This is a genomic window from Paenibacillus phytohabitans (genome assembly GCF_013141775.1).
Lineage (GTDB): Bacteria > Bacillota > Bacilli > Paenibacillales > Paenibacillaceae > Paenibacillus_AQ > Paenibacillus_AQ phytohabitans.
In genome coordinates, this window is the sequence record NZ_WHOB01000055.1 from 1 (window position 1) to 81,010 (window position 81,010).

Here is an 81,010-nt window from a genome sequence, read left to right on the forward strand (position 1 = left end):
GCCGTGCGGCGCGGCGCGAGGGGCGTGCCCGCGGTGCCTCTGCCGCGGGGGCCCCCGCCCCGCCCGCCGGCGAAGCTGCGGGCGGGGCTTCTTCGGCGCCGCTGACTTGCGGCGGCGCGAGGCAGTAGCGGAGATGCCACCTCTCCGCTAAGCCGTACAGGCGGGCGCGGTAAGCCGCCGGGCCGTAGACGGCCTCGATGCGTTCCCGCGCCAGGCTGCCAATGGCAGCCGCCATGGCCGGAGCAGCCAGCAGCAGGTTCACCCGCTCGGCCAGCGCACCGATGTTGGCCGCAGGCACAAGCAGCTCACCGCAGCCTGCAGCGTTCAGAATCTCCCGCAAGCCGCCGGAATCATAAGCGACTACCGGCTTACCGAAGGCATAGCCTTCCAGTGCCGTCATGCCGAAGCCTTCACGGATCAGGCTGGGAACGACCAGCAGATCCATGGCGCAGTAGGCTGCGGGCAGACATTCTTCATATCCGACAAATCTGAACCGGGAGGTTAACCCCTCCAGCTTCACTTTGCGGACACAGCGTTCATAATAGCTTTTGTCTCCGGGGGAACCCACTACAATGTAGCGGGCTGCCGGATGCTGCTCATGCACAAGGACAGCCATTTTGACGAAATGCTCCAGACCTTTTTCTTTATTAATGAAGGAAGAGACATAACCGATCAGCGGTTCCTCCGGCGCTACCTTCAATTCACTCCGCCGTTCTCCCCGGAGCTTGCTCCAGGCTTCAAACATCATTTCCGTTTCATTCCAGGACGGGGGGAGCTGGGTCACCTTGCCTTCACGGATATCCTCGGGGAAGCAAGCCGCAGCCGTCTGCGAGATGGCCAGTATCTCATCGCTGTTGTTATGGATCAGCTCCACGCTGATCGGAGTGTATTCGTTATCCGTAATGGTCTCGGAGATCTTCCACACCACCGGAATGCCCAGTGATTTCGCTGCCATCGGCGGCAGAGCATGCACACAGGTACTGGAAATAATGAACGACGGGCGCACACCCGCAAGCCAGTCACTCAGCTCCTGGTACTCACGGCTCTCCTGAAGCTTGCGGATGTCTGCCGGAAGGCCTGCGTATGGAGTGTACATTCCATAGACAAGCGGAATAGATAACAGCTGGACATTGATTCCGTAGCTCCGAGCCAGGCGCGTCAGCTTCCCGTCCTGCGGGGCTACGAGAATACAATTAAAGTAAGGAGACAGCTCCCGGCTGAAGAACAACAGCAGCTTCTCCGCACCCGTAATACTGCGTGTATTGGAAACATGGGAAAAGAGGACGATTGTAGCTTTGTCGGCCATGGTGTCTCGGCGCTCCCCCGCGAGGGGCTGTGGAGCAGCCATTCACCTCCCTAAAAGTTTTACGAAGCTTAGCATCAAGGCAATTTCATCGCAGTAAAACTCGCTTCGAAAGCATAAACTTAAGTTTTACGAAGCATTCACTTCAGAGCATCTTCATCGCAGTAAAACTCGCTTCGGAAGCATAAACTTAAGTTTTACGAAGCATTCACTGCAGAGCATTTCTTCGTGTAAAACTCGCTCCGGAAGCATCATCTTAAGTTTTACGAGCATGCGCTAAGTTTTACTTTCTTTCATCCGGTGGATATCCGCCGCAGGCAGGCTAACATCATAACCCGGTACTCCATCCAGTATATTGAGGGGGCACAGATGCCGGCACGACACCTGTCCCCGGTGATACGCACATTTTTGAAGCGTTCTGCGGAGTGTTTAGCCGTAAATAACCGTCAGCAGCTGATTCAGGCGTTTGGTGTAGGTGTGATCCTTCAGGGTCCGTTCAAAAGCGCGCAGTGCCATATCCCGGCGTTCCTCCTCATGCGTCAGGTAGAAACGGATTTTATCCATCATTTCCTGCGGACTTGAAAAGGTGTCAATCTCTTCCCCGACCTTATAGAAGGAACCCATATCATCCCGGGCGTCACTGAGCTGCAGCGTGCCGCTGGCGGCGATTTCGAAGGTGCGGGGGTTCGGCGATGCGGCCGGAATATACAGCGTATTGTTATTGGCTACCTCATCAATGTGGGAGCGGTGCAGGTTGATGACAATCTTCGAACCGCTGTAGGTGACTGCCGTTTCCTGCGGAGACATCCATTTACCGATCTCAATCCGGTCACCATAGATAGGCGCTTCCGGCAGACGGTCCCACCAGATTCCGTTAATCACCGTGTTGTAGCTCATTAGCTCCGGCATGATATCGCGGAAGAAATTGATCCGGTTCCAGTAAGCAGACCCGATGAAGCTGACATCGCGGCTGACCGGCGAACGTCCGGTAGTCGGGCGGTAATGCTCGCGGTGGGCGGCAAAAGGCAGATAATGAACTTCAGTGCACCCGAGGCCGCGGTAGAACTCCACGCAATTACGCTCCAGAGTGAATACATAGTCATAGTGGGCGACGATTTTCATGGTGAAATCCGTATAGTACGGATCATCTGTGAGCCATATCGCAGTCTTAATGCCTCTGCCGCGCAGAACGGCGACCTGATCCAGCGGTAAATCCAGACCGTCCAGGACCAGGACCAGATCCGGACGCTGGGCCGAAGCCAGCTCCACCAGATTCTGGCGCACATCCGTAATGGTTACCTGCGCGGTCAGTCTTTGCAGGGCGAAGAGTACCGCATCATCAAGCGGAGAATACGGATACCCTTTGCCTGAAGCCACATACATGACATGGATATTGCGTACGGGAAGCGGTTCTTCCGGCCGGCCATCCAGAATCGCCAGGCGTCCGCGCAGGTACCCTTCATCGTATCCGACCTTGAAGCCGGTCAGGCGGCCACTCAGTTTCTGCTCTTCCGCAGGGGTCCGCGGCAGAGGCGGCGCAGGCATTATAAATTGATTATTCATGTTTATTCGCTCCTTCTATCCCATAATGGATTTCACCCTTGTGCAGCAAGAACTCCCAGCAAATGAGGCAATCGCGCGGTAAACGTGTGGTGGCGCAGTGTCGTCTGCAGTCCCCGCAGCGCATACTTGCGGCGCTCCTGCTCATGCTTCAGGTAATAGTCAATTTTGCGTTTCAGCTCGTCGGCAGAGGCAAAGGTCTCCAGGTCATGACCCGGACGGTAGTGGCTGCCCAGGTCCTCGCGGATATCGGTCAGCTGCATCGTTCCGCAGGCACTGATCTCATAGGTCCGGGGATTAATGGAGAGAGACGGCAGCTGGAAGGTATTCCGGTTGTCCTGCCCGCCTTCCCACGGACGGTGAATATTAATGACAAGCTTGGCACCGCTGTAATAGTTGGCCGTTTCCTCGGGAGGGATGAAGCCGCTTTTGATGAATGGAGACAGCTCTTCGAAGGTGTTCAGCCGTTCCCAGAAGCCGCCGGCGATCAGCACCTTCTTGCCGCGGAGGAACGGGGCCAGCTCATCGAACAGCTCCGTCCGGTTGCGGAAGGCATTGCCGATAAACACAACATCGTATTGATACTGCGGTCCGGTACGGCGCGGGTAGAACATCTGCGGGTTGACGCACAGCGGAAGGTAATGCACCGAAGTCACACCCAGCGAACGGTAGAACTCCACGCAGCCCAGTTCGTGTGTAAACACGTAATCATAGTGCCGGCAAATGACTGATGTGTCCTCGGTAAAATAAGGGTCATCCACAAACCAGATCGCTGCCGGAATACCCAGTTTTCTTATTTCCGTAATTTGTTCCAGATGGTTCTCGGGAAACACATGCAGCCCGTTCATCACTAGCACCGCTCCCGGCGACTCACGCGATGCCACCTCCAGCATGGTTTCCGGAGAACAGATAATTAGCTCACTGACCAGCTGCCGCAGCGCTTCTGTTACTCCCGTGTCTATCGCCTGAAACCCTTGGGGGACATACATCAGCTTAAACGGCCGGCATGCACCCACTACAGGAGAATTCAGACGCTTCACGGCTTCACACAAGCCGAGATGGTACCCTTGCGTGTAACCGTCTCGGTAATCCCGCGGACGCACGTTTCTCTTTTTTGCTTTCACGGCCTTCACCCTGCCCCGTCATATTCTCAAGACAGTGTACTATATGCGGAGTCAGCATCCGCCTCATGGACATCTGTCTGTATTGCGGCGAAATTGGCACATGCCCCCTGTCTTTCGCCCGCATGGCCCGAACCTTTGCAGATTTCATCCACTCCAGTTCCCCGGAAAGCGAGGGGGTAGCGCCGAAGCCTTTAGTCAGGTGCTTTGCGGGCACCCCAAAATTCATATAGAATCGAAGGAACAGTTTTCCATCTATCCGGCTAAGAGGAGGAATTTAAAAATGAGTTCGATGTATGACCCGATGCTCTATCTCCGCCATGTAGACCTGCTTCGTGAACAGGTACCTTCCTTTGATACCTATCCGTTTAACCTGCCGGTGGTGCGGGCATTGGAGCGGATTGCTTTTCAGAAGCAGGTCACATTTCTTGTAGGGGAGAACGGAACAGGGAAATCGACTGTACTGGAGGGAATCGCAGCCGCCTGGGGGTTCAATCCGGAGGGCGGGACGCTGAACTTCTCTTTTAACACCCGAGCCTCGCATTCGAGTCTCTATGAATATCTGCGGATTGCCAAAGGGGTCAAGCGGCCGAAGGACGGCTTCTTCCTGCGTGCGGAGAGTTACTACAATGTGGCTACTTATATCGATGAGCTGGACGAGGACCCGGAGGCTGGGAGATCCATCAAAGACTCCTACGGCGGCAATTCTCTGCATGAGCAGTCCCATGGAGAATCCTTCTTCTCCACTTTCGTCCACCGCTTCGGCGGACAGGGCATCTATATCCTGGACGAGCCGGAGGCGGCCTTGTCCCCCTTGCGGCAGATGTCGCTGCTGGTTCGGATGCATGAGCTGGCAGCACAGAACTCCCAGTTCATCATCGCTACTCACTCCCCGATTCTGATGTCCTATCCGGGTGCGGATATATTCCTGCTGGAGGGAGCGAGCATTACGCCTGTGGCTCTGGAAGATACAGACCACTATACGGTGACGCGGGCCTTCATGACCGACCGGCAGAGAATGCTCCGTGAGCTGCTGGGTGATGATTATGCTTCGGATGCTTCGGACACATAACAGAACAAAATCACCCTAGCAGGTGAATTAGGCTGGAGCTATGCAGCCGGTGCAGCTGATGTAGATTTTAAGCCCATCTCACTTTGCTCTATTCTGACTACTTTTGTTTGGGGCAGCCGCCGGTAAAATCAGGGGCACTTTTGCCCCTCATTCTTGCCTTGGGCCTACGTCCGGCGAAATCAGCAGAGGGATTTATCCCTCTAATTTCCTCATACCGCCCTCTTTCGGCGGAATCAGAGGGATTTATCCCTTTAATTTCCTCCTACCGTCCACTTTCAGCGGAATTAGAGGGATTTATCCCTCTAATTTCCTCCTACCGCCTGCATTCGGCGGAATCAGAGGGATTTATCCCTTTAATTTTCTCCTGCCGCCCACTTTTGGCGGATTCAGGGGCACTTTTGCCCCTCTTTCCCTCCTGCCGCCCACATCCGGCAGATTCAGGGGCACTTTTGCCCCTCTTTCCCGCCTGCCGCCCACATCCGGCGGATTCAGGGGCACTTTTGCCCCTCTTTCCCGCCTGCCGCCCACATCCGGCAGATTCAGGGGCACCTTTGCCCTCTTTCCCGCCCGCCGCCCACTTTCGGCGGATTCAGGGGCACTTTTGCCCCTCTTTCCCTCCTGCCGCCCACTTTTGGCGGAATCAGAGGGATTTATCCCTTTGATTTCCCCATACCGCCTGCATTCGGCGGATTGAGAAGGATTTATCCCTTTGATTTTCTCCTACCACCCACTTTTGGCGGATTCAGGGGCACTTTTGCCCCTCTTTCCCGCCCGCCGCCCACTTTCGGCGGATTCAGGGGCACTTTTGCCCCTCTTTCCTGCCTGCCGCCCACTTTCGGCGGATTCAGGCGCACCTTTGCCCTCTTTCCCGCCTGCCGCCCACATCCGGCATATTCAGGGGCACTTTTGCCCCTCTTTCCTGCCTGCCGCCCACTTTCGGCGGATTCAGGGGCACTTTTGCCCCTCTTTCCCGCCTGCCGCCCACTTTTGGCGGATTCAGGGGCACTTTTGCCCCTCTTTCCTGCCTGCCGTCCACTTTCGGCGGATTCAGGGGCACTTTTGCCCCTCATTCTTGCCTGCCGCCCACTTTCGGCGGATTCAGGGGCACTTTTGCCCCTCTTTCCCGCCTGCCGCCCACATCCGGCGGAAGCAGAGGGATTTATCCTTTGATTTCCCAAGTCTCCAATTTCCGGGGATTCGGTGGGATTGCCTGTACCAGAACCAATTTGTCCTTCAGACGGACCTACTCCAATTTCCAAAGAAACATATCCACAACAGACGAATATCCTACTTTCCTATACAATCAAAAAAGACACTTTAGCGGCACATCTGCCGTTAAAGTGTCTTTTGAATTTACAAAGCTGCTCTTTGATTCTCTAATAAAGCTGGTCGTCCTTCTCTGTATTGCAATCACTGTATTCATTGAGGAGCGCATCCAGCTTTACCGATTGGCGAAGCACCCTTACATCCTGCATCCCGTGTTCCAGGGCTAGTTTGTTCAGTTCCTGCCTTGCCTGTTCAATCTTGTCCTTGTAATCATCATTACCCATAGCGGCCCCCTTGTAGGATGAGGCTGTTCCAAGCCATTTTCCACTCTTTTACTAAAGTTCCAAACACATTGTATTCTATAATCCGTAACGGGTCAATTAGCGGTTTGCCGCGAAAACAGGTTTCAAAAGCATAACGAGTTTATGCACAGCCCAGCCAAACATCGCTACCGCCATCATATCGAAACAGACATTGAACAGGAACAGATGCTTGCCGATATCCGCCCGGCCGTCACCCAGCACCGGAACAAGGAATGAGAATAACCCGATCAGTCCCAGCAGCATCATCAGTTCACCGGCAATCCGCGCCTGCTGCCCCCTGCTGCGGAAATAGTGAGTCATTACAATCGCATAATACACCAGGTAGAATAGAGCCAGAAACCCGAGTGTATGCGGCAGATAATTCTTCTTGAACTGGCTCCAAGTACTATAGGTATAGTCGATAGCCCCCTTGGGCTTATTCATGCTTTTCTCATAGCTTCCAAGATAATAGGGACGGATGGACATGCTGTTCTTCGCTGCATATTTCATATTCTCTACCAGTCGCGAAGGATGTCCCAGATAGAAGAAGAGTACGTCTGTATGAGATACAAGATTATAGAAATCCGCTGTAAGCGAAGGATCATCCTGCTTAATGGCCGTGCCGGCCTGGAAATAATTTGTACCCGCCAGCACTTCCAACCGCTCCGGCAGACCCAGCTCACGCAGATCCCCGCGCACATCCGTCGACTCGTTCAGAATTCCGAAAAATACCGTCTGATAGAGGTTGATATGCTTGAGTTCCTTCGGCGCAGCCACATACATGATTACGGACACGAGCGCCGTTGCCACCGCGAACCGCAGCGCCAGCTTACGCCAGCTGCCTGTTCCATGCAGTGTCCGCAGACGGAGGAAGATCAGCGCAAACGCCAGGCCGACGGGGGCATTCTGAATTTTGGAGCAGATCAGGAACAGGACGGCGATGAAGAAGAGCGTCAGTTCTTTGGGTGTCGGCCGTTCCTGCCCCGTCAGTCTCAGTCCCAGCGCAAAGGTAAGCAGCATGAACACCATCGATACCGGCTCACCGAACAGCGAATTGAAATAGGCCAGATAACCAATGTCATAGAAGACAAACAACAGCGCCGCACCAAGCAGCAGTCCTGTGATATAAGAGCTTTTGGCCCCCAGCTTCACAATCAGCCAAGTCGCGGCAAGCAGCAGCAGCGCATATACGCCGCCCAGCAGGCGGATATCAAAATAACTCCCGTGAACCAGCCCGGCGAGCAGTCTCGGGATCAGCACAAGCAGAATCTGCGAGGATGGATAAAAGCCCGTAAACAGATTTTCATAGGAAAATCTGGAATGACTGAAGCTGAAAAAGCGGTCGGCATAGCTCTCCGCAGCATCATAATAATTCAGTCCGATCGTATTCATCATCCGCAGGAAATCACCATTGTCAGCAACACCAATGAATGGCCTTATAAACAGCAGGTAGATGATCAATATAGAGCCGGCCAGGGTTATGAGATATTCCGATTTTAATAGTCTTTTCATAATTCCTCCTAGCGCTGCGGAAGCAGCTTCACATATTCATCGGACAAGCCCATCAGCTTCAGGATATAGTCATAATCGGTCTGATATTTACTGAAATCCTCAACCGGCTTATACGTATCCAGCGAGATGGCCTCTCCGTCCGCGAAGCTTTTCCCGGGCACGAACATCACCTCATCATTAAAAAAGGAGCCTGTCGGCAAATAATAACGCATCCCTACCACATTGCTCTTAATGTTCAGCAGATCATGCCCAAAAGCGGTAAAGCCTTCGTCCTTCAGCGATACCCCCAGCAGGTTGGCCACAGTAGGAAGCACATCCAGCTGTCCGCCGGTCCGCTCCACGACCTGTCCCTGCTCCATCCCGGGCACATGAATAATCAGCGGAATATTAAACCGGCTGATCCGGTCATCGTACGGAGTTCCAAGCGCTTCCTCCACCTGCTCCGCCGGGACATCCTTCGGCTGCAGGCCGAAATGGTCGCCGTACAGCACCAGCACAGTATCATCCCACATGCCCTGCTGCTTCAACCCGTCAATCAAAGTGCCGACCGCATAATCCGTATAATTCACTGCCGTCAGGTAATCGCCCAGCATTGTGCCCTGCAGATCATCCGGAACCTTAATCTTCTTGAAGCTATCCGGAATCTGGAATGGATGATGGCTGGAGGCCGTTACAAGCTGGGCATAAAAAGGCGTACCCTTCTTCTGCAATGCCGCCAGCTTCTCCACCGCCGTAGCATACAGCTGCTCATCCGAAGCCCCGAAGGCGTTGAAGTGATCATTTTTAAAATACCCTTTATCATAGTAGCCATTGAAGCCAAGCGCCGGGTAGAGCTCATTGCGGTTCCAGAAGCCTACCTTGTTCACATGGAAGGTGTAAGCTTCATACCCCTTATCCCGCAGCAGACGCGGCAGGCCCGGCAGTTCCCGGTCCCCGAAGCCCGTTGACATCGCAAGCGAAGCAATGGGATAAATTGAGGTGTTGCTTATGAACTCCGCATCCGAGGTGTTGCCCGGACCGACCTGCTGGAAGACATGCGGGAAATAAAAGCCCTCTCCGGCCAAGCCGTTCAGCACCGGTGTCAGCTCCTGTCCATCCAGCGACTGGTGCAGCGGGAAATTCTGAAATGCCTCCATTTGGATTACAATTACATTTTTACCCTTTTGTGATCCAAAATATTCCGGCAGTCCCCCTGCGATATCCTTGTATGGATAACCAGCCTCCAGCGCCTCCACCTTGGCAATTGTTTCATTAATATCCCCAGTGCCGATGAGGCCGTTATCCTCCTGGGCTTTGATCGCGGCAACCACCTCATAGTTCAGAAATCCGGCGCTTTCCGCCTGAACCAGCTCATTCGTAATTCCGCGTGCCGAATCAATGGAATAGGCCGACAACGAACCGCCGCCGATAATAGCCACCAGCAGGGCGACCAGATAGACTCTCCGGGCTCTGCGTGAAGACTGACTTCCACGGTGCTGCTGTACGGGACCATTCTTCCATCTGCGGAACAGCGAGTAGATTATCATAATGATCAGATCGGCAAAAAACAGGTAATCAATCAGCTCAATCGTAGATTCTACGCTTTCTTTCACCTGGAACACCTGATTCAGCTCATAGAGCGCCAGATAAGTCGGCACCGAGCCGAAATGGTTGAAGTACACACTGGCCGCGAAGAACAGCAGCGACAACAGACCGTTGAAGCTCCAGAAAACGGTCTTCCTCATCCGCACAGGTGTAATAAGAGCCAGCACCCCCATCATCAGCAGCACCGGGGCAATATCCGCAGCAATCCATTCCCACGCAATCCGGTCAAAAAACAAACCTCTCAGCAGCAGCAGCTTCAGCCAGACCAGTCCGATAACGATATAGAAATGAGCCTGCACCGGCGCATGTTTCATTTCGTTCATAATAATACTTTCCCCTCTTACTCTCTATATTGAAAATCTGTGTAAACTCTATTGCATTTTTCTGTAAAAGTTCAGATTTCTCTAGTATAGCAATACTTGAAATAGTTATCAAAACTGGAGGTTCTATTAAATGTAAAAAACGCCGCCCTGGCGGGGCATGCGTCTTTGTTCAATCTTATGAAAATGATAGATTATTCGGCAGTGGCTGGCGTCTGCTGGATCATGTAAAAAGTGCCGTCCAGATTATACGACCCGGTAATGATTGTTGCTCCGTCCGGACTTTTAAAAGCAATCGATCCTATGCCCGACATCTCTTTGACAAATGTATAATCCTCCAGCCGGATGCCGAACATTTCATCGGCGATGGCAGCAGCCGCAAGCTGAAGCTTGGCCTTATCCATATTCAGCAGATTCGTGTTTGGATCGGCGGAGGTGAATGAATTTTCATCGTAAAGCGCCATGTCTTCTACTTGAATAATATCTTGTGTAGCGTAGTCCATCATAACTGTAGTAGCCCCGCGTTCACTCTCTCCATACGTCAAAACGAGTACATCCCATTTCTGCGCAACAGTGCGCTTGATGGAATAGAGGTGATCGGTGCCCTTTTCCCTTAGCAGCTTAATTGCCTTAAGACCTTCCTGCTTCACTTCCGCACTCACCTCATTCTCACCCATTTTGAAGGTCGAGCTGCGGTAGACGCCGTTCTCGTAATCAATCTGCCCTTCCTCCGCTATGAGACTGTCATCGGTCTGAATGCCCTGTTCATCAGCGTTTGTCCCGTAGTGGACGGAATGGTGAAGCGCAGTAACTGTGAATTCTCCCTTGTAACCAGCTTTCCGCAGCTGATCCATCGCTTCATCAATGAATTTAGAATCGATTTGTTCAGGAGAGAAAAAGGTATCCATGTACGTCCGCACTACCTTGCCAGTCTCTGTTTCAAACCAGATTTTAGCAAAACTATCCCCATCTTTAAATTCTTCCAGGGTTTCTCCTTCTTCCACGAGCGGCTCTAGGCTCACAAAGGGAAGCTTCTTTCCCAGCTGCTCAAGCATTACCTGTTCAGCGGTCGCCCTGAGCCCTTCATCCGTAAGATCAGCCTGGCCCGCAACCGGAGGATCGATTATTCCGGCGCTGCTTACCTGTAACGGATTAAAACCCCCGGGCTGACCGGACCAGCCACTTCCCCAATACACTGCCCCGGCTCCGAACAACAGGAGGATGATGGCGGCGGAGAGTATCCGCAGGCGGATTGCCCTGCGCCGCCGGCCGGATGGCAGCACCTGGTTTAGTGAGGAACCGTCCATTCCAATCTGCCGGGCCACCTTGCCAGCAGCTTCTTCCGTAAATTTCATTTCCGGAAACGGGCCTTTACGGGCCTGCTCATACCACTGCGGCTCCTGCTCACGCTTATCCATTACTCCATCCTCCTTAGTTTGTCCTGGATTTTATGACGTGCGCGGTGCAGCCTCGATTTGACAGTGCCCGGGGATATCCGGATCAGCTCTGCGATTTCCCGGACCGACAGCTCTGCCTTAAGATCAAGCACCAGCACCTCACGCAGCTTATCCGGCAGCTTCATTATCATGCTCCAGATCTCATCCACTTGCCGGTTACCGAGATATTCCATCTCCGCCGAACGGGCAACGACTGCCTGCCCCGCTGCCTCTTCCTGATGCTGAGCCTCAGCGGGTAAAGGCTGCATCCCGCCCCACAGCCCGGAGCGGAAAAACCGCGATTTGCGGTAGGAGAATACCGTATTGCGGGCAATCGTGAACAGCCAGGTTTTGAGCGATGAAAGCCCCCGGTAGGTACCGATCCGGTAATAGCATTTGATGAACACCTCCTGCGTGAGATCATCCGCCTGATCACTGTTTTTGGTCAAGAAATAAATATAATTCCACACATCTTCCCCATAAAGCTTCATTATCTGCCGCAGCTGCTCTTCACTGATAGCCTCCGCCTGCTCCAATCCATCCAGTTCCAATGGGTTCACCTCACTATATTTGACCTCAAGAGTGGAGGGACGGTTCACTTTTTCTAATAAAAATCAACTCATTCCTTCATCCAGCCTGCTCCTCAGTGTTAAAAGCGGACTTCCAGGGCAGCCGACGTTGTTGCGTAAATTTTTTAATTTAAAAATCCTGCAGAGGATACAACATTTCCGCCAGTACAGCGTGTATTTAACTCAAAAAAACAAAAAAACAGAGGACCTGAGTCCCCTGCATAGTATATAGCTTGAACGAGAGGCTTGCCCACTGTTCGCACCGATTCCAATTGCGGTGAATATTGCGACTTCCTGCCGCTCTGTTCCCGGAACACCGGTTAGTTAGCTCTTAAGAGCGATATGTGTGATGATCCTGAGCGTGCTTCAGAAATAGAGCCATTACCCAAGCGGAGTGTTCACCAGCAGCCTTTTGATGGAACGGTTAGCTTCATGGAGCACAGTTTCCTTATCGACGGTCTTCAGCAGGCCTTTATGCATCAGGATTTGTCCGTCCACAATCGTCGTTTCCACATCCGCACGGGTGGCGGAATAGACAATCCGCGAGATCGGATCTACATCATAGGAAGGGAAGGTATGGAAATTATACAGGTTGAGGATCGCCAGATCGGCTTTTTTGCCAACCTCGATGCTGCCGATCTGATCCTCCATGCCCACCGCCTTCGCACCCCCGATCGTTGCCATCCGGAACACACTTCTGGCGTCCATCGTGGTCGGCCCATGCTGCGGCTTCTGGATCACCGCCGCCAGACGCATTTCATTGAACATATCCAGGTTGTTGTTGCATGGAGCACCGTCCGCGCCAAGGCTAAGATGGATATGATCATGCAGCATTCCAGGAGTGTCGGCAATGCCGGAGGCCAGCTTCAGGTTGGAGCCCGGGCAGTGGCTGACATGAACTCCGCGGTCCCGCAGAATCCGCTTCTCCTCCTCATCGAGCCAGACGCAGTGGGCCAGAATCAGGCGCTCATTCGCCAGCCCCAGATGATCCAGATAGACCACGTTACGCATACCGGTCATCGCCTGCACAATCTCGATCTCCCCCAGATTCTCGGAAGCATGGGTGTGCACCTTGACCCCGTAGTGCTCCGAGAGGTTACGTACCTCTTTCAGCAGCGGCTCCGTGCAGGAAATGACAAAACGCGGGGAAAATGCATATTGAATCCGCCCGTTGCCATATCCATTCCACTTCTCCAGCAGATCCACGCTCTCCTGAAGGGAAGCTGCCGTATCCTCCTGCAGCGCTGCCGGTGCATCCGCATTCTTCTGATCCATCATCACCTTGCCGGATAGGGCGCGGATGCCGCTTTTGGCGATTGCCTGGAAGGCAAAGTCTGTATGATTCACCGTCTCCATATCCACTATGGTCGTTGTGCCGCTTGTAATTAACTCCCCAATGCCGAGCATAGCGGAATAATACAGCGACTCCTCATCATGCGCCGCCTCCAGCGGCCAGATCCGCTTGCGCAGCCAGTCCATCAGCTCCAGATCATCGCCTTTGCCGCGGAACAGTGTCTGGCACAGATGAATATGGGTCTGCACAAATCCGGGAATTACCGTGCGGTTCTTCGCATCAATTACTGTCTCTTCCCCCTGCGCCTCCAGGCCGCTGCCGATCTCCACAATCAGATCATCCTTGATGCGGATATCCCCGTATATAATCTCCTCTTGCTTGTTCATTGTAATAATCTCCGCATGCTTGATCAGGATGTTCGCCATAACCCATTCCCCCTAGTCTTGTTGATGTCCAGCTGGCTTATAACACAAAAAGGCCACAAAAATATGCCTCAGCATATTTTCGTAGCCAGAAATTTACGGTTCCCGGTAGAGACCCTTAAACCAATTATTAAGGATATACGAAAAGGACTATTCAATTGCTTCTGAATAATCCCATCATAAAGTAAAGACAACTTTCTTGTCAACATAAGTTATAAATATTAACACGAAACTATTTACGGCAGATTAAAATGAATTATCCCCTATTATTATCTTCAAATATGTAATATAACATTACATAAACTGTCCGGAAATCTCCGTCAGTACCTTCTCAAATACAGGAAAAGCCGCTACCCGGCCGGGAAAATGAATCTCGCCTCTCTGCACATAGCCAAGTGAGGGATAAATTTTGAGTACCCGTTCATTCTTCGCATAAGTATCCATCCGAATACTGCTATACCCGCTGTGACGGGCGTGCTCTTCAGCGAAAGCAATCAGCTGCCGGGCGATCCCTTTACCTTGGAACTCCGGATGAACCGCGAGCCGGTGCATGATCAGATGCGGCCCCTGCTGCTGTAACCATTCAATTGCCCCATATTGCTCCGCCTGATTCTCATCCAGCACAATAATACCGGCAATGGCTTCGTTGTCCAGACAGACAAATAATGTGCCTGTATCAATATCCGCTGCAATGATCTCACGGTTCGGATAGCTCTCATCCCATTGATCGCTTCCGCCTGCCTGCATAACTTGTACACATTTGGCAATCAGATCCATAATCTCTCCGATTTCATTGCTCTGTGCTCTTCGTATCTCATTCCCAATCATGTATAGTCCCCGCTTTCCTACCTGGCATTCGAACCCGGTAAAGTTCTGTTAAGAAGTCTACCATATCCGGGCGAAAATTCCGATAGGCCGCCATTTCCAGTATCGTCCATAGGCTATAGAGGCGGCAGGAGAACTTGCCAACCTCTATAGCCGCTCATCTTCTAAGCCACAGCTGCTGCTCGCTCAGCCCAGCTCCAGCTTATGCCCGTCTTCGAAGCCCTTGGCGAAACCTGCGTCGAACCCCACGTTGTATGCTTCGGTGTAGCCCTGCTGAAAGGCGTCTCCCGGCGGCAGCTCCGGAGGGACGCCCAGATCCGGGGGGAGCGGGACTACCTGCGCTACCGGCGGCGCTTCGACTGCCGGAACAACCTGTACCGGCGGCTGAACCACATGCACCCTGCGGACAAGCCGGCGGCGGAGTCTTCTTTTCTTGCGCAGCAGCGGCGCTCTCTTGCCCGTCTTGCGGATCAGTCCTCTGCGCGTTTTGCGTCCAAGGCCTCTGCGCACCCTGGTCTTCCGTGACAACAGCAGTGTGCGTCTGCGGCCCTTGCTGCCTGAGCGCAGCTTGCCAAGTCTCTTTCTCTTCATCTGTCTACTCCTCCTGTACTTCATCTACTTCTTGCAGCAGTACCCTCTGAGCAATCCTTGCTCAGCCATGGCGCAGCAGGAATTCCCTGTTTGGGCTCATGCAGTGAAATGCCGGATATCATCCGGCACATTGAACTCTGGTACCCGCTCAGAATCCTGATATTGTCGCTCAGCTTGCGGGCTGTCAGCTCCGATTGCCCCGTAACTTCGGCAATGCTCTCGAGGATGGCTGCGAGCGCGGCTTGACTGCGGGCGATCGAGCGGATCATCTCCAGCTTAACGGCATGTTCGGAGAGAAGCCCGCCGCTCATTTGCTATCGTCTCCGAAGCTGAATCCATCCCCGCCGTCTCCGCCGAAATCACCGCCGCCCTCATCTTCACCGCTGCCCAGTACTGCTTTCAGATTACTGTACAGCCCGTTCTCCAGCTTCGTCAGCCCCTCCACCATCTCTACGATCACTTCGTGGATGGAGAGTGATTCCTTCAACTGGTCTTCATGGGAGTCGAATGCTCTAGCGTGGATATGATGATGGGTCCACTGCTTCACTTTTTCCGCTTCCACCGCTTTGGCCTCGAGGATCATCGCGATGTTCCACTGGATTACAGCGGTCGACTCCAGCATTTGCAGATAAGCCTTTTCTCTGCTCATCTTCCGCCTCCTTGCTCTGGTTACGCGTTACTCTTCTTCCTGACCGTTTAGTTCCTTGATCACTCTGCCTACTCCCTCTGCCATCGCTTCTTCAAGATCGGCAAGTGCATTCAAGTAAGCAATAATGTTCTTGTTAACCTGACCTGAGCTTTCTACCAGCCCACTGAATCCGCCGAAATCAGGGTCCGCATCCGGCAGATCGTGAACTATTTGCGACATACGGACGGCTACGTGGCGTTCGGCGTCGAGAATCCGAGCCATCTGTTCGTGCGTATGGGCCATGTGCTGCAGGACTTTTGTAATTTTACTCTGCACCTTCATGTCTCCTTTGCTCAAACGCCCTGCTACAGCATATGCGGCATCAGCCGTGACGGTGCCGGAGAAGCTCCGCAAGTTATGGAGGTCCGCGTGTCATAAGACCGCTAAGCGCTGCGGCTCCAGATGCTGCGGCTGCTAAGTGGAAAAACGTCACTTAATTTATTCGAATGACCGGGAATCAGAGCAACAAGTGGAAAAAGGACAACTATTTCTATATTGGCCGGGCAAAAAAGTACATTTGGGAAGAAATAAATGCCTTTTTTCCACTTAGGGTGGATACAAAAGACAAAACGGGATTATTAAGTGGAGAAAATCCAACTGCTTCCGGCGCGAAGCACTGGCGCGGAACTCGAGGAGGGGACTGGCGCGGAACTCGAGGAGGGGACTGGCGCGGAACTCGTGGGGCATGGAGGGGAACTAGAGCGGATAATGCCGAGGCTTACGGGAAAGTTACCAGCTGGAGGATATTGACAAGCAGCTCAACGGCAGACTATGCTTGGCTGAAATCGGAGCTATATTATAGTTGTCCGGATCTATGTATCCGGAGTGGAACTGGAGGTAATCTATGAAACTTACAGACAACCGTCTGAATCTGCGGCCCCTGACTGCAGCCGAGCTGGAACTGGCCTTGGACAATTACGCGGAGCTGGAGCAGTCGCTGGGCTTGAACGTAACCGCAGCCCAAACCCTGCTGGATGACGAAGAGATGCGTTATGCCATGCGGGTGAGGCGCGCCAAGGTTCTCCAGGATGAGCAGAACTATCCCTGGCTGACCAATTGGGCCATTATTCATCTGGAGGAGCAGCGGATTATCGGCTTCCTGATCCTCAAGGGCGGGCCGAATGAGCAAGGCGAGGTTATTCTTGGTTATGTCATTGATGAGAAGTACCGGGGGCATGGCTACGCTACGGAAGCGGTGCGGCACATCACGGCCTGGATCTTCAATCATCCGGATGCACGCTGGGTCATCGCGGATACCGAGAAGGATAATACTGCCTCGCACCGCGTGCTGCAGCATCTGGATGCAGAGCTGTACCGGGAGACCGAAGACCTGCTCTGGTGGAGAATCGCCCGGCCCGCCATTAGCTTCGATGATGATACTGGTATTTTGCGGGGACCCCAAAACATATAAACACCTATCTATTAAAAAAGCTGCCCCTCAGGGCAGCGTATCTCTCAGCTTTTCTCCGGCTTCGCGCAAGGACTGGAACGTTCCCGCGTCACTCCACCAGCCCTTGAGCACATCATAGCTAAGCTTGCGCTCTGCGGCATAAATATTGTTCACGTCGGTAATTTCCAGCTCACCCCTCTTGGAAGGGGATACGCGGCGGATAATATCGAATACCGCTTCGTCGTACATATAAATACCTGTAACACAGAATTTAGTCTTCGGACGCTCCGGCTTCTCTTCAATATAAGCAATCAGGGACGAATCCCCGCTGTCAAACACCGGAACCCCGTATCTCCGCGCATCATCGACCGGTTTCAATAACACCTTCGCCGTTCCCTGCGGCTGCTGCAGATAACTCTCCACATAAGGCTTCAGATCATCCATAAAAAGATTGTCACCAAGCAGCACAACAAACCGTTCCCCCGGCAAAATAAATCCTTCTGCCAGCTCGAGCGCTTCCGCGATGCCTCCTGCAGCTTCCTGGATTTTGTAAGTCAGGGATACACCGAATTCCGCGCCGCTTCCCAAAAAGTCGGTGTACTGTCCTGCGGACTGTTTGCTGATGACCAGGAGAATATCGGTTATACCCCCCCGGCGCAGCCGGTCAATGCCGTAACACACCATAGGATACTTGCCGACCGGAAGCAAATGTTTGTTCATAAGCCGGGTCAACGGGTAAAGCCTTGTTCCTGTTCCGCCCGCCAGTATGACTCCTTTCACTTACTTTCCTCCTCTTTATCTATGTCTTTAGCCTTTGGCCTGGCCCCTCAGATGAATTGTGCGGGATCTACATGCCATTTCTCCATAAATAATCTGCGGTTACGCTCCACCAGCTCCTGAAGTGAGGAAGAGTAGACTTCCCTGAAGCTGGCGCTGCCTTCATGATACACCAGACAATCTCCCGCGATCAGCAGCCGGTATCCCTTCAGTCTGGCGCGGTAGCAGTAATCATCATCCTCGTAATGGCCCGGTGAAAAGCGTTCATCCAGCAGGCCGATGGTATCCATGAGCTCTCTTTTGAATAATAAGCACAGCCCTACAAGCCTTCTGGCCTCCAGCCGTTTCGCCGCATCTGGAGCATTCGCCAAACGGGCTTCAGCATGATAACCCGGAATATCCGTATACCCCGTCTCCACCTGCTGCCGTCCGCTGGCATAATTGGTCACCGGACCCACCATTCCGATATCCGGGGCGCTGTACAAAGCGCTCTTCAGATTCGCCAGCCAGCCCTGCGACACAATAACATCATTGTTCAGCAGCAAAAGCTCATCTCCCGCAGCCAGCTGCAGCCCCAGATTGCAGGCCAGCGGAAAGCCGCGGTTCTCCGGAAGGGAAACAAGGGTAAGCTTATTCGTGCGGCAGTAAGCATCCGTTTCGTCACTTGAGGCATTGTCGACTACAATAATTTCATAGGGTGAATCCGTATACGCCCTGATTGATTCAACACAGGAACGCAGCAGGCCGAGCCTGTTATACGTTGGAATAATAATGCTGGTCAGTGTCATAGGGCATTCCTCCACGCCGCCATCTGCCGGCGCTGCTCCTGCAGATGGCTCTCGGACAGCCGCCCGCTTGCCTGCTGCTCTCCAAGAACCTGGGCCAGCGCCTCGGCATGATCACCGGCGATCAGCTGTTCCATCGCATTTCCGGCCCCTGTGTTGCTCTGGCGCAGCCGGTTATGCTTGATCACATTCACCGTGCCTGCCTTCTCCACCCGCAGCTGCCGCATAATCGAGAGCGCATGCGCTTTCGGCGGCACCATAAGCTCACGGTAGCCGATCCGCTCCAGCGCCTTCCTTGACATGGCATGGGGAACAGCTGTCATCGAGCTGACGCCCAGATCACTCCGCCCCAGTACGGCATTCAGATACATTTTGCAGCGGGTAACCGCATCGCTGAGGGCAAAGGGGGGCAGCAGATGATCAAGATCATTCAAGGCTACATCAACACCGCCATCCACCGCCTCCGCAAAAAGAGACATGTGCCGGGCGGGAATTACCATATCCCCGTCCAGGAACAGCAGAATATCCCCCCGGCTGAGCTTGGCGCCAAGCGACCGTCCCACATCATGTCCGGCAGATTCCGGAATATGCACAATTGTCGCCTGGGGGCACAGCCGGGTACGCTGGAAGCTGCGGTCGCTGCAGCCGTTAAGCACGACAATAATCTCCAGCGGCTTGAGCCGGGTTACCTGATCAAGCAGCTTCAACAAGGTCTGCTCCTCATTCCTGGCCGAGATAACCACGGACAATGAACCGTGCAGAGCCGGCAGCTGCCGTCCTGCTCCGCTGCCGGCGGCAGAAGCCCCCGCAGCCGTGCGGCGGGAACCCGCTTTGCCTGCCGCCGGCCGCCGGACAGCTGCGGCTTTGGCGGCGGCGCTCCGGCGGGGCGCAGCAGCGGCTGGTTTGGCCGCCTTGCTCCGGGAGGCGGAGCTGCCCGGCCGGGTACGCCGGGCAGAGGCCCTGCTCCTGCCCGATGCTTTTACACGGGAAGATACGTGAACCTCCTGCCGGTGTCCGGGTGAAGGCTCCGGTGCTGCTGTCATCTCACCATCCCCCTTCGCCGGTTGCCGTCAATGAAGCCTGCTCTTTCGCCTCTGCGCTGAAGGACCAGACCTGCCGCATCCAGATGATCCGTGAGAATAACCTCACGCAAGGGATCTGTTCCCGCCTGCTTGGGCCGTACGGCATTCAGCCTGCCGACCGGCACCTTATGCACGGCCTTCACCTGCAGGCCCTCAAGCACCGCCTGCGCGTGTGCCAGAGGCGGCCGTGATAACAGGCCGCTTCCCAGAGAAGCAAGGGCTCTGCGGCTGAGTGCATGAGGCACCGCTGTCAGCGAACAGCCCTTCAGGTCCGGACGGCCAAGCATAATGTTGAGCACATGCTTGGAGAGCACCACCGGATGCGGGAATTCCTGACGGACCGGACCGGAGTAATCATTCAGAGCCACATCTGTTCCATGACTGACTGCGGCCACAAAGGGACGCAGCTGTGAAGCGTTAAGCACAAAATCCCCGTCAATAAAGAGCAGGACCTCTCCCTTGGCCGCCTCTGCTCCAACACTGCGGCCCACATCATGACCGAGCGGCTGCTCGAAGTGAATGACATGTGCCCCCAGTGCCAATGCAATCTCTGCCGTATTGTCGGCAGAACCGTTAACCACAACAATAACCTCACAGCGGGGATGGACTTCCCTGGCTCCGGCAATCACCTTGCCAATCGTTCCGGCTTCATTCATAGCCGGAATGATCACCGACACATAGGGGGCGGGGTGATTGGCCGCAGGGAACGGCACGGCAGGGCGCACCGGCCGGGAAATCCGCCGCTTGGGTTGCAAAGCCCGCCGCCCCGTGCGGCGGGCAGATGTACGTGTGTGTTTCAAGCTCATCCACCTTCCTTGCAGGGCATGGTCTCCGGGCTGAGGGTTACATCACAGTCTATGTAATCCGCTGTCCCGGGTAACGGCAAGTGTCTCCCTTCTTGCAGAAATTTGGACAAATGCCCTCCCGCTGCCGCAGTCCGGTTGAACCCGGATTTCGCCGGCCTTATCAACACAAAGAGCGCAGCCTCCGGCTGCGCTCTAGTATTGTTTATCTTCCTGCTCTAATCAAACACACGATGATCTGCAGCCGGCTTCACCAGAGGCGAACCGAGGGCGATCCAGGACAGCACTCCATAGAAGTGAGGAGTTTCGCGCAGGCGCACTACTTCAATCGTCGCGTCCCCGCCCGATCTGTTCTTCAGCGAAGCATGGAAATACGGCTGGTTGGTCATGGCGACCAGCACATAGCCGGTATGGCCGAAGCTTTCATCAAAAGATACAGTTACCTCAACACTCTGCGCGTCTCCATTAAACATAAAGGCCGTCATGCCGAACTGCTGCAGAACCTCCCGGTTTCCGGCACTCTGTACCGGACTGAACGACAGATGCTCGGGATTAACCGTTCCGGGCGCCAGATGGTCTCCGGTCACTGCACCTTGAGCAATATGATAGCTCTGCACGCTGTCTTCTTCCAGATGGCGGGATTGAATGGCAAATGAAGTGATTTTGGAAGCATCCACCGCTTCGTCCTGAAGCTCTGCACTCCCTACCGAACCTTCGGTCAGATGTTGGGTTCCGATGCTGCCAAGAGCAAGCTTCTCGCCGGTAATGCTGCCGTCCGTCAGCTGCCCTGCACCGCGCGTTTCCTCTGTAAGCTGCTCAAGCTTCTTCACAATGCCGCTGCTCAAATGACGCTCTTCCAGTGCGCCGTCTGCCAGATGCTCTCCTTGGATGCTCTGCCCTTGCAGATGCTGGGCACCTACTGCGCCTGCCGCCAGCTTGCTTCCAGTGATGCTTCCGTCTGCCAGCAATTCGGAGGTTAGCGTATCCTCGGCCAGATGGTCCAGACGGATGCTGCCGGAGCGGATATGGCGGCCGTCTACCGCGCCCGGGGCCAGATGGCCCCCGAATATGCTGCCCGGAGCCAGATGATAGGAACCCACTGCACCTGCCGCCAGCTTGCTGCCGGTGATGCTGCCGTCTGCCAGCTGCCCCGCATTACGCGTTTCCGCTGCGAGATGCTCCAGCTTCTTCACAATGCCGCTGCTCAAATGACGCTCTTCCAGCGCACCGTCTGTCAGATGTCCGCTCTGGATGCTCTGCTCCTGCAGATGTTGGGCACTTACTGCACCTAGCCCCAGCTTGCTGCCAGTGATGCTGCCGTCTGCTATCTGCCCTGCATTGCGAGTCTCCGCTGCGAGATGCTCCAGCTTCGTCACAATACCGCTTCCCAAATGACGCTCTTCCAGTGCACCGTCTGTCAGATGTCCGCTGTGGATGCTCTGCTCCTGCAGATGCTGGGCACCTACTGCGCCTGCCGCCAGCTTGCTTCCGGTGATGCTGCCGTCTGCTATCTGCCCTGCATTGCGAGTCTCCGCTGCGAGATGCTCCAGCTTCGTCACAATACCGCTGCTCAAATGACGCTCTTCCAGCGCACCGTCTGTCAGATGTCCGCTCTGGATGCTCTGCTCCTGCAGATGCTGGGCACCTATAGCGCCTACCGCCAGCTTGCTGCCGGTGATGCTGCCGTCTGCTATCTGCCCTGCATTGCGCGTTTCCGCTGCGAGAAGCTCCAGCTTCGTCACAATACCGCTGCTCAAATGACGCTCTTCCAGTGCGCCGTCTGTCAGATGTCCGCTCTGGATGCTCTGCTCCTGCAGATGCTGAGCACCTACAGCGCCTGCCGCCAGCTTGCTGCCTCCGACACTGCCGTCTGCCAGCAGCTCTGAGCTCAGCGTATCTTCAGCGAGATGCTCACGCTTGATGCTACCCGCGCGCAGATGGCAGCTGTCCACTGCTTCCGGTGCCAGGTGACCGCCATAGACGCTGCCGGAAGCCAGATGAACAGAGCCTACTGCGCCAGCCGCCAGCTTGCTTCCTCTAATACTACCGTCAGGCAGCAGTTCAGAGCTGCGGACTTCCTGCGCCAGATGTTCCAGCAGGATGCTGCCGGAGGCCAAGTGATGCCCTTCCAGCGACCCTTCCGCGACATGCTCTCCGTGGACGCTCTGCGGCTTCAGATGCTGCGGCCCCACTGCCTCTGCCGCCAGCTTGCTGCTTCCAATACTGCCGTCAGGCAACAGCTCAGCACTTCGTACTTCGTCTGCCAGATGCTCAAGCTTAATGATACCCGAACTTAAATGCCGCTCCTCAAGCGATTCATCCGCAAGATGCTCTCCATGGATGCTCTCCAGCTGCAGATGCTGTGAATGTACAGCTCCTGTGGCCAGCTTGCTTTCGTCAATGCTGCCATCCGGCAGCAGCTCGGCGCTCAGCGTCTCGGAAGCCAGATGTGCAAGCTGGATGCTGCCGGTGCGGATATGGCGGCTGTCCACTGCATCTGGAGCCAGATGACCGCCATAGATGCTGCCCGCAGCCAGATGGAAGGAGCCCACCGCACCTGCCGCCAGCTTGCTTCCGCCAATACTGCCGTCCGGCAGCAGCTCCGCACTCCGGGTTTCATCTGCCAGATGCTCAAGCTTGATCAGACCGGAATGCAAATGCCGTTCCTGCAGTATGCCGTCAACCAGATGCTCACCATAGATACTCTCCTGCTGCAGATTCAGCGAGCTTACCGCACCTGCGGCCAGCTTCTCACTGCTAATGCTGCCATCCGGCAGCAGATCTGAGGTCAGTGCATCCTGGGACAGATGTGCCAGCTGGATGCTGCCGGGCCGGATATGACGGCTGTCTACGGCACCTGCCGCCAGATGGCCGCCATACACGCTGCCTGCCGCCAGATGAAAAGCACCTACAGCGCCTGCTCCCAGCTTGCTGCCTACGATGCTGCCATCCGGCAGTAGATCTGCACTGCGCGCTTCTTTCGCCAGATGCGCCAGCGTGATCTCGCCTGCACGGATGTGCTGCCCTTCTACGGCTTCCGGCGTCAAATGGATAGTCTGCACACTGTCCGGAGCCAGATGGACGGATTCCACAGCCCCCGGCGCCAGCTTCTCCCCGCTGATACTGCCGTCCGGCAGAAGCTCCCCGCTGCGGACTTCTTCCGCCAGATGAGTCAGGCTGATGCTGCCGCCGGCTATATGCTGTCCTTCTACCGAGGATTCGGCCAAGTGGCTGCCAGTCACACTTCCTGCCGCGAGATGACGGGCGGCTACAGCACCCTCCGCCAGCTTGGCGGCACCGATGCTGCCATCCTGAATCTGGATGGAGGATACAGAGCTAGGAATGATATGTCCGTTACCGACCGACATCGGACGGATATGCGCTCCGCCCACACTTCCCGGCGCGAGATGTCTGCCCTGCACCGATGTATCGCTGATGGAATCCGGTCCAACGGCACCTGCTGCCAGATGTTCGCTCTGCACAGCTAAAGCTGCCAGCTTTGAAGCACTCACACTGCCGTCAGCCAGCTTGATCGAGGTAACCGATAAATCGCCAAGTTTGTCTGTTGAGACGCTCTCCGGCGATAATTTCAATGAAGTTACAGCATGGTCGGCCAAATGATGCGGCTGTACAATACTGGCAGCGAGGTGTGCCTCCTTCACTGCTCCGGAAGCCAGCTTATCTCCCGATACCGAACCGGACTGCAAGGCGGATGAAGTTACACTATTTTCCCCGAGATGCCTGCGCTCTACAGCTCCCGGAGCCAGATGTTCAGCGTCAACCGCTTCCTCCTGCAGCACGCGGCTGCTGATGCTGCCATCGGCCAGATGCTTCTCTTCAACGGCACAGACGGCGATATGTTCTCCGCTCACCGCTTCTCTGGCGAGGGCATTTCCGCCAACCGCACCAGTGGCCAGCTTGGCGGAAATGACACTCCCGTCCGCCAGCTTGGTTGAGCTGACACTCTGAGGACTAAGATGTTCTCCCGTAACAGAGTCATACGCCAGCTGCTCTTCCGTAACGGCCCCGGGAGCCAAATGTCCGGCAAGAACGGCATGCTGCTGGAGCTGCGGGGATCCGACGGATTCCATAGCCAGGTGTGAATTGTCTACGGCTTCGCGCTGCAGATGAGCCGAGGTGATGGCCTGCAGGGCAATTTGCGGTCCGCGTACTGCGGATTTGGCGATATGGCGTGTAGTTACCGCTTCATCAGCCAGCTTATGCGGCAGGATGCTCTGGTCCGCGATCTTGGAGGAAGTCACCGCCTGCTCGATCAGCTGTGTTGTACCCACTGCACCCTCTGCCAGCTTCACGAATGAAATACTGCGGTCCGCCAGATGCCGGCTGCCAATTTCCCCGTCAGCGATATGCTCCGCATTTACGCTCTCCGGGCTTAAGTGCTGGCTGCGGACAGCCTTCTCCTTGATCTGCCGTGATCCAACTGCTGCGTCCGCGAGATGCCCGCCGTCAATGATGCCCGCCTGAAGCTGCTCTTTCCCGATCAGCCGGGTAGCCAGCTGCTCCCGTCCAATTGCGCCAGGAGCCAGATGCTTCGATGTAATGACGCCTTCACCTACGTGGCGGCCTTCAATCACCGCGTCGCCCAGCTTCACGCCGCTGATCTCTCCATCGGCGATTTTGTCACCGGATATCGCTTCATCTGCCAATTTCGAGCGGTCAATGCTGCCGTTGCCGATGTGGCGGCTGACAATACTGCTGCTGAGAATTTTCTCGCCGGTAACCGCACCGTCATCCAGCAGCTCCGCCGTGATGATGAACTCGCTGAGATGCCTGCTGCTGATGGCTCCATCGGCAATCTGCCCTCCGCCAATAATCCGGTCCGCCAGCTTCTCCGGACCGATGCTGCCGTTCTTCAGCTTTTCTCCGCCAATGGAATGATCCAGCAGCTTCCCTCCGCTGATACTGCCTTCCGCCAGATGCTCGCCGGCAATGGATTCCGGAGCAATCTTAGAGGAAGTTATCGCCTTGTCCGCGATGTTGATGTTCTGCACAGCATAGTCCTGCAGCCATGGCGTACCAATGATGCCGAACTTCAGCTTGGACCCGTCAATCGTGCGCGGAGCAATCTTGGCACCGGTGACTGCCGCATCGGACAGATCATCGGTATAGACGGGCTGCAGGCGCTCTTTTTCCACAGTTACAATGACAGCCGGCTCCACCAGAGATTCAACATCCTCATGCTCCTCCTGGTCCTCTTCCACTACCGTTTCCTGAATAGCCTCTGGTTCAAGCAAAGTCTGCCGGACCGCCTCCGGCGCCTCCAGGATTTCCACCCCGCTGACCTGCAGCGTCCGGTCCACAGTATCCACCGCTTCTACGGCGGCAGATTCTTTCACTTCTTGTATTTTGGGACTGCTTTTCAACATGCTAAGTTCAGTCTTATTGGGATCATCTACATAATAGAGCGGCTTTTTTGAACTGCGATGCTGATTTCTTTTGGAACTCTTCACAAGCAGTCTCCTCCTTCCATCTGTTGTTTCTCCTAGGCATCATATGCAGTAGTATGGGCTGATGACACCATTCCCCCGGCTAAGCTTTGTTAAGAAAAGGGTGTAGTGTTCAAAAGAATTCCATTCTCTCCTTTCAAAAAAGGGCATCTGCCGCCGCGCATCCGTCCAACCCTGACGGGCACGTACACACATACAATGACAGGAGACGAAAAATCAGCCGGGAAGCTACTTCAAGATAACGGGAGGAACGAACATGGGGCAAAAGCTCGTTGGGATACTGCTAAATGCCGCTGTGCACGGGGGCGTTCCCCGGTTAAAAACCGGACAGGAATCTCTGGCCAACTACGAGGAGGCCGCCGCCGCATACGGATTAACCCCTTGCTTTCTGAAGCTGTCCGGCATCGATACGCAGACCGGCTTCAGCAGGGCATATATAAAGGGTCCGCACGGATACCGGAGTCAAGTCATCCCGACGCCGGAGGTCATCCATAACCGGGCGATCTATGACCCGGGCAGCAGCGGCGTCCAGCGGCTGCTCCGGCAGGGTATTCAGGTATACAATACATGCAACCGCTACGGCAAGGATCAGATTCACGGCCTGCTGGAGCAAAACCAGGAACTGCAGACGGTTCTGCCAGTCACATCCGCCGGAATGTCCGGCCTGAAGGAAATGATGGAGAGATATCCGGATCTCATTCTCAAGCCTTGCCGGGGAAGTGTAGGCAACGGGGTTATGCGTCTTACAAGGATCAGCGGGGCGGGGCGGTGGAAATGGAGCTACTCTCCTAACGGCTCAAGACGCTGGTACAGTGTGCCGGTGAATCAGGGCGCCATCCCCCGGGCACTCCGCGCCAGACTCTCTTCGGTACCGTACCTGGTGCAGGAGCGGATACCACTGGCTGAGATAAACGGCCGCCCCTTTGATCTGCGCATTACTGTACAGCGCGGCTGGGGCGGAGACTGGCAGGTGACCGGCATGTTCGCCAAGCTGGCGGCACCGGGCGGCTTCGTGTCCAACATCGCCAGGGGAGGCGAAGCACTGAGTTCATCCTTCGCTCTGGAAAAGGCTTTCCCCGGCGAAGCAGCCGCACGGATCCGCATGTCAGTCCTCTCCCTCAGTCTCGCCATTGCCCGTGAGCTGGAGCAGAGCCTCCCGGGCCTTGCCGATATCGGTCTGGACATCGGGGTTACGGGGAGCGGACGCTTATATTTCATCGAATGCAACGGGCGCGACCAGCGTTACGGCTTCAAGAAAGCCGGGCTCGGCCCCATCTGGAAAGAAAGCTACCGCCGGCCCATGGGCTATGCCAGATACCTGTATGAAGAGGCTGCACGGCATAACTCTTATTGATTTGTCTTCTATTCTATGTCAATATAATGCAGAGCGGGTGAGGTCCGAGGCTACTCGGACCTTGCTGCTGCATGATGGAAGGGAGATGGGCATGGTTAAACAATTGCTGCGGCTGATGACCGAGCTATCCTCACACAGATGGCTTTCCCGGGTAATGGGCGCTTTTTCCCATAGCAGACTCAGCCGCTTTATGATTCCGGTATTTATTCGTTCCTATCATATTCCTGCTGCCGAGGCGGAGAAGACTGCCGGAGAATACCGTACACTTAATGAATTCTTCAGCAGACGCCTGAAGCCGGGAATGCGGCCGGTGGCAAGCGGTGAACAGGCTGTGGCAAGTCCTGTGGATGCCATGATTACGGCAATGGGCGACATTAACTGCGGAACAATAATGAATGTGAAGGGTCAGGATTATACGCTGGAGGATTTGCTTAATCATTCGCCACACCTCGAATTGTATAAAAAAGGCTACTATTTCGTCCTCTACCTGAGCCCCACCGATTATCACCGGATTCATTCCCCGTTAACCGGACAGCTGCGGGAGAGCGATTATATCCGCGGGCGGGCTTATCCCGTGAATGATTTCGGCATGCGGCATATGAAGAGTGTCCTGAGCCGCAACGAACGGCTGATTACTTATATAGCCGGCAACTATGGCGAAACCGCCGTGGTCAAGGTAGGCGCAATGAATGTGAGCAGTATCCGCTACACGGATGAATCCGCTACTGAATGGCAAATAGGCGACGATCTGGCCTATTTCGAGTTCGGCTCTACCGTAGTCCTGCTGCTGGAGAGCGGCACCTTCACCCCGCGCCCCGGGCTTACCGTAGACACGAAGGTGAAGATGGGCGAGCTGCTGGGTGAGATGCAGCGGGCTACTTAGCTGCCGGGCAGAGTCCGGCTTGAATGAAACAACTAAGATGAATTTATGGAAGGCTCCCCAGACAGACAAAGCCCCGCACCAGGATACGTGAGTGTATCTTGTGCGGGGCTTTATTATGGGGTTGAAGAAACCCTTCGCAATATCATCCGGACCGGATGACTCCTGCGTTAATCGTATATTTACCGTATAAAGGTATTCCTTACCTGCTCCGCTCTCTGAGCATCAGTATACCCGGCTTACCTTCGGCTCATCTACCCAATCGCTGGCGCAATGTATTCGGTTTTTCGCATACATTCGGCTCGTCTGCGCTATCTTTGGTGCATTGTACTCGGTTTTTCGCATACAATCGGCTCAACTGCGCTATCTTTGGTGCAGTGTATTCGGTCTTTCGCATACAATCCCTCATCCAGCCCATTTCCAGCTTAATCAAAGGGATTTATCCCTCTAATTCCCTCATCTAGCCCACTTCCAGCGTAATCAAAGGGATTTATCCCTCTAATTCCCCGAGTTACTCCGTAATCTTACTCTGATTAGCCACCTCGCGCGCTTTCTCCTGTACCTCTTCCGGCTCGCCGAGATAGAAGCGGCTGATCGGCTTCACATCATCATCCAGCTTGTAGACCAGCGGGACGCCGGTTGGAATATTGAGATCCAGCAGCGCCGTCTCATCAATATCCTCCATGTATTTGATCAGGGCCCGCAGCGTGTTGCCATGCGCCGAGATCAGGACGCGTTCCTTCTTGCGGATCAGCGGCACAATCCGGTTGCCCCAGAAATCGCCAACCCGGTGCACGGTATCCTCCAGGCTCTCTCCGCGCGGAATATCGCCGGGACGCACTTCCTTATAGCGGATATCATTTCTGGCATAACGCGGATCATCCGGCTCCAGCATCGGAGGCCGGACCGAGAGGCTGCGCCGCCAGATATGGAGCTGTTCCTCTCCGTATTTCAGTGCGGTTTCACTTTTGCTGAGGCCCTGCAGCGCTCCGTAATGGCGCTCATTCAGCTTCCACGATTTCTGCACGGGAATCCACAGCAGGTCCATCTCATCCAGCACATAGTTTAGTGTCTTAATTGAACGCTTCAGCACCGAGGCGAAGGCAAGATCGAACGTGTATCCCGCATCCTTCAGCAGCTTGCCTGCTTTCTTTGCCTCTTCCACACCCTTCTCCGTCAGATCGGGATCACTCCAGCCCGTAAACAGGTTCTGCCGGTTGTATTCACTCTCTCCATGCCGTATCAGTACTATTTCGTACATAAGTTCTCTCCTTCTCCCGTGTGTTTATTCAGCTGCTCTTAGCGGCAGCTTCTCAGTTCTTATGCGGTTCATTCTTATATTCTGTCACAGACAGATGCTCTCTTCAACTTTACGTCCCCGGCTTCCCTGCAGCCATTGTAATAGAAGAAACGGCCCCGCCTTGAATGGGCGCGCCGTTCCGTCAGAGGTCTATATTATCTATTCCCCAAAAAACCCTGCCGGTAATCCGGCAGGACTGACCTTCTCCCGCCTGGACGAGAAGGGCTTTCATACTTTTCCGCTGTGCTCCCGGGTCACCGGGCCATCCATCCCTATTCGGGAGCGCTGGTTGTCAGCGTATTTCCGACGGGCTTTTGCCGGTATGCTGCTTGAACTGGCGGCTGAAGAAGAAGATGTCGCGGTAGCCCAGCGCATCCGCCACCTCAGTCACATTCATACCGGCGTACAGCAAGAGATGCTGGGCCCGTTCAATCCGGGTGCGGATCACATAGGACTGAACGGAGGAGCCGGTGATCTCTTTGAACTTGATCGAGAAGTAACGCGGCGACAGCCCTGCCCGTGCGGCCAGATCCTCCACCCGGTGCGCAGCCCCTGGATGCTGGCTGACATAGTTAGCCACCTCGTGGATCACCTCAGCCAGCTGGTTGCTGACATGGCGCTCGATTGGCACGACCTGGTCCTGCCGCAGCAGATGAATCATCAGCTGCTTCAGGATCAGGCGGCCTTCTTCCTCTGCAGCGTAGGTCTGCACCAGGAACAGGCGGACGTAACGGGCCAGCAGATGCTCGAACTCCACGGTCTCCGTCAGTTCGTGATAAGGCGCAGGAATCTCCGTCACCTCTTCAGCGACATCGAAATGAATATATGTAAGCACAAGCGGTTTCTGCGGATTATGTGTAGCACTGGTGTGATCCCCCGGGCGGAACAGGAAGCAGCTTCCCTTCCCCACCTGATAGGGCACCCCGCTGCGCACAACGGTTCCTTCCCCGCTCCAGACATAGAACAAATCATAATTTTGCAGCGGCTTCTCTCTTTTTTGCCACTTCCAGCCCGGTTCACAGACGATCTTCGCCAGGGCCGGGAGGATTACAAAAGAGGATGGCGATGCATGCAGCATATTGGTCCCTCCTAAAGTTTTGTGGGCATGCCTTCCCTGTATTCCTTCGAAATAACTGGCAGTAACACCCGCTTCGAATGCGTAAGCTTACTTTTCATAATACCTTGTCCGGTTCCCTTTTGTACATCTTCCCCTACCCGCAGGACTGTTCCTATCAACAATCCATCTGTTAAAATATAGGAATCATCCTACAATAGATCGGCGGGAAGTATATGGACTACCACTATCTCTTTCACTATTATGATGAATCCACCGGCCCCTTCCGGAATCTGTCTGACCTTTCGCCTGAATCAGCGGAGACGGTGCTGCAGGATATCCGGGAGCAGAGTAAGGGCTTTGCCAGCCAGCGTTCCGCCGATTATCTGCAGATTCGCCGCAGCCTTGAACAGAGGGCGAGAGCGCAATTTATCGCCAAAGGAGGCAAGCCGGTCCGCCGGCATCCGCATTACATGACTTTGGGGCGATGCCCCTGGCTGCAGCAGTGGTATCCACAGGGGATGGAGCTGAATATCCCGGTTGCGGCCTTCAACCCTGAGCGGATCAGCTTCACCTATGGCGATTTATTTCCCACTATGCGCTATACGGACGGCAAACCTTACCGCGGGCAGGTCTACACACTGAAAGAGATCCTTGAGGTGGTCCGCGAATACGGCCTGCCGCAGAAATGGAACGCAGCAGGAGACTCTGGTCCTGAGCGTTACGTCGAAGTCCAGATCTGGGAGGAGCCGCCCGGCTTATTCCAAAAGTATTTGTGAAAACGCGGCATTCCTCAGTGACGGCGGCAATTCACGGTGATATAATGTTAGGCAATGTTAGCGTATATATCCCAGAAGAATACCGGAAGGATGAAACTGATGAATCCACTGGCTGGACAATTGAATGACAGCATCAAGGCAGGCAATGAACATGTGTACGATATGCTCTCTAATCTCGGCAAAGCAATCTATTTCCCCAAAGAGGGAATCCTGAGCCAGTCTGCAGAAGCGACGGCTCATGCCAAGAAGTATAATGCTACCATCGGTATTGCTACCGAGAACGGAATGCCGATGCACCTTGGTGTGATCCAGGATAAACTCTCCGCCTACAGCCCCAAAGACCTGTACGGCTACGCGCCTCCTGCAGGCAAGCCGGAGCTGCGTACGGTATGGCGGGAGAAGATGCTGCGTGAGAATCCGTCGCTTGAAGGCAAATCCTTCAGCAATCCTGTCGTTACGAACGCCCTGACACACGGGCTTAGCATAGTTGCCGACTTGTTCGCAGAACAAGGGGATGCCGTCATCTATCCGGACAAAAACTGGGAGAACTACGAGCTGACCTTCGGCATCCGCCGTCTGACCGAAACCGTTAACTATCCGCTGTTCACCGAAGATATGAGCTTCAACAGCGAAGGACTGCTGGATGCGCTGCTGGCCCAGAAGGACCGCGGCAAAGCCATCGTCCTGCTCAATTTCCCTAATAACCCGACAGGGTATACACCAGGCATTAAAGAAGGCGAAGCCATCGTTGCCGCAATCCTGCGTGCCGCTGAAGAAGGCGTTAATGTCGTAGTCGTCAGCGATGATGCTTATTTCGGACTCTTTTTCGAGGATTCACTGAAGGAATCGCTGTTTGGCAAGCTCGCGAACCTGCATCCCCGTGTGCTGGCAATTAAGATTGACGGAGCCACTAAAGAAGAATTTGTCTGGGGCTTCCGCGTCGGCTTCATCACCTATGCTTCCGAGAACAAAGAGCTGCTGGCTGCCCTGGAGCAGAAGACACTCGGGATTATCCGGGCCACCATCTCCAGCGGAGCACATCCGTCCCAGACCTTTGTACTGGATGCGCTGAAGGCGCCGGAATTCGCCGCCCAGAAGGAAGAGAAGTTCCAGATCATGAAAGGCCGGGCCAACAAAGTGAAGGCGCTGCTGGACAGCGGCAAATACGGAGATGACGTATGGACTTATTATCCGTTCAACTCCGGGTACTTCATGTGTCTGAAACTGCTCACCGTGCCGGCTGAAACTTTACGGCTCCACCTGATCCACAATTACGGGCTGGGCACCATCGCCCTCGGCGAAAGTGATCTGCGCATTGCCTTCTCCTGCATCGAAGAGAATCAGCTTGAGGATCTGTTCGATCTGGTCTATGCAGGCATCCGCGATTTGGAGAAATCCTGATTCCCAGCCTTGGCATACGTTAGTCAGCCCCGGAAATCCGGGGCTGATTTTTTTTGCCCTGCCCTATGGCATTGGCCTATACACGTTCTTCCCTCCGCACATACAATACGATGTACTCAAGTACAACAACTCAAACGCGAAAGGGGAATGAACATGAGCGAAGAAGTTAGAGGCGGATACGGATACGGACACGGTGCATTCACAAGCACAGGCGCAATTCTGGTTCTCTTTATCCTGCTGGTTATCATCAGCCGTTCACTCTTTGTCTAACCGGGAATAAGTCCCTGGAGGGAGCCCAGTGCTCTCTCCGCTCCCCGTGTTGCAGCATTCCCTGTTCCACCCAAGTAGAAACAGCTTTGCCGTCCTTTTAAGGGACGGTGTTGTTTCAGCGAGAAATAGAAGGATAAGTTATCGTGTGAAACATATAAATTCTTATATTTTGAAATTAAGAGGGCAACTCCCTCTATATAAAAATGGCCTCACGCTCCGCGTCAGCAGAGTATGAGGTCATTTTTAATGTGCATATTTTTGTTGCTAAAAGAGTCTGTTCTACAAATCATCCTCATCCGTCCGGGCTTCCTTGCGGGTGGAGTAGGCCTTGAACAGATAGGCCAGCAGCGCTCCGCACGCCAATGTTCCCAGAACCGGCAGCGGACGCGCTCCCGCCTGAAGCAGAAGAGGCAGTCCGGTCAGCAGAGCCAGTAACAGATGCGCCCGGAATACAAACTGGATGGTTCCCTTGCTCTTGCTGCCTTCCGGCAGCGGATACACGGTCAGCCAGAACGACTCGCTGTGCAGCTTGCGCAGCGCCGTCAGCTGAATCCCCATCAGGAAGAGGAAGAAGATATAAATACCGCTGCCGGTGTAGCTGTCCTGATTCATCCAGACCAGGAACAGGTCCAATACGGCAATCCGCAGAACGATTCCGAAGATATCACCTCTGGCGAAGCTTTTGGTCAGGAGGAAGCGGTAGGCGGAATTCCGCTGCCAGGTTATGCCGCCGCCCCACCGGGACAGGTAGCGCCGGGCATAGACCCGCTGCTCACGTCCAGGGACATCAACGAACCAGCCGAGGACCATAAGCGCCCGGGTCCCCTGATTCTTCTCCATCGTAATCAGGCGTTCCCACGGAACAGAATGCCGGCCGGGTACGGCCAGCGCTGCCGCGTAGGCTGCGGCCAGAATTACGATGAAGATCAGCGCGCGGACCGGCGGCTGCCATACCCAGGCCGCAACCATCAGGGTGCCCACTGCCCAGCGCAACAGGTTGTAGCCTATGGCGGCCGGCCGGGAGAGCATAGCGGTCTCCCGCCATAACCCGAAGCTGGCGAGCAGCTTCACCAGGATCAGGACCAGGAGAGTGGCCAGCAGCCCCTTATGGGATTCATCCGTGCGTATGTACAGCGGCCATAAGGTAATGAGTACAAAAGCCAGCCGCAGGATCTTCCACACATTCCCGCTGACCCAGGAAGGGGCGAAATACTCCTTCATCCGGTGGCCCTGCGGCAGCAGGAAGATCGTATCCGGAGTCTGCAGATAGGTCCGGAAGCTGCTGTGCACCGCCGCCGGCACCAGCAGGACGAGCATAATCCAGCGGATGGGGATACCTGCCGGGATATCACGCAGCAGGGAAGTGTACCAGGCGGAGAAGATGATCAGCACCAGCAGGAACACCATGGCTACCCCGCTCTGGATGATATACCCCATATAGGGGATCAGGCTTCCTGTAAACCGGCTGCGCCGCTGCCGGCGCAGCTCCTTCAAATCCATATCATTTCCCTCCCTGAACCAGTTCGTAGAACAGCTGCTCCAAGTTCAAGCCCTGCAGCCCGGCCTTCGCGGTCATCTCGGCGAGTGTTCCCTCCGCAATTACCATTCCGCGGTGCAGCACAATGAACCGGTCGCAGTAGTTCTCGATGGTGGAGAGGATATGCGAGCTCAGCAGAATGGACGCCCCGGATTTCTTCAGGTCCAGCATGAAATCCAGCAGAGAGCGGATGCCGAGCGGATCGAGGCCGAGGAACGGCTCGTCAATCACATACAGTGCCGGGCGTGCAACGAACGCACACATAATCATCACCTTCTGCTTCATGCCTTTGGACAGATGGGACGACAACGTATCCATCTTGTCCTCCATATTAAAGAGTGCAGCCAGCTGGCCGGTGCGCGATTCATAATCGCTGCGCTCCACGCCGTAAGCTCTGGCCGTAAATTCAACATGCTCACGGACGGTCATCTCCTCATAGAGGAGAGGGGACTCCGGAACGAAGGAAAGCGCACTGTGGTAGCTCTCAGGATCGCTGCTGCGCGTCTTGCCCTGCACAGTAATCTCGCCCTTATGCGGAGACATGAGTCCAAGAATATGCTTCATGGTTGTACTTTTGCCTGCGCCGTTCAAACCGATAAGCCCGACCATTTCACCGGGCTGAACCTGCAGGCCGATATCATGCAGCACCGGCTTGTTCAGGCTGTATCCTCCGCTTAAGCCCGTAATTTGCAATACGGGAGCTGTGTTCATTGGCCGTCACCTCTCGGGGTTTTGTTCTTGAGCCACTTCGGGGCTCCCTTGTTCTTGCGGTTCTTGTCCCGCTCCGCATTGCTGCGTGCCTTGCCTGCGGGTGATGCCGCGCTGCGCGTGCTCGCGGCAATCCCCGGCCGGTGCTGCTCACGCCGCACCGTACCAGCCCCATCCCCAGCGCCAGCTGCGCCCGGCTGCCCTGCCGGAGCTTCGCCGCCCGTCCCTCCGGCTGTTCCAGCCGCCGAGGTCCGTACCTGCGGCTTGCCGGTGCGCGGCCCGGCTTCGCTGCCGCGCGGGGCAGAGCCTTCGCGGCGGCCTGCACCTGCGCCGCCGCCGCGGAATTCACTGCGCTCGCCCTCCGTCAGCGCCTTGCCAAAGGCCATTTCCCGCTCGTCCAGCTGGATATCCAGCTCGCGGGCGAATTTGCGCATGATGAACGTCTGCTGCTCCGTAACAATCGTTACGGACAGTCCGCGTTTGCCCATGCGCCCCGTGCGTCCGGCACGGTGGACATAGTGCTCGGAGTCAAAGGCCGGATCGAAGCTGACGACCAGCGTCAGATTCTCAATGTCCAGGCCTCTGGCCGCCACGTCGCTGGCGACCAGCACCTTGAGCTTGCCGTCACGGAAGCGGGCCAGCACGTTGGCGCGCGTAACCTTGTCGGCATCGCCGTACAGCGCTGCGGCAGGTAGTCCCAGATGATTCAGCTTCGCGGTCACCTCAGCAATATCATCGGTCGCATTCACGAACACTATCGCCCGTTCAGGCTTGTAGTGGCGGATCACCCGGCGCAGCATATCCACCTTGTTCCGCTCCTCGGATACCACGTAGTGATGCTCCAGACTCTGGGCCGTCATCATCCCGGGATCAATGCCCACCTCTGCGATGTTCTTCATTTCCTTGTTGGCCAGGAGCTTGGTCTCCGGTCCGATGGTCGCGGACAGCATAACCAACTGGCGTGTGCGCAGCGCGCTGCTGACGATCTTCGTCACTTCTCCCGCACCGCTGAGCTGGAACATCTGGTCCGCCTCATCGAGAATAATCGTCGTCACCTCATGCATCTTCAGCTTGCGCAGCCCGATCAGCTCCCGCACGCGTCCCGGTGTACCTACAACCAGCTGGGGATGCTCGCGCAGCTTGTCAATCTGGCGTTTGATCGCCGCCCCGCCGATCAGCCCCATCGCCCGGATGCCCCGGTGGGCTCCGTAGCGCTCTGCTTCGCGGAGAATCTGCATCGCCAGCTCCTGGGTTGGTGCCAGCACCAGCTTCTGCACCGATTTCTGGTCCGGATTGATCCCTTGCAGCAGCGGCAGCAGGTAGGCCAGAGTTTTGCCTGTCCCTGTCTGGGATGCGGCCAGAACATCTCTTCCTTCCAGCAGAAGCGGGATCGTCTGCTCCTGTACAGGGGATGGTTCGGTGATGCCGAATTCAGACAATCGGGCAACGAGGTCTTCCTGAATGCCGATAGCTGCAAAAGAAGCTTTATTCATAATAGTAATTCATCCTTTTCGCTTAAGATAATATGTTCATTATATGCCAAAAAGGCCTCTCCACCAAATGGAAGGCCATAAGTTCCAATCTACGCCATATTTTATATATGTAATTCCATCCTGCATGCAAAAGGGGACAAGCCGTTTGCTTCATAGCTGAGTAATCATTTTCTGTTCATTGCGTTATAGGTCAGCTTATCCGCCAGCCGCGGAAACAAGCCGTATAGACGAATCCCGAAGGCTGCCAGACCGGGCAGATCCACTTCTTCCTTGCCTTTGTCCATCAGCTTCACAATCTTCGCAGACACATGCTGCGGAGTCATCATGATCCGGCTCACGCTTTTCTCATAATTGCCTGAAGGATCGGCGGTCTTGAAGAATTCGGTGGCGATGGGTCCGGGGTTCACAGCCGAGACAATAATTCCGCTCTTGCGGAGCTCCTGGCGGAGCGCATTGGTGAAGCCGAGAACAGCATGTTTCGTAGCCGTATAGGCAACTGCGCGGGCTGTGCCGATTTTGCCGGCCATCGAGGCCACATTCACGATCTGACCGCTGCCGCGCTCCAGCATATGAGGCACTACCGCCTTGGTGCAGCGGACAATCCCCATATAGTTCACGTCCATCATGGCATCGAATTCGCCGGGCTCCATCTCCGTAAAAGCCGCAAACTTGCCATAACCGGCATTGTTGAGAAGAATGTCGATTCTGCCGTACTGTTCAAGAATCTCCGCGAAGGTACGCTCCACTGCCGCCTCATCGGTCACATCACAGACGAACAGTCCAAAAACGCCCGGTATCCCGGCCGCGGTTTCTTTCAGCTTGTCTTCCGAACGGGCCAGCAGAATGGGAACGGCCCCACGCTGGCTGAGCATCTGTGCCGTAAGCGCACCGATGCCGCTCGAAGCTCCTGTAATAACAACAACCTTGCCTTGTAATGCCATGGAATGTGTTCAGCTCCCGAATATCCGCCTAAGAGATCATAACCTGAATATCAAGCTCCCCGATGCCTTCCATCATAAGCGGAATACTCAGCGCTCTGCGCGGAAGGATCGACATGCTCTCTGTCTTCATTAACTTCGGCGGTGTAATGTCTACCGAAACCCCTTGATTGGAGAGAATAGTACTGGCATTGCCGCTGATCATGTTGCCAAGCTCCGAAATGGCACTTTGGCCCATCTCGTCCATTTCCGTAATCACATAGCCGCCCATCATGGCCGAAACCATCTTAAGCGCCACGTGCTCGGCGATTCCGAAGATAATATTCCCGCTGAGCTGACCTGTCATTCCCACTTGAATCCATATATGATTATCGATCAGTTCAATGTCCTTAATACCCAGAATACCGGTAGACGGCGAGACTTGTATCACCTGTTCAATTACAATTCGTGCAGACTCTAGAAACGGATTGATTACTTCTGCTTTCATGAAAGTGCTGTCCCCCCTCGACCAGGCTTTAGTCATATACCAAAAGTCCTAAGCAATAATGATTTATTATACTTCATATATCGGCATTATTCATCAAAAATTAATGGTCTTGTCGAATGAATTCACAAGATAGTTTGGACGGCGACATTGCCCTGCCGGGTGTAATCTCCTATAATTTAATCAAATGCCAACACTGAACGTAAGATTTGCGGCGCAATTCCCTCCGGGTGCAGCACTCACTGCGTATTTCCCCCTCATTCCTGGCAGACAATCCGCAGCATGCAGACCCTGGCCCATCAAGCTGTTAACGGCGCAAACGTCCTCTGGAAAGAAGTCACTTTCCCACAACGATACCAATATACGGCGGCACCAATACCGGTAGCCATTAGGGGGCAGTCCATGAATATCAGCCAGCTTGAAACACTGATTACCATTTCCAAAACCATGAGCTTCCGCAAGGCGGGAGAACTACTCAATTTGACCCAGCCGGCGGTTTCAGCACAGATCAAAAGTCTCGAAGAAGAATTCAAGACCCAGCTTGTGGACCGGAATCAGCCTGTAACCCTGACAGACCGGGGCCAGGTATTCCTCACGCATGCGGAGCAGATTGTAGGTATCGTTGAAGAGCTTAAGCAGCGTCTTGCGGATCTCGAAGAGAATCCCCAGGGGCATATTATTCTCGGCACGACCACCTCCATTGCCATTCAGATTCTGCCGCGGATTCTGTCCTATTTCCAGGACCAGTTCCCGCATATCAAAACCTCGATCTCGTCCATGTCCTCTTCACAAATCTATCAGCATGTCGAGAATGGTCTCGTCGATGTCGGCATTGGCTATCTGATCGGCCGCAGTCCCGGAATGACAACTTCCGTCCTGTATTATGATACCTTTGAACTGGTCGTCTCGCCCCGCCATCCTCTGGCCCAGGTCAAATCGGCCGGTATTGAGGCGCTTGGCAAAACACCGCTCATCCTGCTGTCCCCGGACACCGTCGGCCGGAGATTCGCCGATGAAGTACTCGCCAAACACGGCATCCAGCCCCAGGTCATCATGGAGCTGACCAGCAGCGAAGAGGTGAAACGGATGGTGGAGCTGGATCTCGGGGCAGCCGTTATTTCCAAACAGTCCGTAACCGCCGAGGTCCGAAGCGGTACGCTCAAAATCGTCCCGATCATTGAGCTTGAGGTCACCCACCCTGTAGGCGTCATCACCAAATCCGGGAAGTACGTCAATTCGGCCATGAGGCAGTTTCTGAGCGATCTTAAGGGAATGCCCGAAACCCAGTTCATCGGCTCAGAGTAACTAATGATCAGCAACCTGCAACCTATTCTGCCACCTTGGCCTAAGGAGATGTTACCTCTATGAATTTCGACCTGCATACCCATCATTTCCGCTGCGGTCATGCTGACGGAAACATCAGGGATTATATTGAAGCCGGGATAACCGCGGGTCTTGATGTGATCGGGATTTCCGATCACACGCCCTATTTCGGAAGTCCGTCCGAGCAGGCTTTTCCGCGTATCGCGATGGCCAAATCGGAGCTTGTCCACTACGTGGAGGAAGTACTGGCTCTGCAAAAGGAGTACGAAGGCCGCATTGATGTCCTGCTCGGCATTGAGTCCGACTATTTCCCCGAGCATGCGGAGCTGTACCGGAAGACGCTTGCTGCTTATCCGTTTGACTATGTGATCGGTTCGGTGCACAGCGTGGACGGCAACAGCATTTTTAATAAAAGCCGCTGGAAGGGTCTGGGTCCGAAGCAGCAGCTGGCAGCCAAAGCGGAGTATTACCGGCTGATCGCCGAATCCGCGCGCAGCGGCATGTTCCAGATCCTCGGACACATTGATGCGATGAAGGGTAACTACCCGCAGTTCTCGGAGATCTCCGCTCCCCGGGAGATTGACGAAGCCTTAAGCACAATCAGCGAATGCGGGCTGGCCATCGAGATCAACACCTCGGGCGGCACCAAGCTGTGCGGCGGCTGGTATCCGTCGGATGAGATTCTGGAGCGGGCGCTGCATTTCGGCGTGGAGGTCAGCTTCGGCTCCGATGCCCATAAGCCTTCCCGGGTGGCTGATCAGCGCAATAGCGTTGCCGCGCGGCTTAAGGAGATCGGATTTAAGCACTGGGTCTACTACAAACGGCGCGAGAAGATTACAGTAGGACTATAGCTGTAGATAACGGAGACGGCTTAATTCTCTGCTGGACAAAATAAATGCACCGCATGTGGTCCGGCTGTTGACGATGCTTGCCATCGTCCGCCGTTACCGCTGCGGTGCTTTTTGCTAAGGTTATTCTTTATTCAGATTATCGCAGGTGAAGCCCTGCTGCTTAAGCGTCCGCCCGGCGTCGCCGTACTGCGGATTCAGGGCATAGAAGCGGGCAATTGTACTGCTCCAATCCCTCTCGGTCAGCCCTTGAGCCCTAAGCGACTCACGGTGGGTCTCATTGTACTCTTGGATCAGGGCTTTCTGATCAGGGTTATATGTTTCTTCATGATACACAGCCGCCATAGGCAGGCGCGGCTTCTTCGGCAGCTCTTCACCCGGATAGCCGATACACAGGCCGGCCACCGGGAATACATATTCGGGCAGCTGCAGCAGCTCAATCACTTCCGCTGTGCGGCGGCGCACGCCGCCGATCGGGATAATCCCCAGTCCCAGCGACTCCGCAGCAGCCACCGCATTCGCTAAAGCGATGCCGACATCGGTTGCACCGACCAGCAGCGCATCCACATCTCCTGCCGCTTCAAACGGCTGGTCTTCCAGCTCTGCCGCCAGCCGGGCCCGGTGAAAGTCCATGCAGAACACCAGGAATACCGGCGCTTCGGCCACATGCTTCTGGTTCCCGCTCAATACCGACAGCTGCCGCTTCCGTTCTTCGCTGCGTACCGCAATGACCGATACCTGCTGGCCGTTCACCCAGGATGGTGCAGCCTGGGCTGCCTCAATTATGGTCTTCAGCTTCTCTGGTTCTACCGCCTGCCTTGTATATTGCCGGAAAGATCGGTGGTTCGTAAGTAGTCTAATCACTTCGTTCAAGAGCTATGTCCTCCTCGCCAAATGCTGTTTCTGTATATCCATCATAGCCTAATGACTCCGGCTACCGCCAGCAGAAAGCGGTGATACCGGAATCCGGCATACGGCACGCCACAAAAAAATGGACCCGAATCATCGGGTCCCAACAGCAGTTATATTTTCAAAAGGGGGTCATGTACTTAGTTTAACCGGAGACTGTTAGAGTTTGATAACGGCATTATTTCATTTGTGTAACATTGTGAAGACTTTCATTACATCGCCCGAGCCGTCCGCCATCGGCAGTGTCCGCTCCAGGGTCAGACCATTCTTGAGCATCACCTGCTCCGATCTGAGGTTGTCCCCGCGGCAGCGTCCCTCCACCTTCAGCAGCTCCAGTTCGCGGAACCCGTAGGCCAGCAGCAGCCCCAGTGCTTCAGTGGCGAAGCCGCGCCCCCACCATGCAGGATTAAGCATATACCCCAGCACCGCCTTGCCCTCATGCCGGTTCCAGTTCTGCAGGGAGACCGATCCGATCAGATCCGGCTGTCCTTTGAGATAGATGCCTGCATGCAATGCGCAAAGGTCATAACCATGCAGCATCCGGTTCACCAGCTTATCCAGAACGCCCTGCTGGGAGGATGAGCCCTGGCGCAGCTGAATATGCGGCTGCACCTCCGGATGGGAGAGCAGCGCCCGCAGCACTGCACCGTCAGCGGATGCCATACTTTTCAGTTCTACCGCCGCTCCCTGCAGCGCCATACCCATAATCGCTTCATAAGTGCTCATGAACTTCACCCTCTTCTGCTGCTCTCGTTAAGCCGCATCCTCAAGCTCTGCCGTCTTACTCCCGGCGCAGAGTCAGTACAGTAAGCTCCGGCCGGCACATGAAGCGCAGCGGCATCATGGTTTCGCCGAATCCCCTGTTCACATACACCGGCATCGCCTTATTCTCTGTGTAATACAGTCCGTCTATGTATTTCTGCGAGCCGTAAGGCGTGAACGGCGCACCCAGCATCGGCAGACGGATCTGACCGCCGTGGCTGTGCCCTGAGAGCTGCAGGTGAAACGGATACCCTTCCGCCGTATCGGCGTAATCCGGCTCATGCATCATCAGCACCGTGAACGTGCCGTCCGGGATGCCCTGGATTGCGGCCTCCGGGTCCGGCTTGCCATGCAGCATATCGTCCAGTCCTGCCACCGCCATCACGGCGCCGCCCTGCTTGATCAGATAGGACTGGTTCCGCAGCACACGGAAGCCGGACTCGTTCAGCAGGCGGGTTAGCAGCTCCGTATTCTTGTAATCATGGTTGCCCAGGATGGCGTACTTGCCCAGCGGAGCTTCAAGCTCTGCCAGTATAGCGACCGAGTCTGTCAAATCCTCGGCGTAGCTGTCCACAATATCCCCGGTGAAGCAGATCAGATCCGGCTTCTCCTCCTTGATGTGCTTAGTCAGCCGGGCCAGATCATGCGCATCCTTGTTGAAGCCCAGATGCACATCGCTGAAATGAACGAGCCGGGTACCGGCAAAAGCCGAAGGGAGATCCTTCAGCGGCAGCTCCCTCCGCGTAATCTCCAGCCAGTTCGGCTCGCCCTGCCAGGCATAGCCGCCGGTAAGCAGGCCGGCGCCAACTACGGTTGCCGCCCCCCGGGCGAGGAACTGGCGGCGGGTCATTTTGCGGCCGCCGGCCCCCTCTTTCTGCGGAGGGGTATGACCGCCGGTGCCTGCTGCCGGCAGGTCAGACCTGGGAGAGCCCCCGGACGATTTTGTACTCATAGGGAGATTCTCCTTTCTATCCTGAAATCTATTCGGTTAATGCCGCTTATGTTCGTATACAGAGCATGCTGCGCTTATTGGCAACATTTCCTCCGGTTCATTCATCAGCGCCTGAGATACGGCTAATGCTCAGGCTAATCCGCTGGTTCATCAGACATCTTATCGCTTCCAGGCCGCTTCCGCGGGGTTCCGGCATCCGGTGCTTCCCGTTCATCCGGTGCTTCCTTTTCTTCCTGTTCTTCCTGCTCCCTCTCCTCATCCTTATCCGTTACAGCTTCTTCCACTTTGTCATCAATGTCCACTTCTATAGCCGCCTCAATCTCCTCTTCAGTGGTGCCGGGTCCGAGAATTTTGCGGAACAAGCCAAGCATGGACAGGGCATAGGCAACGGTTATGAAGCTGAAGCAGATCTGCATAACTACAACAAGCCGCGAAGTGTTATCTATGGGAGCCACATCCCCGTAACCTACTGTCGTAAATGTAGCTACGCTGAAGTACAGGAAGGTGATCAGCTGGCTGAGCAGATCCTGGCCTATCCCCTCGCCCTGGAAGGAGGACTGGCCAAACAGCTTATATATGGATGTATATACGACTGTAAAAAAAATAATGCAGGTAAACGCCGCGATGCTGATCCGGACCAGTGTCTGCTGCAGCCTGACTTCCTTGCTGTTGGAGTCCTTGATCTCATGAAAAATAAACAGAATATAGAACAGGACCGAAGCCAGGACAAAAATCAGAATCAGACCGCGCAGTCCCCGGTTGCCGGGTACAATGGTGCCCAGATCGATCAGGTTCAGCAGATCCTCAACTGAAATCAGGGCATAGATCAGAATGGGAGCCAGCAGAACGCCTTTGCCCATCCAGCTCAGCTTAATCCGGAGAAACCACAGCGCCAGCAATATGATTACAGCAAAATTGAAAATCCATATCCACCACGCCATGCCTTACTCTCCTGTTCTACGGCCCCGGACTCCTGTCCTGCCCTGAAGGTACCGTTATCCTCACGGATAAAATGCTGCGATCCGGCCCTGCCCCCTGTGCCTAACCGGCAGTGCGTTCACCGGTACTTGTCTTCACCTGCACATCGTCTTCTCCTGCTCCGCTGATTACAGTGATCCGGCATTCTTCCTCCGGTGTCTCCTTGTATGCCAGAGCGATGCCTTTATGCTCAATATCCTTGCGGCTGACCCGCCGCAGCTTTAAGCTTACTTCGATCTCCTTCGTGAACGGAAACGGGGTAAGCGTCAGCGTGGCGTTGTCCTGCCACTCTGCCTGAATCGCACGTCCGGAGGTGAAGCTGAATTCCTCGCTGCCCGAGAAGCCGTCTGCGAACCAGGGATGCTTCTCGGACTCGGCGCTGCCCGGCTCGCTCAGGGCCAGAAACAGCGACAGGTCATCACAGAACTGCAGCAGTCTGGCGTCATAATACAGTTCGCCTTCTTCAAGCGGCCAGCTCTGCTCCAGCTCACGGTGGATACGGGCTCTGCGCTCCGCTTCATCCTGCAGATACCGGGTGAGTTCCGGACATTCCTCACCCGATACCTCGATCAGCCGCTCGAAATGGGAGCTGCACAGCAGCGCCCCATAAGGCGTATCCGCTTCAACCTCGTTGATGCCCCGTCTATAAAAAGTCAGCTTAGGCACAACCGGGAAGTCGATGAAGCTGTACGGCGCATCTTCCGCATCGTTCCAGAACGGCGTCTCATCCAGATCGATCCAGCCCCGGTCATGATTGCTCACCGCCCGCAGCACCTCCTCCCGGCGGCCTTCCGCAGGCGTATGCTCCTCCTTGAACCACTTCGCAAATTCCCCGGCCAGCAGCCCGTGCTCATGCTGCTTCACCATCACAAACGCTCCGTCCTGTTCACGACAAATCACTGTAATTCCTCCCCGTTATCCGCTGTCTGAATCCTGCCATCCACTATGTAGATTATAACATATCCACCTATATTTATTGGAATGCGGCGCACCTTAACGGCTCTATTGTATGCGCAACACAATATAAGACTGTCTAAAAATGTACCCTTTTTTCACCCTGAAAGAAACATATCCTGCTGCAATAGCCCTTTCCAGTTCCAACCGGAACAGGAAATGAACTCCTGACGCAAACAGGCCCTTCAGGAAATACTCCTGAACGGCCTGTGGTTTAAGGATAGCAGCTGATTACACTGCCGCAGATATAAATCGCAAAGAAAATGCAAGCTGTATAGTTACACGCCCAGCCAGCGCTTGAACATATGCTTCGTCGTCTGCTTGTTGATCTCGGCAATGGAGGTGGTCAGCGGAATTCCCTTCGGGCAGGCGCGCACGCAGTTCTGCGAGTTGCCGCAGCCGTCGATGCCGCCGTCTTCCATCAGTGCCTCCAGGCGCTCATCGGAGTTCATCTCACCCGTAGGGTGGGCGTTGAACAGGCGCACCTGCGAGATGGCCGCAGGACCGATGAAATTGGTCTTCTCATTGACATTCGGGCAAGCCTCCAGGCAGACACCGCAGGTCATGCACTTGGATAACTCATAAGCCCACTGGCGCTTCTTCTCCGGCATCCGGGGTCCCGGACCCAGATCATAAGTGCCGTCGATCGGAATCCAGGCCTTAACCCGCTTCAGGGCATTGAACATCCGGCTGCGGTCAATCACCAGGTCGCGCACGACCGGGAAGGTCTTCATCGGTTCAATGCGCACCGGCTGCTCCAGATTATCGATCAGCGCTGCGCAGGCCTGCCGCGGCTTGCCGTTGATCACCATGGAACAGGCGCCGCATACTTCCTCCAGACAGTTCGATTCCCAGCACACCGGAACCGTATTGTCACCCTTCGCGTTCACCGGATTGCGCTGGATTTCCATCAGCGCGCTGATCACATTCATTCCCGGACGGTAGGCAAGCTCGAACTCCTCCGTATACGGGTTCGTTTCCGGCTCGTCTTGGCGGGTAATGATAAATTTTACGTTTTTGGGAGCTGCTGCAGTTTCCGCCATGTCAGTTACCTCCTAAAATTTTGGATAGCATAGCCTTCTCCGAATCCAGTTCGCCAAACTCGCTCCGGAAGCACACGCTTTAAGTTTTTAACGTAATGATGATCTTTCGTTTCCGGCGCTAACTGCACTTTGTACAATTAAAACCAGGGGTTCCAGGCTAATTTACGATTTAACTGCACTGAGTACAGTTATATTTCATAAAAAGGCTCATTCCAGCCAGTCCAGAAGATTCTAACTGCACTGAGTACAGTTATTCGTCTCCCATGCGGCAGCGGTGCAGGAATAGCTGCATGAAATACAGTTAAACTACAGATTCCCCGCCGCCAGGACATGCCAGCCATTCAGCGTCCCTACTGTACTGCCGCTTCGTCCTATCAGTCCTTCGAGTAATCCCGGACCCGCGGAGGAATCAGCGAGACATCGACTTCGTCGTAAGAGATTTGCGGGCCATCGGCCGTCCAGGTAGCCTTGGTCGTCTTGAGAAATTCCTCATCATTGCGCGTCGGGAACTCCGGCTTGTAATGCGCGCCCCGGCTCTCGTTGCGCAGCAGCGCCCCGAGGGTCATTGCTTCTGACAGCTCCAGCATATTCCACAGCTGGCGGGTGAAGGCAACGCCCTGGTTGCTCCAGCGTGAAGTGTCGCTCATGTTAATGTTGCGGTAGCGTTCCTTCAGCTCTTTGATTTTGCCGATGGTCGCTTCAAGCTTCTTGTTCTCACGCACCACGGTCATGTTGGCCGTCATCCATTCGCCAAGCTCCTTGTGGATTACGTAAGCATTCTCCGTACCTGTCATCCCCAGCAGAGACTCATATTTGTCCGTCTGAGTCTTGTGGAAGCTGTCAAACACCGTGGAGGAGATATCCTGGACCGACTTCTTGAGCCCCTTGATGTATTCCACAGCCTTCGGCCCCGATACCATGCCGCCATATATCGCCGATACCAGCGAGTTTGCTCCAAGGCGGTTCGCCCCGTGATATTGATATTCACATTCCCCTGCGGCGAACAAGCCGGGAATATTCGTCATCTGGTTATAGTCAACCCACATGCCGCCCATCGAATAATGCACAGCGGGGAAGATTTTCATCGGAATTTTGCGGGGATCATCCCCCATGAATTTCTCGTAGATCTCAATAATGCCGCCCAGCTTGACGTCGAGCTCCTTCGGGTCCTTATGCGAAAGATCCAGGTACACCATGTTCTCGCCGTTAATGCCCAGCCCCTGATCCACACACACATTGAAAATCTCACGTGTTGCGATATCGCGCGGCACCAGATTACCGTAAGAAGGATATTTCTCTTCGAGGAAATACCATGGCTTGCCGTCCTTATAGGTCCAGATACGTCCGCCTTCGCCGCGTGCCGATTCCGACATCAGCCGCAGCTTGTCATCGCCCGGGATGGCTGTCGGGTGGATCTGGATGAATTCCCCGTTCGCATAATGTACACCCTGCTGATATACAGCGCTTGCAGCGGTTCCTGTGTTAATGACCGAGTTCGTCGTTTTGCCGAAAATAATTCCCGGACCGCCGCTCGCCAGAATGACCGCATCCGCCGGGAAGGTCTGAATCTCCATCGTCTTCAGATTCTGGGCACTGATGCCGCGGCATACACGCTCGTCATCGAGGATGACGGAGAGGAACTCCCAGTTCTCGCTTTTGGTTACCAGGCCTTCAGCCTCCCAGCGGCGCACCTGCTCATCCAGCGCATACAGCAGCTGCTGGCCGGTTGTCGCTCCGGCGAACGCTGTCCGGTGGCGCTTCGTCCCGCCGAACCGGCGGAAGTCGAGCAGCCCCTCCGGCGTGCGGTTGAACATAACGCCCATCCGGTCCATCAGGTGGATAATGCCCGGTGCGGCTTCGCACATCGCTTTGACCGGAGGCTGGTTGGCCAGGAAGTCGCCGCCGTAGACGGTATCATCGAAATGCTCCCAGGGCGAGTCTCCCTCGCCCTTTGTATTTACTGCGCCGTTGATACCGCCTTGCGCGCAGACCGAATGTGATCTTTTGACAGGGACCAGTGAGAATAGATGTACATGCGCGCCGGATTCGGCGGCCTTAATGGTAGCCATCAGGCCGGCCAGACCGCCGCCCACGATGATGATATCGGCTGATGCCATGATTGTTCCCCTCCTATATTAAAATCTGTATATTCCTAAATAAAGCTGCGCAGCGACTGCATCGCCGTGGCCGCGGTTTGAAATTCATCGTCACGGAAAGTCACCAGTGACAGTACGAACATGAAGGTAACAAGTACGAACACACCGAGACAGAGGATAGAGGACACCCGCTGCGAACGCGGCCCCACAGTAATCCCCCAGCTGATCAGGAAGGACCACAGGCCATTGGAGAAATGGAAGCAGGCTGCTACAATACCGATGATATAGAAGGTCATCAGCAGCGGATTAGTCACAATATTGTGCATGACACCGCCCAGTTCTTCATGCTCTACATTGCCAAGCGCCACCTGTACACGGGTATCGTACAGATGCCAGACAATGAAGATGAAGGTGACGATTCCGCTGATGCGCTGCAGCGTATAACGCCAGTTTCTTTCCAGATTGTAGCGGTTCAGGTTCGGCTTCGACTGATAAGCGATGTACAGGCCGTACACTCCGTGGTACAGCAGCGGCAGCCAGATGCCGAACAATTCCAGGAAGAAGACCAGCGGCAGGCTGTTCAGCCAGAGCACACTGTCTGTGAAACCGGAAGCACCACCCTCTACTGCTGCGAAGTTCGTCAGCATGTGCTCAAGGAAAAAGGCCCCAAGCGGGATAATGCCGAGCAAGGAATGAATCTTTCTGGAATAAAATCCTCTCATGCAAAGTGTCCCCTTTCCAATTAAAACAGCGTTTTCAAATTATCTTTTTAAAGAGCATACACCGCCGGGAGTACAGTTGAAACAGGGCAGCGGCAGGCTGCAGTAAGCAGCAAAATGTCTATTTGCACCACTTTTCATTGTTTTCCCGGACTTTGCTTTATTATTCACAATATGTGAATATCTTGTGTCACTTTTCATGTTACTCTTTTTTCGCTTATAAGGGAATTGCAATCTAATTATTAATCGTTATACAATAAACGCATAAGAATATTTTTAATATGATAATAATTCTCATTTAGATTAGGAATTCACTTCAGTTTCAGACGAATACTCATATAAATCAACGTATCTCCCGGCTCCCGGCTATGCTTTTTATCACTAATTCATTGGAATCCTTAACCAGCAATCATCTAATACAATCCGCCGTTTACAGATCGGGACAAAGGAGTGCTTGTAATGTACGATGATTTAGACGCTTTTGCTGCAGTTGTGGAGCATTCCAGCCTGAACCGGGCCTCCCGCCAGCTTAACCTGTCCCAGCCCGCTCTGTCCCGTAAAATTTCCAAGCTGGAGGAACGGCTCGGCGTTGCCCTGTTTCACCGTTTCGGCAAGCGGCTGGAGCTTACAGAGGTCGGACGGCTTACTTATACCTATGCGCTGGAGCAGCGGCAGCAGCGTTCCAAGTTCCTGGAAGCGTTGTCCAAGTTCAAGGAAGGCGAACCGCAGCTCGTCACGCTGGGGGCCAGCCTGACCACACTGCAAACCACGCTGCCGCCGCTGGTGAATGCCTACATGGAGAAATACCCGGCGGCCGAGCTGAAACTGATCACCGGGAAGACGCATGAGATGGTTACCGCAGTCAGCGAGGGCAAATGCGATGTCGGCATCATCGCCTCCCAGGTTCAGGAGCCGGGGCTGCGCTGCATCCCGCTGTTCGAGGACCAGCTCCGGCTGGTCGTTGCCGAGCACCACCCGCTGGCCCAGTCTCCGCGGCTCACGATGGAGCATCTCTCCCGGCTGCCGATGATTCTCTTCTCCAAGGGCACCTGGTACCGCCGGACGACTGATGATCTGTTCCAGCGCTGCGGCGTTGATCCCGATGTGCGGATGGAGATCGACTCCTTCGAAGCGATTGTCCGGCTGCTGCCGACGATCAAGGCGGCCGCGCTGCTGCCGAAGTCTTATCTCCGCCCGGAGCTGCTGAACGGCGGGGGACTAATCTCCCTGCACATCAAGGAGCTGGAGCAGACACAGCGGACCACCTGCCTGATCTACCAGGGCAGCGGCGGACTTAGCACCGCAGCACGCTGCCTCGTACAGGTAACCGAAGAAGTGTTCCTGTCTGGACGCGAATAACAGAAATCACCCGGCAAGCTTCCATATCGCTATGGATTAGCCTGCCGGGTGAATGTGTTACAGAGATTTTATGACATAGAATTAGCGGAACTTGCCTGCATCAATGGCAGCTTGCTTCTCATCCAGAACTTCCTGGTAGCCTGCATCCAGGTAAGTCTTCTTGGCTGCTTCATAGGTAGCATCGAATTCAGCTTCAGGAGCGAGTACAACCTTCACGTACAGTTCCTGGAACAGTGTATTCAGGTCCGCTTTGTATTCGTTTACCTTCTCCAGTACAACGTTGAACAGGGCATCCGGTGTACGGAATTCGGCAACTTCATCGTAATACTTCACCAGATCATCAGCAAGCGTCTCATAGCCGGCCGGTGCCCAGTTGCGTAGATTAGCCGTGCGGGTTTTGGCTGCATCCGGATACTGGGCAATTTCAGTTACAAGGCCCCAGTAATCTTTGTTATTGTTCTGTGCCAGAACAGCTTCGCCTTTGTAATCTGGATTCTTCAGCGCGATGCCGTCTGCATCAAGCGTATAGTTCTCCCCTTCGATACCGTTCTGGAATTTGAACAGGTTCTCCGGCTGGCTGAGCCATTCCAGATACATCCAGACTGCAGCACGTTCCTCAGGTGTAGATTCATAGTTAATCCCCATGATGAAGCCGAACGGCCAGTAGGCGCGTCCTTGAGGCTTATTGCCTTCCGGAACACCTGCATATGGAGGCACTACAGCAAATTCAGCATCCGGGTTGTTCTGCAGGGTAGCCGCAAAAACATCCGTATTGTTTGCCAGGTAGAAGGCGAAGTTCCCTGTTTTGCCGGAAACAAATTCAGCTTTGACCTTAGGCTCGTCGTTACGCAGATAGAATTCCTTATCAAGCAGACCGTTATTATACTGATAGTTCAGGTTTCGTAAGAAAGCCTCTGTATCAGCCGTGGTAAGGTCAGCTACGCTAAGGTCGGAATACAGCGCACGGTATTTCGCGTCAACCGGCCATTCACGGAAGGCATAGTTAAAGTTGTAGAAGTTCTGCAGCAGGTTGCCGCCGGTCACACCGAGTCCGGCCTCTTTCCATTTCGCCAGCATCTCGTTGTACTTCTCCAGCGAAGTCAAATCTTCAACCTTCATGCCAACCTTTTCAACCCAGTCCTTGCGGATAATGTTGACGAAGTTGTCAGCTTCCGGGCGGGCAGCGAAGAAGAAGGTTTTCTGATCATCCACTGTACCATACTGCTCAATAGTAGAGCCCATGTTTTTCCAATAGGTTGGTGCGTAATTCTCGATTTCAGTATAATCCAGCGGCTGCATAACATCCTCACCATAATAAGTAAGCGCTTGCGGCATATCGTAATGGAAGATGATATCAGGGGCTTTATGCGATGCCAGCAGCTGCTCGTAATCTGTTACCTCTTTGGCGCGGGTAATCGGCACGTAATTGACTTCGATATTGTACTTGTCGCCAAATTCCGCTTGTACCCAGCGGGTATAATAGTTATCGGACACATTCCAGCCCTCATACGCCCGTTCGTAGACCGGAATATCCAGCGAGACCTTCTTCTCGAAGCCCTTGGAGTAATCAGGGAAACTTCCTTGAGTCTGGTTCGTGGCTGCGGCTGATTCTGCCGGGGCTGTGGTAGGCTCAGTGTTGCCATTCTTAGCGTTGTTATTTCCCCCGGAGCATCCGGCCAGCATACCGGCCGTCATCACAGATGCCATCAATAATGAAACAAAACCTTTTTTGTTCATCGCAATTCCCCCATTTGTAATTTTCGGATTCAAATAGAATTACTATATACTAGAGCGCTGGACTACTCCTTGACCGCCCCGAGCATAACACCTTGAACGAAGTATTTCTGGACGAACGGATACACACAGAGAATAGGCAGAGTAGCAAATACTACAACGGATGCCTTAAGGACCTCCGGATTACTGAGCTGGACCTGGGTGGCTTCCAGCTGGAAGCTTTCACTCGCCTGGATAACCAGATAATACAGCTTGAGCTGCAGCGGCCGCAGGGAGATCTCATGCTTAATATAGAACAGGGCATCCTGGTAAGCATTCCAGCGGCCGACTGCGTAGAAGAGCGCCAGTGTAGCCATAATCGGCTTGGACAGCGGCAGGACAATGCTGAACAGGATCCGGAAATGCCCGGCACCGTCGATCCGCGCCGATTCTTCCAGACTTACCGGAATACCGTGCGTTAGTGAAGTCTTCATAATCAGCAGATTGAAGGCACTGAACGATAAGGGCAGAACCAGTGACCAGATCGTATCCATCAGTCCCAGATTGTTAATATTCATATAGTCCGGGATGATGCCTCCACTGAAGTACATCGTGAACAGGAAGATGAAGGTGATGACCCGGCGGCCCTTGAACTGGGCTCTCGACAGCGGGTATGCGGCACAGATGGTCAGAATCATTCCCAGAATCGTGAATAGTACAGTCACGATAACCGTGATATACAATGAACGGAGGATACTGGCATCCGCGAAGATTTTTTTGTACGCTTCGATGGTGAAGCCTTGCGGCCACAGAAAGACCTTATTGGCAATGACAAAGGAGTCAGAGCTCAGGGATTTCGATACGACATGAATAAACGGCAGCAGGCATATTAGCGAAACTAAGATGATTGCGAAGCGGATCAGAAATTCCCAGATATCTATACGTGCTTTATGGGGTGCGGCAGAGCCCCCGGCTGTTGCTTTCATGGTTCCTCTCCTTTCTACAATATTCCATCCTCGCCAAGTTTCTTGGCTACACGGTCCGCTGAGATGACCAGAATAATACCGATGACGGACTGGAATAATCCGATGGCTGTCGCCCGGCTGAAGTTGCCGCTCTCGATCCCCCAGCGGTACACCAGCACCGGAATGGTCGTGGTGAACTCTGTGGTGGCCTTATTCTGCAGAGCGTAAATACGCTCGAATGAGCCGTCCATCACTTTCCCCAGAGCCATGATCAGCAAGGTCACAATAGTCGCACGGATGGAAGGCAGCGTGATATTCCATACTTTTCTCCAGCGTCCTGCTCCATCGACCGTAGCCGCTTCATACATCTCCGGATTAATCCCGCTCATCGCCGCCAGGTAGATAATGGTGCCCCAGCCCATACTCTGCCACACACCGATGGCCAGATAGCTGATCAGCCAGTTATTGTCTTCCTGCAGGAACGGAATACGGGTACCGCCCATGAGTTCAATCAGATTGTTAACAACACCGCCGCCTTCACTAAGAAGCTGATAAGCGATAGCCCCGATAATGACCCAGGACAGGAAGTGAGGCAAGTACAGTATCGTCTGATTAATGCGCTTGAAGCGTATGCTTTTAACCTCATTCAGCAGCAGCGCCAGCACAATCGGCATTGTGAAGCTGAAGCAGAGGTCAAGCACGTTGAGCAGCAGCGTATTCCGGACGGCCTTAATGAAATCGGCCTTGGCGAACAGTTCCCGGAAGACTTCCATTCCGACCCAGTCACTGCCCCAGAAGCCCCGTGCAATTTTGTAATCCTTAAAAGCAATTACAAGTCCGGTCATCGGCAAATATTTGAATACGATTACAAATGCCAGCGGAAGCATAACGAGCAGGTAGAGCTGCCAGTCACGCTGCAAATAATATCCGAATCCCTGTTTCTTTCTTAATAGAGGACTGTTGTTTGTTTGTGAAGCGCTTGCAACTTTCAAAATTTTCACCTCCTGCCTTCAATGTTCTTCTTGCCGGCCAATGTCCTCCGGCTCGATTCCTATGCTATCCCCTTTGCCTGATCTTGAAAATCATGAGTATTGATGATCACCATCAAAATTGATTGAAGTGCGGTTTCTAAGGCTTTACCGCGCCATAATGATCAAATATGATAGGCATTCCCAAAAATAAAGCGCTTTCATCAATAGGCAAAAAAAACGGCCAGGAGAACTCCTAGGAGCTCTTACTCTTGGCCGATTTAAAGCTGCTTGGCGGCATGCCTTCATATTTACGGAAAAAGCGGTTGAAGCTCTGAACATTATAATAGCCAACCTCTGCTGCGATTTGCTTGATGGAGCATTCAGTATCCAGCAGCAGCTCTTTGGCCTTCTCGATCCGCAGCTGATTCACAAAATCAATCATGCTATTGCCGGTTTGCTCATAGACGATCTTGCGCATATAAGAATAGCTGATGCCGATTTCCTTGGCCATATCCTCGAACACAATCTCTTCACGGAAATTTTTCTTCAAATAATGAATGATTCGTTCCGCATGATTGGTTTCACTCGTGCTGCGGTCCAGGCTCTGTACGATTTCAGTGAAGAAACCATGCAGATATTCCTCCAGCTCATCCAGTGTATCCATTGCAGCAAGAATGGAATACACATTCCCTCTGCCCATAACCATCCTGCCTGTGCTGATATGATTCTCACGGAGGTGCTTGATCGTTGCCCCCATCAGCTGATAGTAGATGAACATAATATTATCGTAGGAAATATTCTCTTCCGAAGCGATCTGGCTGCGGATGCTCTGAAGCTCTTTGAATATCCCGGCCAGCTCACCGGCATCCAGGAAGTTGAGAATCCTCCGCTCACTGCTCTCGGAATCGAGATATTTGCGGCTGCCCTCCTCTTCATCGTGCCAGTACATAATGCTTCCCGCCCCGTTAATCATCCGGCGCTTGATGACTTCCATCGCTTCAAACAGCCGCAGGGCAACCCTCTCGGGTGCGTCAGCCAAATCACTTACACCGATCGTGACTGAATGCTCCAGCAATTCAAGTGATTGATCCCGGATCTGCTCCAGCGCCTGACGGATCAGCCCCTCCTTCTCCCCGGACTCATCCGGAGCAAGGTTCAGCACAATCACTATACAGCCATCGTTATGATAGACACTGCGGGCGAGTATACCCTCCGGGAAGAAGCTCTCATACTTCGCATTCAGCAGATACCGGTGATAGCTGCGCGTCTCCACATTGGTATTGCCCACATACCGCCGGTACTGGTCGATAGACACGACAACAACCCTGTAGCATACTTCCGGAAAAGCCTCCGTGATCCGGGGCGGAATCTCACCGCGCAAAAGACGGTGAACTGCAAGACTCCGGGTATCCTGCTCACGCTCCTGCAGCAGCTGGAACAGGCTTTCCTCTTCCTCCTGCATGCGTTTGAACGCCATATCCAGGAAGGCTAGCTCATTCTTATTGACCACACCCAGGTCGCTCTTCGAGCGGATCGTCCGCACCAGCTGCCGGAGGGGCCTGGACAGCCAGGTCGCAAGAAAGATGGCAAGCAGCGTCCCGAGCAATATGATAGCTCCGGTAAGCAGAATGATATTCCCCTGCATATCCCGTGATTTGATCATCAGCTCATCCATGGAGCTCCAGCTCACATTCCACCATCCGGACATTGCCGAACGGCTCCATGCGTATATCATCCGCTTGCCGTCCAGCTCGTGGAATGTATAGCCTTCACTGGATTCCTGGTTCAGTATTTCCTGAAGGTAAGGCAGCTTCTGACCGTCAGAGAGCAGCAGTGAATGATCATTGTAGGAAATGACCTTACCGTCTGAGTCCAGCAGCAGGTAGTTGCTGTCTCCGATCTCTGTAGCATGCAGATATTTGCCGATCTGGCTCTCTTTCAGGTTGACTACGATAATCCCGCGGGTGGTGGAGGACAGGCGGTTGAGGGGATAAACATACGACACCACATTTTCACCCGACTCCAGCTTACGGGGAACCCACACCCCGCTGATGCCTCTGCGTCCTTCAAGCGCTTCTGTGATCCAATCGATGGACTCGTACCGTTCCAGCGTCGTGATGCTACTGTCAGTAGAGAACACATAATCCGAATCATTCAAATAAAAGTACGAAGAGTACACACCGTCTACCCGGCGGTTCAAGTTCAGCAGCTCTTTCGTCACGGAGAGTGCCAGGCTCACGTTGTTGTAATTTGCGTTAATTTCATCGTACGTCTCAAAGCTGCGGATACGGTCAAAAATATTCGTCGCCGCCAGACGCGACGTGTCCTGGGCCAGATTGGCAAGCGCGTTCTCATTTAACTTGCGGTTGGCATTCAGTCCGGCAAGCGTCGATTCTCCAATGGCTGCTTCTGAGTTCTGTATAATCTGTGACCCGCTGTACCATGTCAGAATCGCTGTGGGAATGGCCATGATGCAGAATAGTATCAGTGCCAGCTGCAGGATCATCGGTGTTTTTTTCATATTGCTATCCCCCTAAGGATGTCTCTATATATAACTGCCTTGAAATTATCTTCTGTCCATACCTCAGCTGGCTGTATCAATATGTTACCGCTTACATTTAAATTTTCCAACCCCCTGAGACAATTAATTTGTGCCTCGCGGCAAATCTCTCCGTCCGGATCACTTCAATGTTTTTATTTTAACATTTCAGATTACATTTTACATATGTGTATAGGAAATTTTTTCAAACAAATTCGAAAACGAAGCCCATTTCCGTCATTTGCAGGTGAATGTCACTTGACACCGGACCGATTTCCGCTTAAGGTTAGTTACATAAGTAATTAACCAGTTAGGTGGTGAAGCGGTGGGTATCCAGATGGATGACAACCGGCCGATTTTCGTGCAGATTGCGGAGCTGATTGAGAATGACATCATCGATGGAACCGTGCCCGAGGAGACCCAGGTGCCTTCCACGAACCAGTTCGCAGCCTTTTACAGCATCAATCCGGCAACGGCGGCCAAAGGCGTGAATCTGCTCGTAGAGCAGGGAATCTTGTATAAAAAGCGGGGGATCGGAATGTTTGTTGCAGCGGGAGCACGCTCCGAATTGACGAATAAGCGCAGGCAGCAGTTCTATGAGCAATATGTGGTGGCAATGATCCGTGAGGCCGCGAAGCTGGGCATTACAACGGAGCAATTGTCTGAAATGATCCGTAAGGGGGATGAGAACCGATGATGGTTACGGGGAAGAAGCATGAAGCAGCGGCAGCTCCATCCGGCGCAAAGCTCGATTTAAGCCATGTAAGCAAGGTTTTCCGCGGAGGCCAGGGCGTACATGATATCTCGCTGAGCCTGGAGCCGGAGATGATTCATGGACTGATCGGAGCCAACGGCAGCGGCAAAAGCACCCTGCTCTCCCTCATTGCCGGCCAGAGGTTCGCAGACAGCGGACTGATCACGTATGGCGGCGATCATGTGAATGAGCATGCAGCGGCACTGAGTCAGATCTGTCTGGTCAAGACCTATGAACGCTCCTGGGAGAACTACTCATTGAAGGAAATCTTCAAGTTCGCCTCGATCTTCTACCCCCATTGGGATGAGCAGCTGGCCAGTGAGCTGATGGACAAATTCCAGCTAAAGGGCAGCAAGAATTACCAGCAGCTGTCGCGCGGCGGCCAATCCATGACAGGGATCATTAAGGGGCTGGCCAGCCGTGCTCCGCTGACGCTGCTGGATGAGCCGGTAATCGGCCTGGATGCCTCGATGCGCGAAATCTTTTACCGGACCCTGCTTGAGGATTACAGCAATAATCCACGCACCTTTGTAGTAACTACACATCTGATCGAAGAAGCGGAGAACCTGTTTGAACGGATGGTTTATATCAAAAGAGGTCGTGTCGCCTTCCAGGGTCCTGTAGAGGATTTTGCCGCCAACGCCGTCTATGCTTCCGGGCCCGCTACTGTGCTGGAGAAGCTGCTGGGGGATGTCCGGGTACTGCACAGTGAACGCCTGGGGGGCAAGCTGCTGCTTGCGCTTGAGGATCTCTCCGGCCCCGCCGAACGCAGAATGCTCCAGGATCAGGGCGTTGAGCTGTCTCCGGTTCCGCTGCAGAAGCTGTTCGTATATCTGACGCTGCGCGATGCAGAGAATTCGCAAGGAGGCGGAAACCGATGAGCTACCGGAGTTTAATGAAGTTTCACCTGAAAGATTACCGCAGAGGCGCCTTGATTCTGCTGAGTATATTCGTATGTGTGGACACCGCCCTGGTACTGTTGATGAAGTTTCTGCCCGCCTGGGATATGGGAACGGCGGACAATATCTTCAGCATTAACCGCAATATTATGTCTATCTTCATGATTATCAGCATGATCGTTACGGTGGCCATTACCTTTCCGCTGATGAGCAGCTTCAGTGTGACCCGCCGCAATTTCTACGTCAGCTCGCTGCTGGCCCTGCTGGCCTTCTGCATAACGGCTGCGCTGGCGGAGACTGCCGTGTATCTGATCGGCCGGGCTGTTCTTCCTTCGATCGGACTCCCGGTTGATGTGGACCGGCCGATCCTGCTCTCTGCGTACGTGTTCATGCTGACCCTGCTCGATGTCTCGGTAGCCACCTTCCTGATCGGCGCCTGTTATTACAGATTCAAAGTAATCACCGGAACCCTGCTGGCCATCGTGTATTTCGGGGCTGTCTCCCTCATTTCCCAAATGTTCCCTTCGATGGAGTACATGGAGAACTTCGCACTATTCTCTTCAGATCCCGCAATGCTCGAGCCTGGAACCACTCTCCTCGCGTGGGGGATCATCGCCCTGTGCGCGGGGGCCGGGTGGCTGATATACCGCCGGACTGACATACGGATGTAGCCGTCTTTCTGAAGAGCAAAAAACGCCCGGCTGCACGTCAGCCGGACGTTTTTTTGCATTCTTTTATAGAGATACACAGGCTGGTATTCCGCACCTAATCCGCATTCACCGCTTCATCCTCGAACTCTCCGATGCTGTCATTGGAGCCGATAACCACCATAATATCCCCCTGATGCACATGGTCATGCGCCGTCGGGGCAACGATGATGCCGTCCTCACGGTTCAGGGCGATGATGCTGCAGCCGTATTTGGCGCGCGTGTTCAGCTCGGAGAGGCTTTTGCCGTCCATACAGGCAGGCACTGTCAGCTCAACAACCTTGTAATCCTTGGAGATCTCAATATAGTCCAGTAAGTTGGGTGTCACCAGCTGGTGGGCCACACGGATTCCCATATCACGCTCCGGAAAAATCACCCGGTCCACGCCCAGCTTCGACAATGCGCGCCCATGCAGAATCGAGATCGCTTTGCCGACCACCTGCTTGACACCAAGCTCCTTGAGCAGAATTGCGGCCAGTATGCTCCGCTCCATATTATCGCCGATCGCCACAATCCCGCAGTCGAAATTGCGCACTCCGAGGGAGCGCATAATCCCTTCATCCGTAGCATCCGCCATCACCGCATGGGTCAGCCGGCCGGTCATTTCCTCCACCCGCTCCTCCTGATGGTCGATCCCAAGCACCTCATAGCCCATGGACATCAGCTCTAGCGCCAGACTTGAACCGAAGCGGCCCAGGCCGATTACAACAAACTGTTGTGCTTTCATGTCTCTATTTCCCCTTATCCAATTATCATTTTGCCTTCCGGATACTTATACAAAGGTTTACCCTGTTTCGGACCCAGTGCATAGGCCAGCGTCAGAAGTCCAAGCCGTCCGGCGAACATCGTCAGGCAGATCAGGATTTTGCCGACCTGTGTCAGCTCCGGCGTCAGTCCCAGACTTAGTCCCACATTGGCGAAGGCCGAGGTCGTCTCGAACAGAATCATCAGAAAAGGCAGACCCTCTGTAGTCGACAGCATCATCGATACCGCAACGATCAGCAGCAAGGCCAGCAGCGTAATGGTCAAGGCCTTGAATACGCGCTCCTGGGCCAGCCGGTAACGGAAGAGTACGATGTCCTCCCGGCCGCGCAGCATGGAGATGACTGCTCCGATCATCAGCGTGAAGGTTGTCGTCTTGATGCCGCCGCCGGTTGAACCCGGGGAAGCGCCGATAAACATCAGAATGACGATGAAAAACTGTGTCGCCTGGCGCAATCCTGTAATATCCAGCGTATTGGCTCCGGCTGTACGCGGTGCAACGGACTGGAACAGGGATGCCCAGATTTTGGTCCCGAGGTTCATAGGTCCCAGCGTCCGTGCGTTGGTGAACTCGAAGATGAAGATCACTGCCATCCCTGTCAGAATAAGTCCGAAGGTCATCGACAGCACTACCTTACTGTGCAGCGACAGCCGGCGTTTCCTCCGGTACTCGGCCAGATCGGACATCACGATGAAGCCAATCCCGCCGGAGATGATCAGGAACATCACGACCAAGTTGATCACAGGGTCACCGACATATGCTGTCAGGCTGTTATCATGGCCGCCAAACAGATCAAACCCGGCATTGTTAAACATCGACACCGCATGAAACAGGCCATAATATAAGGCACGCGGAAGCGGCATATCAAAGGCAAAGCGGACGGACAGCAGGATGGCTCCTGCCGCCTCAATAACCAGCGAGTAGATCAGCACTTTGCGGATCAGCCGCACAATCCCCTCCATCGAGCTCTGATTCATTGCTTCCTGAAGAATCAGCCGGTCCCGCAGCGAGATTCTGCGTTTAAGCACAAGCGCAAACAGCGTGGCCATCGTCATGAAGCCGAGTCCGCCGATCTGGATCAGCACCAGAATGACGGCCTGTCCGAATCCGGTGAGGTGGGTTCCGGTATCCACAACGGCAAGTCCGGTCACACATGCGGCAGAGGTCGCAGTAAACAGCGCATCCATGAAATGAAGCGGCTCCCCGGCTACACTTGATACCGGAAGCATGAGCAGTAAAGTGCCTATCATAATTACTGCGGCGAACCCAAGCACCAGGATTTGCGGAGGAGCAAGCTTCAGAAATCTGAAGCCCGTTATTTTGGGAAACGGTGAAACCAAACTCCTCATCCTTTCAGGTTCCTTATTGGAAGTTAAGAATTGTTCAATATCAAATAAACATACAAAATTATATACGTTATTGCCTAACTTCACAAAGAATCATTTTCAAAATAAGCTGGAGTACAAATAAAGAACAATCTGCAAATAAACAAGCATAAGCTTGGACCTCTCCACGTAAAAGGATAATACGGCAATTTTTTGTAACTGCCGGGCAAGTAATATTATAATGGAATGTACAAGAGTATTCATTTCAAGGAGGCGTTTCATGAATCCCGTCGGCCAGCCCCTACAGCAGCGGCCCCTTACCACCAAACTTATCCTTGCTGGAATTCTCGGACTTATTGTGTTTGTCATGTTCCAGGTCGCCCCCCAGCTCTTCCAGGGCTCCGGTGAGGACACAGCAATTATCAGCAAAAGCGAAGTGCAGGACAAAGCCGCCGCATTCGCAGCACAGCAGCTCGGCCACGAAGCAGGAGTGAAGGATGAATGGACTATCCTCTATAAGACAGACTCCTCTTTCTACGGCTATATGTCCCGGGAGAAGCTACTTGAGGATTACACCAAGAACAAGCTGGACCAGCGGTACCCGTTCGATGTCTACCATGCCGCACTTTATCCTTCCGGTGAAGCGGATGCCCTGCTCTCCGTGGATATCAATATGTATACCGGTGAAGTAGTCGCCTTCGCCCGCGGAGCCGATGCCGGTGCCGCAGGACTCGATTACGGGGAAAGACCGGCCAAGGTTGTAACGATTTCTGCCGGTACTGCAATAACTGCAAGCAGTGAAGCGGGTCTTACCCTCGAGCAAAAAGAAAAGCTGGCCCGCCCGTGGCTGCAGCTATGGGGTGCAAATCCGGCGAAGCTCCAGATCGAGACGGGCAGCGATGAGTACGGGCTTGTCTACACGGAGAGCTCGGTTAAGGTCGGAGATGCGCTGCTGCATTATAACTTTAACTTCTCCGGTGAGCAGGTCTCCTATTTCCGCGCAGGATTCACTGCCCCGGCCTGGCATGATAGCTATGTTGAAGACCAGACCGCTCTTGCCAAGAAGCTCACCTTGTTCGGCTATGGTCTGCCTACACTGCTTCTGGGTATTCTTGCGCTGATCTACAGCATTCTGCGCCGGGGTCACACGTCCTGGAGGCGCGGGCTCTTCCTTAGCTCCGCCCACTTCCTGATTATGATGGTCAGCAGCTACAATGTGCTTCCCGAATCAGGCGGTGACAGTGCCGAAGCGCGGATTACCGCTGTAGTGATGTTCATCATCTATGTTCTGTACAGCCTGCTAATGTCCTCACTGCTCTACTTCTCACTGGTTGGAGGCGACGGCCTGTGGCGCGCAGAAGAGAAGCTTAACCCCTGGCCACGTGCCAAAGAGCCCGGTTACGGCCAGTATGTACTGGACAGTATCCGCGCCGGATATGTGTGGGCATTCGTCCTGCTCGGCGTGCAGACCATCATGTTCATTATTCTGTCGTTCGCCTTGGATAACTGGTCCACTACGGATGCCAGCCAGTCTCCCTACAATATGAAATACGCCTGGCTGCTGCCAATTGTCGCCTGGCTTGCCGGTCTCTCTGAAGAGGCTGTCTACCGGTTGTTCGGCATCCGGATGCTCAAGAAGCTCGTGAAGAATACCTTCATTGCTGCACTGATCACTACGCTGATCTGGGCGCTCGGGCATACCCTCTACCCGATCTATCCGGTCAGTTCGCGCCCGATTGAGCTAACCGTAATCGGTTTGCTGTTCAGCTATATTTTCCTGCGCTACGGCTTCATCGCTGTGATGTTCAGCCATGTGGTGTTTGACAGCATACTGATGGGGGCCACGCTGATCTTCATGCAGGATAAGGTGAACATCGGCGCCGGTATTGTCACGATCATCCTGCCATTCATCGTCGGCTACATCGTGTACCGCTTCAACCCTCCGCGGGGGCCGGAGCAGGCGGAGCCGGTCCAGCCTCTGACCTAGACATAGACAGAACCGTATTGATCGGCCCTGCATATCCAAATGAGGCTGTCCCAGAAGCCATGAATGGCTGCTTGGGACAGCTCTTTATTTTGTAGTAGCATCAACGTGGGCACTTGGGTGGACGCTCCGCGAACGGACCGTTGTTTATGCGGGATACGAAACACTTTTTCAACAAACACAAAAAAAGAAATCGCCTTTTTGGTAAAATGGAGGTACCGCCCAACCATTTCAAAAGGAGCGATTTCTTTGTACATTCAATAGTCCATGGACCAACTTTGCTTGCCAATGGATCTGGAAAATGACATTCCTTTGGACCCCCTCGCTCGTGTCGTGGATGCAGCCGTCAACCGGCTGAACGACACCCTCTTTGACGCTGCCTATTCCCGGTGGCGGCCGCGACAGCTCCCCTCCTGAAAGGCTCACCATAGCCATCATCTACGCCAATCCCCAGCGCACTTATTCGTCCCGCCCAATCGTTTACAGTGCCCCGATTACGGTGTGCGGTATGCGGTATGCGGTATACTTAATTGCACTTCGTACAACTAAATCGTCTGATTTATAACCGATTCTCCGTTTAGTTGTATTTCGTACAATTAAATGGCCATGTGAACCTTCATTTTCACCATTCTGGCAGATTTAGTTGTACAGACTACAGTTATAAGAGGCAAGCCTGCCTTTTCGCAGTTTTTAATTGCACAGTATACAACTATTAGTGAATTCCCACTTGGAACTGAATACATCAATTGCTGCATTGTTGGATGAACTCGGCGAGTCCTCCAAATCCAAATCAGTGGTGAGAAACTTGAACTTGCTGCGACGCGGGAGCACGAAGAACGATTGCTGCAGAAGCCCAAAGATAAACCGCTGGGAGCCCTAAATAGGTGTCTCAAGTAGAAGAAATTCTACTTATGGGATAGCCCCTTCTGCTCATAATCCGGTAGGTACACCGTCTTTAGGCCTCGTCCTGCACAGATTGATACGGACGGCAGGGAAACCGGAGCCGGATCAGCGTCCCTTCACCAAGCGAGCTGTGAATGGCTACGCCATACTGCTTGCCGTACTGCAGCTGAATCCGCTGGTCCACATTGCGGATGCCATAGCCGATTCCCTGGCCCGCAGGCTCCAGAATCTGCCCGATCAGCTCTTCCTTCATCCCGAGCCCGTTATCCTCCACCTCGAAAATCATATCCGCTCCTTCCCGGTAAGCCCGGATGATCAGCGAGATCTCATCATCGTACCAGGCATGCTCCAGCGCATTCTCCACAAATGGCTGCAGAATAAACTTCACGCTCTCGCTCTCCAGAACCTCCGGTGCAATATCATAAGCCACCTGGATACGGTCCACATTCTTAATCCGCTGAATATCCAGATAAGACTCGGCAATCTGCAGTTCCTGCTCCACCGGAATGATCATCTCCCCGCGGTGCAGCGTCAGCCGGTAGAACCTGGCCAGCGAACGGATGACCTCATGCAGCTTATCGATCTCCCCCAGCTTGGCCATCCGGCTGATCGAAGAGAAGGTATTATACAGGAAATGCGGATTCATCTGGGAATGCAGCACCTGCAGCTCGGTCTCTTTCTTCTCCAGGTTGACGACATAGACCTCGTCAATTAACCGCTGTATCGTTGAAGCCATGTCGTTAAAAGCACTGCCGATTTCCGCAAACTCATCATTGCCCTGCACCGGCATCCGTTTGTGGAAATCCCCTTCCTTAAAAGACTTCAGGGAAGCGATCAGCTTCTGGAAGCTCCGTGCGAAATACTGGGACATCACCAGACTGATCAGAAAGAGCAGGATCAGAGTGATCAGACAGATGCCGATGGTCACATTACGGACCTGCTGTGAATTCTTCTGCAGTGAAGAATACGGAATCCAGGCTACTACGCTGGCGGGCATATTCGTAACCGGCTGTTTAATTTGCATATAGGAATCCGGCTGCTGAATATAGCCTGAAGCAGCTGAGGGCAGCAAATCCGGTTTAACCTTGTTGCGGGAGCTTATGAAGAGCAGGCGGTTGTCATTATCCACGATGAACAGAATACTGTCCTCGCCCAGCTGTCCCGAACCGGCATCAGAGAAGATATACTTCATATTCGCCGTCATTTTGATCAGGCCGTTCAGCTGCAGTGTATCGTAATTGATCAAGGGACGCAGGTAGGAGATGCTCGCGTCCGTCCTGTCATTGCCCACCTGCCGCCATTCATAGGAGCCGTAATGCAGCTTCAGCCTTCTATACCAGTCTTCATTCTCAATACGGTCCATGTGAAATAGGGAATACTTACGGACATCGCCCGTTGCACTCTCGTTGTAATAGAATTCTCCGACATTAGGGTTGCTGACATACACGGACAGCTTAACCTCCGGGTCCGGCAGATTCGCAGCATTCTCCAGCCTCGGAAGAATATACTGCGACATGATGCTATATTTCTCCCAGCCGGAATGATAACCTGTTAAATAACGCGAGAGGGTCTGATCCGCATACAGCTCGTCGGTGCTGCGGACCACATCCTTCAGCCGGTAATCGACGTTGCTGGCAATTTGCCTGACAGCCACCTCCAGATTGCTTCTGGTGTGCTCCTCAGTGGAACGCACGGAGGAGACATAGGCGTAGCTTCCGATGCCGATAACCGGTGTCAGCACCAGCAGCAGATAGGAAATAAGCAGCTTGTAGCCCAAGGGCAGGTATACGGGTTTCGTACGCTTCCTCTGCATGCCGGATCAGCTCTGCTTTCTGTAATCGGCTGCAGTAATATTGAAATATTCCCGGAATTGCCTGCTGAAATAAGCGATATTCTTGTAGCCCACCTTATCAGCCACTTCGTAGATTTTGTATTGATGCTGATCAAGCAGGAGAATCGCTTTCTCCATCCGGATCCGCACAAGGTACTCATTGAAGCTCTCGCCTGTGTGCTCCTTGAACAGGACCCCGAGATGGTTGGGTGAATAGGCGAAATGGCTGGCCACCAGCCGTAAGGTAAGATTCTCCGTCAGCCGCTCCTGAATATAGACCTCAATTTGCTCCATCAGCCGGCGGTTCTTATGCTGCTTCTTCATAAACAGGATCTCGGAAATCTGGAACAGCGTATACCGCAGCCAGCGCTTAATATCATCCACCGTCTCCAGATGATGAATGGCGTCCATTTGCTGCAGACTCTCATAGGTTTCGTTCAGCGTCCCCAGATAGGCTTCGAGCCGGGTGACGATATGAATGGAGAAATGATAGACCTTCACCGGATGCTCGAACAGGGCCGCCATCTCGAACAGCTCATCGATGCAGTCGCAAATATCAGCCAGCCTGTAGCCTGCCATAGCCCCGAACATTCCCTCCAGCACGACGCTCAGCTCTTTAATATCCTGGGTCATTCCCGGCTTGTTCATTACGGGGGGAATCACTCTGTTCTTGCCGAGGAACATTTTTCCGTTCATATACGCCTTGGCCTGGGAAAAAGATGAGGTCAGCGCTTCCAGAGCAAACACCTCAGCTCCATAACTCACAGTAATAGTATAAGCAGTGTGCCGGCGAACCTTCAGCACCAGCTGCTGAAGCCACTCCTCCAGCTCCAGACGCTGCCCGGTATACACGAAACCAAGCTGTGAACGGTTCAGCCGGCACCATTTCCCCGCACCGGCAGATTCAATCTCTGTCCCAATATATTGGAACAGCCTGTCCAGACCGGCATAGACCTCCTCCGGATGCTCCTGCACCCGCCGGAGGACATCATCTGCCTCAATCAGCACTGCGGAGGCGCTGGAGAAGGCCAGATCCAGCGGATACCGGGCCAGGAAGGCCCCCAGTGTCGCACCGTCAATACTGCCTTCCAGCAGGTGCTGCAGCACATCATTTTTGATGAAATCAAAGGACGCGATCACGCCGCCGTCTTCCGGACCTTTGCTCCGCTCAAGATTCAGTTCAGCCGTAGCGGTGCGCAGCACGCCGATGAGCTCCTCATCATCAACCGGTTTCAGAATATAGGCATGCGCCTTCAAATCAAGCGCCTGCTTCGCATAGTGAAATTCCTGGTATCCGCTGATGAACACGATCTTCAGCCCCGGATTCAGCTCCAGCGCCAGGCGGGACAGCTCCATGCCGGAAACCACGGGCATCCTGATGTCCGTGATCAGCAGATCAATCTCATGATTCTCGATATATTGAAGAGCGGCAAGCGGATTACTCTCGCTGCAGACCACTTCAATGGCAAGCTCACTCCAGGGAATCAGGCAGCGCAGACCCTCCAAGTCATAATTTTCATCGTCCACCAAGACGGCTCTGTACATCGCAATCAGCACTCCTTCATGCGGAAAAGAGGGTACGTATCGTATCCCTCTTCTTTCCAAACGTTTAGTATTGTGGGGAATAGGCCTTGATCTTCTTAAGATTGTTCCGCCATACTCCGGTTTTCCAGGCGAGCAGCCTGTCATATCCCAAGCCCGCCGCCTCCCTGTCTGCTTCCTCCATCAGCTGCCTGACCTCTTCCCCGCTTGCCGCAAAAATCATCCGGGGGATTACCTGCGCATACTGGTCTTTCAGTCTTTGCAGAATGATTCCCTCTTCGGAGGCAGGCGCCGGATCGAGATTGGAGAATTCGGTGATGTTCATCGCCGTCCTGAACGTTACATTCGCTTGCCCGAGTGTTGTCCAGTCCCGGGCCTCCGCAGGCAGCAGCTTCTCGCGTCTGGCTTTGGCTGAATCAATATATGAGGTATTACCATACCAGTTGAATTCTCCGATCTTCAGAGCATCATACTGCTTCAAATTACGGCCAATATAGGAATCATTTGGAACCGGAATTCCATCCTCCACTTTATCATAAAACATTCCCTGCGGCCCGAAGAAAATAATACGCTGTCCCTCCGGGCTCGTCGCCCAGTTCATATAGGAGAAAATGGCCTCCGGATCTCTGGCCCCGGTTGTAATCACATTGACATTCCAGCCCAGCGTATTGTATCCGGAAGGGTATACCTTATCCGGATCCACACCTGCCCGGTGCACCGGCCAGATGATATCGTATCCGTCTTGCGGATCTTTGGCCGAGAGCTGATTATCCGCCTCGCGGCCAATCCCTTCCACGATGGCGTCATACGCGCCGAATACAGCGATCCGGCCGGTTTTGAGCTTCTCCAGCACCTGATCCCGGGTTTCGGTTAATAGATCCGGAGACGTCAGCCCTTGGCGGACCAGCCGGTTAGCCAGCAGAAGCGTCTCCAGGAAAGCCGGATCCCGGTACACAGAAGTCAATCGGGAGCCGGCGGGCACACCGAAGATTTGTCCTGAACCGGGAGAGATGAAGCTTGGTGTCCGGTTATCCGCCGCACCGCTGTACAGCATGCCGATCATCTGTATATCCGCTCCGTCCCGGGTCTCCCCGAAGTCAATCGGGACGAGTTCAGGATACTTTTGCTGCACCCGCTTCAGATAAGCCTCCAGATCATCCCATGTCTCCAGCTTAGGGGAGCCAAGTGCCCGGTAGATCTTCTTCTCAACCAGGAAACCGGCGTTACCGCTGCCGTTGCTGCCGTTAATATACCAGTTCGGAATCTGGTACAGCTTGCCGTCTTCACTGCGCAGCATGTTCAATGTATCCTCGCCTATGGTCTGGACAAATTCAGGATATTCCGCCAGATAAGGGTCGAGTGCCACCAGCTTGCCTGCTTTTTGCAGCCGTTCCACATCCTTGCCCCGGTCCATGACCAGCACATCGGGAAGCTGATCCGAGACAATCATCGCGTTCAGCTTCTGGGCGGCAGCCCCGCTGGATTGTACCGGAGTGAGCGCAACCTTCAGATTATCGGTGATCCACCGGCTATGCGGCCTGCCCTCCCAGGTCGGAGCCGTATACCAGTCATAGTTCACAAATACGGTGAACCGGACCGGCTTCACCTTGGCAGCCAATGCTGAAAGGGCGGTGGCCGGATGATCCGCAGGCAACGTATTGCCGGGATCACCGGAACTGCCGGAATTGCTGCGATTAGCTCTATCAGCATTACCAGTCCTGTCAGTGGTATTGGCGTTACCAGTGCTACCGGCATCGGCAGTTCGGCTTGAGCTCAGTGCGTTAGGGCCGTCCTCCGAAGTGGCCTCCTGCGTTTGGAGGTCCGTTAGTTGACCGCCGTTTGAGCAGGCAGCAAGACCACCCAGAACCAGCATAACTAACAGCAATTGCAGCAATTTGCCTCCCCTCCCCCCATTGCAGGCAGCCCGGTTCTGCCTTTCCTGCAAGAACCGCAATAACATTGACCTGTGCATAATCCTCACCATTTCTTTACGTTGATGCCTCTATTCTATCGCCAATGCCGCCCTGATTAATAGACCGACATTTCCCATAAAGAATAGCCGTACTGTGTGCCCCTCTCCGTACCGTTCACCTTCACATACCGCGCGCTGACCGGGGTGAAGCTGATATCGTCCAGTTCCCCGTCTCCGGTTGCCGCCGAATAAGCCGTTGTCCAGTTCGTGCCATCTGCCGAAGTCTCAATGGTATAGGATTTGGCATATGCTCCCTCCCAGTTCAGCAGGACGCGGCTGACCGTCTGAGCAGAGCCGAGATCAACCTGAATCCACTGCGGATCACTGAAGGCCGATTCCCAGCGGGTGCCAGGATCCCCATCTACTGCTCCTGCAGCGGGCTGTTTCGGATTCTCCGAAGCGGTAACTGCCTTATTCAGGGCAAGGTTCACCGACGGCGGTGTTCCGCCGGTAATCACCTGCTGCACGGAGGCATCATTGTATCCAGCTGCAGTTACCGTAACCGCGTAAGTCTTCGCTGCTGGGAACAGCGCGGTGTTCAGCGTAATTTTACCGGCTGTCACGGTATAATCCGCAGCCGCCGCTGTAGTTCCATCCACCTTCACCGCATTGATTGCGCCTCTCCATGCTGCATTATCCGTGAATGTCAGCTCAACCGGCTGGCCGGCTGCATTCTGCGTTGTATCGGCTGCCAGGGCAGGCGGAGCAAGCGGTGTCACGGTGCCGCCGCTGCCGTACACTTCCAATTCCCATAAAGAATAGCCGTATTGTGTGCCGCGCTCCGTCCCGTTTACCTTCACATAACGTGCGCTGACCGGGTTAAAGCTGACATCATCGAGGGTCCCGTCTCCAGTTGTGGTGGAATACGCTGGCGTCCAGTTCGTACCCTCTGCTGAAGTCTCGATCGTATACGATTTGGCATATGCTCCCTCCCAGTTCAGCAGGACACGGCTGACCGTCTGAGCAGAGCCGAGATCAACCTGAATCCACTGCGGATCACTGAAGGCCGATTCCCAGCGGGTGCCCGGATCTCCGTCCACTGCACCCGCAGCCGGCTGTCTCGGATTCTCCGAGGCGGTAACCGCCTTGTTCAGGGCCAGGTTCGCGGAGGTTGTTCCGCCGGTGACCACTTGCTGCACTGAAGCATCGTTATAGCCCGTTGCAGACACCGTAATCGTGTAGGTCTTCGCCGCAGGGAACAGCGCGGTGTTCAGCGTGATTTTACCGGCTGCCACGGTATAATTCGCTGCCGCAGCTGAGGTTCCGTCCACCTTCACCGTACTGACCGCACTTCTCCAGGCTGCATTATCCGTGAACGTTAATTCAATAGGCTGGCCGGCTGCATACTGCGTTGTATCCGCTGTCAGGGCGGGCGGAGTGAGCAGCGTCCCCGAATTCACCTTCGTCGGGTCAACCTTCACCAGCTTCTTGGCTTCAACTACAGCAGAGCCCGTAATTCCTCCCGCGTTGCGGAACGTAACGGTAATTGCCGCATTCGTCGGATTCCAGACCAGTGCACTATATGCCGATCCTTTCTTATACACAGTTGCACTATACCCGTTCGCCGCCCAAATGTCTTTGGTGCGTGATCCAAGAGTGGCCATGTTATGCACGAACCAGTACGTGTTGAACAATTCATTCTGCTGCGGAAGTGCCGGATTCCATTTATTCAGTACAGCCTGCGGATCGCTCAGCGCCTGAATCGGCCAGACAATATGGTACCAGTCCGTTTCCGGCCCACCGTTATCTGCCACGAAGCCGCTGTATAATGCGGCAGCCTTGGCCGTGTCGAACCCGTAGCTGGTTAAATATTCAGCCGTTGGCAGCCAGTGAATCCCATAGACATACACCGGATTGCCGTTGAAAAAGGTTCCGAAGAAGTTCGAGCTTCCGTAAATCTGCCCGACAGATTTATGTGTATAGCCCGGAAGCCAGTTGTCCTGGTCGTAGTTGAACCAGTACTGCTGCACTGCTCTAAGCTCGGTCGTGAAGCCCATAATGGACGCATCCCGGAACGCTGTGTTGCCGGTCAGTGTGCTCCACATATACTGGCCTACCCAGCCGAACAGTGATTCCCCTGCCGCTTCCTGGTTATTGCCGCTGTCATTGTCAGCATAACCGCCGGCCCATGAATGTCCTTCATACGGGTCGAAGTTGCGGAAGTACGGATATTTCGGATCGTTCTTCGACGGATTGGCATAATCGCGGATCAGCTCATCAACCATCCCGCTGAATTTGTTCCTGAAGTCGGTATCATAGGTAGCGAGCACGGCGGAAGCAAAGACATAATAGCCATACGTAAAGTGATGGTCTGTAATGCCGGAGTTCGCGCCGAACTCGCTGTTCTTATAGATCAGAGTGCCCCAGTCGGAATTGTAGTCAAAATAGTAGTTAGCTTCTCCCGAAGTATACGTATACCAGTCTGTAAGCACCGTCTTCATCCGGGAAAGGAACAGATTCTTGTAGCTCTCGCTGCCGATTTGATCGGCGATCAGCACACCCATTGCCAGCGGATGCAGCTTCTTGCCCTGCCAGTACGCATCAGCCTGCATCAGATTGGTGGCGGTGTCCGTATCCAGCAGCGCCAGATAATTGAGCAGATCCTGTCGGGAGTAGCCGGAATCGCCGGGCTCGGTGAACTGCGGCACAATGCCGTAGAATTTATCGGCAGTGGCAAAGGAATTGCCCTCCGTAACCTTCATCGTTCCGCGGATCGACGGGAAGGAGACCGCAGTCAGCGGCGTAGTAGTAACCTTCCACTGGTGGGGAAGCTGCGCCATCAGCGTTGTATTCGGAAAGCCCGAACGCTTGAGTTCTGTAGTCGCATTGAAGGTGGTCGTGACATCCGATGTGGTCTCGTTGAAGGTATAAGCCACCTTCGTATCCGTCACGAATGCATATCCGTGCTGGTAGAAGTAATTCAGATTTGCGGGTGCCGGAAGAGCCGACAAGCTCAGGTAGTTCTGGCCTCCGCCCAGCTGGATTTTGAGCTTGGCGCCGACTTTCTTGAAGGTTGTGCCGGCCGGTGCATACAGTCCATAGTTTCGGGTCACCATTACGGGCGTTGGCGCGCCATTGGAATTCGTGACCGCAATGCCGATATGGTCTGCAGTAACCGTGGCGCCGTCAGCCGCCAGAATCGTATTATTGCTGTCATCGAAGAAGCGGGCCGTTGCCGGCAGGTAGACTTCAGGACTGGCCGGATCGCTGAATTGTGAATAGAGATAAGGCGAGCCTTTGACGAAGGTCGTCTTCATCTTCTCAGCAGTGCCATCGCTTAACACGGCAGTTGCTGACCAGTCGCCGTAAGCGGTTATCCGGTTCGACATCCCTGAAGTATTAATATTGCTGGCCATCAGGAACAGATCCGGGCTGCCTGCGGCTTCCTGCGCCTTGCCGTCGGCGCTTAAATAGCCTGCGCCCGGGTTCAGAACGCTTAGTCCCTGCTTGGTATATTTCGATTTGAGCGGAAGCGTAATAATACCGTTGCCGAGCTGATTGATCATGATCGACTGCCACCAGTCATTGGAAGGCAGCGGCGCAGTCAGTGCATCCGATTTATACAGCGGATATTTGGGCTGGGGAACCGAGAGGTCATTCGCGGCATAGCTGCCTTGACCTACGGCCACTGTTGTCAGCGCCGGCAGTGCCGGAATGTTATAGACCGGCTTGGGATCGCCTGTCACATAATCATACGCCTGGAATTCAAAGATCGAGTAGCCGAAAGAGGTTGCTCTGCTGATGCCGTTCATCCGCAGATAGCGGCCGCTGGCATAGACCGGAAGATTAAGCGTGCCTCCGTCGCCGTGAAGCTCCCGGTAGATTGTAGTCCATGAACTGCCGTTATTCGAAACCTGAATATCATAGGTCCGGCCGGCGGCAGCCTCCCAATTGAGGATGACCCGGCCAAGCGTCCGTACGCTGCCAAGGTCCACGCTAAGCCATTCATTATCGGTAGCGTTGGAAGACCAGCGCGTGGTCATGTTACCATCAAACGCCAGTGCCGGCAATGTGGAGCCAGCCGGGAGATAGTCAGCCACCTGATAAGACGATGCCGTCGCCGGCTTGTTCAAGGCCACATTCGGCCCTAGCACTACCGGAGGAGGATTAACGCCCCCCGTGCCGTAAACCTCGAACTCGAAGAGGGAAATGCCGTATTGCGTCAGGCTCCGCACGGTTGCAAATACCCGCACATAGCGGCCGGTGCCGCTAAGCGTGAGATCATCCACGCCGCCATCACCCGTAGTTGTGGAATAGACATCACTCCAGTTCAATTCGTCCGCGGATACCTGGATTTTGTAGGACTTGGCATACGCCCCTTCCCAGCGGAGTACAACGCGGTCTACTGCGGCAGATGCCCCGAGATCAACATAAATCCAGTTCGGGTCTGCCCCCCATGCACTGCTCCAGCGGGAACCCGTATTGCCGTCCACGGCCAGATCCGGGGTGTTATTGCCCTCCGTGCCCGACGCATAAGCAGGGCGGTCCTGGGAGAGCAGATAAGAGCCAGCGGCATGCGCCCGGCCGGGCGGAATGACCAATGCGACACTTAGCAGCATGATTATGCTCAGAAAAAAAGCGGTGCCGTTTATACCTTTCTTGCGTTTTAACCTTTTCGAATATGTCATTACCCTTAATCCTCCTCATGTCTATTGGTATGCAGCCATCCAGCCCATAGCAAATTCTTTCCCGGTGTGATCATCAGCCTCCTTTTACCTTGGTTTAAGCAGTCTACATCCCATGTATATAAGCGCTTTCATAGCTTCAAGCTAAGCGTACCTTTTACCGAAACCGGTTGCAATTATACAAATCAACGATTTTATGCAGAAAGTAAGGATTAACTTATTTTCGCAGCAAAAGCCCGCTCTTTCATCATCTAACGGACAAAAATAGAGGCTACTTCTGGGGCAGCCTCCGGTGAAATAAAGAGCACCAATGCTCCTCACTTCTTTCGGGGAAGCGCATTGTATTCGGTTTTTCACATACATCAGGCCTGATAACCCTCACAGAAGCACATTGTATTCGGTTTTTCGCATACATTAGGCCTGATAACCCTCACGGAAGCAGATTGCTTGTATTCGGTTTTTCGCATACATTTGGTCCGGTTACCCTGAGGGAAGCACATTGTATTCGATTTTTCGCATACATTTGGTCCTCCATCGGCCCGTCTTCCGGGGGTTCAGCGGAATTCCTGACGTATAGCATAATTTCCTAAATCACCAAAAAACCGGCCCCCATGGGGCCGGCCTCTGTTTCGTTACCGTTTGAGCCTATTTATAATGACGGTTCCTCATCCTTGAGCGCATCCAGAATCTGCCGGGCCAGCTTCTCGCCAATAGACAGAACACGGAAATCTTCCACGGAAGCTTCCTTGATCTTCTTCAACGAGCCGAAATGCTTCAGCAGCGACTTCCGGCGCTTCTCCCCGATTCCCGGAACCGAATCCAGCTTCGAGGTGACCATCGATTTGCCGCGCTGTTCGCGGTGGAACGTAATTGCGAACCGGTGAACCTCATCCTGAATCCGCTGCAGGAGATAGAATTCCTGGCTGTCCCGGGCCAGCGATACCGGTTCGGCGGAATCCCCGACCAGCAGCTGCGCCGTTCTGTGCTTATCATCCTTGACGATACCGCAGACCGGAATGAACAGACCCAGCTCATTCTGCAGAATATCGATCGCCGAGGAGATCTGGCCTTTGCCTCCATCGACCACGATCAGGTCAGGCTTCGGCAGATTCTCCTTGAGCACCCGTTCATACCGGCGGCGGATGACCTCACGCATCGTCTCATAATCATCCGGCCCCTGCACAGTGCGGACCTTATATTTACGGTACTCTTTGCGGGCTGGCTTGCCGTCAATGAACACAACCATGGCCGAGACCGGATTCGTCCCCTGGATATTCGAGTTATCGAAAGCTTCAATCCGGTTAAGCGATTCAAGTCCCAGGCTCTGTCCCAGACTGCTCGCCGCACCGGAGGTGCGCTCCTCATCCCGCTCAATCAGACGGAACTTCTCATCCAGCGCCACCCGGCTGTTCTGGCAGGCCATGCCGACCATCTGCTTCTTGAGCCCGCGCTGCGGCACAAGTACTTTGATGCCCAGCCATTCCTGCAGGGCTGCCGCTCCTCCGGCCGCGTCCACGGTTCCTTCAGCAGCCGCTTCCTGTTCCGCCTGCTCCTGCGGCGGCGCTGCAACCTCCGCCCTATCCTCCGCCTCCAGCGCTGCCTGCATTTCCCGGCTGCCCAGCATGCCTGCAGCAGTCTGCAAGCCCGTTACCGCAGCACCTGTACCGGTCTCTGGCGTTAGCGCTTTGACAGCTCCGTCACTCAGCATATCCGGCAGCAGGATCTCCTGCGGCAATGCCGGGTTATCGCTGTAATACTGCGTCACATAAGACATGAAGTCACTGTACGCCTCCCCGTAGAACGGAAAAGCCGACGAGTGGCGCTGAATCATTTTCCCCTGCCGCATATACAGGATCTGCACACACATCCAGCCCTTGTCTACCGCGTAACCGAAGACGTCACGGTCCTTGGTGTCAGCCGTATTGATCTTCTGCTTCTCCATCAGGGCATCGATGTGAATAATCTGATCCCGCAGCTCCTTGGCCCGCTCGAAATACAGCTCTTCTGCGGCTTCCTGCATTTTCTTATGCAGATCCTTCTTCACCGCATCATGCCCCCCGTTCAGGAAGGACGAGATACTCTGCGTAATCTCCTCGTAAGCAGACTTCGGCACTTCCTTCTCGCAGGGAGCCAGACACTGGCCCATGTGATAATACAGGCAGACCTCCTTCGGCATCACCCCGCACTTGCGCAGCGGATACATACGGTCCAGCAGCTTCTTGGTCTGCTGGGCCGCATAGCTATTCGGATACGGGCCGAAATATTTAGCTTTATCTTTCAGCACCCGCCGCGTGACCTCAAGGCGCGGATGCGTTTCATTCGTTATTTTCAAATACGGAAAAGTCTTATCATCCTTCAGCAGCACGTTGTAACGCGGCATATGCTTCTTGATCAGATTGCACTCCAGAATGAGTGCTTCCATATTGCTCGATGTGACGATATATTCGAAATCAACAATATTGGCGACAAGCCGCTGCGTCTTGCCGTTGTGGCTGCCGGTGAAATAAGAGCGCACGCGGTTCTTCAGCACCTTGGCCTTGCCCACATAAATAATCGTACCCTCATCATTCTTCATTAGATAGCAGCCGGGCAGATCAGGCAGCAGCGCCAGTTTGTTGCGGATATTATCCATATAATCCATGAGTTCTCCCCCACCTGTTACTACAGTGTTATAAGGTAAGTTTAGAATAGAATGTACTACAGATTCAAGCCTTATTATAGAACACCCGTTTCTATTTGACACACAAAGCGCCTTCGGATGACCGAAGGCGCTTTGTGTGAAGGGGCCGCGAGGCCCCCGGATACAGCAGAATTAATCTTTTATTGATGTTTTGCTACGATATTCTTAAGGGAATCCTTGGAGTTCAGTCCTACGACTTTGTCCACGGGTTGGCCGTCTTTGAAGAAGATCAGAGTAGGGATACTCATCACTCCAAAACGGGAAGCCGTCTCAGGATTCTCATCTACATTCAATTTAGCAATTTTTACGCCGTCTCCCAGCTCGGTGGACAATTCCTCCAGAATAGGGGCAAGCATTTTGCAAGGGCCGCACCAAGGTGCCCAGAAGTCTACTACTACAGTACCTTGACCTTCCACTTCATTACCGAAGGATTGGTCAGACACGTTCACGATAGCCATGATATTGTTCCTCCTCAAAGTTTTGTGAGCATCCGCTTCCTGAAACAGTATTGTTCAAAATACTTGGAAGCCTAAGCTTAGCTGTACGAAATAAGATCCGCTTCTATAGCGTGAGCCAAGGCGGCGAAAATTACTCCGAGAATATAGCGGGATAAAATGCTTCATGTAATATGATAACCAGATTACCATTTAGCGACACATCCACAGTATAACATAATTACAATGCATTTAATATATGTTTCATAAAATTATATTGTATAAAATCAAATTAGCCTAAGGTTTAACTTCATCGTCCGGGAGGTTCCGGATATCCCGAAATATTCGAATCCAAGCTTGTCATATAAGCGGACGGCCGCCTGATTCTCCGGATCTACACTAAGAGAAACCGATGGGTATCCATCGGATACGGCTTGCTGGATGATGGCCTCCATTAGTCTGATTCCCAAGCCCCGCTTTCTATAGCCGGGCCGTATAGCGACACCTAATTCAGGGGTTCCAGCATCCACGAATCCATAGCTTTGGTTCGTCTCATCAAACAGTCTGTACCATGCAGCACCTGCGGGCTGATTGTCAATCAGAGCGATTAGCGCCCTATCACCTTCTTTTCCCCAATTCTCGTTGTACTTCACGATATCCGGTGAACTCAGCAGCTCACTCCTGGAGGGCTTCCCTTGTACTATATTGATTGACTCATAATGCATATCCATTAGAAAATCGTATTCCTGCGGTTCCATAGGTCTAATACTTATCATCGAATCACCTCTTTGCATCTCATACAAGGCTAGGCGCTGATCTTATCTTTACATCTTCCCGGCAAGTTCGTATACTTGAAGAAAGCGCATTAATTGTCAATGACTTCTCTCACATGTATAACTGTAACTTACTTTGCACAGTCATGCAACAGCAAGGAGGAAGAAACGATGGATGTCAACGCGCAAGTCCGTGACCCGCGGGAGCATGTCAACGAAGAGCCCCGTAATGACCTTGGCGACCTAATGGCCGGTTTTTTTGGAATGACAGGATTTATGACCGTAGTTTTCTTCGGGATGGTTATCATCAAGTTCATTATGTCCGAATAAAGCTGCAGGCAGCAGAGCAACACCGAAGTTTACGCAAAAGCTAGATGCATACGGAGAACTCATACCAAACAGCGGCGGGGCCAGGGACTTCAATGTCCGGGTCCCGCCGCTGTTTGTGTGCGGCAGAGCGGCACTGATTTGAATCGTTGAGTAACGCAAAATCCTGCACCAAATACAACATTTTCTTCGCTTAAGCGGCCTAAATCGATGGACACCCCATTTCTTATGCTCCCAAGTTGCATTCCTTACAACATTTAGGCCTCTTAAGCAACAAAGGACGGACCACTCATAACCTCCGCAGCCAGCTAAGCGGCGGGATTATAAATGCTCCGTCCAGTTATACATATCATGCAGCGGAATTTATCTTACCGTACCCCGCTGATTGTCCCCATGGAGCGGAATGACATCCACAAACGGGGCGATCCGGTCCATCAGCCGCTGGCCTTTGTAGACCTCTTCGCCATCCTTGCTGGTCATGCTTAGATGCTTCTCCAGCCCATCCAGCGGATAGTTCGAGGTGTAGAAGGTCGGCTTGCGGTTCATCCGGTAATTCAGGATCGCACCCAGCACATGGTCACGGGCCCAGGGATTCAGGTTCTCGGCACCGATATCGTCAAAAATGAGCAGATCGCAGTTTTTCATCGTATCTACCATTTCCTTAAGCTTCTGGTTGTCCATCATAATTAACTTCAATTCTTCAATGAAGTCCGGCATGTATACAATCACGCCGCTGTGACCGGCAATCGCAAGCTCATGGAGCAGATAGCACATCAGGAAGGTCTTGCCTGTCCCGAAGCTGCCCTGCAGATAGATCCCGCGCGAAGTCAGGCCCTCGGCCCGCACAGTCGCAATGTAATCGAATATCCGGTTCACGGCACTGGCCCGCCGGGGGTCCTTGCCCATAATGTCCATCTCATCATATCCGCCGTTCAGCACCCGTTCATCCACATAGAAGCTGCGGATCCGCTTGCGGATGTTATCCTGGTTATCCTGCGCGATCTTCAGCTTGCAGGGTGTCTTGCGCTCATACAGATCAGGTATCCCGTTAACAGTCTCCACTGTAAGCTTGCTGTAGTGTCCCTGGAAATCATTCGGACAGTTCTCAAGGCCCGGACAGTTCTTGCAGTGGCGGTCCTCCTCGACATACTGGTAGAGCCGGCTTAAGTGCAGCCTCAGCCTTGACTCATCCAGCTCGGGATGATCAGCCTGAAGCTGCTTGACCAGGGGATTATTAAACAGTCCCTGCTCCAGATCACGGGAGCGCTGGCGCAGAGCGGAATTGTTCATCGAACGCAGCACTTCGCCCATAGACTCCATCGCCGCACCTCGCTTTCTTTAGGGCGTTCTCAGGACGCCCTTTTTCTTACTGGCCTTAATCTCGGCCGCTTTCTTCATCATCGCCGCGAATTCCTCATCCGATACGGTCCCGGCACTGCCGTCATCCAGCACAATCGGGATCTCCGGCTTGCCGGAACGTCCGGTGTTCTTCGTATATGAACGCTGGCGTGTCCCCGCCGCGGCCGTGCCGGCAGAGCCGGAAGCCGCTCCTTTGCCCTTCACCTTGGACTGGTCGCGGATATAACGCACAGCCTTCTCGTAAGTATTCACCTGCTTGACCAGCATGTTGGAGGCAATGGCCTCCACGAAATTGCGGTTCATCCGCTGGTCGCCGCCGGAGGCCACCATGGTCATCAAATAGTGAATGAGTACATTGATGACTTCACCGTTCAGCTTGTAGTTCAAATCGATCTTCTCGAAGATATCCATCAGCTGGCCCGGAACAGCCCCGGGGAAAAACGTCTGCAGCAGACGTGTATAAGGTTCGTTGCGCAGCATCATATTATATTGGTGAATGTCGCATTTGGACATAAATTGCGGAGGCACTTCTACATAGAATTCCATTTCGACAGACTGCTCCACCGGCGCACCGGAAGGATCACTCTCATCAGCGGCAGCAGAGCGCAGCGATACCACCTTGGCAGCGGCGATCTCACGTTTCTCCTGGCGCTTCATATCCTGGCGGAAATGCTGGCTGGCCTTGTACTGCAGTGTATCCAGAATCACCTCGCCATCCGGCGTGAAAACATCGTCCTCGTCCAGCAGGCGGCATAGATCCTGCGGGCCAAGCTCGTACTTGCGGGCCACATAATTAATAACGCCCATCTGGTTATGATCGAAACGCAGCTTCTCTACATGCGCACGGTTAACCGACTCACGCGGGAACCGCAGAATGATGTCGCTGTAGCCGATATTCGGCTCACCATCGTCAACTGTTCCCGGCTGACGCACGGTAGCCACCTCGGCCAGCGCCTGCTCCAGTTCGTAATCAATGACATGTGTATTGAGCTCAAAAATATCATAAAAGGGCAGCGAAATATTCTCTTTACCGACCGACCGCCGGCTCCATTCTTCCGGTTCCCGGTTCCAGAACTGCTCGCGCAGCGACAATACGGCAAATTTGCCGATCTTATCCCTGAGCAGCAGCGTTAAATGCTGGGTCGCAAAAAATTCCGACGGCGACAATGGCGGCATTAATTCGTACTCGTACATATAATCATCGTTCTCCGCGGCATAAATCCGGCAGGTCTGCAGCAGCCCCACCGCTTCCAGCCGTGAAGCCTGGTCAACTAAATATTTGCGGCCCTTCTCATTAGGCTCCACGCCCAGGGTCATAAAGAGCCTGCGCTGCTGCTCCACACCGGAGTACCCGATGGATTCAGCCGGAATATGCTCGAACAGCAGTCTGTACAGGCTGATGGCAAAAGCACCGACCATCGGCTGATAGACCGAACCGAGCATTCGTCCATCCACATGGCTTAGACCGAATTCGCGGGAAACGCAGTACCGATGATGTTCGGTGAAATGATGCAGGTTGCTCATACGCATCTGCGGAAAACCTCCCCCTCTTCTATACGAATTCATATAGATTTCTATTCTATCACAAAACACCCGGCCGGAAATGTAAAAAAAGGCCCAAAAAAGCTGCTTT

At 53.9% G+C, this 81,010-nt stretch carries 64 protein-coding genes and 1 riboswitch; of the genes, 15 read left to right on the plus strand and 49 right to left on the minus strand.

Annotated features, from left to right (window positions below; translation table 11 throughout):
* The 3 genes from GC101_RS17705 to GC101_RS17715 all read right to left on the minus strand — a co-directional run.
* On the minus strand, positions 1-1,306 hold a 1,306-nt coding region (locus GC101_RS17705; RefSeq protein WP_171718317.1), incomplete at its 3' end, for a glycosyltransferase.
* A 426-nt stretch (positions 1,307-1,732) separates the two neighbouring features.
* Entirely contained in the window at positions 1,733-2,866 is a 1,134-nt protein-coding gene (locus GC101_RS17710; RefSeq protein ID WP_171718318.1) for a CgeB family protein, read from the minus strand.
* 32 nt (positions 2,867-2,898) lie between these two features.
* Positions 2,899-3,996, minus strand: coding sequence for a CgeB family protein (locus tag GC101_RS17715; RefSeq protein ID WP_425497150.1), 1,098 nt, complete (start codon positions 3,994-3,996; stop codon positions 2,899-2,901).
* 280 nt (positions 3,997-4,276) lie between these two features.
* On the opposite strand from GC101_RS17715, the gene GC101_RS17720 reads away from it, so the two are divergent.
* Positions 4,277-5,056 (plus strand): AAA family ATPase, encoded by a 780-nt coding sequence (locus tag GC101_RS17720; RefSeq protein WP_171718357.1) that lies wholly within the window; start codon positions 4,277-4,279, stop codon positions 5,054-5,056.
* A 1,376-nt stretch (positions 5,057-6,432) separates the two neighbouring features.
* Here the strand turns inward: GC101_RS17720 and GC101_RS17725 are convergent.
* From GC101_RS17725 to GC101_RS17775, 11 genes are all read right to left on the minus strand, one after another.
* Positions 6,433-6,606, minus strand: coding sequence for an aspartyl-phosphate phosphatase Spo0E family protein (locus tag GC101_RS17725; RefSeq protein ID WP_171718320.1), 174 nt, complete (start codon positions 6,604-6,606; stop codon positions 6,433-6,435).
* Between the two features lie 96 nt (positions 6,607-6,702).
* Positions 6,703-8,136, minus strand: coding sequence for a glycan biosynthesis hexose transferase WsfD (gene wsfD / locus GC101_RS17730; RefSeq protein WP_171718321.1), 1,434 nt, complete (start codon positions 8,134-8,136; stop codon positions 6,703-6,705).
* An 8-nt stretch (positions 8,137-8,144) separates the two neighbouring features.
* Entirely contained in the window at positions 8,145-10,043 is a 1,899-nt protein-coding gene (locus GC101_RS17735) for an LTA synthase family protein (RefSeq protein WP_171718322.1), read from the minus strand.
* Positions 10,044-10,234: 191 nt separating this feature from the next.
* Positions 10,235-11,458, minus strand: coding sequence for a hypothetical protein (locus tag GC101_RS17740; protein ID WP_171718323.1), 1,224 nt, complete (start codon positions 11,456-11,458; stop codon positions 10,235-10,237).
* Positions 11,458-12,036 carry an RNA polymerase sigma factor gene (locus GC101_RS17745; RefSeq protein ID WP_343049742.1) on the minus strand — a complete coding sequence of 193 codons (579 nt, stop codon included), beginning with the start codon at positions 12,034-12,036 and terminating at the stop codon, positions 11,458-11,460. The genes GC101_RS17740 and GC101_RS17745 overlap by 1 nt, the downstream gene beginning before the upstream one ends.
* A gap of 390 nt (positions 12,037-12,426) precedes the next feature.
* The gene (locus GC101_RS17750; protein WP_171718324.1) at positions 12,427-13,764 is read right to left on the minus strand and encodes a 5'-deoxyadenosine deaminase; all 1,338 of its coding nucleotides are present in this window, start codon (positions 13,762-13,764) and stop codon (positions 12,427-12,429) included.
* 62 nt (positions 13,765-13,826) lie between these two features.
* Positions 13,827-13,925: riboswitch (purine riboswitch) on the minus strand.
* A gap of 130 nt (positions 13,926-14,055) precedes the next feature.
* Positions 14,056-14,589 (minus strand): GNAT family N-acetyltransferase, encoded by a 534-nt coding sequence (locus tag GC101_RS17755; protein WP_216626657.1) that lies wholly within the window; start codon positions 14,587-14,589, stop codon positions 14,056-14,058.
* Positions 14,590-14,772: 183 nt separating this feature from the next.
* On the minus strand, positions 14,773-15,177 hold the full coding sequence (locus GC101_RS35805; protein WP_216626658.1) for a FliH/SctL family protein: 405 nt from the start codon (positions 15,175-15,177) through the stop codon (positions 14,773-14,775).
* A gap of 20 nt (positions 15,178-15,197) precedes the next feature.
* Positions 15,198-15,488, minus strand: coding sequence for a hypothetical protein (locus GC101_RS17765; RefSeq protein ID WP_171718325.1), 291 nt, complete (start codon positions 15,486-15,488; stop codon positions 15,198-15,200).
* Positions 15,485-15,826, minus strand: coding sequence for an alpha-helical endospore appendage domain-containing protein (locus GC101_RS17770; protein ID WP_039306867.1), 342 nt, complete (start codon positions 15,824-15,826; stop codon positions 15,485-15,487). Before GC101_RS17770 ends, GC101_RS17765 begins: the two co-directional genes overlap by 4 nt.
* A 27-nt stretch (positions 15,827-15,853) precedes the next feature.
* The gene (locus GC101_RS17775) at positions 15,854-16,147 is read right to left on the minus strand and encodes a nucleoside-diphosphate sugar epimerase (RefSeq protein WP_081751236.1); all 294 of its coding nucleotides are present in this window, start codon (positions 16,145-16,147) and stop codon (positions 15,854-15,856) included.
* A 562-nt stretch (positions 16,148-16,709) separates the two neighbouring features.
* Between GC101_RS17775 and GC101_RS17780 the strand changes: the two genes are divergently transcribed.
* Positions 16,710-17,276: a GNAT family N-acetyltransferase gene (locus tag GC101_RS17780; protein WP_171718326.1), complete on the plus strand. Its 567-nt coding sequence runs from the start codon at positions 16,710-16,712 to the stop codon at positions 17,274-17,276.
* Positions 17,277-17,303: 27 nt separating this feature from the next.
* Here the strand turns inward: GC101_RS17780 and GC101_RS17785 are convergent, their stop codons facing one another.
* From GC101_RS17785 to GC101_RS36770, 5 genes are all read right to left on the minus strand, one after another.
* The gene (locus tag GC101_RS17785) at positions 17,304-18,035 is read right to left on the minus strand and encodes a sugar phosphate nucleotidyltransferase (RefSeq protein WP_171718327.1); all 732 of its coding nucleotides are present in this window, start codon (positions 18,033-18,035) and stop codon (positions 17,304-17,306) included.
* A 47-nt stretch (positions 18,036-18,082) separates the two neighbouring features.
* Positions 18,083-18,820 (minus strand): glycosyltransferase family 2 protein, encoded by a 738-nt coding sequence (locus GC101_RS17790; RefSeq protein ID WP_171718328.1) that lies wholly within the window; start codon positions 18,818-18,820, stop codon positions 18,083-18,085.
* Positions 18,817-19,860 (minus strand): glycosyltransferase family 2 protein, encoded by a 1,044-nt coding sequence (locus GC101_RS17795; RefSeq protein WP_171718329.1) that lies wholly within the window; start codon positions 19,858-19,860, stop codon positions 18,817-18,819. Before GC101_RS17795 ends, GC101_RS17790 begins: the two co-directional genes overlap by 4 nt.
* Positions 19,857-20,705 carry a glycosyltransferase family 2 protein gene (locus GC101_RS17800; protein ID WP_171718330.1) on the minus strand — a complete coding sequence of 283 codons (849 nt, stop codon included), beginning with the start codon at positions 20,703-20,705 and terminating at the stop codon, positions 19,857-19,859. The genes GC101_RS17795 and GC101_RS17800 overlap by 4 nt, the downstream gene beginning before the upstream one ends.
* Before the next feature lie 215 nt (positions 20,706-20,920).
* Positions 20,921-26,173 carry a WIAG-tail domain gene (locus tag GC101_RS36770; protein ID WP_171718331.1) on the minus strand — a complete coding sequence of 1,751 codons (5,253 nt, stop codon included), beginning with the start codon at positions 26,171-26,173 and terminating at the stop codon, positions 20,921-20,923.
* 253 nt (positions 26,174-26,426) lie between these two features.
* On the opposite strand from GC101_RS36770, the gene GC101_RS17810 reads away from it, so the two are divergent.
* The gene (locus tag GC101_RS17810) at positions 26,427-27,524 is read left to right on the plus strand and encodes a YheC/YheD family endospore coat-associated protein (protein ID WP_171718332.1); all 1,098 of its coding nucleotides are present in this window, start codon (positions 26,427-26,429) and stop codon (positions 27,522-27,524) included.
* Between the two features lie 91 nt (positions 27,525-27,615).
* On the plus strand, positions 27,616-28,407 hold the full coding sequence (asd, locus tag GC101_RS17815) for an archaetidylserine decarboxylase (protein ID WP_039307037.1): 792 nt from the start codon (positions 27,616-27,618) through the stop codon (positions 28,405-28,407).
* A 508-nt stretch (positions 28,408-28,915) separates the two neighbouring features.
* Here asd and gpmA read toward each other — a convergent pair.
* Together gpmA and GC101_RS17825 are read right to left on the minus strand one after the other, a co-directional pair.
* Complete coding sequence (gene gpmA / locus GC101_RS17820) at positions 28,916-29,665, minus strand: 2,3-diphosphoglycerate-dependent phosphoglycerate mutase (RefSeq protein ID WP_042217227.1); 750 nt, start codon at positions 29,663-29,665, stop codon at positions 28,916-28,918.
* 331 nt (positions 29,666-29,996) lie between these two features.
* Positions 29,997-30,782 (minus strand): helix-turn-helix domain-containing protein, encoded by a 786-nt coding sequence (locus GC101_RS17825; protein ID WP_039306903.1) that lies wholly within the window; start codon positions 30,780-30,782, stop codon positions 29,997-29,999.
* A 212-nt stretch (positions 30,783-30,994) separates the two neighbouring features.
* On the opposite strand from GC101_RS17825, the gene GC101_RS17830 reads away from it, so the two are divergent.
* The 3 genes from GC101_RS17830 to GC101_RS35810 all read left to right on the plus strand — a co-directional run bounded on the left by GC101_RS17830 (position 30,995) and on the right by GC101_RS35810 (position 33,208).
* Positions 30,995-31,537, plus strand: coding sequence for a hypothetical protein (locus GC101_RS17830; protein WP_171718333.1), 543 nt, complete (start codon positions 30,995-30,997; stop codon positions 31,535-31,537).
* 99 nt (positions 31,538-31,636) lie between these two features.
* Entirely contained in the window at positions 31,637-32,938 is a 1,302-nt protein-coding gene (locus tag GC101_RS17835; RefSeq protein ID WP_171718334.1) for an aminotransferase class I/II-fold pyridoxal phosphate-dependent enzyme, read from the plus strand.
* Between the two features lie 153 nt (positions 32,939-33,091).
* A complete protein-coding gene (locus GC101_RS35810; RefSeq protein ID WP_209994562.1) occupies positions 33,092-33,208 on the plus strand; it encodes a YjcZ family sporulation protein in 117 nt (38 codons plus the stop codon).
* Positions 33,209-33,487: 279 nt separating this feature from the next.
* Here GC101_RS35810 and GC101_RS17840 read toward each other — a convergent pair whose 3' ends face one another.
* From GC101_RS17840 to GC101_RS17860, 5 genes are all read right to left on the minus strand, one after another.
* The gene (locus GC101_RS17840; protein ID WP_171718335.1) at positions 33,488-34,708 is read right to left on the minus strand and encodes an ABC transporter permease; all 1,221 of its coding nucleotides are present in this window, start codon (positions 34,706-34,708) and stop codon (positions 33,488-33,490) included.
* Position 34,709: 1 nt separating this feature from the next.
* A complete protein-coding gene (locus GC101_RS17845; RefSeq protein ID WP_039306914.1) occupies positions 34,710-35,456 on the minus strand; it encodes an ABC transporter ATP-binding protein in 747 nt (248 codons plus the stop codon).
* Entirely contained in the window at positions 35,453-36,946 is a 1,494-nt protein-coding gene (locus tag GC101_RS17850; protein ID WP_171718336.1) for a DEAD/DEAH box helicase, read from the minus strand. The genes GC101_RS17845 and GC101_RS17850 overlap by 4 nt, the downstream gene beginning before the upstream one ends.
* 164 nt (positions 36,947-37,110) lie before the next feature.
* Positions 37,111-37,887 carry an SDR family NAD(P)-dependent oxidoreductase gene (locus GC101_RS17855; RefSeq protein WP_171718337.1) on the minus strand — a complete coding sequence of 259 codons (777 nt, stop codon included), beginning with the start codon at positions 37,885-37,887 and terminating at the stop codon, positions 37,111-37,113.
* Positions 37,888-37,915: 28 nt separating this feature from the next.
* Positions 37,916-38,371, minus strand: coding sequence for a chemotaxis protein CheX (locus GC101_RS17860; RefSeq protein ID WP_039306920.1), 456 nt, complete (start codon positions 38,369-38,371; stop codon positions 37,916-37,918).
* Positions 38,372-38,770: 399 nt separating this feature from the next.
* On the opposite strand from GC101_RS17860, the gene GC101_RS17865 reads away from it, so the two are divergent.
* Positions 38,771-39,673: a LysR family transcriptional regulator gene (locus GC101_RS17865; RefSeq protein WP_042139782.1), complete on the plus strand. Its 903-nt coding sequence runs from the start codon at positions 38,771-38,773 to the stop codon at positions 39,671-39,673.
* Between the two features lie 59 nt (positions 39,674-39,732).
* The gene (locus tag GC101_RS17870; protein WP_171718338.1) at positions 39,733-40,542 is read left to right on the plus strand and encodes a histidinol-phosphatase; all 810 of its coding nucleotides are present in this window, start codon (positions 39,733-39,735) and stop codon (positions 40,540-40,542) included.
* A gap of 120 nt (positions 40,543-40,662) precedes the next feature.
* Here GC101_RS17870 and GC101_RS17875 read toward each other — a convergent pair whose 3' ends face one another.
* The 8 genes from GC101_RS17875 to GC101_RS17910 all read right to left on the minus strand — a co-directional run bounded on the left by GC101_RS17875 (position 40,663) and on the right by GC101_RS17910 (position 48,955).
* A complete protein-coding gene (locus GC101_RS17875; RefSeq protein ID WP_042139784.1) occupies positions 40,663-41,412 on the minus strand; it encodes an NADPH-dependent oxidoreductase in 750 nt (249 codons plus the stop codon).
* Positions 41,413-41,631: 219 nt separating this feature from the next.
* Positions 41,632-42,174 carry a GNAT family N-acetyltransferase gene (locus GC101_RS17880; RefSeq protein ID WP_171718339.1) on the minus strand — a complete coding sequence of 181 codons (543 nt, stop codon included), beginning with the start codon at positions 42,172-42,174 and terminating at the stop codon, positions 41,632-41,634.
* A 55-nt stretch (positions 42,175-42,229) separates the two neighbouring features.
* Complete coding sequence (locus GC101_RS17885; protein WP_171718340.1) at positions 42,230-43,162, minus strand: metallophosphoesterase; 933 nt, start codon at positions 43,160-43,162, stop codon at positions 42,230-42,232.
* A 134-nt stretch (positions 43,163-43,296) separates the two neighbouring features.
* Positions 43,297-44,103, minus strand: a complete 807-nt coding sequence (locus GC101_RS17890) for a potassium channel family protein (protein WP_171718341.1) — start codon at positions 44,101-44,103, stop codon at positions 43,297-43,299.
* Between the two features lie 100 nt (positions 44,104-44,203).
* Entirely contained in the window at positions 44,204-45,040 is an 837-nt protein-coding gene (locus tag GC101_RS17895; protein WP_171718342.1) for a DUF3891 family protein, read from the minus strand.
* 332 nt (positions 45,041-45,372) lie between these two features.
* Entirely contained in the window at positions 45,373-46,137 is a 765-nt protein-coding gene (gene sdhB, locus GC101_RS17900; RefSeq protein ID WP_042139785.1) for a succinate dehydrogenase iron-sulfur subunit, read from the minus strand.
* 374 nt (positions 46,138-46,511) lie between these two features.
* Complete coding sequence (gene sdhA, locus GC101_RS17905; protein ID WP_039306935.1) at positions 46,512-48,254, minus strand: succinate dehydrogenase flavoprotein subunit; 1,743 nt, start codon at positions 48,252-48,254, stop codon at positions 46,512-46,514.
* A gap of 35 nt (positions 48,255-48,289) precedes the next feature.
* The gene (locus GC101_RS17910) at positions 48,290-48,955 is read right to left on the minus strand and encodes a succinate dehydrogenase cytochrome b558 subunit (protein ID WP_042139787.1); all 666 of its coding nucleotides are present in this window, start codon (positions 48,953-48,955) and stop codon (positions 48,290-48,292) included.
* A 456-nt stretch (positions 48,956-49,411) separates the two neighbouring features.
* Here GC101_RS17910 and GC101_RS17915 point away from each other — a divergent pair, with 456 nt between their 5' ends.
* Complete coding sequence (locus GC101_RS17915) at positions 49,412-50,311, plus strand: LysR family transcriptional regulator (protein WP_171718343.1); 900 nt, start codon at positions 49,412-49,414, stop codon at positions 50,309-50,311.
* Between the two features lie 81 nt (positions 50,312-50,392).
* Here the strand turns inward: GC101_RS17915 and GC101_RS17920 are convergent, their stop codons facing one another.
* The 4 genes from GC101_RS17920 to GC101_RS17935 form a co-directional block, all read right to left on the minus strand.
* Positions 50,393-52,048: a type 2 periplasmic-binding domain-containing protein gene (locus GC101_RS17920; protein WP_171718344.1), complete on the minus strand. Its 1,656-nt coding sequence runs from the start codon at positions 52,046-52,048 to the stop codon at positions 50,393-50,395.
* 62 nt (positions 52,049-52,110) lie between these two features.
* Positions 52,111-53,010, minus strand: a complete 900-nt coding sequence (locus GC101_RS17925; RefSeq protein ID WP_171718345.1) for a carbohydrate ABC transporter permease — start codon at positions 53,008-53,010, stop codon at positions 52,111-52,113.
* Positions 53,011-53,024: 14 nt separating this feature from the next.
* Complete coding sequence (locus GC101_RS17930) at positions 53,025-53,981, minus strand: ABC transporter permease (RefSeq protein WP_246354387.1); 957 nt, start codon at positions 53,979-53,981, stop codon at positions 53,025-53,027.
* A 232-nt stretch (positions 53,982-54,213) separates the two neighbouring features.
* Positions 54,214-56,481 (minus strand): AraC family transcriptional regulator, encoded by a 2,268-nt coding sequence (locus tag GC101_RS17935; protein ID WP_171718346.1) that lies wholly within the window; start codon positions 56,479-56,481, stop codon positions 54,214-54,216.
* Between the two features lie 343 nt (positions 56,482-56,824).
* Here GC101_RS17935 and GC101_RS17940 point away from each other — a divergent pair, with 343 nt between their 5' ends.
* The 3 genes from GC101_RS17940 to GC101_RS17950 are packed head-to-tail and all read left to right on the plus strand — an operon-like array spanning position 56,825 to position 58,823.
* Positions 56,825-57,196, plus strand: coding sequence for a GntR family transcriptional regulator (locus tag GC101_RS17940; RefSeq protein WP_144026186.1), 372 nt, complete (start codon positions 56,825-56,827; stop codon positions 57,194-57,196).
* Positions 57,193-58,134: an ATP-binding cassette domain-containing protein gene (locus GC101_RS17945; RefSeq protein ID WP_171718347.1), complete on the plus strand. Its 942-nt coding sequence runs from the start codon at positions 57,193-57,195 to the stop codon at positions 58,132-58,134. The genes GC101_RS17940 and GC101_RS17945 overlap by 4 nt, the downstream gene beginning before the upstream one ends.
* A complete protein-coding gene (locus tag GC101_RS17950) occupies positions 58,131-58,823 on the plus strand; it encodes a hypothetical protein (protein WP_171718348.1) in 693 nt (230 codons plus the stop codon). The genes GC101_RS17945 and GC101_RS17950 overlap by 4 nt, the downstream gene beginning before the upstream one ends.
* Before the next feature lie 94 nt (positions 58,824-58,917).
* Here the strand turns inward: GC101_RS17950 and GC101_RS17955 are convergent, their stop codons facing one another.
* Together GC101_RS17955 and GC101_RS17960 are read right to left on the minus strand one after the other, a co-directional pair.
* Positions 58,918-59,586, minus strand: a complete 669-nt coding sequence (locus GC101_RS17955) for a potassium channel family protein (RefSeq protein WP_039306954.1) — start codon at positions 59,584-59,586, stop codon at positions 58,918-58,920.
* A 14-nt stretch (positions 59,587-59,600) separates the two neighbouring features.
* A complete protein-coding gene (locus GC101_RS17960; RefSeq protein WP_171718349.1) occupies positions 59,601-60,971 on the minus strand; it encodes a TrkH family potassium uptake protein in 1,371 nt (456 codons plus the stop codon).
* 256 nt (positions 60,972-61,227) lie between these two features.
* Here GC101_RS17960 and GC101_RS17965 point away from each other — a divergent pair, with 256 nt between their 5' ends.
* A complete protein-coding gene (locus GC101_RS17965) occupies positions 61,228-62,934 on the plus strand; it encodes a CPBP family intramembrane glutamic endopeptidase (RefSeq protein ID WP_171718350.1) in 1,707 nt (568 codons plus the stop codon).
* Positions 62,935-63,886: 952 nt separating this feature from the next.
* On the opposite strand, the gene GC101_RS17970 is transcribed toward GC101_RS17965, so the two are convergent.
* The 7 genes from GC101_RS17970 to GC101_RS18005 form a co-directional block, all read right to left on the minus strand.
* The gene (locus tag GC101_RS17970) at positions 63,887-65,647 is read right to left on the minus strand and encodes a sensor histidine kinase (protein ID WP_171718351.1); all 1,761 of its coding nucleotides are present in this window, start codon (positions 65,645-65,647) and stop codon (positions 63,887-63,889) included.
* 6 nt (positions 65,648-65,653) lie between these two features.
* Positions 65,654-67,210, minus strand: a complete 1,557-nt coding sequence (locus GC101_RS17975; RefSeq protein ID WP_171718352.1) for a response regulator — start codon at positions 67,208-67,210, stop codon at positions 65,654-65,656.
* 64 nt (positions 67,211-67,274) lie between these two features.
* The gene (locus GC101_RS17980; protein WP_246354388.1) at positions 67,275-69,101 is read right to left on the minus strand and encodes an extracellular solute-binding protein; all 1,827 of its coding nucleotides are present in this window, start codon (positions 69,099-69,101) and stop codon (positions 67,275-67,277) included.
* Between the two features lie 134 nt (positions 69,102-69,235).
* Positions 69,236-73,807 carry a galactose-binding domain-containing protein gene (locus GC101_RS17990; protein WP_216626659.1) on the minus strand — a complete coding sequence of 1,524 codons (4,572 nt, stop codon included), beginning with the start codon at positions 73,805-73,807 and terminating at the stop codon, positions 69,236-69,238.
* Positions 73,808-74,453: 646 nt separating this feature from the next.
* A complete protein-coding gene (uvrC, locus tag GC101_RS17995) occupies positions 74,454-76,445 on the minus strand; it encodes an excinuclease ABC subunit UvrC (protein WP_171718353.1) in 1,992 nt (663 codons plus the stop codon).
* A gap of 179 nt (positions 76,446-76,624) precedes the next feature.
* Positions 76,625-76,942 (minus strand): thioredoxin, encoded by a 318-nt coding sequence (gene trxA / locus GC101_RS18000; RefSeq protein WP_171718354.1) that lies wholly within the window; start codon positions 76,940-76,942, stop codon positions 76,625-76,627.
* 263 nt (positions 76,943-77,205) lie between these two features.
* The gene (locus tag GC101_RS18005) at positions 77,206-77,694 is read right to left on the minus strand and encodes a GNAT family N-acetyltransferase (RefSeq protein ID WP_171718355.1); all 489 of its coding nucleotides are present in this window, start codon (positions 77,692-77,694) and stop codon (positions 77,206-77,208) included.
* A 168-nt stretch (positions 77,695-77,862) separates the two neighbouring features.
* On the opposite strand from GC101_RS18005, the gene GC101_RS18010 reads away from it, so the two are divergent.
* A complete protein-coding gene (locus tag GC101_RS18010) occupies positions 77,863-78,021 on the plus strand; it encodes a YqzM family protein (RefSeq protein WP_144026185.1) in 159 nt (52 codons plus the stop codon).
* Positions 78,022-78,381: 360 nt separating this feature from the next.
* On the opposite strand, the gene dnaI is transcribed toward GC101_RS18010, so the two are convergent.
* Together dnaI and GC101_RS18020 are read right to left on the minus strand one after the other, a co-directional pair.
* Positions 78,382-79,338: a primosomal protein DnaI gene (dnaI, locus tag GC101_RS18015; protein WP_039306977.1), complete on the minus strand. Its 957-nt coding sequence runs from the start codon at positions 79,336-79,338 to the stop codon at positions 78,382-78,384.
* A gap of 18 nt (positions 79,339-79,356) precedes the next feature.
* Entirely contained in the window at positions 79,357-80,907 is a 1,551-nt protein-coding gene (locus tag GC101_RS18020) for a replication initiation and membrane attachment family protein (protein ID WP_171718356.1), read from the minus strand.
* Between the last annotated feature and the right edge of the window lie 103 nt (positions 80,908-81,010).

What these genes read in the sequence shown, in the direction of transcription:
- GC101_RS17925 (WP_171718345.1), bottom strand. Translation starts at nt 53,010, where the DNA reads ATGAAAGCAACAGCCGGGGGCTCTGCCGCACCCCATAAAGCACGTATA.
- GC101_RS17775 (WP_081751236.1), bottom strand. Translation starts at nt 16,147, where the DNA reads ATGAAGGTGCAGAGTAAAATTACAAAAGTCCTGCAGCACATGGCCCAT.
- GC101_RS17750 (WP_171718324.1), bottom strand. Translation starts at nt 13,764, where the DNA reads ATGGCGAACATCCTGATCAAGCATGCGGAGATTATTACAATGAACAAG.
- asd (WP_039307037.1), top strand. Translation starts at nt 27,616, where the DNA reads ATGGTTAAACAATTGCTGCGGCTGATGACCGAGCTATCCTCACACAGA.
- GC101_RS17965 (WP_171718350.1), top strand. Translation starts at nt 61,228, where the DNA reads ATGAATCCCGTCGGCCAGCCCCTACAGCAGCGGCCCCTTACCACCAAA.
- GC101_RS17855 (WP_171718337.1), bottom strand. Translation starts at nt 37,887, where the DNA reads ATGGCATTACAAGGCAAGGTTGTTGTTATTACAGGAGCTTCGAGCGGC.
- GC101_RS17800 (WP_171718330.1), bottom strand. Translation starts at nt 20,705, where the DNA reads ATGAGCTTGAAACACACACGTACATCTGCCCGCCGCACGGGGCGGCGG.
- sdhA (WP_039306935.1), bottom strand. Translation starts at nt 48,254, where the DNA reads ATGGCATCAGCCGATATCATCATCGTGGGCGGCGGTCTGGCCGGCCTG.
- uvrC (WP_171718353.1), bottom strand. Translation starts at nt 76,445, where the DNA reads ATGGATTATATGGATAATATCCGCAACAAACTGGCGCTGCTGCCTGAT.
- GC101_RS17755 (WP_216626657.1), bottom strand. Translation starts at nt 14,589, where the DNA reads ATGATTGGGAATGAGATACGAAGAGCACAGAGCAATGAAATCGGAGAG.
- GC101_RS17845 (WP_039306914.1), bottom strand. Translation starts at nt 35,456, where the DNA reads ATGAACACAGCTCCCGTATTGCAAATTACGGGCTTAAGCGGAGGATAC.
- GC101_RS17865 (WP_042139782.1), top strand. Translation starts at nt 38,771, where the DNA reads ATGAATATCAGCCAGCTTGAAACACTGATTACCATTTCCAAAACCATG.
- GC101_RS17720 (WP_171718357.1), top strand. Translation starts at nt 4,277, where the DNA reads ATGTATGACCCGATGCTCTATCTCCGCCATGTAGACCTGCTTCGTGAA.
- wsfD (WP_171718321.1), bottom strand. Translation starts at nt 8,136, where the DNA reads ATGAAAAGACTATTAAAATCGGAATATCTCATAACCCTGGCCGGCTCT.
- GC101_RS17885 (WP_171718340.1), bottom strand. Translation starts at nt 43,162, where the DNA reads ATGAGTACAAAATCGTCCGGGGGCTCTCCCAGGTCTGACCTGCCGGCA.
- GC101_RS17835 (WP_171718334.1), top strand. Translation starts at nt 31,637, where the DNA reads ATGAATCCACTGGCTGGACAATTGAATGACAGCATCAAGGCAGGCAAT.
- GC101_RS17880 (WP_171718339.1), bottom strand. Translation starts at nt 42,174, where the DNA reads ATGAGCACTTATGAAGCGATTATGGGTATGGCGCTGCAGGGAGCGGCG.
- GC101_RS35810 (WP_209994562.1), top strand. Translation starts at nt 33,092, where the DNA reads ATGAGCGAAGAAGTTAGAGGCGGATACGGATACGGACACGGTGCATTC.
- GC101_RS18020 (WP_171718356.1), bottom strand. Translation starts at nt 80,907, where the DNA reads ATGCGTATGAGCAACCTGCATCATTTCACCGAACATCATCGGTACTGC.
- gpmA (WP_042217227.1), bottom strand. Translation starts at nt 29,665, where the DNA reads ATGTACGAAATAGTACTGATACGGCATGGAGAGAGTGAATACAACCGG.
- GC101_RS17725 (WP_171718320.1), bottom strand. Translation starts at nt 6,606, where the DNA reads ATGGGTAATGATGATTACAAGGACAAGATTGAACAGGCAAGGCAGGAA.
- GC101_RS17860 (WP_039306920.1), bottom strand. Translation starts at nt 38,371, where the DNA reads ATGAAAGCAGAAGTAATCAATCCGTTTCTAGAGTCTGCACGAATTGTA.
- GC101_RS17790 (WP_171718328.1), bottom strand. Translation starts at nt 18,820, where the DNA reads ATGACACTGACCAGCATTATTATTCCAACGTATAACAGGCTCGGCCTG.
- GC101_RS18010 (WP_144026185.1), top strand. Translation starts at nt 77,863, where the DNA reads ATGGATGTCAACGCGCAAGTCCGTGACCCGCGGGAGCATGTCAACGAA.
- GC101_RS35805 (WP_216626658.1), bottom strand. Translation starts at nt 15,177, where the DNA reads ATGAAGAGAAAGAGACTTGGCAAGCTGCGCTCAGGCAGCAAGGGCCGC.
- GC101_RS17710 (WP_171718318.1), bottom strand. Translation starts at nt 2,866, where the DNA reads ATGAATAATCAATTTATAATGCCTGCGCCGCCTCTGCCGCGGACCCCT.
- GC101_RS17740 (WP_171718323.1), bottom strand. Translation starts at nt 11,458, where the DNA reads ATGGATAAGCGTGAGCAGGAGCCGCAGTGGTATGAGCAGGCCCGTAAA.
- GC101_RS17735 (WP_171718322.1), bottom strand. Translation starts at nt 10,043, where the DNA reads ATGAACGAAATGAAACATGCGCCGGTGCAGGCTCATTTCTATATCGTT.
- GC101_RS17890 (WP_171718341.1), bottom strand. Translation starts at nt 44,103, where the DNA reads ATGGCGTGGTGGATATGGATTTTCAATTTTGCTGTAATCATATTGCTG.
- GC101_RS17950 (WP_171718348.1), top strand. Translation starts at nt 58,131, where the DNA reads ATGAGCTACCGGAGTTTAATGAAGTTTCACCTGAAAGATTACCGCAGA.
- GC101_RS17810 (WP_171718332.1), top strand. Translation starts at nt 26,427, where the DNA reads ATGGGGCAAAAGCTCGTTGGGATACTGCTAAATGCCGCTGTGCACGGG.
- GC101_RS17975 (WP_171718352.1), bottom strand. Translation starts at nt 67,210, where the DNA reads ATGTACAGAGCCGTCTTGGTGGACGATGAAAATTATGACTTGGAGGGT.
- GC101_RS17935 (WP_171718346.1), bottom strand. Translation starts at nt 56,481, where the DNA reads ATGAAAAAAACACCGATGATCCTGCAGCTGGCACTGATACTATTCTGC.
- GC101_RS17840 (WP_171718335.1), bottom strand. Translation starts at nt 34,708, where the DNA reads ATGGATTTGAAGGAGCTGCGCCGGCAGCGGCGCAGCCGGTTTACAGGA.
- GC101_RS17850 (WP_171718336.1), bottom strand. Translation starts at nt 36,946, where the DNA reads ATGAATAAAGCTTCTTTTGCAGCTATCGGCATTCAGGAAGACCTCGTT.
- GC101_RS17770 (WP_039306867.1), bottom strand. Translation starts at nt 15,826, where the DNA reads ATGAGCAGAGAAAAGGCTTATCTGCAAATGCTGGAGTCGACCGCTGTA.
- GC101_RS17780 (WP_171718326.1), top strand. Translation starts at nt 16,710, where the DNA reads ATGAAACTTACAGACAACCGTCTGAATCTGCGGCCCCTGACTGCAGCC.
- GC101_RS17915 (WP_171718343.1), top strand. Translation starts at nt 49,412, where the DNA reads ATGTACGATGATTTAGACGCTTTTGCTGCAGTTGTGGAGCATTCCAGC.
- GC101_RS17830 (WP_171718333.1), top strand. Translation starts at nt 30,995, where the DNA reads ATGGACTACCACTATCTCTTTCACTATTATGATGAATCCACCGGCCCC.
- GC101_RS17955 (WP_039306954.1), bottom strand. Translation starts at nt 59,586, where the DNA reads ATGAAAGCACAACAGTTTGTTGTAATCGGCCTGGGCCGCTTCGGTTCA.
- sdhB (WP_042139785.1), bottom strand. Translation starts at nt 46,137, where the DNA reads ATGGCGGAAACTGCAGCAGCTCCCAAAAACGTAAAATTTATCATTACC.
- GC101_RS17920 (WP_171718344.1), bottom strand. Translation starts at nt 52,048, where the DNA reads ATGAACAAAAAAGGTTTTGTTTCATTATTGATGGCATCTGTGATGACG.
- dnaI (WP_039306977.1), bottom strand. Translation starts at nt 79,338, where the DNA reads ATGGAGTCTATGGGCGAAGTGCTGCGTTCGATGAACAATTCCGCTCTG.
- GC101_RS17795 (WP_171718329.1), bottom strand. Translation starts at nt 19,860, where the DNA reads ATGACAGCAGCACCGGAGCCTTCACCCGGACACCGGCAGGAGGTTCAC.
- GC101_RS17945 (WP_171718347.1), top strand. Translation starts at nt 57,193, where the DNA reads ATGATGGTTACGGGGAAGAAGCATGAAGCAGCGGCAGCTCCATCCGGC.
- GC101_RS17910 (WP_042139787.1), bottom strand. Translation starts at nt 48,955, where the DNA reads ATGAGAGGATTTTATTCCAGAAAGATTCATTCCTTGCTCGGCATTATC.
- trxA (WP_171718354.1), bottom strand. Translation starts at nt 76,942, where the DNA reads ATGGCTATCGTGAACGTGTCTGACCAATCCTTCGGTAATGAAGTGGAA.
- GC101_RS17970 (WP_171718351.1), bottom strand. Translation starts at nt 65,647, where the DNA reads ATGCAGAGGAAGCGTACGAAACCCGTATACCTGCCCTTGGGCTACAAG.
- GC101_RS17990 (WP_216626659.1), bottom strand. Translation starts at nt 73,807, where the DNA reads ATGACATATTCGAAAAGGTTAAAACGCAAGAAAGGTATAAACGGCACC.
- GC101_RS17765 (WP_171718325.1), bottom strand. Translation starts at nt 15,488, where the DNA reads ATGAGCGGCGGGCTTCTCTCCGAACATGCCGTTAAGCTGGAGATGATC.
- GC101_RS17960 (WP_171718349.1), bottom strand. Translation starts at nt 60,971, where the DNA reads ATGAGGAGTTTGGTTTCACCGTTTCCCAAAATAACGGGCTTCAGATTT.
- GC101_RS18005 (WP_171718355.1), bottom strand. Translation starts at nt 77,694, where the DNA reads ATGATAAGTATTAGACCTATGGAACCGCAGGAATACGATTTTCTAATG.
- GC101_RS17825 (WP_039306903.1), bottom strand. Translation starts at nt 30,782, where the DNA reads ATGCTGCATGCATCGCCATCCTCTTTTGTAATCCTCCCGGCCCTGGCG.
- GC101_RS17870 (WP_171718338.1), top strand. Translation starts at nt 39,733, where the DNA reads ATGAATTTCGACCTGCATACCCATCATTTCCGCTGCGGTCATGCTGAC.